This is a genomic window from Algoriphagus locisalis (assembly GCF_900116615.1).
GTDB lineage: Bacteria > Bacteroidota > Bacteroidia > Cytophagales > Cyclobacteriaceae > Algoriphagus > Algoriphagus locisalis.
The window spans coordinates 575,981-691,323 of sequence record NZ_FPBF01000003.1 but is presented as its reverse complement, the minus strand read 5'-3'; the positions used below and the strand labels follow the sequence as shown (position 1 = coordinate 691,323).

91 protein-coding genes (1 of these 91 cut by a window edge) are annotated in these 115,343 nt (G+C 40.8%); 49 read left to right on the top strand and 42 right to left on the bottom strand.

The window, feature by feature from the left end:
• Positions 1 to 582: the end of a GMC oxidoreductase gene (locus BM386_RS11915; RefSeq protein ID WP_091694260.1), read on the top strand. The gene continues 1,110 nt to the left of window position 1, outside the view; the window shows 582 of its 1,692 coding nt (coding positions 1,111-1,692); the start codon falls outside the window, past its left edge; its stop codon occupies positions 580 to 582.
• Between the two features lie 40 nt (positions 583 to 622).
• Here BM386_RS11915 and BM386_RS11910 read toward each other — a convergent pair whose 3' ends face one another.
• From BM386_RS11910 to mtaB, 4 genes are all read right to left on the bottom strand, one after another.
• A complete protein-coding gene (locus tag BM386_RS11910; RefSeq protein WP_091694525.1) occupies positions 623 to 1,243 on the bottom strand; it encodes a YdeI/OmpD-associated family protein in 621 nt (206 codons plus the stop codon).
• 13 nt (positions 1,244 to 1,256) lie between these two features.
• Positions 1,257 to 3,275, bottom strand: a complete 2,019-nt coding sequence (locus tag BM386_RS11905) for an alpha-amylase family glycosyl hydrolase (RefSeq protein ID WP_091694258.1) — start codon at positions 3,273 to 3,275, stop codon at positions 1,257 to 1,259.
• A gap of 156 nt (positions 3,276 to 3,431) precedes the next feature.
• Positions 3,432 to 3,785: a DUF805 domain-containing protein gene (locus BM386_RS11900; RefSeq protein WP_091694255.1), complete on the bottom strand. Its 354-nt coding sequence runs from the start codon at positions 3,783 to 3,785 to the stop codon at positions 3,432 to 3,434.
• A gap of 62 nt (positions 3,786 to 3,847) precedes the next feature.
• Positions 3,848 to 5,167, bottom strand: a complete 1,320-nt coding sequence (mtaB, locus tag BM386_RS11895; protein WP_091694252.1) for a tRNA (N(6)-L-threonylcarbamoyladenosine(37)-C(2))-methylthiotransferase MtaB — start codon at positions 5,165 to 5,167, stop codon at positions 3,848 to 3,850.
• Between the two features lie 232 nt (positions 5,168 to 5,399).
• Here mtaB and BM386_RS11890 point away from each other — a divergent pair, with 232 nt between their 5' ends.
• The 5 genes from BM386_RS11890 (at position 5,400) to BM386_RS11870 (ending at position 15,674) form a co-directional block, all read left to right on the top strand.
• Positions 5,400 to 7,562, top strand: a complete 2,163-nt coding sequence (locus BM386_RS11890) for a glutamine synthetase III family protein (protein WP_091694249.1) — start codon at positions 5,400 to 5,402, stop codon at positions 7,560 to 7,562.
• Between the two features lie 552 nt (positions 7,563 to 8,114).
• On the top strand, positions 8,115 to 11,240 hold the full coding sequence (locus BM386_RS11885) for a SusC/RagA family TonB-linked outer membrane protein (protein ID WP_091694247.1): 3,126 nt from the start codon (positions 8,115 to 8,117) through the stop codon (positions 11,238 to 11,240).
• A 31-nt stretch (positions 11,241 to 11,271) separates the two neighbouring features.
• Entirely contained in the window at positions 11,272 to 12,840 is a 1,569-nt protein-coding gene (locus BM386_RS11880) for a SusD/RagB family nutrient-binding outer membrane lipoprotein (protein WP_091694523.1), read from the top strand.
• A gap of 115 nt (positions 12,841 to 12,955) precedes the next feature.
• The gene (locus BM386_RS11875; protein WP_091694243.1) at positions 12,956 to 13,804 is read left to right on the top strand and encodes an ROK family protein; all 849 of its coding nucleotides are present in this window, start codon (positions 12,956 to 12,958) and stop codon (positions 13,802 to 13,804) included.
• Between the two features lie 13 nt (positions 13,805 to 13,817).
• On the top strand, positions 13,818 to 15,674 hold the full coding sequence (locus BM386_RS11870) for an FAD-dependent oxidoreductase (protein WP_091694241.1): 1,857 nt from the start codon (positions 13,818 to 13,820) through the stop codon (positions 15,672 to 15,674).
• A 16-nt stretch (positions 15,675 to 15,690) separates the two neighbouring features.
• Here BM386_RS11870 and BM386_RS11865 read toward each other — a convergent pair whose 3' ends face one another.
• The 4 genes from BM386_RS11865 to BM386_RS11850 are packed head-to-tail and all read right to left on the bottom strand — an operon-like array spanning position 15,691 to position 23,049.
• Entirely contained in the window at positions 15,691 to 17,133 is a 1,443-nt protein-coding gene (locus BM386_RS11865; RefSeq protein WP_091694238.1) for a sulfatase family protein, read from the bottom strand.
• 27 nt (positions 17,134 to 17,160) lie between these two features.
• Positions 17,161 to 18,495 (bottom strand): vanadium-dependent haloperoxidase, encoded by a 1,335-nt coding sequence (locus BM386_RS11860; protein WP_091694235.1) that lies wholly within the window; start codon positions 18,493 to 18,495, stop codon positions 17,161 to 17,163.
• The gene (locus BM386_RS11855; protein WP_091694232.1) at positions 18,492 to 21,779 is read right to left on the bottom strand and encodes a VCBS repeat-containing protein; all 3,288 of its coding nucleotides are present in this window, start codon (positions 21,777 to 21,779) and stop codon (positions 18,492 to 18,494) included. The genes BM386_RS11860 and BM386_RS11855 overlap by 4 nt, the downstream gene beginning before the upstream one ends.
• Positions 21,780 to 21,810: 31 nt before the next feature.
• Positions 21,811 to 23,049, bottom strand: a complete 1,239-nt coding sequence (locus BM386_RS11850) for an ROK family transcriptional regulator (RefSeq protein ID WP_091694230.1) — start codon at positions 23,047 to 23,049, stop codon at positions 21,811 to 21,813.
• Positions 23,050 to 23,266: 217 nt separating this feature from the next.
• Here BM386_RS11850 and BM386_RS11845 point away from each other — a divergent pair, with 217 nt between their 5' ends.
• On the top strand, positions 23,267 to 23,788 hold the full coding sequence (locus tag BM386_RS11845; protein ID WP_091694227.1) for a cupin domain-containing protein: 522 nt from the start codon (positions 23,267 to 23,269) through the stop codon (positions 23,786 to 23,788).
• Positions 23,789 to 23,980: 192 nt separating this feature from the next.
• Here the strand turns inward: BM386_RS11845 and BM386_RS23470 are convergent, their stop codons facing one another.
• From BM386_RS23470 to BM386_RS11820, 6 genes are all read right to left on the bottom strand, one after another.
• The gene (locus BM386_RS23470) at positions 23,981 to 24,142 is read right to left on the bottom strand and encodes a Lacal_2735 family protein (RefSeq protein ID WP_139235896.1); all 162 of its coding nucleotides are present in this window, start codon (positions 24,140 to 24,142) and stop codon (positions 23,981 to 23,983) included.
• 45 nt (positions 24,143 to 24,187) lie between these two features.
• Complete coding sequence (locus BM386_RS11840) at positions 24,188 to 25,756, bottom strand: toxin-antitoxin system YwqK family antitoxin (protein WP_091694223.1); 1,569 nt, start codon at positions 25,754 to 25,756, stop codon at positions 24,188 to 24,190.
• 298 nt (positions 25,757 to 26,054) lie between these two features.
• The gene (locus tag BM386_RS11835) at positions 26,055 to 26,618 is read right to left on the bottom strand and encodes a hypothetical protein (protein WP_091694219.1); all 564 of its coding nucleotides are present in this window, start codon (positions 26,616 to 26,618) and stop codon (positions 26,055 to 26,057) included.
• Positions 26,619 to 27,617 (bottom strand): 3-oxoacyl-ACP synthase III family protein, encoded by a 999-nt coding sequence (locus BM386_RS11830; protein WP_091694214.1) that lies wholly within the window; start codon positions 27,615 to 27,617, stop codon positions 26,619 to 26,621.
• An 84-nt stretch (positions 27,618 to 27,701) separates the two neighbouring features.
• Entirely contained in the window at positions 27,702 to 28,400 is a 699-nt protein-coding gene (locus BM386_RS11825; RefSeq protein WP_091694209.1) for an SOS response-associated peptidase, read from the bottom strand.
• A gap of 29 nt (positions 28,401 to 28,429) precedes the next feature.
• Positions 28,430 to 29,389 carry a YheT family hydrolase gene (locus BM386_RS11820; protein WP_091694200.1) on the bottom strand — a complete coding sequence of 320 codons (960 nt, stop codon included), beginning with the start codon at positions 29,387 to 29,389 and terminating at the stop codon, positions 28,430 to 28,432.
• A 121-nt stretch (positions 29,390 to 29,510) separates the two neighbouring features.
• On the opposite strand from BM386_RS11820, the gene BM386_RS11815 reads away from it, so the two are divergent.
• The 6 genes from BM386_RS11815 to BM386_RS11790 all read left to right on the top strand — a co-directional run bounded on the left by BM386_RS11815 (position 29,511) and on the right by BM386_RS11790 (position 34,875).
• A complete protein-coding gene (locus BM386_RS11815; RefSeq protein WP_091694198.1) occupies positions 29,511 to 31,163 on the top strand; it encodes a pyruvate dehydrogenase complex dihydrolipoamide acetyltransferase in 1,653 nt (550 codons plus the stop codon).
• A gap of 92 nt (positions 31,164 to 31,255) precedes the next feature.
• On the top strand, positions 31,256 to 31,798 hold the full coding sequence (gene hslV / locus BM386_RS11810; RefSeq protein WP_091694195.1) for an ATP-dependent protease subunit HslV: 543 nt from the start codon (positions 31,256 to 31,258) through the stop codon (positions 31,796 to 31,798).
• A gap of 291 nt (positions 31,799 to 32,089) precedes the next feature.
• Positions 32,090 to 32,755 carry a TetR/AcrR family transcriptional regulator gene (locus BM386_RS11805; protein WP_091694192.1) on the top strand — a complete coding sequence of 222 codons (666 nt, stop codon included), beginning with the start codon at positions 32,090 to 32,092 and terminating at the stop codon, positions 32,753 to 32,755.
• A gap of 3 nt (positions 32,756 to 32,758) precedes the next feature.
• Positions 32,759 to 34,078: an ABC1 kinase family protein gene (locus BM386_RS11800; protein WP_091694190.1), complete on the top strand. Its 1,320-nt coding sequence runs from the start codon at positions 32,759 to 32,761 to the stop codon at positions 34,076 to 34,078.
• A 222-nt stretch (positions 34,079 to 34,300) separates the two neighbouring features.
• Positions 34,301 to 34,486, top strand: a complete 186-nt coding sequence (locus BM386_RS24145; protein ID WP_091694520.1) for a type II toxin-antitoxin system HigB family toxin — start codon at positions 34,301 to 34,303, stop codon at positions 34,484 to 34,486.
• A 5-nt stretch (positions 34,487 to 34,491) separates the two neighbouring features.
• Positions 34,492 to 34,875, top strand: coding sequence for a helix-turn-helix domain-containing protein (locus BM386_RS11790; RefSeq protein WP_091694187.1), 384 nt, complete (start codon positions 34,492 to 34,494; stop codon positions 34,873 to 34,875).
• Between the two features lie 34 nt (positions 34,876 to 34,909).
• Here BM386_RS11790 and BM386_RS11785 read toward each other — a convergent pair whose 3' ends face one another.
• Positions 34,910 to 36,109, bottom strand: a complete 1,200-nt coding sequence (locus BM386_RS11785; protein WP_091694184.1) for a PQQ-dependent sugar dehydrogenase — start codon at positions 36,107 to 36,109, stop codon at positions 34,910 to 34,912.
• Between the two features lie 93 nt (positions 36,110 to 36,202).
• On the opposite strand from BM386_RS11785, the gene BM386_RS11780 reads away from it, so the two are divergent.
• Together BM386_RS11780 and BM386_RS11775 are read left to right on the top strand one after the other, a co-directional pair.
• On the top strand, positions 36,203 to 38,134 hold the full coding sequence (locus tag BM386_RS11780; RefSeq protein WP_091694182.1) for an ABC-F family ATP-binding cassette domain-containing protein: 1,932 nt from the start codon (positions 36,203 to 36,205) through the stop codon (positions 38,132 to 38,134).
• A gap of 40 nt (positions 38,135 to 38,174) precedes the next feature.
• Positions 38,175 to 39,452: a type IX secretion system plug protein gene (locus tag BM386_RS11775; RefSeq protein ID WP_091694179.1), complete on the top strand. Its 1,278-nt coding sequence runs from the start codon at positions 38,175 to 38,177 to the stop codon at positions 39,450 to 39,452.
• Between the two features lie 38 nt (positions 39,453 to 39,490).
• Here the strand turns inward: BM386_RS11775 and cas6 are convergent, their stop codons facing one another.
• The 5 genes from cas6 to BM386_RS11750 form a co-directional block, all read right to left on the bottom strand.
• On the bottom strand, positions 39,491 to 40,384 hold the full coding sequence (gene cas6, locus BM386_RS11770) for a CRISPR-associated endoribonuclease Cas6 (RefSeq protein ID WP_091694176.1): 894 nt from the start codon (positions 40,382 to 40,384) through the stop codon (positions 39,491 to 39,493).
• A 97-nt stretch (positions 40,385 to 40,481) separates the two neighbouring features.
• Positions 40,482 to 41,579 carry a redox-regulated ATPase YchF gene (gene ychF, locus BM386_RS11765; protein ID WP_091694174.1) on the bottom strand — a complete coding sequence of 366 codons (1,098 nt, stop codon included), beginning with the start codon at positions 41,577 to 41,579 and terminating at the stop codon, positions 40,482 to 40,484.
• A 7-nt stretch (positions 41,580 to 41,586) separates the two neighbouring features.
• A complete protein-coding gene (locus BM386_RS11760; protein ID WP_091694172.1) occupies positions 41,587 to 42,672 on the bottom strand; it encodes an AI-2E family transporter in 1,086 nt (361 codons plus the stop codon).
• Between the two features lie 83 nt (positions 42,673 to 42,755).
• Positions 42,756 to 43,079, bottom strand: a complete 324-nt coding sequence (locus BM386_RS11755; protein WP_091694169.1) for a DUF3276 family protein — start codon at positions 43,077 to 43,079, stop codon at positions 42,756 to 42,758.
• A 158-nt stretch (positions 43,080 to 43,237) separates the two neighbouring features.
• Positions 43,238 to 43,585 carry a 4Fe-4S binding protein gene (locus BM386_RS11750; protein ID WP_091694166.1) on the bottom strand — a complete coding sequence of 116 codons (348 nt, stop codon included), beginning with the start codon at positions 43,583 to 43,585 and terminating at the stop codon, positions 43,238 to 43,240.
• A gap of 140 nt (positions 43,586 to 43,725) precedes the next feature.
• Between BM386_RS11750 and BM386_RS11745 the strand changes: the two genes are divergently transcribed.
• On the top strand, positions 43,726 to 44,730 hold the full coding sequence (locus BM386_RS11745) for an acyl-CoA reductase (protein ID WP_091694163.1): 1,005 nt from the start codon (positions 43,726 to 43,728) through the stop codon (positions 44,728 to 44,730).
• 150 nt (positions 44,731 to 44,880) lie between these two features.
• Here the strand turns inward: BM386_RS11745 and BM386_RS11740 are convergent, their stop codons facing one another.
• Positions 44,881 to 46,647: a sensor histidine kinase gene (locus tag BM386_RS11740; RefSeq protein ID WP_091694160.1), complete on the bottom strand. Its 1,767-nt coding sequence runs from the start codon at positions 46,645 to 46,647 to the stop codon at positions 44,881 to 44,883.
• A 301-nt stretch (positions 46,648 to 46,948) separates the two neighbouring features.
• Here BM386_RS11740 and BM386_RS11735 point away from each other — a divergent pair, with 301 nt between their 5' ends.
• Both BM386_RS11735 and BM386_RS11730 read left to right on the top strand, forming a co-directional pair.
• The gene (locus BM386_RS11735; protein ID WP_091694157.1) at positions 46,949 to 49,210 is read left to right on the top strand and encodes an aconitate hydratase; all 2,262 of its coding nucleotides are present in this window, start codon (positions 46,949 to 46,951) and stop codon (positions 49,208 to 49,210) included.
• 281 nt (positions 49,211 to 49,491) lie between these two features.
• A complete protein-coding gene (locus BM386_RS11730; protein ID WP_091694155.1) occupies positions 49,492 to 51,732 on the top strand; it encodes an ATP-binding protein in 2,241 nt (746 codons plus the stop codon).
• Here BM386_RS11730 and BM386_RS11725 read toward each other — a convergent pair.
• The 7 genes from BM386_RS11725 to BM386_RS11695 all read right to left on the bottom strand — a co-directional run bounded on the left by BM386_RS11725 (position 51,720) and on the right by BM386_RS11695 (position 62,993).
• Positions 51,720 to 52,655 (bottom strand): tetratricopeptide repeat protein, encoded by a 936-nt coding sequence (locus BM386_RS11725; RefSeq protein WP_091694152.1) that lies wholly within the window; start codon positions 52,653 to 52,655, stop codon positions 51,720 to 51,722. The two genes, BM386_RS11730 and BM386_RS11725, sit on opposite strands and share 13 nt — an antisense overlap.
• Positions 52,639 to 53,745 carry an AI-2E family transporter gene (locus BM386_RS11720; protein ID WP_091694149.1) on the bottom strand — a complete coding sequence of 369 codons (1,107 nt, stop codon included), beginning with the start codon at positions 53,743 to 53,745 and terminating at the stop codon, positions 52,639 to 52,641. Before BM386_RS11720 ends, BM386_RS11725 begins: the two co-directional genes overlap by 17 nt.
• A 60-nt stretch (positions 53,746 to 53,805) precedes the next feature.
• Positions 53,806 to 55,842, bottom strand: coding sequence for a M3 family metallopeptidase (locus BM386_RS11715; protein WP_091694144.1), 2,037 nt, complete (start codon positions 55,840 to 55,842; stop codon positions 53,806 to 53,808).
• 190 nt (positions 55,843 to 56,032) lie between these two features.
• A complete protein-coding gene (locus tag BM386_RS11710) occupies positions 56,033 to 58,462 on the bottom strand; it encodes a zinc-dependent metalloprotease (RefSeq protein WP_091694143.1) in 2,430 nt (809 codons plus the stop codon).
• A gap of 65 nt (positions 58,463 to 58,527) precedes the next feature.
• Entirely contained in the window at positions 58,528 to 60,630 is a 2,103-nt protein-coding gene (locus tag BM386_RS11705) for a helix-hairpin-helix domain-containing protein (protein WP_091694140.1), read from the bottom strand.
• Positions 60,627 to 61,448: a PorV/PorQ family protein gene (locus tag BM386_RS11700; RefSeq protein ID WP_091694137.1), complete on the bottom strand. Its 822-nt coding sequence runs from the start codon at positions 61,446 to 61,448 to the stop codon at positions 60,627 to 60,629. Before BM386_RS11700 ends, BM386_RS11705 begins: the two co-directional genes overlap by 4 nt.
• 84 nt (positions 61,449 to 61,532) lie before the next feature.
• On the bottom strand, positions 61,533 to 62,993 hold the full coding sequence (locus BM386_RS11695; protein ID WP_139235895.1) for a POTRA domain-containing protein: 1,461 nt from the start codon (positions 62,991 to 62,993) through the stop codon (positions 61,533 to 61,535).
• A 62-nt stretch (positions 62,994 to 63,055) separates the two neighbouring features.
• On the opposite strand from BM386_RS11695, the gene yidD reads away from it, so the two are divergent.
• Positions 63,056 to 63,280 carry a membrane protein insertion efficiency factor YidD gene (gene yidD / locus BM386_RS11690; protein ID WP_091694134.1) on the top strand — a complete coding sequence of 75 codons (225 nt, stop codon included), beginning with the start codon at positions 63,056 to 63,058 and terminating at the stop codon, positions 63,278 to 63,280.
• On the opposite strand, the gene BM386_RS11685 is transcribed toward yidD, so the two are convergent.
• The 5 genes from BM386_RS11685 to BM386_RS11665 are packed head-to-tail and all read right to left on the bottom strand — an operon-like array spanning position 63,277 to position 68,517.
• A complete protein-coding gene (locus BM386_RS11685; RefSeq protein ID WP_091694132.1) occupies positions 63,277 to 64,380 on the bottom strand; it encodes a prolipoprotein diacylglyceryl transferase in 1,104 nt (367 codons plus the stop codon). The two genes, yidD and BM386_RS11685, sit on opposite strands and share 4 nt — an antisense overlap.
• Positions 64,381 to 64,390: 10 nt before the next feature.
• A complete protein-coding gene (gene nadE, locus BM386_RS11680; RefSeq protein ID WP_091694129.1) occupies positions 64,391 to 66,229 on the bottom strand; it encodes an NAD(+) synthase in 1,839 nt (612 codons plus the stop codon).
• Between the two features lie 32 nt (positions 66,230 to 66,261).
• On the bottom strand, positions 66,262 to 67,002 hold the full coding sequence (rnc, locus tag BM386_RS11675) for a ribonuclease III (protein WP_244545513.1): 741 nt from the start codon (positions 67,000 to 67,002) through the stop codon (positions 66,262 to 66,264).
• Positions 67,003 to 67,010: 8 nt separating this feature from the next.
• A complete protein-coding gene (fabF, locus tag BM386_RS11670) occupies positions 67,011 to 68,261 on the bottom strand; it encodes a beta-ketoacyl-ACP synthase II (protein WP_091694126.1) in 1,251 nt (416 codons plus the stop codon).
• 19 nt (positions 68,262 to 68,280) lie between these two features.
• Positions 68,281 to 68,517 carry an acyl carrier protein gene (locus BM386_RS11665; RefSeq protein WP_057940051.1) on the bottom strand — a complete coding sequence of 79 codons (237 nt, stop codon included), beginning with the start codon at positions 68,515 to 68,517 and terminating at the stop codon, positions 68,281 to 68,283.
• 152 nt (positions 68,518 to 68,669) lie between these two features.
• On the opposite strand from BM386_RS11665, the gene BM386_RS11660 reads away from it, so the two are divergent.
• Together BM386_RS11660 and pyk are read left to right on the top strand one after the other, a co-directional pair.
• Complete coding sequence (locus tag BM386_RS11660) at positions 68,670 to 69,098, top strand: IPExxxVDY family protein (RefSeq protein WP_091694123.1); 429 nt, start codon at positions 68,670 to 68,672, stop codon at positions 69,096 to 69,098.
• A gap of 7 nt (positions 69,099 to 69,105) precedes the next feature.
• A complete protein-coding gene (gene pyk / locus BM386_RS11655; RefSeq protein WP_091694121.1) occupies positions 69,106 to 70,530 on the top strand; it encodes a pyruvate kinase in 1,425 nt (474 codons plus the stop codon).
• A gap of 368 nt (positions 70,531 to 70,898) precedes the next feature.
• Here the strand turns inward: pyk and fabG are convergent, their stop codons facing one another.
• Positions 70,899 to 71,645: a 3-oxoacyl-[acyl-carrier-protein] reductase gene (gene fabG / locus BM386_RS11650; protein ID WP_091694118.1), complete on the bottom strand. Its 747-nt coding sequence runs from the start codon at positions 71,643 to 71,645 to the stop codon at positions 70,899 to 70,901.
• 296 nt (positions 71,646 to 71,941) lie between these two features.
• Between fabG and lpdA the strand changes: the two genes are divergently transcribed.
• The 3 genes from lpdA to BM386_RS11635 all read left to right on the top strand — a co-directional run bounded on the left by lpdA (position 71,942) and on the right by BM386_RS11635 (position 74,787).
• A complete protein-coding gene (gene lpdA, locus BM386_RS11645) occupies positions 71,942 to 73,339 on the top strand; it encodes a dihydrolipoyl dehydrogenase (protein ID WP_091694114.1) in 1,398 nt (465 codons plus the stop codon).
• A gap of 90 nt (positions 73,340 to 73,429) precedes the next feature.
• Entirely contained in the window at positions 73,430 to 73,963 is a 534-nt protein-coding gene (locus BM386_RS11640) for an RNA polymerase sigma factor (RefSeq protein ID WP_091694111.1), read from the top strand.
• The gene (locus tag BM386_RS11635; protein ID WP_091694109.1) at positions 73,963 to 74,787 is read left to right on the top strand and encodes an anti-sigma factor; all 825 of its coding nucleotides are present in this window, start codon (positions 73,963 to 73,965) and stop codon (positions 74,785 to 74,787) included. The genes BM386_RS11640 and BM386_RS11635 overlap by 1 nt, the downstream gene beginning before the upstream one ends.
• Before the next feature lie 532 nt (positions 74,788 to 75,319).
• On the opposite strand, the gene BM386_RS11625 is transcribed toward BM386_RS11635, so the two are convergent.
• A complete protein-coding gene (locus tag BM386_RS11625; protein WP_091694105.1) occupies positions 75,320 to 76,501 on the bottom strand; it encodes a hypothetical protein in 1,182 nt (393 codons plus the stop codon).
• Positions 76,502 to 76,810: 309 nt separating this feature from the next.
• Here BM386_RS11625 and BM386_RS11620 point away from each other — a divergent pair, with 309 nt between their 5' ends.
• The 11 genes from BM386_RS11620 (at position 76,811) to BM386_RS11570 (ending at position 84,586) form a co-directional block, all read left to right on the top strand.
• Entirely contained in the window at positions 76,811 to 77,269 is a 459-nt protein-coding gene (locus BM386_RS11620; protein WP_091694102.1) for a DUF2721 domain-containing protein, read from the top strand.
• Positions 77,259 to 78,227: a glycerophosphodiester phosphodiesterase family protein gene (locus BM386_RS11615; RefSeq protein ID WP_091694099.1), complete on the top strand. Its 969-nt coding sequence runs from the start codon at positions 77,259 to 77,261 to the stop codon at positions 78,225 to 78,227. Before BM386_RS11620 ends, BM386_RS11615 begins: the two co-directional genes overlap by 11 nt.
• Positions 78,217 to 79,233: a threonine aldolase family protein gene (locus BM386_RS11610; protein WP_091694097.1), complete on the top strand. Its 1,017-nt coding sequence runs from the start codon at positions 78,217 to 78,219 to the stop codon at positions 79,231 to 79,233. The genes BM386_RS11615 and BM386_RS11610 overlap by 11 nt, the downstream gene beginning before the upstream one ends.
• 56 nt (positions 79,234 to 79,289) lie before the next feature.
• Entirely contained in the window at positions 79,290 to 79,472 is a 183-nt protein-coding gene (locus BM386_RS11605) for a hypothetical protein (protein WP_091694094.1), read from the top strand.
• A 17-nt stretch (positions 79,473 to 79,489) separates the two neighbouring features.
• Positions 79,490 to 79,762: a type II toxin-antitoxin system RelE/ParE family toxin gene (locus BM386_RS11600; protein WP_280141010.1), complete on the top strand. Its 273-nt coding sequence runs from the start codon at positions 79,490 to 79,492 to the stop codon at positions 79,760 to 79,762.
• 93 nt (positions 79,763 to 79,855) lie between these two features.
• Complete coding sequence (locus BM386_RS11595) at positions 79,856 to 81,118, top strand: replication-associated recombination protein A (protein ID WP_091694091.1); 1,263 nt, start codon at positions 79,856 to 79,858, stop codon at positions 81,116 to 81,118.
• A gap of 150 nt (positions 81,119 to 81,268) precedes the next feature.
• A complete protein-coding gene (locus tag BM386_RS11590) occupies positions 81,269 to 81,718 on the top strand; it encodes a MarR family winged helix-turn-helix transcriptional regulator (protein ID WP_091694087.1) in 450 nt (149 codons plus the stop codon).
• Positions 81,719 to 81,774: 56 nt separating this feature from the next.
• Positions 81,775 to 82,779 carry an NAD(P)/FAD-dependent oxidoreductase gene (locus BM386_RS11585; RefSeq protein WP_091694084.1) on the top strand — a complete coding sequence of 335 codons (1,005 nt, stop codon included), beginning with the start codon at positions 81,775 to 81,777 and terminating at the stop codon, positions 82,777 to 82,779.
• A gap of 15 nt (positions 82,780 to 82,794) precedes the next feature.
• Complete coding sequence (locus BM386_RS11580) at positions 82,795 to 83,115, top strand: 2Fe-2S iron-sulfur cluster-binding protein (RefSeq protein WP_091694082.1); 321 nt, start codon at positions 82,795 to 82,797, stop codon at positions 83,113 to 83,115.
• Between the two features lie 198 nt (positions 83,116 to 83,313).
• Positions 83,314 to 84,063: a hypothetical protein gene (locus BM386_RS11575; RefSeq protein WP_091694079.1), complete on the top strand. Its 750-nt coding sequence runs from the start codon at positions 83,314 to 83,316 to the stop codon at positions 84,061 to 84,063.
• Positions 84,064 to 84,136: 73 nt separating this feature from the next.
• On the top strand, positions 84,137 to 84,586 hold the full coding sequence (locus tag BM386_RS11570) for an SgcJ/EcaC family oxidoreductase (protein ID WP_091694076.1): 450 nt from the start codon (positions 84,137 to 84,139) through the stop codon (positions 84,584 to 84,586).
• A gap of 11 nt (positions 84,587 to 84,597) precedes the next feature.
• On the opposite strand, the gene BM386_RS11565 is transcribed toward BM386_RS11570, so the two are convergent.
• A complete protein-coding gene (locus BM386_RS11565; RefSeq protein WP_091694074.1) occupies positions 84,598 to 85,734 on the bottom strand; it encodes an ATP-binding protein in 1,137 nt (378 codons plus the stop codon).
• Between the two features lie 320 nt (positions 85,735 to 86,054).
• Here BM386_RS11565 and BM386_RS11560 point away from each other — a divergent pair, with 320 nt between their 5' ends.
• From BM386_RS11560 to BM386_RS11550, 3 genes are all read left to right on the top strand, one after another.
• Positions 86,055 to 87,587 (top strand): M20/M25/M40 family metallo-hydrolase, encoded by a 1,533-nt coding sequence (locus tag BM386_RS11560; protein WP_091694073.1) that lies wholly within the window; start codon positions 86,055 to 86,057, stop codon positions 87,585 to 87,587.
• Between the two features lie 180 nt (positions 87,588 to 87,767).
• A complete protein-coding gene (locus BM386_RS11555) occupies positions 87,768 to 88,118 on the top strand; it encodes a DUF2147 domain-containing protein (RefSeq protein ID WP_139235894.1) in 351 nt (116 codons plus the stop codon).
• 151 nt (positions 88,119 to 88,269) lie between these two features.
• A complete protein-coding gene (locus tag BM386_RS11550; protein ID WP_091694067.1) occupies positions 88,270 to 89,013 on the top strand; it encodes a Dph6-related ATP pyrophosphatase in 744 nt (247 codons plus the stop codon).
• Here BM386_RS11550 and BM386_RS11545 read toward each other — a convergent pair.
• Together BM386_RS11545 and BM386_RS11540 are read right to left on the bottom strand one after the other, a co-directional pair.
• Positions 89,003 to 90,910, bottom strand: a complete 1,908-nt coding sequence (locus BM386_RS11545) for a TIGR00341 family protein (protein ID WP_091694064.1) — start codon at positions 90,908 to 90,910, stop codon at positions 89,003 to 89,005. The genes BM386_RS11550 and BM386_RS11545 overlap by 11 nt on opposite strands.
• 95 nt (positions 90,911 to 91,005) lie before the next feature.
• Positions 91,006 to 92,355 carry an AGE family epimerase/isomerase gene (locus tag BM386_RS11540; protein ID WP_091694062.1) on the bottom strand — a complete coding sequence of 450 codons (1,350 nt, stop codon included), beginning with the start codon at positions 92,353 to 92,355 and terminating at the stop codon, positions 91,006 to 91,008.
• 64 nt (positions 92,356 to 92,419) lie between these two features.
• On the opposite strand from BM386_RS11540, the gene parS reads away from it, so the two are divergent.
• Together parS and BM386_RS11530 are read left to right on the top strand one after the other, a co-directional pair.
• Entirely contained in the window at positions 92,420 to 92,881 is a 462-nt protein-coding gene (gene parS / locus BM386_RS11535) for a type II RES/Xre toxin-antitoxin system antitoxin (protein WP_244545512.1), read from the top strand.
• Positions 92,878 to 93,339: an RES family NAD+ phosphorylase gene (locus tag BM386_RS11530; protein ID WP_091694059.1), complete on the top strand. Its 462-nt coding sequence runs from the start codon at positions 92,878 to 92,880 to the stop codon at positions 93,337 to 93,339. Before parS ends, BM386_RS11530 begins: the two co-directional genes overlap by 4 nt.
• Positions 93,340 to 93,350: 11 nt before the next feature.
• Here the strand turns inward: BM386_RS11530 and scpA are convergent, their stop codons facing one another.
• Positions 93,351 to 95,474 carry a methylmalonyl-CoA mutase gene (scpA, locus tag BM386_RS11525; RefSeq protein WP_091694056.1) on the bottom strand — a complete coding sequence of 708 codons (2,124 nt, stop codon included), beginning with the start codon at positions 95,472 to 95,474 and terminating at the stop codon, positions 93,351 to 93,353.
• The gene (locus BM386_RS11520; protein ID WP_091694053.1) at positions 95,471 to 96,877 is read right to left on the bottom strand and encodes a methylmalonyl-CoA mutase family protein; all 1,407 of its coding nucleotides are present in this window, start codon (positions 96,875 to 96,877) and stop codon (positions 95,471 to 95,473) included. The genes scpA and BM386_RS11520 overlap by 4 nt, the downstream gene beginning before the upstream one ends.
• A 404-nt stretch (positions 96,878 to 97,281) precedes the next feature.
• Here BM386_RS11520 and dnaA point away from each other — a divergent pair, with 404 nt between their 5' ends.
• Positions 97,282 to 98,700 (top strand): chromosomal replication initiator protein DnaA, encoded by a 1,419-nt coding sequence (gene dnaA, locus BM386_RS11515; protein WP_091694051.1) that lies wholly within the window; start codon positions 97,282 to 97,284, stop codon positions 98,698 to 98,700.
• A gap of 69 nt (positions 98,701 to 98,769) precedes the next feature.
• On the opposite strand, the gene BM386_RS11510 is transcribed toward dnaA, so the two are convergent.
• Positions 98,770 to 99,186: a nucleotidyltransferase substrate binding protein gene (locus BM386_RS11510; RefSeq protein WP_091694048.1), complete on the bottom strand. Its 417-nt coding sequence runs from the start codon at positions 99,184 to 99,186 to the stop codon at positions 98,770 to 98,772.
• 420 nt (positions 99,187 to 99,606) lie between these two features.
• On the opposite strand from BM386_RS11510, the gene BM386_RS11505 reads away from it, so the two are divergent.
• From BM386_RS11505 to BM386_RS11485, 5 genes are all read left to right on the top strand, one after another.
• Complete coding sequence (locus tag BM386_RS11505; RefSeq protein WP_091694046.1) at positions 99,607 to 102,780, top strand: SusC/RagA family TonB-linked outer membrane protein; 3,174 nt, start codon at positions 99,607 to 99,609, stop codon at positions 102,778 to 102,780.
• 11 nt (positions 102,781 to 102,791) lie between these two features.
• Complete coding sequence (locus tag BM386_RS11500) at positions 102,792 to 104,258, top strand: SusD/RagB family nutrient-binding outer membrane lipoprotein (protein ID WP_091694043.1); 1,467 nt, start codon at positions 102,792 to 102,794, stop codon at positions 104,256 to 104,258.
• A 67-nt stretch (positions 104,259 to 104,325) separates the two neighbouring features.
• Positions 104,326 to 107,022: a TonB-dependent receptor gene (locus BM386_RS11495; RefSeq protein WP_170857085.1), complete on the top strand. Its 2,697-nt coding sequence runs from the start codon at positions 104,326 to 104,328 to the stop codon at positions 107,020 to 107,022.
• 2 nt (positions 107,023 to 107,024) lie between these two features.
• Complete coding sequence (locus BM386_RS11490; protein WP_091694039.1) at positions 107,025 to 108,131, top strand: DUF4249 domain-containing protein; 1,107 nt, start codon at positions 107,025 to 107,027, stop codon at positions 108,129 to 108,131.
• Positions 108,113 to 109,711 (top strand): hypothetical protein, encoded by a 1,599-nt coding sequence (locus tag BM386_RS11485; RefSeq protein WP_139235893.1) that lies wholly within the window; start codon positions 108,113 to 108,115, stop codon positions 109,709 to 109,711. Before BM386_RS11490 ends, BM386_RS11485 begins: the two co-directional genes overlap by 19 nt.
• Before the next feature lie 5 nt (positions 109,712 to 109,716).
• On the opposite strand, the gene BM386_RS11480 is transcribed toward BM386_RS11485, so the two are convergent.
• On the bottom strand, positions 109,717 to 111,165 hold the full coding sequence (locus tag BM386_RS11480; RefSeq protein WP_091694035.1) for a S1C family serine protease: 1,449 nt from the start codon (positions 111,163 to 111,165) through the stop codon (positions 109,717 to 109,719).
• A gap of 232 nt (positions 111,166 to 111,397) precedes the next feature.
• Between BM386_RS11480 and BM386_RS11475 the strand changes: the two genes are divergently transcribed.
• From BM386_RS11475 to BM386_RS11465, 3 genes are all read left to right on the top strand, one after another.
• Positions 111,398 to 112,564: a 1-deoxy-D-xylulose-5-phosphate reductoisomerase gene (locus BM386_RS11475; protein ID WP_091694032.1), complete on the top strand. Its 1,167-nt coding sequence runs from the start codon at positions 111,398 to 111,400 to the stop codon at positions 112,562 to 112,564.
• The gene (rseP, locus tag BM386_RS11470; RefSeq protein WP_091694030.1) at positions 112,564 to 113,886 is read left to right on the top strand and encodes an RIP metalloprotease RseP; all 1,323 of its coding nucleotides are present in this window, start codon (positions 112,564 to 112,566) and stop codon (positions 113,884 to 113,886) included. Before BM386_RS11475 ends, rseP begins: the two co-directional genes overlap by 1 nt.
• A gap of 465 nt (positions 113,887 to 114,351) precedes the next feature.
• Entirely contained in the window at positions 114,352 to 115,299 is a 948-nt protein-coding gene (locus tag BM386_RS11465) for a porin family protein (RefSeq protein WP_139235892.1), read from the top strand.
• The last annotated feature ends 44 nt before the right edge of the window (positions 115,300 to 115,343 follow it).

The following is a 115,343-nucleotide window of genomic DNA, read 5'->3' as shown; positions in this document are numbered from 1 at the left end:
AAAAAGCAGGAAATGGACTTTATGCGTGGCTACATGACTTTTTATACAGCTGGAAGAGCGGGTTTTGGACATGCTCCGGAGGCTCCTTTTGGTGCGGAATTTAAGAATGAGAATTCAAAACCCGGGCCTTGGTCAGTTTATATGATGATGCAAGGAGAGACAATTCCTAAAGAATCAAATCATGTCAGTCTAAGTCCAGATCAGCAAGATGAGTGGGGTATTCCATTGCTTCATATTAATGTGAGTTATGATGAAAATGACGGGAAAATCTTGCAGGATTTCCACGAGCAAGGAGAAGAAATGCTGACCAAAGCAGGCTGTGTGAATATCCGAAAAGGCGATAGTAAGCAATCTCCGGGCTTGGATATACATGAAATGGGAGGAGTAAGAATGGGAAGAGATCCAGAGACTTCTTTACTCAATGGATTTAATCAGATGCATTTGGCTCCGAATGTCTTTGTCACCGACGGTGCTTGTATGACTTCGACTGGAACGCAGAATCCATCCATCACCTACATGGCTTTGACAGCTAGGGCAGTTGATTATGCTGTGAAAGAAATGAAAAAAGGAGCGCTACGGTAAGGTTTACAAAAATGGGTTAACATGTTATTAAGATCTAATCTTACCGATCCTGCATTCCCTTTCCTTCCATGATCTTTGGGATGCACTTTTCAATCCTGGATTCCCGGGTTTTGGCTTGCTTAGGTGCAGATAAAAACAAAATATAGCCACGTTGTCTTCCAGGTGTCAGGGCTTCAAACGCAGTTTTGAAAGAGGGGTCACGGTCGAGACGATTTTGTAATTCGACTGGAATAGGTTCTGGGTTTTTCTTGAATTCTACTTTCAAACCTGCTTTTTCTACTTCTATTGCTTCGAAAATATAGGCTTTGATGATTGGTTCAAGTGAGACCACTTGGTTTACATCAGTAAACTTGAGCAGTCGGGAAGCTTGGGAGTTTTCGCCAGGTTTATCGAGAATTTGCTGTTCATCCTGCAGCAGGGAACCTTTGAAAAAATTGATGGAGCAGTAATCTTTGAATGCGGCCAGAATCAGCACATTGTTACCTTGAAAGGTAAACGTAGGCACTCCCCATTTCGATTCTTCCGTCATCCCACAAGCTAAAATTATTTTTCTCAGTTGGGTTAATTCCTTGGCCCAGGTGTGGACTTTGCATGCTGCTGTGCCGCCTAGTGGGCAGCGTCCACAGCCTTCCGTGTAGTATGCTTCTATGGAGGTGTTCATGTTGTTTTTTGGGCTATTTTTCCAACTTAGTTTCCAGGACAAGCACGGTTCTATTCGGCACATACAAGTAAATGCATTGATGCTCGTCGGTCGGGTATGTTACTTTTTCATCCAATCGCTCAAAGCCAGCATATTCCTTTTCGTCTGAAGTTAGTAGGATCTTGTAAGTCCCAGCATTTTTCACATAAATTGGTAGCCCGAAAAATGATTCAGTTGGATGAAAAGAGAATACAAAAATCAACCCTGATCTTTCGTAGGCTAAAATCTTTTTGTCAGGATCCAGATAGAGTTGATCAGCAGGGGCTGCAGCTAGGAGTTGGTAATTTGTAGCAAGCTTGATAATTGCTTTGTCCCAGGCATCAAGTTGTCCATATCTAAGTAAAGGGTCGTCAACGAGAGACCATTGACGGCGAGCGTGCTGATGACTCCAATTATTTCCCTCTCGTGGAAAATCCACCCAATCAGGATGGCCAAATTCATTTCCTATGAAATTCAAATAGCCTTCCCCACCAAGCGTGAGCGTTACTAACCTTATGAGTTTGTGCAGTGCTACACCTCGGTCAACTACTAAATTTTGCTGAAGTTGAGACATAGAAAAATACATAGCTTCTTTCATCAGCCGGAAAGCCAGCGTTTGATCGCCGACTAGTGCCTGATCATGACTCTCGGCATACCCTATAGAACGCTCTGCTGCGGGACGATTGGTAAGCTGGTGCCAAAGCTCAAACATATCCCATTCCTCGTCCTGCTTATGTTTCAGGGTTTTGATCCAAAAGTCCGGTACACCCATTGCCATTCGGAAATCAAAGCCGATTCCTCCGTCACTAATAGGACGGGCAAGTCCCGGCATTCCACTCATATCTTCAGCAATGGAAATATTACCAGGTTTCAGGCTGTGAATTAAGGTGTTTGCCAGCTGTAGATATAAAACGGCATCCTCATCTACATTTTCATCGAAGTATAAATCCACCGAATCAAAGTCCATGAAAAGCCCATGATGGTGGTACATGATCGAGGTCACGCCATCGAATCGGAATCCATCAAAATGAAACTCCTCCAGCCAATAGCGGATATTGGAAAGCAGAAACTGCTGCACTTCCCGCTTGGCATAATCAAATACTTTGGAGTCCCAAGCTTCATGATAGCCCTTGTCTCTGGGGTGGAAATACTGATGTTCGCTGCCGTCAAACTCGTTCAGGCCTTCGTTCACATTTTTGATCGCATGGGAATGTACGATGTCCATCACCACAGCAATTCCCATCTCGTGAGCTTTATTCACCAGCGATTTCAGCTCTTCTGGAGTGCCAAATCGGGAAGTAGGGGCAAAGAAGTTTGAGACATGGTAGCCAAAAGATCCATAGTAGGGATGCTCCATGATCGCCATCATCTGAATGGTATTGTAGCCTGCTGCTTTGATTCGAGGGAGTGTGAATTCCTCAAACTCTTGGTAAGTGCCGACCCCCAATTTCTCCTGAGCCATGCCTACGTGACATTCATAGATCAGCGGTTGTTTGAGGCTATTTGCTGTTGTAAAGGAATCGTCCGTCCACTGAAAATCTTCTGCAAACCAAAGTTGGCCTGCTACGTCGTGTGTGGTTTCGTCTTGTATGACTCTTCTGATATACGCCGGTATTCTGTCCAAGGCACCATTAGCCGCCACCACGTGGACTTTCACTTTGCTTCGGTGCAGGAAGCTTTCTTTGTATTGATCAAAAGGCAAGAAAATTTCCCAGTCGCCTCGTGGGCTTTTTTTCATGGGGTGAGAGCTCCTATCCCAGTTATTAAAATCGCCGAAAAAGTAAAGCTGCTTGGCAGCAGGTGCCCATTCCCGATAGACCCAGCCTTTTCTCCAGGCCTCATAATGAATCCCGTAGAAATTGTGGATAGACGCATATTCTAGGATGTTGCCACTGAAATCATTGATCTCTCGAATCGCCTCCTGATATCGGTCAAATCTTCGTTGAATTTGCGGTTCGTACTGGGCGAGCCAGGCTTCCTCCCGAACCAACGCTAGTTTCTTTGAATCTTCCACGTAGAGTTTTTTTGTTGAGTTGAATTTAGAAAAATGTAGGTGGAAATCATCAATCTTTCACTTTACTCCTCGTTTCTTTTAAACATAAAAAAGCGGCAGAAAAAATTATCGTCTTCTACCGCTTTGGGATTTTACTTCTAAATCGCTTGGTATCTGCTAGATTACATCTGTTTTTCTTGGGTCTGGACCATACTCATTTTCTCCTTCTTGACCTTTTTTGGCTGCAAGCCAGATAAAACCAATGAAATTCACGGGAGGCGGAATTAATAAGTATAGGGCATATTTCCAATCAAGCCCGATATCGTGGAGTCTTTTGATGGCCTGCACTAATAAGATGCAAATGGAGGCTACCAAGGCTACCCCTGCTCCATAAAATATTGCCCATGATTGACTCTGGAAACTATCCCAAATGATCATCAGACAAAGAATATTGATAAAATAAAAGATGATAAACATCACCAGATACATTCTTCTGGTGATTCTTCCTACTGGTTTGAATAAAGAGTTCATACTTAAACAACGATCTCAGGATTAAGTTGTTTAAGTGTCCACTGATAAAATTAAATTTGGCTTTAGTGCTTTTCGTAAACCATTTCAGGTTCCAGAACTTCTACATTGCCTTTTTCATTGATCTGATCGAGGGTCACCAATTTCAGTTCATTGATAAGCATAGGGTCGTATTTGGCAGCGACGCGGATGTAGTTTTCTGTGAAGCCGTGGATTTTTCCGTCTTCTACGTCTTCTTCGAAAAGAACTGTAAATGTCTTTCCCAGATTCTCAGTATAGAACTTTCTTCTTTTTTTCTCTGAGAGGATACGAAGCATTTTGGAACGTTCATTTCTCTTTTTCATAGGAACCACCTCATCCATTTCAGCTGCACGGGTGTTTGCCCGCTCTGAATAGGTGAATACGTGCAGATAGGAAATGTCCAACTCATTCAGGAAGTTATAGGTTTCGAGAAAAAGCTCGTCTGTTTCGCCCGGGAACCCAACGATTACATCTACGCCAATACAGGCGTGAGGCATCAGAGTTTTGATTTTGGTTACACGATCTACATACAGCTCACGTAGGTACCTTCTGCCCATTTTTCTCAAAATGGTATTGGACCCGGATTGTAAGGGAACATGGAAATGCGGGACAAATCGCTTGGATTGTGCTACAAAGCTGATGATCTCGTTTGTTAGCAAGTTTGGCTCGATGGAAGAAATCCTCAAGCGGTTAATTCCTTCCACTTCATCTAGTGCATATACCAGATCGGCGAAGCGTTCATTTCTCTTGCCATCAACGATGCCGAAATCTCCGATATTCACCCCAGTCAATACAATCTCATTGACACCAGTGGCAGCTATTTCTCTTGCAGACTGGAGCACGCTCTCAATTGTATTGCTACGGCTTTTGCCACGGGCAAGTGGAATAGTGCAGAATGCGCAACCGTAATTGCAGCCATCCTGAACTTTCAGGAAAGTTCTGGTCCGGTCATTAATAGAATATGCATTATTAAATACAGTTGCTTCTTGGATCTCAGATGCCAAGACTTTCGTTTCCTGCACTGCTGCAAAATCATCCAAAAGTTCAATTAATCGAAATTTCTCTGCTGCACCTAGCACAGCATCGACGCCTTCTATTTCAGAAATCTCTTTCGGTTTCAATTGCGCATAGCAACCAATTATTGTGACGTAAGAATTTGGAGAAATCTTTTTAGCCTCCTTTACGATTTTCTTACACTTCTTATCTGCATTCTCGGTGACCGAGCAGGTGTTGATAATGAAAATGTCGGGATTTTCCTGAAAATCGACTTTCAGATAGCCTTTTTCTTCAAATTGGCGGCTGATAGTGGAGGTTTCGGAGAAATTTAGCTTACATCCTAGTGTATAAAAGGCTACTTTTTTCACAATTACGCTTCTGACAATGAGATTGCAAAGGTAATTAATCTTCCCTTGTTTTCAATTTTCCAATTTTTCTGTGAGAATCGTAACTTTTGCCCGATATCGGTACCTTTTTGCCATGATTTATTGAAAAAAGTGTAATTTTTTCCAAAAAAGAGGTCAAAAATCAGTCAAAAGCATTTTCATATACATATTTTTCTATTTTTGTGTGTATAATTTTAAACCACATATTGTAGAAATGGCAACACTCAGACAACAAGCCTTAGGAATGGTGCAGACTAGACAGCGAGTAGCTGTAAAAGCTCCATCAAGCAAAATTTCAGACTTTTTTGGTACCAATACATTTGGAACAGCCCAAATGAAAGTGTCTTTGGCACCTTCGGCTTTCAAAAGGGTCATGGAAGCTATCGACAAAGGAACCAAAATTGATGCAGCTACGGCAGAAGAAGTAGCATCAGCAGTTAAAACTTGGGCCTTGTCCAAAGGTGTAACACATTATACTCACTGGTTTCAGCCACTGACAGGTTCTACCGCCGAGAAGCATGATTCCTTTTTCGATGCCCTAGGAGGACTTGAGAAATTCAAAGGATCTGCACTAGTTCAGCAAGAACCTGATGCTTCTTCTTTCCCTAATGGTGGTATCCGTTCTACTTTCGAGGCTAGAGGATATACTGCTTGGGATCCTACTTCTCCGATTTTTATTTTCGAAAACACGCTTTGTATCCCTACAATCTTTGTGTCCTACACAGGGGAAGCTTTGGATTACAAAACTCCATTGCTGAAGTCTATCGAAGCAATCAACGAAGCAGCGGTAGCTATTTGTCAATTGTTTGATAGAAACGTAAGAAAAGTACAGCCTTCTCTAGGTGTAGAGCAAGAATATTTTGTGATCGACAAGGCTCTTTTCGCAGCAAGACCTGATTTGGTAATGGGCGGAAGAACTGTTTACGGACATAGCCCAGCTAGAGGTCAGCAATTGGATGATCACTACTTCGGATCAATTCCTACACGAGTGAAAGACTTTATGGTTGACTTCGAAAACGAAGCATTGAAGTTGGGAATTCCTGTAATGACAAGACATAATGAGGTAGCTCCAGGTCAATTTGAAGTTGCTCCTTTGTTTGAAGAAATTAATAAGGCAACAGATCACAACCAATTGTTGATGGATGTGATGGAGAAAGTTGCTGAGAGACACGACTTGAAGGTCTTGCTTCATGAGAAGCCATTTGCAGGTGTAAATGGTAGCGGTAAGCACAACAACTGGTCATTGATCACTGATACCGGAGTTAACCTTTTCCAACCAAGCAATTCTGCCAGAGAAAATTTACAATTCCTTACTTTCTTGGTAGCTACTATCAAGGCTGTTTACGATCACTCTGATCTCTTGAGAGCAAGTATTGCTTCAGCTGGTAATGATCACCGTCTAGGCGCTAACGAAGCTCCTCCGGCAATCATCTCAGTATTCTTGGGTGCTACGCTTACTGAAGTATTGAATGAGCTGGAGAAAAACGGTAACATCAAGATCGAAAAAGGCGACAACATGTATATGAAATTGGGTATCTCCAAGATTCCTGAAATCATCCTAGATAATACAGATAGAAACAGAACTTCTCCTTTTGCTTTCACTGGCAACAAATTCGAATTCCGTGCTGTAGGTTCTCAGGCGAATGTCGCTGGACCGATGACAGTATTGAACGTGATCGTTGCAGATGTATTGGCTGAAATGGCTAAAGACATCGAGAAAGAGATGAGCGCTGGCAAAGAGAAGAAGATTGCAATTGTGAATGTATTGAGAAAATACATCAAGGATAGCAAAAAAGTACGTTTTGAAGGTGATGGCTACTCTGACGAGTGGGCAGCTGAAGCTAAGAAGAGAGGCTTGTCTAACTTGAAGTCAACTCCATTGGCATTAGATGTGTATGCTGCAAAAGCTACAAAAGAGCTTTTCGAAAGACATAATGTAATGAATGGGGTAGAGGTTCATGCCCGTCATGAGATCATGTTGGAGAACTTCATGAAGAAGATTCAGATCGAAGGCCGTGTGATGGGAGATTTGGCATTGAATCACATTATTCCAACTGCTATTCTATACCAAAACAAAATCATCCAAAACGCGAATGGTTTGAAAGGTCTTGGCTTAGATCACACTGCAGCGGTAGAGACGATCAAAGAAGTGTCTAAGCATATAGAATCTTTGAAATCTAACATCACTGCTATGGTAGAGGCGCGCAAGAAACTGAACAAAGAGACTGATATTGTAAAAATGGCAAAAGGATACCAGACCGAGGTGAAAGAAGCTTACTTCGACAAGATCCGATATGCAGTTGATAAATTAGAGTTATTGGTGGATGATGAGTCATGGCCACTAGTGAAATACAGAGAAATGCTTTTTCTTAGATAAGCTTTTCTTCACCTATTAATCAAAACCGCTCCGAAAGGGGCGGTTTTTTTATGTCAAATAAAAAATAGATAAGATTTGCCCATCATAGATCCACGGACTGTATCTGATTTTTGCGGGAGAAAATATAAAGGATTATCACTGCATATTGGATAATCAGGGGATTTAAAACTATTTAATTAATATTAAATAGGGGTTTTAAGATTATGAGCTACATAATTAAAAACTTTTACGATCTACCTTGAAAAACACCTAAAATAATTAGGGCATTGGCTCAAATTAATTCGATTTTTATGACTTTACATATTTTTTTTGCTAAGTCAGGCCTTATTTAAAGAAAAAATAACATAAAGTTTTTGATAGATACTTGTTTTTTTTAGCTTTAAGAACTGTATATGATGAACCTGATCAAAAAACTTGACTAGGCTTTATTAAAATAATTTTATTATCAAACCAAACTAAATTACTGTAAATGAAAGGTCCTCCAGTGCACAGAGGATCGTAAAGGTGCACGATCAGTGAAAACAAATTATTTCAAACAACCATTTTCAAACTATGAAAAAAATTCTATCAATTGCATTCGTGCTGGCTATGATTGTGGGACTATCGGTCTCAGCAAATGCCCAGCAGCGGATCTTGAAGGGAGTTGTGACTGCAACTTCTGATGGGTTACCCCTACCTGGTGTTACTATTTTGGATAAAGAAACCAAGGCGGGTACCACGACTAACGCAGATGGAGAATATTCCATCAATGTAAATGAAAATACAGTTCTGGTGTTTTCATTTATTGGTTTCACTTCCCAGGAGTTTACTGTGGGCAATCAAACTGAATTAAATGTGGCTTTGGATGAAGACGCCTCTGACCTAAGTGAAGTGGTTGTCACTGCCTTCGGTATGGAGCGTGACAAAAAAGCACTGGGTTATTCTGTTACGCAGCTGTCGGGTGATAAATTCACTGAATCCCGTGCAGTAAATCTAGGAAATGCGCTTACTGGTAAAATAGCTGGGGTTAATGTGACACCGCCTTCAACAGGTGCAGCAGGTTCTACTAGAGTAGTAATCCGAGGAGGCTCTTCTTTGACAGGAGCAGATCAGCCACTTTATGTTGTTAATGGAGTGCCTATCGAGTCAGGCAACTTAGGAAATGCAGGTATGTGGGGTGGTAGTGACGCAGGCGATGGATTGTCTTCCATCAATGCTGACGATATAGAAAGCATGACCGTGCTAAAAGGAAATACTGCAGCTGCACTTTATGGAGCAAGAGCTGCAAATGGTGTGATCATGATAACCACAAAAAAAGGAAGCACCAGAAAAGGTATTGGAGTGAGTTTTAACTCTAATTTCACAATAGACCAAGTGGTTGATCGCACTGAATTCCAACGAACCTATGGTCCAGGTCAGGATGGGTTGAGACCAACGTCTCAAGACCAGGCAATAAATACTGCGACTAACGGATGGGGTTCAGTTTATGATGGAGCTAATTCTATTCAGTTTGACAACGTGCAAAGACCATATTCTTACCTAGGTGAAGATTTCAATGACTTTTATAGAAATGGAAGCACCTGGAACAATTCGATTGCTCTATTCGGAGGAAGTGAGAATACAAACTATAGATTCTCATTTTCCAATCTAGATAACAAAGATGTTTTGCCAAGCGCTGGATATAAGAGAAATGTAGCCAGTATCAACGTAAACAGCCAGCAGGGTAAATTTACATTAGCTGTATCAGGACAGTATTCTAAGCAAGATGCCGAAAATAGACCACGTCTATCTGATTCCCCAGGAAATGCAAACTTTTCGATGGTGGTGAAGCCAGGTAATATTCCGTTAGATGTGATCAAAGGTGATCCTAATAATCCAGGTGCTTTGCCTGATGGAAATGAGCTTAGGTATCAAAGCAACACATTCCAGACAAACCCATACTGGGCAGCATATCAGTGGCAAAGACAGGATCAAACTGATCGTGTATTTGGTAATATGTCTCTTCGTTATGATTTTACTGATTGGTTGTTTTTGCAAGGTAGATTTGGTACTGATTTTCAGACCAGACAGGAAGATTCTTACGAAGCTTACGGGACAGCATTTAAGCCAAGAGGTAGTTACAATACATCTGCTAGAAGTTCCAGAGAAAACAATGCAGATGTAATGCTTGGATTCAACAAGTCTTTCGGAGATTTTGATGTAGATGCATTTTTGGGTGGTAGTACACTTCGTAGAACTATCGAAAGTAAATCTGGTGGAGGAAATGACCTGGTGGTGCCATTCTTTGCTTCTGTTACCAACGTCGCTGCTCCAACTTTTGGATATGGTTTTTCTGAATTTGGGATAAATTCAATTTATGGCTCTGCCAATGTCGGTTATAAAAATGTAGTGTTTTTAAACGTCACTGGAAGACAAGATCAATTCTCTACACTTTCTCCAGAGAATAGCAAGATTTTCTATCCTTCGGTAGGCCTTAGTGCGGTGATATCTGATATGATTACCTTACCGGACTTCTTTACATTTATCAAAGTACGAGGTGGAGTCGCACAAGTAGGCGGTGGTGCACCAGACCCTTATGCACTTAACCTTACTTATGGATTAGTAGGTGCAGGTCACCTAGGGGCAAATTTAGGGCAGATCAACAACGGTTCTATTCCAAACTCAAACCTTGGACCATACCTTTCAACTGAATGGGAAATCGGTACAGACCTTAGATTCTGGGAAAATAGAATTGGGTTGGACCTAGCGTACTACAACAGACGGACGAATGATGATATTCTTAATACTGGTATCTCTGCACTTTCAGGTTTTGGTACGACTACAGTCAATATTGGAGAATTATCTAATAAAGGCGTGGAAGTTCTCCTGAACGTAGCACCATTTATCGGTGATTTCAGATGGGATGTTTCATTCAACTACGCGCACAATATTTCTGAGGTGCTTAGTCTAGGAACCAATGCAGCGGGTGACCCAATTGAATTTATTAATTTGGATGAATCAAGAGCTCAAAGAGAGCGAATCAGACATGTTGTTGGTGAGCCGTTAGGGGTAATTGCTGGTTTCAAACATCGCATGATCAATGGGCAGCCAGTTTATGATGCCAATGGATATCCAGTTACTACTGACGGGTATGAAACTATAGCGGAAGGTCGTCATCCTATCTCAGGTGGATTGACAAACACATTTTCTTATAAAGGTTTCCGTTTAATGTTCCTGATTGATTTCAGAGCAGGAGGTTCCATGATGTCTGGTACAAATTACTTCGCATATCAGCTAGGACTTCATGAGCATACGCTAGAAGGCAGAGACGGTTCATTGTCAGTTTCTGGAGTTAATGCGGAAGGTGCGCCACTTAACGTAACTATTCCAGCAGATCCTTCAGAACCTACCAGATATCTGATTGATAACTACTGGCAACAGTATTCCAGAGTGACCGAAAATGTAGTTTACGATGCATCATTTGCCAAGTTGCGAGAGTTTTCCTTTGGATATACATTCCCTTCTTCTTTCATCTCAAAGACACCATTCCAGTCTTTATCATTGTCTGTAGTGGGAAGGAACCTAGCATTGCTATGGTCTAATGTGCCAAACATCGATCCTGAAGCAGCATACAGTACTTCAGGCAACTCACAAGGCTTGGAATATTTCTCTGTTCCTGCAAATAGAAGCTTTGGTTTCAATCTATCTGCAAATTTCTAATCCATACGGCTCAAATTTAAACACAGAAATGATGAAGATATTTAATAAAATTTCAGGCGTAATGATGGCTGTTGCATTGCTAGGAACTACTTCCTGTAATGAGCAAGATTTATTGGATCTGAACGTAAATGACAATGCTGTCGAGTCTATCGATATGCAATATCTATTTTCTCTCGGTACCCTTCGTATCGGTGGAGAATATGAAAATACACGTGCAAACATGCTCTATGCTGCTACAATGATTCAGCATACCGCATCTACAGCTAGTTACTTCAGTGGAGATAAGTATTTCTATAATGCCGGCTATAGTGGCGCCTATATGGAAAGACATTTCACTGACGTGATCAGACTATTCAGCCAGGTGATCTCAGAGACCAATGATGATCCAAATGAAGCCAATGTAAATGCTGCAGCAACTATTCTAAGGGTATTTGATCTACACAGAATGACTGATATGTACGGTGATATACCTTACACTCAGGCTGGATATGGTTTGGAAAGTGAAGAAAACTGGTTCCCTACTTACCAGGCTCAGGAAGAGGTATATGACCTGATGATTGCTGATTTGAAAGCTGCCAGAGATAAGTTCTCAGATTCAGCACGACCTTTAGGAATCCAGGATTTTGTATATAATGGTGACCTATCAAAGTGGAGAAAGTTTGCTAACTCTTTATTAATGAGAATGGCGCTGAGAATGAGTAATGTGGCTCCTGCCAAAGCTCAGGAGGTATTCACTGAAGCTTTCAACAGCGGCGGATTTACTTCTAATGAGGACGCAGCGATGATCACTTATGCTGCAGGTCCACAGGGTGTAAACAGAAATGGCTTGAATGATGGCTATTGGAATACGTACAAATACTCCAGAGACTGTAAATTGTCCGAAACATTCATTGACTGGATGAAAGCTAACGATGACCCACGCCTGATGATTCTATCTGGCGGCGTTGGTAATCCTGAAGATGCATCTACTTGGAACACTAACCCTGAAGATCAAATAGGTCTCCCTAACGGTTATAATGCTACAAATCTTGTGGCGGCTGTTCCTCCAGGGACACTGGATGGATTTACTATAGTTCAGCAGAACTTTTCTATGCTAAATCTGAAGTATTTGGATTGGGAAGATCCTTACTATTTGCAGTCTTATGCAGAGGTAGAATTGATGAAGGCAGAAGCAGCATTGAAAGGTTGGATTTCAGGTGATGCTGGTACTTTCTTCGCTAATGGTGTAGCTGCGGCAATAAATTCTTGGGCAATGTTTGATGCCAGTTTTGCGACCAGCGCTGCAGATATCCAAAGTTACATAGACGGACGTGGTTTTTCGGCAGCATCCCAAGAGGATAAGTTGAAGCTAATCGGCGAAGAATTCTGGGCAGCAACGTACCTGAATGACTTAGAGTCTTGGGCTAACTGGAGAAGAACAGGTTATCCTGAGCTGACTCCTACGCAGGATCCAAATGCATTTGAAGGCAACTTTATTCCAAGGAGATTGAGATTCTGGGAATCTGAGATAGGTGCTAATCCTGAGAATTACGCAGCAGTGAAGGCGCGAATGGGTGGTGATGAATTTGCTACCAGAGTATGGTGGGACGGAGGAAATTAATTTCTAATCCTTGAATAAGTATCAGTTTTTTGAAAGAGGTTTCGATTAAGTTCGAAGCCTCTTTCTTTTTCTCTTACATTAGATTTTTGAATTCGTTTATAGTCCTAATTATACAATGAAATTAATAGGAGTTGATATTGGAGGTTCTCATATCTCAGCTGCTCAGGTAGAGTTGAAAGAAGGAAATGCTGTTTTTCATCATTTTCATGAAGCGGATGTGAATACATTTGGGGAACAAAATGCCATTGTAAGCGCATGGTCAAAAGTGATTTTGCAGGCGGCAGGTGATTCAAAGGATATTCAAGTAGGAATAGCTATGCCTGGCCCATTCAACTATGAGAAGGGCGTTTCTCTGATAAAAGATCAAGGGAAAATGGCTTCTCTTTATCAACTTTCTATCAAGGATTTACTCGTATCAAGTCTTGGCATATCTTCCGCTCAGATAGAATTTACAAATGATGCCGAGGCTTTTTTGAAAGGAGAAAGTTATGCTGGGGCTGGCAAAGACTTTCAAAACTCGATTGGGCTCACCTTGGGAACTGGACTTGGATCGGCGATCAAAGTGCAGGAGGTTGTGAAAGATGCGAAGCTATGGACAGCGCCTTTTCGTGATGGAATAGCAGAGGATTATTTGGGCACATCCTGGTTTGTGAAGTATGCTTTTGGGCAATTTGGGATAAAGATTTCAGGCGTAAAAGATTTGCTCAATAAGGGATTTGATTCAGGCGTTTCCAAACAAATCTTTGCGACGTTTGGAAAGACTTTGGGAGAGTTTTTATTTCCGTATTTGATTCGCTTACATTCTGAAGGAGTTGTTTTGGGAGGGAAAGTAAGTTTAGCAAGTGATCATTATTTACCTACAACGCAAGCCTATCTGGAAAGAATGGGCTACCCTGTCATCATCAAAAGGTCGGTTTTGGGCGAAAAATCAGCATTGATTGGCGCATGTTTATCATTCGTTTAGTTACTTTATTATTATGAATACAATTAAGTTTTATGCAATTTTTATAGGCCTGTTTATACTTGTTTTACTACCTGCTTTTCCACAGGAAAAGTATGATCTCATCATCATAGGAGGAGGTGCAAGTGGGACTTCAGCGGGTATTTCCGCAGGCAGGCTAGGGACTAAAACATTGATCATTGAGCCAACTCCATGGCTCGGAGGAATGCTGACTTCAGCTGGAGTTTCGGCTATAGATGGAAATCACCGCTTACCCTCAGGTGTTTGGGGAGAATTCAGAGCAAAACTAGAGAAATATTACGGAGGTTCAGATAAGCTTTCAACCGGTTGGGTGAGCAATACACTTTTTGAACCCAAAGTAGCTAATCAGATTCTTCAGGATATGGCTAAGTCGGTGAGCGAGTTGACTGTCTCTTTCGAAAGTGAATGGAAAGCCGCCTACTACTCCAATTCTACTTGGACCGTTAGCTATCTCCAGAATGGAAGGCCAATGGAGGTTGAAGCTCCCATGCTAATTGATGCCACAGAACTCGGAGACGTAGCTGCATCTCAAGGATTGCCGTATCGCCTCGGAATGGATGCAAGAGATGAGATTGGTGAAAGCTTTGCGCCAGCAGAAAGGAATGACATAATCCAGGATCTTACCTATGTTGTTACCCTGCAGGATTATGGAAAGGGGATAGATAAAACGATTCAAAAACCAACGGATTATGATCCAGCTGAATTTGCCTGCGCCTGTGCCCATGCTGATCCTATTTCAGACAAAGACCCAACATTGGACTGTGATAAAATGCTCAGTTATGGAAAGCTTCCCAATGGAAAATACATGATCAATTGGCCAAACTGTGGGAATGATTATTACCTGAACATCGTAGAAATGAATCCTGAAGAGCGGAAAGTCGCCTTGGAGGAGGCAAAGCAGGCGAGTCTCAGGTTTACCTATTATATCCAAAATGAGCTTGGCTATAAGAATTTGGGAATAGCTGAGGACGAGTACCCCACCTCAGATGATCTTCCGATGATCCCCTATCACAGGGAATCAAGAAGATACTATGGTTTGGTTGATTTCACCTTGCCTTATGTCAGGACTCCATATGAGGCTCCTAAACCCTTGTATAGGTCCGGCGTTGTGGTGGGCGATTACACCATTGATCACCATCACAAAAAGAATCCAAATGCCCCGGCAATTGAGTTTATAAAGATTCGTGTGCCTTCTTATACTATTCCACTGGGTTCTCTGATCCCAAAGGAACATCCAGCCTTAATTCTTGCTGAAAAAAGTATCTCCGTTTCTAATATTGTCAATGGGGCAACGCGACTACAACCTGTAGTTTTGGGTATAGGGCAAGCCGCTGGAGTATTGGCATCTGTTGCAATCAAAGAAAATAAAAACCTCAAGGGTGTTTCAATAAGGAGGGTTCAGGAAAAGCTGTTAACTCAAAATGCTTACCTCATGCCGTTCATCGATATGAAACCTAGTGATACAAATTTCGAGGCAATGCAGAAAATTGGAGCTACCGGCATTTTTAAAGGAGAAGGAGTTCCGTATTTATGGGCAAATCAAACATGGTTTTATCCTGAGCGACTAGTTACAGAATATGAATTGGTAGATGGTTTGCGACCACTATTTCCTGTGCTAAAAGATTTTTGGGGAGCTTCTGGTGATTGTCTGACTGGGCAGAGATTTCAGAAAATACTTGAGCTGATCAAGCAGGATATATCCTTCAAGGAAATTGCTCAGGCTTGGGAAAAGCATGGCTTAGCTGGAGAATTTATTATTGAAAGCAAGCTGAGCAGAGAGCAAGTTTCGGTTTTGTTAGATGAACTTTTGGATCCTTTTTCGAAAGAAGTTGATTGGAATGGGGATTACTAACTCCTTGTATTTAAGCTTAATCCATTCTCCCGTGCTTTCTCAGTGCTGTTCCTTCTGATTCTGTCAATGCATCACCTAAATCCGCTCTGGCTTCATCCGCTAACTGATTTAGCTTAGTGAGTATTTCAGGGTTGTTTTCAGACAAATCAGTGTTTTCGTTAGGGTCTTTTGACAGGTCAAAAAGTTGTGCCTTTTCCAGGTTGGCCATTTTATATTTCACAGGTATTCCGTCATTTCTCATCTCAGTTCCTTCAGGAATAGTGCGGTAAGTATGAGGAAACACCAACTTCCAACTTCCATAAATTACCGCTTGAAGTTCATTCTTATTGTAGTAGGCATAATAAGCTTTGTCTTCCATTTCTTTTCCTTCCAATAAGGGGCGTATGCTTCTTCCATCAATCTTCAATGCAGGCAAAGCTGCTCCACTGATCTCAGCCAGAGTGGGTAAAATGTCAATTGTCATAGCGGCTTCGTTTATAACTTGACCTGATGGAAAATGTCCAGGCCAAACAAATATCCCCGGTTCGCGAATACCTCCATCCCAAGACGTTCCTTTACCTTCTTTAAGTCCACCGGTCAATCCCGCATGACCTCCATACGAAAGCCAGGGTCCATTATCTGAGGTGAATATGATGATCGTGTTCTCTGCCAATCCTAATTCTTTCAGCTTTTTTCGTACTTCTCCTACGGACCAGTCCACTTCCATCATGACATCTCCATAGAGTCCTTGCTGGGATTTCCCTTTAAACTTATCCGATACAAAAAGAGGGACATGCGTCATGCTATGTGCCAAATACAGGAAGAAAGGCTTGTCTTTACTCTTTTCAATGAAAGCAAGTGCTTCTTCGGTGTAATTTGTGGTCAGCATGCTTTGGTCATCGAGCGTGTCGATCACAGCTGTATTTCTATAAAGTGGCAGAGGCGGGTAGTAATCTTTGGCCTCGGGGTGATGAGGCCACATATCATTGGAATAGGGAAGACCATAATAGGAGTCAAATCCCTGTTCAGTTGGTAGAAAAGGGGCGAGGTGTCCCAAATGCCACTTGCCCACCATGCCGGTTGCGTAACCATTGGCTTTCAGCATCTCCGCAATGGTAGTTTCTTCAGGATTCAATCCATGGGTTGCAGTGTGGTCTAGCGCTCCAAAAATCTCCAATCTATTGGCGTATGTTCCTGTGAGAAGCGCCGCTCTAGATGCGGAGCAAACTGCGTGAGGAACATAGAAGTTTGTGAACCTGACACCATCTGCGGCGAGCTGATCAAGATTCGGAGTTTTCCACTCGGTAGCGCCATACACTCCCAAATCGCCATAGCCCATATCGTCAGCAAAAATTAAGACGATATTAGGTTTCCGAGGGCTCTCCTCTGTTACTTTTTCTTCTTTATTTGCTTCACAAGAGGTGAAGAAAATCAAAAGTATAAGTGAAGAAAAAAGATACCTAGTGCTTTGGAAACGCATGTTTTATATGTTTTCTGTTGTTTCAATCTATTTTTTAGTCCCAACTTTAGTCCAGACCATATTCCCAATTTTCTCCCCTTGTTTGACGCCTTCCTCAATCGCATCACGAAAGTGAATGCCTCCATAAAGCCTGGAAATAGCAGCCTCTTCAGATGCGTAAAGAAAGGAAGGGAAAGGTCTTTCTGGCAAGCCAAAATAGGTTTCTGAGCTATCGATAAAGTCGAAATTATCTCCGAAATAGCCCGTCAAAACCACCGCAGAAGCTCTACTTATCACAGAATGTCCTGATGTGTATTCTGGGAAAGGCGGGGTTTGTAATAATGGTCTCCAGCGTTGATCCAGTTGCTGATTGATCACAGTTTCGGGGCGGATTCTATCCGTTTCATATTTTGCTTTCCAGCAGGAAATAAATGCATCATGAAGGGTCATTCCTACCAGTGCATGGATATAGGCAGTTTCTGCAAATGAAAGCGCTGCTTTTTGCGCAGCAATCCCCGTGATTCCGATCCAATGTCCTCCTGGGGATATTTTCTTCACTCCTATAGCCATATGTCCTGAAAACTGGACTTTGAAAGGATTGCAGTCCCAGAAGTTGGCGATCAATTTTTTTTCTTCGCCTAATTCATTGGTCGTAGTATAAACTTCCATCAATTGGGTATGAAATGAGCTGCCTTCCGTCATATCAAAAGGTGCCATTGGAGCAGGCTCATACTCATTCAGATTTTGAATGAAAAAGGGCTTGATAGTTTTCCATTCGGGTTCTACCGCAGCGATATAGGCTGGAGGGGTAGGGTACCAAAAGCCCTCTCCTTGTTGGGGAGTATAGCGGGTCAAGGTGGAAAGTTGAAGGTAGCCATCTTTTTTAGCGACTTCCATCACTTTTTTGGCAATCAAGGAGGCATAGTCTAGGTGTACTTGGAGTGATTTCTTGTTGATGATTTTTGCTTTTAAAGCGGTGTTAATCCAATCTTGCTGCTTTTCTTTTAATAAATAGCCTGATGGCATAATGGCTTCACCGACTTTCAGCATGGCATAAATTGCAGCAAATTCAGGCGAACTAAGCCCTGGATTTTCTACATCCCAATTTTGACCTGCCAGATACGTTTGACCTAAAATGTCCTGATGCTCAAATCCCATACCTGCTTCTTTGGAAATCAGGTAAGTAGCAAGCGTAGAATAGGCATATATTCTTGCTGCAACAGGAGGGCTAGCCACATCAGTCACCATTACTTCAGTGATGTGAAAGAGTTGCTGTGTATAGACTTTTGGCCAGTTGATTTCCTTTGGCTTAGCCAAGGATACATTCATCACCAAGCATGTGACAATTAGAATAGCAAAGGATGATTGTAAATATCGGTTCATCTGATGGTATAGCTTTCCAAAGGTTTCTGGTTGATTCCAAAAAGGAGATGGGTTCCAAAGGAAGTTTGAATTGGCAAAATAGACTTTATGTCCCCTTTGATGGCTAAACCTGATTCTGCGGGACTTAGTGGAGTGAAATTTCCTTTGCCATCGCCGATTAGGACCAAGCCCAAACCAGCATCCATTAACCCAATACGTATCCGCGTGTAAGTCTGATTACCTCCTAAAATCAGGTCCATATTACCATCTTGATTCAGGTCGATTGGTAAAATGCTGAAGACAGGGAATGATTGGGCGATTCTTGGGAGTGATTTGACTTCAAACCCGTTGCCGGTATTTTCTAAAACTACTGATTCTAAGATGTTTGCTTCCAGAATCTGAGACTTTTCTAACTCCTGAACTGTAAAAAGATCAGCCATGGTCGCTTTCGAGTAAGACGCATAATCGGTGAATCTACTCCGCATGCTTGCCATTTGATCTAGTAATTCATCCCGGCTTGGGTAAGGGTACATTTTGTCCCCGACGAAACATTCTAGTATTGGGTCGATTGATCCGTTTTGGTCAAAATCTGCCGCATATAGCCGGAGCTTTTTATTCTCATTTACTTCAAATTGAGAATTCAGGCCAAAGTTGCCAGCTATCAGATCCATATCCCCATCCCCGTCTAGGTCGGCTTTAGCTAGTGTGTTCCACCAGCCAGAAAGTGTTGTTGGAAGGTAAGAATTCGTCTTATTTTCAAATCCAGAACCTGAGTTGATCAAAACTGTAATTGGCATAAATTCACCTGCCAGAATCAAATCCATCTTTCCGTCGGAATTCATATCAATTAATTCTGAGGATGTGATTAATCCTAGTTTTCCTCCGTTCGGGAGGTATTCTTCAGTCTTATCGCTGAAGTTTCCTTTTCCATCATTGACGAGCAATTTGCTGGCAGGCACCATTGGATATCGGCCAGGAATCAGTCTGGCACCTACAAAAAGATCCAAGTGACCATCTCCGTTTGCATCAAAAGCCTGGGCAGTACCAGTACTAAAGGTATAAGCTGGAAATGAAGATTGACGGGTCAATCTGCCTTGTCCATCATTCAGATAAAGCCTGTCCTGAAGTGATTCATCTGAGCTTAGGTAATCATGGTAACCACCACTTCCGATGAAAAGATCTTCCATTCCATCGCCATTGAAATCTTCGAAAACAGCAACGGCATCAGTGAATTCATTTGACGACCGGAAACCAGAATAGTCCTTCCAAGTTCCATTCTCATAGGACATTATTTTTCCTGCCTGCCCTTTTGTCCCACCGATAAATAACTCTGGGTTTCCGTCTCCATTTAAGTCTCCTTGGGATAAAAACGGACTGATGTAGCTAGGCATTGTGAGCATCAGTGGCTGACGCTTGAAGTCATTGTATTGATTTGGTTCTGGATTGTATTTTGGGGCAAAATCACTCTTACTCAATATAGGAGAAGGTTTTCCTGTGGCTTGAGTTCTTTCAGAACTTTCTTTTTCAATAGTAATGTGCTGATTGGCTGTAATATTTTCGAGGAATTGTGTCGAGCCATCAGGCCATATAACTTGAATGGAAGGAATGGTGGAAATCTCCCCTAATCCAAATTGCAGCCTTGGGCTTACAGAAGATTGAAACCCTCTAACGGGATGCTCCTCTAAGGTTAGGTTTTCATCACCTGTAAATACTTCCACCTTCGCTCCGACGGCGTAGGTATTTAAAGAGTTTTCTTTTAGTGTGATTTGTAACCAATTCTTAGCAGCACTTACATTTTCGTAAATAGACGCTTGGTCATTTAGGTTATTTACGACTAAGTCTAGATCCCCGTCATTATCCAAATCAGCATATGCTGCACCACTGGAAAACCCCTTTTCACCAAACCCCCAATCCAACGATCGATCAGTAAAGTTTAGGGATCCGGTGTTTTCAAACATGTAATTATGAATAGGAGTGGAGGTCATGGTAGTGACCAGATGAAGGGTGTCCGCTTTCTCATTGGCCACAGCCTGCTTAAAATAGTAATCCCCCTTATACTTTAGAAAGTCCCGATTTGTGTAATCTCTGTAGTAGCCATTGGTGATGAAAAGATCTTTTTTACCATTATTTGTTGCGTCAAAAAACAAGGCAGACCAGCTCCAGTCACTGTTGGAAATGTTGGAAAGCTGCCCTACTTCAGAGAAAAGTCCATTTCCTTGATTAAGTTGGAGCATATTTCTCATGCTTTGGTGGTAAAAACCTTCTTTAATCATTAAGGCATATTGCTCGTAATTTTCTGGGCCGTAGAGTAGCTTTTGACGCTCATTGTCCTCAGGAAGCATGTCTAAGGTATAGATGTCCGGTTTGCCATCATTATTTACATCCGAAATATCAGCTCCCATAGAGAAATGAGAAATGTGCTGAAAGTAATCCGTCATTCGATCTGTAAAAGTCCCGTCGCCATTATTGATGTAGAGGTAATCAGGTTCTATATAATCGTTGGTGACTAGAATATCTGGCCAGCCGTCTTGATTGATGTCAGATGAAACAATGCCTAGTCCAAATCCCAAAGCTGAGCCTTTAATGCCCGCCTGTTCACTGATATCAATGAATTCCCCATTATCATTTCTATAAAGCTTGTCTCCGGCATAGGGGTGTCTGATTGTTTTGACCTCACTAAATTCAAGTTCATTGATTACTTCAATGTGGTGATTCAGCAAATACATGTCAAGATCCCCATCCTTGTCAAAATCAAAAAATAAGGCTTGGGTACTGTTAGACTTATCTGCTAAACCATAAGCTTCTGCCTTATCGGTAAATGTAAAATCACCTTGATTTATCCATAGTTCATTTCCTCTGGCAGCTGGACTTCCTTTTCCTGAATAGCAAACGTAAATATCCAAAAGACCATCTCCATTTACATCAGCCATACTGACACCAGTGGTCCAGACATCTTTTCCTCCGACTCCTGCCGATTTTGTTTTATCCTCGAATTTCCAGTTACCAAGATTTCGGTAAACTTTATTGGAAGACATATTTGCTGTGAAAAAGAGGTCTTCCAGGCCATCATTATCCAAGTCGCCGATGGCTACCCCACCGCCGTTGTAAAAGTATTCGTAGCGGAGGATATTATTCTTTTCATCTTCTTTCAGTTGATTCTTGAAAGTGACTCCAGATTTTTTATTGGAGATTTTTTCAAATTTTGGTGAAGAAGTCTGAGCTCGGCTAGGGGGTGTTCTGGTGAGAAATATGAATGACCCTAAAGTCAGTAATAAGACTGTCCTTGATTTGTTAAGGAAATTCATAAGTATTTACAACTTCGAAGTTTAGCTCCAATCAATTGATTACATCTTCGAATAGTTTTTCGTTTACGACGGCAACTCCACCCAAAAGGCCTACATCTTCACCTAATTGATAGAGGGCGATTTTGGACTTCTCACGAGATTTGGCCATGCTGTAAATATTCAAAGCTTGTTGAATTGGAGTGATTAAGTATTGATTTGCTTCGGCAACTGATCCACCGATTATTATAAGTTCAGGGTTTAAGACCTGTATAAGCATGGAGATTCCTCTACCGAGGTCAAGTCCTGCCTCTGACAGGATTGTGATTGCTCTTTGGTCACCGGATAAAGCCGCATCTACCACAAGATTTGGCATAATATCACCTTCCTGAGTTCTGGCCATTCGCGCTAAAATGCTGTCTTTGTCCAACTTAATTGCTTCCTCAGCCATTTTTACGATTGCTGTGCCAGAAGCCACTGCTTCCAAACAACCTTTTTTGCCGCAAATGCAGGTTACGTCTCTGGACTCAAAGATCGGGGAATGGCTGAACTCTCCTGCAAATCCTGAAGCTCCTTGATACAATTTTCCATCAATAATAATCCCCAATCCAATGCCCCAGCCAATAAATAGTCCAAGAACATTCTTATAGCTATGGTCTGTCGCAAATTTATACTCCGCGAGCGTCATGGCACGGGCATCATTTTCCAAGAAAATTTTCTTAGAAAATCTGGATTCTAGATTTTCCAGAAGTGTTTTTTCTCCATATCGCAAATAAGTATAGTTCACGCCACCGATAGAATCTGTCAATCCAGGCATAGAAAAGCCCATGGCAATTACTTTATGAGCTGGAATACCTGTCTTCTCCAGGTAAGCTTCAATGAGTGTGCAGATTCGCTCAAACGTTTCCTTTTCGTTGTCTAAGTTGATCCTGTGACTTTCCTTTTTTGTGGTCAGGGTTTGGTTACAAGAGTAAAGCGCCAAGTTCATATTGAACTTAGAAAGATCTACAGATAGCACGTAGAATGCATCAGGAGCCAACCTGTATAGATCCGGCTTACGTCCACCCTGTGATTCAGCTCGTCCTTGTTTGATTACTTCCCCACTAGAGATCAAGTCACCTAAGAGTGAATTGACGGTGGGTAGGGAGATCCCAACTTCAGCGCATATTTCACTGGCAGTATTTGCACCCTTTGTATAGAGGTTTTTAATAATCTTAATCTTATTTAGGTAGCTTTTGATTTCTACCACTCCATCCATTTTTTGGATGATCTCTTGAGGATTTATTAGGTGCATAGGTCTAAGTTATGCCTGAATTACGGCAATTTTTGATTTTCAAAAAAGCACTTTATTAAAAAAATAAGATAACATGATAAAATTTGAAATCATATCGTCTAATTCCTGAGTACAGGGATGAGATTTTTTACAAAAGATTTCAAATGTAAGTGGGATTTCGAATAATTCTTTTTTAGAATGATTTGGTTAATTTTGACTTTCACCTTTTAAGATTTACATGGATTTATTACAAAGTACCGGTCAACTAAATGAAAATGAGGTATTTCAAAAAGTAGAGGATTTTTTGAAAGAAAAAGGCTTTAGGATTAAGGTCAAAGATGATACAAGACCATGGGGAGGTTTTTTAGTATTAGACGAAGCCCAAATCCGTGAATTTGCTGCAATGTTTTTCGAAGAGATAGATCTGTCTGAGACTCAACTATCTCAGAAATTAAGCCCAAAATTTTTATTGGTTGCACCTGGAGCCCGCCTTTCTTGGCAATATCATTTCCGAAGGGCAGAACTATGGAAGCTCATCGATGGAGAAGCAGGAATAGTCAGAAGTGAGACAGATGAATTAGGAGAGTTAAAGAAAATGGAAGCTGGCAAAACCATTTCCTTGGCACAAGGTGAACGACACAGATTGGTGGGGTTGGATTCGTGGGGAATAGTGGCGGAAATCTGGATGCATGTAGATCCGGAATACCCTTCTAATGAAGAAGATATAGTTAGGGTAGAGGATGATTACGCTAGAAAATAAAAAAAAGCTCGGAAATTAATCCGAGCTTAAAAAGCTTAAAGTTTGTCGTCCGTAGCTCAATCACCCTTAAACATTCTAATAGTTAAAAAAAATCCTACAGGACTAGTTTAAATAGTGATTGAATTTAAATGTAAATATTTGAAATACAAAATTTTACATTTAAAAAGTGCAAGATCGCGGTCGAAAAGCCTTTTATAGCTTTTCTATCTTTTTAGCTATCTCCTCAGCTTCTGCTGCCAATCGATCAGCTTCCTTGCGATTGATCTGTGATGCCTTGTGTACCTCACTTAATTTTTTGGTGTAGGCTTCCTGCAGCTTTTCTTTCTCTGATTTCTTTTTGAATAGTCCGAACATTTGCTTTTTCTATTTCAACAAATAGCCTAACGGTATTGTTACGAATTAATTAAAAATAAGCACGTCGGAGAGTGATTCTTCCTGGATTTGATCTGCCTTATAATTGATCAAATCTTCCAAGCGACCTGCGGGATTATAGTATCTCCAAGGTCCTTCTTTTTTTCCATCTTTCATTTGACCTTCGGAAGCTTTCCTTCCATTTTCATGGTAGAAAATCCAAGTGCCATCAGCCTTACCCGAAACATAATTACCTTCTGATTCTTTTTTGGCATTTACATAATAGGTGATTCGGGTTCCGTTTCCGTCTTTTAAAGTGCCTTTGTCCAAAGTAGAACTTCCGTCATAACTGTTGTATTCGCTTACATTCATCAGACGACCATTGTCCCAGAATTCCTCCTGGGTCAACTGTTTGTTGTCGTAAAAAAGGCCCCAGATTCCATTTTCAAAACCAATATTATAGCTACCGACAGATTTTAGTTGCCCGCCGTCATAGTAGTACACCCATTGTCCATCCTCCAGTCCTAAGCTGTATTCTCCTTCCGCTACGAGAATTCCTATCTTATTGAAGTATTTCCATAGTCCTGTTTTTAAGTCATTTCTATATTCTCCTATGGAATAGATCTCACCATCTGGGAAGAAATTTTTCCAAATGCCGGTCTTCATCCCATTGCTGTATTGTCCGGAAACTGAGATTTGACCAGAACTGTGGTATTCTACGTAGTCACCGACAGGAACTCCTAGATCATAAGTTTTACGTTTGGCGATTTCTTTGGTAGGAAAATATTCTTCCCAGGTGCCTACTGCAATACCATTCTCATATTTTTCGATTCTTGCCAGCCGTTTGTTTTCATAGTAATATTTCCAAGTACCTACCCGGTTGCCATTTTCATCATAGTATTCCTCTGATTCTATTGTTTTTGTGCCGGGAAAATAACGGGTCCATTCGCCAATTTTTTTGCCGTTTTTATAATTTCCCTCTTCTACAACTAGATTAGGATAGGTGAGTCTTTTATAAGCTCCTTCTAATTCCCCGTTCTTATAGACTGCTTCAGTAATCAATTCACCATCGGGATCATATTCTAAGAATGGTCCTTCCTTAACTCCATTTACATAAAATTCACGAGTGGCAACCTCACCGAAGTTATAGTATTCAACCCACTGACCTACTTTTTTACTGTTTTCATATTGTCCTTCCAGTGATACTTGAGTGGCATCTATGTACTCTGGCACTCCGGTTCTTCCGAAATATTCTATGTACTTGCCTACAATGACGGAATCTTGAAAAACCATTTCTTTCTTGAGGGCCCCGTCAGCATCATATATTTTAGAAGGGCCAAAAAGTATCCCGTCTTTATATTCTGCTACCACCTTTCTTTTGCCATCTGGATAAAAACTACTCCAAGTGCCTTCCCGAACCCCATTTCTAAATGTTCCTTCAGTAAGTAAAGTATTCGTTTTTGGATTGTAATACTTCCATAACCCTTCGCGCAAAGAATTGGTTATTACGCCTGCTGCCATTAGTGTTGAGTCGGAATTGTATTGCCGAACCATTGAACTTTCCTGGCCAAATAGGGGAGTGCTGAGAAGTATGAAGGCTATAAGAATATATTTCATGTGTTTATAATTTGATTTTTAATGGCCACATGGAATCTTCGCAAGCATTATAATCATACCTCTGTGTGTCGCTTTGGGTCATGCTCGATTTCATATGTTTATAATTGATCTTTAAAGGCTATATGGAATCTCGCAGCGATTATACTCATGCCAGTGTGTGACTTTTTAGTTATGCTCGATTTCATAAAGTTTTTATTTCGTCTAGATTTCACGGGTTAGTTGAAATCTTTCAAAAAGGATAATCTGATTAGTTTACGGAGGAATTTGATTCCTGTTTAAAAATAAGTTAATTCCAGCTTTATCCCATTTTTTCTGAAAGTATCTGATTTAGATTTATTAGTTCATCCAATATTTTGGTCTTTATTTCAGTTGCCGAACTGATTTCTATAACCTTATGCCACTGATAAAAAGGTGAATTTTCCACTTCATTTAAAGTGGGTAAATTACTCGACGCTCCTTTCAGAATGATTTCAGGATAATCCCAAGGCGATTCTGATAAATCAAATTGCCAGTTTTGTTGGGTTAATTCAATTAAGGGAGCCTTAGAATGATTTTTACCAATAAGAACAAAAAGGAAAAGTCCGTGACCAAACCAGTTTAAAACACGAATATTCAATCCATCATTCGGGCTAAAATCACGAATCAAATCCAAAACCTGATATGGATAGCCCAAAAGGTCATTTCCTTTGGAAAGCTTCAATCCGCGACTCTTGGGGTGAATTTCAAGAAGAGCCTCCAAGTCTATTTCATTTCCTACATCAGAAAGGATATTCCAGAATTTAGCTTTTAGCCTGTTTTGGCGTGGGATGATTTCCCGGTTCAGCCAGAGATTAAGGTCTAAAGAATTGGATTCCTCTGCCATTTACCACTGAAGTAATGCGGAAGCCCAAGTAAAGCCTGAACCAAAAGCTGCCAGGCAAATCAGGTCACCTTCCTTGATTTTACCATTTTCCCAGGCTTCACTAAGTGCGATCGGAATCGTAGCAGCAGTAGTGTTTCCTTTAGTCATAATATTGTTAAATACTTTTTCATCAGGAAGTCCAAGTTGCTTTTGGATGTATTGACTAATACGAAGGTTCGCCTGATGTGGGACTAGCAAGTCTATGGCTGATTGTTCCAGTTGATTAGCTTCAAGTGCCTCTTTTATTACTTCCATGAAACGAACAACAGCATGTTTGAAAACCGCATTGCCGTTCATTTTCAGAAAGAAACTGCCAGATTCTATCAGTTCTGGAGAAATCCTGACCTCACGGCTACTTCCAGGATCTTTGCAATACAACTCTTCTGCATGTTCTCCTTGAGCGTGAAGGTGGGTAGAAAGTATTCCAGGTTGATCAGATTCAGTGGCTCCAAGTATAGCAGCGCCTGCGCCATCCGCAAAAATGACAGAGCTGGAGCGGCCTTCGTCACTTTTGTCTAAAGCTGAAGATTGGATCTCAGCTCCGACGACGAGTATTTTCTTGTACATGCCAGTTTTGATAAACTGATCTGCAATGGATAGTGCGTAAATAAATCCAGAGCAAGCATTTCTAATATCCAATGCGCCGATAGTCCCCATGCCTAATTCACGCTGTAGTAAAACGCCATTTCCAGGAATAAAATAGTCAGGAGTGATGGTGGCAAAAACTATGAAATCTATCTCTTCAGGCTTAACTCCTGCTCTTTCCATCGCCATTTCCGAAGCATGTTTGGACATGCTGGTGACGGTATCAACTCCCGGGGTAAACCAATGTCTGGATTCTATTCCAGTCCTTTCGACGATCCACTCATTATTTGTGTTCATCATCTCAGAGAGCTCGTGATTGGTCACACTTCTTTCCGGTACATAATGACCAACTCCTAGAATCCTGGATTTTTGCATGTCAATTTGGGTTTTCTTTAAATTGACTGACAATATCGCTAGATCAATTTACTCTAGCAAAGACGACTAAGATAAGCGGTAGAATTAACCAAAAAGCGTGTAATTTCCATGCTGATCCATGGGAGAGGTTTTGCGCATTACTGCAGGACTGTCATTCTGTACAGAATTAACTAAAGGTGAGACCGTAAAGCCCAGCATAGAATCAGCTGAATAGGGTTTTAATAAGGTCAGAAGCTCATCTTCCTCGGTATATTTGTCCAACCACTTTTTCTCTGCATTTCTATCAAAAATAACCGGCATACGGTCGTGAACGCCAGAAACCACTGAATTTGGAGTGGTAGTTAAGACTAAAAATGTGTGCTGGGTTTCTCCGTTTACAGATTCGTATTCTTCCCATATTCCTGCAAAAGAAAATAGCTCATCTTCCCGTAAGGTAAATCTATACGGAACGGAAGTTTTTTTACCTAGTCGCTTCCATTCATAGAATCCATCTGCTGGAATAATACATCTACGCTGTCTGAAAGCAGTTTTGAAAGAGATTTTCTCATTCACTGTCTCCGCTTTTGCATTGATGAGCTTCTGAGATACCGGTCTATTCTTGCCAAAATCAGGAGTGATTCCCCAGTAGAAAAAGGAAAATCCTTTAGGGCTCTGAGAAGTGATTACAGGTACAAGCTGTGTGGGAGCAATATTATATCTAGGTTTCAGGTCTGACATCATTTCCGCCTGAAAGCGCTCTTCAAGTTCTTCTTTACTCTTGCTAAGGGAATATCGTCCACACATAATTTTATATCGCTGTAATTGGCAGGAAGTTAGATAACAGCGCTTATAAATTCAACTGCCCGCTGTTCGGAATAATAAGGTTTTTGTGAATTTGCCGGACTGAAACCTACATGCCCACCATGCTTAGGGAATTCGAAATAGACCTGATCCAGTGTTTTGGCAAGTTTTGTTGGAAAGCATTTTTCACTCAGAAAAGGGTCATTTTGAGCATTTAAGACCAATGTTGGGACTTTTATCTGATCGAGAAAATACAAAGAAGAATTGACTTCATAGTATTCCTCAGCATCTGCAAAGCCGTGAAGAGGCCCAGTAAAAAAATCGTCAAAATCAGCCAAAGTTTTAATATTTCTTAGAGTTTCTACTGGGATTTGACCCGGATGAGCAGCAGATTTATCGATTACTTTCTTTTTCAGGCTTCGCAAAAAGCGCTTAGAATATAAAGTGTTTTCGGTTTCAGAGATTTTTCTGGATGAACTTCCTAAGTGTAAAGGAACAGAAATGGCTACACCACGATGTATTTTAGAAAGGCTATTTCCTTTTTCTCCCAGATATTTTAGCGTCAGATTTCCACCCAAGCTAAATCCAACCAAATTGATTTCTTCATAAGCATCATAAACATGCTGCACCACTAAATCAAGATCGTAAGTAGCTCCTGAATGATAGAAAATCACTTGTTTGTTCATCTCAGCGCTGCAACTTCTAAAGTTCCAGGTGAGTACATCATACTCTTTTTTCAAAAAAGAATTCACCATTCCAAGCATGTAGGATCGAGTGCTGTTTCCTTCCAAACCATGGCTAATAATGACAAGTTTGGCTTTTCCCTGGCGATACCAATCCAAATCAAGAAAATCTCCATCAGTTGTTAAAATTCTCTCTTTAACTGGATTAGGGGCTACAACTTTCCTGAAAAGTGAAGGGTAAATAGTTTCTAAGTGTCCGTTAAACAGCCACTTGGGTCTGGTGTAGGAGTAGTTTTCTAAAAGGGGCATATCAGGGGGATAGGGTTTAAGGGCTGAAATGCTTGGGGAAATTACTAGTTTTAAATTTGAATAAAGCCATTATAAAAACTATTTTTGGACACTTTAAAAACGAATTAGCGCGGAATAACCTATGGCCGAAATAATAAGAATGCCTAAAATGAGCGACACCATGGAAGAAGGTGTGATTGCTGCATGGTTGAAGAAAGTTGGAGATTCAGTGAAACCAGGTGATATCCTGGCTGAAGTAGAGACCGACAAAGCAACTATGGAGCTTGAATCCTACGACGAGGGTGTGCTTTTATATATTGGAGTTAAAGAAAAAGATGCAGTGCCTGTGAACGGTGTGATCGCTGTGATCGGAGAGAAAGGTGAGGATTACCAACACCTACTTGAAGGTGGTGATGCTCCGAAATCAGATAGCAAGGAAGAAACTCCTAAGGAAGAGAAGAAAGAAGAAGAGAAAAAGGCTGAACCAGCCAAATCTGAATCTTCAGAAGAGAAAATTGACACCTCAGGCATTAATGCCATCGTGATCACTATGCCAAAGATGTCTGATACCATGCAAGAGGGAACGATTGCATCGTGGTTGAAGAAAGTTGGTGATGATGTGAAATCCGGTGAGATCATCGCTGAGGTGGAAACTGATAAAGCTACTATGGAACTGGAGTCTTATGACGACGGAACCTTATTATATATAGGAGTTGAAGCTGGGGATTCAGTTCCTGTTGATGGGGTGATCGCTGTCATCGGTGAAAAGGGAGCAGATTTCGAAACACTTTTGAAAGCTCAAAAATCAGAATCTTCTGAAGCTCCTGCAGAAGAGAAATCAGAACCTGCGAAAGAGGAGAAAAAAGAGGAAGCACCTAAAGCTTCTTCTGCACCAGCTGCAAGTAGCGCACCTACGACTACTGCGGATGGCGATAGATTGAAAGCATCTCCTTTGGCTAAGAAAATGGCTGAAGATAAGGGAATAGATATCCGTACGGTAAGTGGTTCTGGTGAAGGCGGAAGAGTTGTAAAGAGGGACGTTGAGAACTTTGTTCCTGCTGCTGCTCCACAAGGAGGTGAGGCTGTAGGAACTGCAGCTCCAGGTCTAGGCGTAGAGAGCTTCAAAGAAGAGAAGGTTTCTCAGATGAGAAAAGTGATTGCGAAGAGACTTGCAGAAAGCAAGTTTGGCGCGCCACACTTCTACGTGACCATGGAAATCAACATGGACAAGGCGATTGAAGCCAGAAAAAGCATGAATGAAATCGCTCCGGTGAAGATTTCGTTTAACGATATGGTGATCAAGGCAACTGCGGCTGCTTTGCGTCAGCATCCTAAAGTGAACTCAAGCTGGCTGGGAGATAAGATCAGATACAATGACCATATCCATATCGGAATGGCAGTAGCTGTGGATGAGGGACTTTTGGTTCCGGTGATCAGATTTACTGATAGCCTTTCACTTTCTCAGATTTCTACCCAGGCCAAAAGCCTAGGAGGAAAAGCTAAAAACAAAGAGCTTCAGCCTAAAGATTGGGAAGGAAATACCTTCACTATCTCCAACTTGGGAATGTTCGGAGTGGACGAATTCACCGCAATCATCAACCCACCGGATGCATGTATCCTAGCAGTTGGTGGTATAAAGGAAACGGTAGTAGTAAAAGATGGCCAGATGCAAGTCGGTAATGTGATGAAGGTGACTTTATCTTGTGACCACAGAGTTGTGGATGGTTCTGTAGGAGCTGCGTTCCTGATTACTTTGAAAAGCTTACTCGAAGATCCAGTAAGAATACTGGTTTAAGAATATTAAAAACTGCCAAAAAGTCCTGATTTCAGGACTTTTTGCTTTTTGTACGTTTATTGGTAAGTATCCAGCACACAATAACCAAGCACATGACTAAGATAAAATCAACAACCGTAGTTGCGATCAGACATAATGGAGAGGTAGTAATAGGAGCAGATGGTCAAGCGACTTTAGGAAATACAGTAGCAAAGAGCAGTGTAAAGAAATTGAGAGTTTTGCAGGGTGGCAAGATCGTGACAGGTTTTGCGGGATCGACTGCAGACGCGTTTACACTTTTAGAAAAATTTGAGGAAAAGCTAGGTGCATTTGGTAATAACATGAAGCGCTCAGCCGTTGAGTTAGCTAAAGAGTGGAGAACCGATCGCATGCTTTCTAAGCTGGAAGCGATGATGATCGTGGCGGATAAAGATGATATTTTGATTATTTCCGGAAATGGAGATGTGATCGAACCTGATATGGAAATAGCCACAATTGGATCAGGAAGCATGTATGCCCAGTCAGCCGCCAGAGCAATGAAGCAGTTTGCACCACATCTTAGTGCTGAAGAAATGGTGAGAGAAAGTCTAAATATCGCTGCTGATATCTGTATTTATACGAATCATAACTTGGTGATCGAAAAAGTCTCAAGCTAATTCCTAGTAATTAAACCACTGCAAACCGAAGCTAATAACTTCGGTTTTTTTATTTTTTAGCCGCGGAGGGCACGTAGTTGTCAAAGTAAAAGCAGTTTGAGATTATTTCTTTTCTGATTCAGAGGGATTACAAATCCCACTATAGAAGTTCGAGATTACAAATCTCGAACAGCGCCTTTAATGTTGTCTGTCTCGCAGACCATTTTTAAGCAGTGCTTCCACAAATGTTTTTCATTTTTTCTAAACCTGTTGTGTCTCTTGTCTGTTACTGAGTAGTATAAAAGAAAGACTATGGAATCTACCACTGTTAAGAAAACGACTAAGAAAGATTATAGAAAGCTGATTTTGGAAAGTTTTAAAAATCATGTGCTTGAGCATGGTGAAATGCCCAAGTCAGTTTTCAAGTTTGCTAAGGACATGAAGATGAAGGAGGAAGATTTCTATACCTACTTCACCTCCTTTGAAGCGATAAAACCTGCTATCCTCGTTGATATTTTTGATGAGACTTTGGCGGATATCGAAAAGCAGGGGGTATTTTCGGAATATTCCGCTAGGGAAAAGTTTTTGAGTTTTCTATTTACATGGATTGAATGCTTGAAAAAGAACAGATCTTACTTGCTGAGTTTATACGAGAATAGGGCAAAATCTTTTGTCACCTTGCCAAAGGAATCAGCTGAGTTCAAAGAGAAGTTTAAGGCTTTTGCCAGCGAGATTATTTTGGAAGGGAAAGAGACTGAAGAGATAGCAAACAGACCCGTGATTTCGGATAGATACGATGAGGCACTTTGGATTCAAGTTGGATTTGTGTTCCGTTATTGGCTGGATGACAGATCGCCAAGATTTGAAAAAACCGATGCAGCGATCGAAAAGTCAGTGAATTTAGCATTTGACCTGATGGGTAAAAGTGCACTGGATTCATTTCTTGATTTTGCCAAATTCATGTATCAGTCTAAATAAGCCATGACAGATAACTTAAACGAGCAGCAGGATATCCCTGTCTCAAAAGTGCAGCGGGCTGCCAAATTCATCTCCACAGGAGCAAAAGTAGGAGGGAATTACGTGAAGCATTACGCCAAGAAAATGGTGAATCCTGGAATGGACAGGGAAGAACTCCATCAGAACAACGCAACTGATATTTACTCTTCACTTAGTCAGCTGAAAGGTTCTGCACTGAAAGTAGCGCAGATGATGTCAATGGATAAAAACCTCTTGCCAAGAGCATATCAGGATAAATTCACCATGGCACAGTATTCTGCTCCGCCTTTGTCTTATCCACTGGTTGTGAAAACCTTCCAGAAATATTTCAGTAAAAGTCCAGATCAGGTTTTTGATACGTTTACTCGTTCGGCAGTAAATGCCGCTTCGATTGGCCAAGTTCACAAAGCTACCTTGGATGGGAAAACGTTGGCAGTAAAAATCCAATACCCTGGAATTGCTGATTCTGTGAGTTCAGACTTGAGGTTGGTAAGGCCATTTGCCTTAAGGATCTTGAATATGAATGAAAAAGAACTGGATCATTACATGGCCGAGGTAGAGGAAAAGTTGTTAGAGGAGACAGATTATGTCCTGGAGGTGCAGCGATCGAGAGAGATTTCTGGTGAATGCAGCCATATTCCCAACTTGAAATTCCCAACTTATTATGATGAATTAAGCGCCGAGCGTATCATCACGATGGATTGGATACAGGGTGCACACATGAAAGAGTGGTTGGCTACTAATCCAAGTCAGGATTCCAGAAATCAGATAGGGCAGGCTTTATGGGAGTTTTATCACCATCAGGTTCATAATCTTAAGCAAGTTCATGCGGATCCACATCCAGGGAATTTTATCATTCAGGAAAATGATCAATTAGGGATTATTGATTTTGGTTGCGTAAAAGTGATTCCAGAGGATTTCTATGAAGGGTATTTTGCTCTCATTAAGAAAGATCTCTTAGTCAAAAACAGTGAATTGGATCAGGTTTTCTTCGACTTGGAATTTATTTCTGACAAGGATAAACCTGAGGAGCAGGAGTATTTCAAATCTATCTTTAAGGAGATGATTTCTCTATTAGGGAAGCCTTTCCATGTAGATAAGTTTGACTTCTCAGATGATGGTTTCTTCGAGAAAATCTTTGAATTGGGAGATCGGGTTTCCAATGATAAGCTATTCAAGAAGTCTAATCAGGCACGAGGTTCGAGACATGGACTTTATGTAAATAGAACTTACTTTGGATTATATAATCTTCTAAACCAGCTTCAAGCTGAGGTCGTGACGACTAAGCCGGAGTGGTTGGAGTAATCCTCAAAATAAATATTCAAAAGCCTCTGGAGAATTTTTGGGCTTTTGTTTTTAATACTTTCCAAAAAGTGTAACTCTTGTACTGTTAATTTTGTTTCAAATTGAGAATCATATCTGAGCGAACTTTAGTGGAATTTGTTTCTAAGCATCCAGATGCAAAAGCTCCTGTTCAGAGATGGGTAAAAGTTGTCAAATCATTGAAGTTAGAATAATCTAAATGAAATCAAATTTTTCTTTGGTTCCGCAGATGTAATTGCCAATAATAGAGTAATATTCAATATTGGTGGTAATAAGTATCGATTAATCACAGGTATTCATATAGCAGGTGAAGACAAACAAGATATTATCTACACGATCTGGATTGGTACTCATTCTGATTATGATAAAATTGATGCAAATAGAATCTAGTAATTATGGAAACTATAGAAAAACCGTCTCTAAAAGTCATTAAGAATGATTTGGAGTATCAAGCTTCGCTAGAATTAATAAAAGACTTACTAATCAGTGGAGTGAAGCCGGACTCGGATGAAGAAAATTATCTTGAAGTTCTTTCCATTTTGGTAGAGAAGTATGAAGAAGAGAAAGGATATAAACTCGAGAACTCTCAAGCTGATTCTATTGAAATTTTGAGCTATTACCTTCTGGAAAAAGGCTTGCAGCAAAAGGATCTTATACCAGTATTAGGGCCTGCCAGTAGAGTTTCTGAAATTATGAACAGAAAAAGGGGGCTTAGTTTAAAGCAAATTAAAAAGCTGAATCAAGCGTATAATATTCCAATAGAATTACTGGTGGAATAAAAAAGGGAAGCAAACGCTTCCCTTTTTTATTGAATTAATTAGCTGAATAAGTGACCCGGTAGATCACTCCGGCCATATCGTCGGAAATTAACAAACTCCCATCTTTCATTTCCTGTATATCGACTGGACGACCCCAAGCTTCCTGAGCTTCCTCGTCTAGCCATCCTGTAGCGAAATCTTTTTCACCGGAGGCTGTGGAACCATCCACATCGATGGATGTCAAAACATAGCCTGACTTTTTGCTCCTGTTCCAAGAGCCATGCTTTGCAATAATTGCCCTGTTTTTATATTCTGCAGGAAACATACTTCCTTCATAAAACCTCATCCCCAAAGGAGCTACGTGAGCACCCATTTTCGCTGCTGGTGCGACGTAGTCAGATGCTGGACCTCCTTTGTCACCAAACTCAGGGTCTTTCACCGCTCCCTCATGCCAGTATGGATAGCCGAAATGCTGACCAGACTCCGAGATATGATTCAATTCACAATTTGGTACATCATCGCCAAGCATATCACGACCATTGTCAGTGAACCACATGTCTCCAGTCTTTGGATCCCAGTCAAAGCCTACGGAGTTTCTTACACCATGAGCTACGATTTCTGGCGTTGGGTTTGGGGAAGTCACATCCAATCTGGTGATGGAGGCAAAGATCTCTTCCTCTGACTCACAAATATTACATGGAGCCCCAACAGGCACATACAGCATTCCATCGGGTCCAAAGGCTATAAATTTCCAGCCATGGTGGGTTTCAGTTGGGTACTTGTCATAAACGACCTCAAATTTGGGAGCATTCAGATTAGTTAAGATGTCTTTGAAACGTATAATACGGCTCACCTCTGCCACATAGAGATCCCCGTCTTTGTAAGCAACTCCATTGGGCATCTGAAGATCTTCCGCCAATATGAATTTGGTGTCAGCTTTCCCGTCACCATCCTCATCAATGACCGCATACACATTGCCTTCTTGTCTGCTGCCTACGAAGACAACTCCTTCTTCCGTGATTGTCATCTCACGTGCATTTGGGATATCGGCTGCCCAGACTTCAATTTTAAAATTCTCAGGCAATTTGATTTTGTCCAGTTTTACATCAGCAGTGGCAGTGCTGATATTTTTCTTATTAGCGCTATTTGGCGTGGTAAAATTTTGTGCTTCAGCTTTTTGATTTTGTTCGCAGCCAAAAGAGAATAGGGCGATTCCTATTCCGAGTACAGTTGAAAATTTAGATAGATACTTCATAATTGGGTGTTTCATTAATATAGTAAGGTAATAAACATTCAGAATGTTTGGGAATGAAAAGGTTATGAACGGGTTAATGGTTAATTTTGCGCCATGTTATCGATTTCCAATCTCTCTTACTTCATCGGAGGGCGTCCATTGTATGAAAACGCCAATTTACACATCAAACCTAAGGACAAGATTGGTCTTGTAGGTCAAAACGGTACGGGTAAATCCACCTTGTTGAAAATTATTAACGGGGATTATCAGCCTAGTTCTGGAGAGGTCCAGAAAGCTAAGGATTGTACCATTGGCTTTTTGAACCAGGATTTGCTTTCCTACCAGTCCGACGATAGTATTTTGAATGTAGCATTGGCTGCTTTCAAGGAAACTTTGGCACTTCAAGATGAGATCGATGAGATCTTGAAGAAAATGGAAACCGATTATTCTGATGAAATGATCAACCGATTGGCATTTCTTCAGGAAAGATTTGAAGCAAATGAAGGCTATACGATCAAGGCGAAGGCTGAGGAAGTATTGGAAGGGATTGGCTTCAAGTCTGCTGATTTGAATAAACCGCTCAGGACCTTCTCGGGAGGATGGAGAATGCGTGTGATGCTAGCCAAGCTTTTACTGGAAAAGCCATCCTTACTGATGCTCGATGAGCCTACCAACCACTTGGATCTGCCTTCCATCGAATGGGTGGAAAACTACATGAAAAACTATGAGGGAGCGGTCATTGTCGTCTCCCACGATCAGACTTTCCTGGACAATTGTATTAGCAGCACGGTAGAGGTAGCGAGTAATACGTTGACGCTTTATTCTGGAAACTACTCTTTTTACAAAGCAGAGAAAGTAGAGCGTATGGAAATCCAGCAGAATGCCTACGAGAATCAACAGCAGATGATCAAGCAAACTGAGAAATTTATTGAGCGTTTTCGTGCCAAAGCGACCAAATCCAATCAAGTTCAGTCTAGAATCAAAGCGCTGGATAGATTGGATCGTGTGCATGAAGTAGTGAGTGATGAAGTTTCGGTGAATTTTAAGTTTAAATTCTCCAAGCAGTCTGGCCGTGATGTGATCACGCTGGATAATATCTCTAAAGCTTACGGAGACAACGTCATTCTGAAAAACACCACTGCCCGCATCGAAAGAGGAGATAAAATTGCTTTGATTGGAGCAAATGGAAAGGGTAAATCAACATTGCTCAGAATCATCGATGGTTCTGAAAAAGATATCAAAGGAAGAACGGAAGGCTACAATGTCATCAAATCCTTTTTTGCGCAGCATCAGTTAGAGGCTTTGACCTTGGATAATGAGATTATCCAGGAAATGGCTCAGGCTGGAAGTGCAAAGTCCGAGATGGAACTTCGGGGAGTATTAGGATGCTTTTTGTTTAGCAATGAGGAAGTGTTCAAAAAAATCAAAGTGTTATCCGGAGGAGAAAAATCGAGAGTAGCTTTGGCTAAAACATTGATTTCAGAATCAAACTTTTTGCTTCTCGATGAGCCGACCAACCACTTGGATTTCCAATCTGTAAATATCTTGATTCAAGCTTTGCAGCAATATGAGGGAACCTTTGTGACTGTTTCCCACGACAGGCATTTCATCAGAGGTGTAGCCAATAAGATTTGGTACATCGAGAATCATGAGATCAAGGAATACCTAGGCACTTACGCCGAGTACGAAGCTTGGCGTGAAAAACAAGCTCCAGTGACTCCTGTGCAAACCGCTCAAAAAGCAGAGAAAAAAGAACAGCCAAAAGCAAAGGCTCCCGTAAATAATCCTGAAGTACAGCAAGCAAAGAAGGATTTGCGAAAGCTTGAGGAAGAACTGGAACGAGTAGAGAAGGAAGTGGAAAAGTTAGAGGAGAAGAAGCTGGGTTTGGAGCGAAAAATGGCTGATCCGGAATTATATTCCCGGGAAGAAGAGGCTCAGGAAATCCAGGAGAATTATCAGGGAATACAGGCGAAGCTAAAAGCATCAAATGAGCAATGGGAAGTTTTGGTGGACAAAATTTCCAACCTTCAGGAGGTTCTTTCCTGATATATTACGGGTTTGGTCTTCATTTTGCCTATTTTTCAGAATGAAGATCAAATCCCTTTTACTAAGTTTTTCCCTTAGTCTTTTCGCTATTTTCCAGCTTTTTGCACAGCAACTGGAGGATAAAGTTTACAAGGATCACATCCAGTCTGTACGCTTATTTCCCGCTGGAGTAACTTTTGATGCCTCGATCGATGCACCGGTGGTACCGCTGAGAGGAGGTAAACCCTTGGTTTTGGTGTTTGATGACTTAGCTTTTGATCCAGAAATGTATAGAGCAAAGTTGATTCACTGTGATGCGGATTGGCAGAAATCACAGCTGAAGGACAATGATTTTTTACTCACCTTCAATGAGTTTAATATTCAGGATTACGAATATTCGGTCAATACACGAATTCCATACATTCATTATAGATTTGAGCTGCCCTCGGTTACCAAATCTGGAAATTACATCTTGCAGGTTTACAGTCAGCGGGATGACTCGGATGTGTATCTGACCAAGCGATTTATGGTGTATGAGGAAGTATTCAAGGTGGGAGCATCCATTGTTCCGCCTTCGCAGACTTCAGATCGTAGTAATTCTCAACAAATAAATGTGGTGGTGAACTACTCTGCTGGGGAGGTGACCAATCCTGATGGACAGATTAAAGTGCTTATTCGCCAGAATCAACGTTGGGACAATGCTAAGTTTTTGGCTAAGCCGACTTTTATGAATGAGAGTTCGAAGATCCTGAGATACGAGTCCTTTGATGGGGGAAATACCTTCGATGCAGGAAATGAATTTCGGTTCGTTGACTTGCGGTTTATCAGAGCCAATGGAGTCAATATTGCCAATATGAGAGTGGAGCCAGATGCTATTTTTGCAGATGGTAATATCAATAAGCCAAGGCCTGAGACAGCTTATTCCCAATATTTAGACCTGAATGGGCAATATATCATAGAGACAAAGGATCGACCGGGTGGAAATCCTGAAATAGAAAGTGAATATATGTTGATGACTTTCAGATTGGCTGTACCTGAAAACACTGATCCTATTTACTTATTAGGTTCGCTTACCAACTGGGGAAAAACACCAGAAGCAAAAATGAAGTGGGATTCAAAAATGGGGGTTTATACCACGTCACTTCTGGTAAAGCAGGGCTGGTATGACTACCAATATGCTCACTTAATAAATGGGGAATTTGATCCCAATCCATTTGAGGGTAGCTATTTCGAAACAGAAAATGAGTATGAAGTACTGGTGTATTTTAGAAATCTTGGTTCACGATACGATCGGCTAGTTGGGTACATTTATTTGCACCCAAATCGAAGAAGGCTGTAAATGAAAAATCCCTTTCGATTTTGGAAGGGATTTTCTTTTTATGATTCTTCAGAAGTTGATTCCTTATCATCGTCAGGAGCTGGCGCTACGTTTTCACGGGTACGCTCGCCACTTGGTTTGTAAGGAACAAATCCTTCTCTTTTGAACTTATAAGTGGTTGTTCTAGGACCTGCTGGGTGATTAGCCAAATCCAGCATACCAAAACCTTTATGAGTGAAAGCACCCAAACCACATTTGAATACAAAGTCCTGCACTTCAGGTGCAGCATATAAAGTAATAGGTAGTGTATATCCTCTCACTTCATACTTCACATCCATGTCGTAAACGGCATAGATTCTAGCAAATTTTTTCTGAGCTTCCTTGAGCTTATTGACATAAACCATGTCTGGAACTACCTGGAACTTATAGAAAGTCTCCATCTGCTCAGGAGTGTACCAGCCAGATCGCTCCATCCTGGTAAGCGTAGATTCGTAAAGCAGATCGGAAAACTCATCGCTGTCCGGGCTGATAAAACGCTTTCCAGCTTCCTCGTTGAACGCAGGAGTGATCAATACCAATGGGGAAATACAAACAAATTTGTTTGAGGTTTCCAACTCTGGTTCTACTTCGATCTCTGTGTACTCAGGAACCATGATCAGATTGCCAAGCTCGATTTTTGGGGTGGCAAAAACCTGCTCCAGCAGATAGTCCATGAAGTCTTCACTTTGGGAAGACAATACTAGGGTTACTAAACTGGAATAGTAGTGCAATCCACTTCTACTCACTTTCGTCTGGCCTTTTAGACCAGAGAAATTGAAGTAGTTGTAGTTGTAAAACTCTTCTCTTCCACCTTTCACAATTAATCCTTTGAGGAATTGCGCCAGAATGTACTGGTGGTGAAAAGGTAAATAGGAACCCTTGTTTTTTAGGGAAAATATTAGTCTAACTCTCACGGTAAATTAAAAATAAAATGAGACAATAAATAAGATAAAATTGTAACGTTTGGGGTGAATAAGCAATTACAAAATTATCATTTTTTTTTAGAAAACGTTACACATTAAATCTAAAATGCATAATGTCACCATCTTTGACTACGTATTCTTTGCCTTCGATAGCGATTTTTCCATTTTCTCTACAAGCTGCTTCAGTTTTGAATTTCTGATACTCAGCTAGTTTGATTACTTCAGCTTTGATAAATCCTCTTTCAAAATCTGTATGGATTACACCAGCCGCTGCGGGTGCTTTCCAACCTTTTTTGATTGTCCAAGCTCTAACTTCCTGCACACCTGCGGTAAAATAGGTGATTAAGTTTAGTAATGAGTACGCACTGCTAATCAATTTGTTTAAGCCACTTTCTTCCAAACCGTACTCCCCAAGAAACATTTCCTTTTCTTCAGGGTCGTCAAATTCTGCGATTTGAGCTTCTATGGCTGCGCAAAGAACGATTACCTCAGCATTCTCAGCTTTTACTTCCTCACGAAGTTTATCAACGTATTTGTTTCCAGCTTGAAGGCTATCTTCATCCACATTCGCTACATAGATGACAGGTTTTATGGTCAATAAATGTAAGTCTCGAACTGCCTCCAGGTCTTCTTTCTCTACTTCTACAGATCGCGCATTCTTGCCGCTGGTTAATGCCTCTTTGAACAGCAAAAGCGTTTCCAGTTCTTTCTTTGCTTTGGCGTCACCTGCCTTAGCGATTTTTTCAGTCTTCTGGATTTTCTTCTCTACAGATTCCAAATCTTTCAACTGAAGCTCAGTATCGATTACCTCTTTATCAAAAACCGGGTCCACTCCACCAGCCACATGAACGATATTTTCATCGTCAAAGCATCTTATTACGTGGATAACAGCATCTACCTCCCGAATGTTTGCAAGAAATTTATTTCCTAGACCTTCGCCCTTACTGGCGCCTTTTACCAATCCGGCGATATCTACGAATTCAATCACTGTAGGAAGGACTCTATTTGGATTTACAAGTTCTTCTAGGATCTGAAGTCTCTTGTCAGGTACAGTAACAACACCCACATTTGGCTCAATCGTGCAGAAAGGGAAATTAGCTGCTTCAGCTTTTGCACTTGATAGGGCGTTAAACAGAGTGGATTTCCCGACGTTTGGAAGTCCTACAATGCCACATTGTAATGCCATTAATTTGTTATTTTATTTGAAATATTCTGTATGATTTATACCCTTTATAGAACTCCAAAATAAACACTCTAAAGATCGTATAAACCGGTATGGCAAAGATCATCCCGATTACTCCGGCGATTTTTGCCCCGGCAAAGATAACAACAAATATTTCAAGGGGATGTGCTTTTACAGATTTAGAAAAAATCATTGGCTGTAAAAAAATATTATCCGTGATCTGTACCAAACCAAACACCGAAAGGATCTTTATGATGAGGTAATTTAATTCCGTATTGGTTTCAAAAGTACCTGAGGATACACCCACAATAATCCCGAACATAGCTCCTAGTAAAGGTCCTGCATAAGGAATCAGGTTAGCTACTGCCGCAAATAAGGCAATAGTCAATGCGTATTCGACCCCCATAATGGTAAGACCGAAACTGGCAAGGGAGAATATGGCTAGCATTTGCAGTAGCAGACCAGAAAGGTAATTCGATAGCAGCTTTTCAACTTTGGTAAACGTTGCTACCGAAAGTTCGAAATAGGGGTTAGGTATCAAATTCAGCAGGTTTCTGCGTAATAAACCATTTTCCAATAGCAGGAAAAAACTGATAAAAGCGATAGCCATTGTGCCAATGAACAAGCTACTGGTGGTATTAATGACTCCTCCAATAAAGGAAGTAAAATCAAAGCCTTTGATCATCTCTATCATGCTTGCTTTTAAGTTTCCAAACAAATGCCCTGGCTGAGCTTCCAATAATTCATGCCTAAGTAGAAAACCCTCCACTCTACTTACAGGTAATTGCACTTGTTCATAGATCCCATTCAGATCCAGCTCGCTTAGGATTAGGATTTGATTATTGATCAGAGGGAAAAACAGAAAACTGAGGAGTACCATCAGCAAAACAATAGCTGAATAGGAGAGGAGTATCGCAGACCACCTTGGTATATGCTGTCCTAGTAGGTGAAAATCATTTAGATGGTTGGTCAGCGGGCGAAGTAACGCTGCCAAAATTAGTGAAATCACTAGATACAGCGTGATATTGGAAAAATACCAGCCAAACAGCAGGAATACTGCAATGGATAAAATGATGTAAATAAAAAATCGCTGCATAGTCTAAACTAATAGAGGAGACATCACTGTCTCCTCTAATATACTATATATGTTGAAAGTAAAAACTGGTCAACCCAATTGAATTATTCCCACTTTAGCTCATCGTTGTATTCGGATTCTTCTTTCTCATACTGCTCAAAATCCACATCTGGAAGAAGGTCATTTTTCACGTAATCAACAGATTCATTCAGAGCCTCAACAAACTTGAAGAAATCCTCTTTGTAAAGGAAAATTTTATGTTTTTCGTACGTGAAATTCTCTCCGTTTACCTTTCTTTTACTTTCTGTGATAGTTAGATAGTAATCATTTGAGCGAGTTGATTTAACATCAAAAAAATACGTTCTTTTACCCGCTTTTACTTTTTTAGAGAAAATCTCCTCTCTGTCATAGCCTCTTTGATCGTCCACAATGTTTAATTTTATGTGTAAGGATGGTTGAAATACGAGCTAAAATAAAACATTTAGATCCGAGAATTCAAACCAGATCATCATTATTTTAAGTAAAAGGCTGATGCCAGAACTTAATATACTGGAAATGTGACTAAAACTTAGGCGATATTGCTGCCTTATTCTCCATGCATCATGGCCTTTTTGGCCAATAGCTCTTCCTCGGTCTCTCTGTGGTCTGGGTCATCTACACAGCAATCCACAGGGCAAACAGCAGCACATTGTGGTTCTTCGTGAAAGCCATTGCACTCGGTACATTTATCAGTGACGATGTAATAGAATTCATCTGAAACAGGCTCTTGCTTTTCATTTGCATCTACTACAGAACCGTCTTCTAAAGTAACTTCATTCAAACTAGTACCACCGCCCCAAGTCCACTCTACGCCACCTTCATAGATTGCAGTGTTTGGGCATTCTGGTTCGCATGCACCACAGTTGATGCATTCGTCGGTAATCATTATAGCCATAACTTCATTTTATTTAAAGCTCAAAAGTAAGAAGCTAAAAACTGTAAGGCAATAAAAAAGTTGTCACACTAACTAATTTAATTCGATTCTAAGCTTGCTTGTTTTCAAAAAGCCTAAATTTGTCTCTTTAAATCTATGCCATGAAACCAGCAGAACGTATTTCCGCATTTGTCAAACTAGGGGAAGCCATTACTAATTTGGATTTCGAAGAGAAAGACGAATTGCTGTGGAGGGCTGAGAATAATAATAACTGGTTTACTAAGGAGTCGGTTGATTCTGCTTTGGAAGGTATCTCATTCATGCTAAGTCCTCAGAAATTAGATGCTTGGCTCTCTATTTACGATTTGCAGGAAATAGAAAAACCAAAATCTGTAGGATTGATGCTGGCAGGTAATATTCCAGGAGTTGGTTTCCACGACTTAATGTGTGTGATTCTTTCTGGCCATCAGGCTGTGATCAAGTTAAGCTCATCGGACGAGGTTTTAATGAAATGGATTCTAAAGAAGCTTTTCGAAATAGACCCAAGACTTACAGCTCAAATACGAATCGAGGAAATGCTAAAAGGCATGGATGCCTACATCGCTACTGGTAGTGATAATTCGTCACGGTATTTCAATTATTACTTTGGGAAATACCCTCATGTGATCCGTCAAAACCGGACTTCAGTAGCGGTATTGAAAGGAAATGAAAATACTGAAGACTACATTAATCTCGGTAAGGATATTTTTCAATATTATGGTTTAGGCTGTAGAAATGTTTCTAAAATCTATGTGAAATCGGAAGATCAGCTTCAGGATTTATTGGGTGCTTTGGAGATTTATTCACCGATAGGCTCGCATCATAAATACCGAAACAATTATGATTACAATAAATCCATTTACCTGGTCAACCTGGAAGATCACCTTGATAATGGCTTTTTACTCCTCAAAGAAAGTGAAGATTTAGTTTCTCCTATTTCAGTTCTTTTTTATGAAGTGTATTCCGGAGAAGAGGAATTGGCCGAAAAACTAGCTAGTTTGAAGGGTAAATTGCAATGTGTAGTAGGAAATGCTGAAGGATGTGTTCCTTTTGGAACAGCACAAACCCCTGAACCTTGGGAATATGCAGATGAAGTGGATACCATGGCTTTCCTTCTCAAACTATAAAAATCTTCACGATTGGACAGAATGATGCCAGTAGCCATAAACTCTTTGCAAACCCGGAGAGAACACCGACGCGGCCTCATCGCTAAAATTCACAAAAACGTATGGGGCTTTGGCTTCAAAAGGGCAGATGAGGGATATACCTGAATAAGTTTATTCTTTTGTGCTACTAGGAAGTGTAATGCAAAATGTAGTGCCTTTTCCTTCTGTCGATTTAACTTCTACCAGCCCGCTGTTCTTTTGAATGTATTCTTTTACCAACACCAGACCTAGCCCAGTTCCTGACTCGTTATTTTCGCCAACCGTGGTAAATGATATTCCGCTATTGATTTTCGAAAGATTTTCATCTGAGATGCCGGTTCCGAAATCCTCTACACAGATTTTGACAAGATCATATTCGTCCCGGGTAGATACGTTGATTTTCCCTTCTTTTTTTGAAAACTTAATCGAATTACTCAGGACATTTCTGAATACTAATTCAATCATGTTTTTATCTGCAAACACCATTGATTTGGCCTGAGGATCTATTTCGATTTCAATTTTCTTCTCATTAGCTATCCTTTCCAAGATACTCTTTTGCTGCACTAAGATTTTGTGAATGTCAAATTCCTGTGGTTTTACCATTTCACCGCCTTTTAGCTGAGAGCTTGACCAAGCCAGGAGATTTTCCAAAAGCAATGCAACTTGCTCCATATTTCTGGAGACTTCAGGCAGCATCCCCATGAATTCCTCTTCAGAAACCATCCCTGAATTGGTTAAGTGAATGAGTTCTTTAATTCCAAAGACGGGGCCTTTGAGATCATGGGAGATGATGCTGAAATACTTGTCTTTTAGATCATTAAGTTGCTGTAGTTCTTGTTTTTGGTTTTTTAGGGTTTGGTTGATGGATTTTTGCTCTGTGATATCATCAAATAGTAAAACCAGCCCACTGTTTATCGTTTTTCTATCGAATAGCGGAATCGCCTCCACCTGAAAGATTTTGATGTTTTCAGAAGACTTTACTGTGGACTCGATGGTCCTGGCTTTACCATCGGCGATCAATTCGAGGACATCCGGGCTGTTTGTGAAAATTTCTTCAGCTTTGATCGCTATTTTAATGTGGCGTCCTATCCCAGGGAAATTCAATAATGCTGGGTTGAAATCCACAATTTGGGTTTCTGCGTCTAAGACCAGAACCCCTTTGGTGATTGCCTCGATCACCTTGGTTCTGGCAATAGGTTTAAGACTGAAAAGCTGGTATTTCAGAATTGCAAAACCCAAAACCAGGTAAGTAATCAAAAAAGCAAAGGGCGTCAGATCAATGACTACAAATGGTCGGAAGAGGTGAGTTTGGTACAGCAGATTGAATACTAAAGGAAATATCCCTGCGATAAGCATTAGCCTAGTTTGGGTTTTAAAGAGAGGATCTGAGAACCTGAATCTTTTCCAAATGACAAAACTACCTAATATAAATGCACTATAGATGTAGAATAAATTAACGTAGTACCAAGGCCCAACTATGATTTTGGCAGTAGGAAAAGGTCCCGAATTAATAACCTCAAATGAACTATAGTAGAACTGATGAAGGTCATTCGTTACCACCAAGGTATAGGTGATAATAGGGATCAAAAGTATTGAAACTACTAAAAAGTAGAAGTTTTTGGATTTGTAGCTCGTGTATTTAAGGCTAAAAATAAACCAGAATGGGCCTATAAATGCAATGCCTAAGTATTCGAAGTTTATAAAAAACAGCATAGCCTCCCGGGTAGAGACACTTAACTCCAGGCCATAAGAAAACCCCCAAATTGCTGCGCACAGCATGGTCAGTGCCACCCACCTGGTAGAACCTTCTACTCTAATGGCTATATAAATAGAAAGTGCTCCTACTAATAAACCGGAGAGGATAAGGGTTACAGAAAATGGATTAAGGATGAACTCCATTTACTAGCTTTTTGGTTTGATTTCTGAATGCAAAGTAAATATTATATGACTAGAAATGTAGCTGAGATTTCACTCCTTGAAAAAAAACAGTAAACTTTTTGACCTAAATATCTGTGGTAACCTCATTATTGTTTTATCGGGAAGGTATTAGCAAGTAAATTTTCGAAATGAACCTAAAATGGTTTTAAATAAGGGTGAAGGAGGATTTACTGAGGCTGATTAGTTACCTATTATTGGGCTAACTTCCTATATTTGCAGTCGTTAAAATCGAAACTTTTACCAAACAAAAAATCCCTATACAATGGCTTTTGATATTGAAATGATCAAAAAAGTGTATGCCAGATACCCAGAACGTATCGAAGCGGCTCGTAAGGCTGTGGGGCGTCCACTTACTTTGACTGAAAAAATTCTTTATGCACATTTAAGTGAAGGTGCCGCTTCACAGGCATATAGCAGAGGTGTTTCTTACGTTGATTTTCAACCGGATAGGGTTGCAATGCAAGATGCCACTGCGCAGATGGCTTTACTTCAGTTTATGCAAGCTGGCAAAAGCCAGGTGGCTGTTCCTTCTACTGTTCACTGTGATCACCTGATCCAAGCTGAAGTAGGTGCAGAAAAGGATTTGACTAAAGCTAAAGACAAGAACAAGGAGGTTTACGATTTCTTAGCTTCTGTTTCTAATAAATATGGACTTGGCTTCTGGAAGCCGGGAGCTGGTATCATCCACCAAGTGGTACTTGAGAATTATGCTTTTCCAGGCGGAATGATGATCGGAACTGATTCTCACACACCGAATGCAGGTGGACTTGGAATGGTAGCTATCGGCGTAGGTGGAGCTGATGCATGTGATGTGATGGCTGGCCTGCCTTGGGAGCTGAAGTTTCCAAAATTAATCGGAGTGAAGCTTACTGGAAAACTTTCCGGCTGGACCTCTGCAAAAGATGTTATCTTGAAAGTAGCCGGTATCCTTACCGTGAAAGGTGGAACAGGCGCTATCGTCGAATATTTCGGTGACGGAGCTAAATCTCTATCTGCTACAGGTAAAGGTACTATCTGTAACATGGGAGCCGAGATCGGAGCTACTACTTCAATCTTCGGTTACGATGAGAAATCTGCTGCTTACTTAGCCTCTACTGAAAGAGCTGATGTGGCTGAATTGGCAAATGGAATCGCAGAGCATCTCACTGGAGACGATGAGGTTTATGCGAACCCTGCTACCTATTTCGATGAAGTAATCGAAATCAACCTTTCCGAATTGGAGCCACACGTGAATGGACCATTCACTCCGGATTTGGCTTGGCCTATCTCTAAGTTTGCTGCAGCTGTAAAAGAAAACGGTTGGCCAGCTAAATTGGAAGTTGGATTGATCGGGTCTTGTACCAACTCTTCTTACGAAGATATTTCAAGAGCAGCTTCTCTTGCCCAGCAAGCAGTAGATAAAAAATTGGTTGCTAAATCTGAATATACAATCACTCCAGGTTCGGAGCAGGTAAGGTTTACCGTCGATCGAGATGGTTTCTTGGATACTTTCGGACAAATGGGCGGTGTAGTGCTAGCTAACGCTTGTGGACCATGTATCGGCCAGTGGGCTCGTCATGGAGCCGAAAAGCAGGAGAAAAACTCGATCATTACTTCTTTCAACAGAAATTTTGCGAAGCGTGCTGATGGGAATCCAAATACACACTCATTCGTAGCATCTCCTGAGATCGTGACCGCTTTGGCTATTGCCGGTGATTTGACGTTCAACCCGATGACTGATAGCCTAATCAATGAAGATGGCGTATCTGTGAAATTGGATGAGCCGAGTGGACTTGAACTGCCTACCAAAGGTTTTGCGGTAGAGGATGCAGGATATCAGCAGCCAGCTGAGGATGGGTCAAATGTAAGTGTGGTAGTTAGCCCGACTTCTGACCGTCTTCAATTGCTTGATTCTTTCAAGCCTTGGGAAGGAACAGATCTAAAAGGTCTTAAACTTCTGATCAAAGCAAAAGGTAAGTGTACCACAGATCACATCTCTATGGCTGGTCCATGGTTGAGATTCAGAGGGCACTTGGATAATATTTCCAACAACATGCTGATCGGTGCAGTAAATGCCTATACTGATGCGACTAACTCTGTGAAGAACCAATTGACTGGTACTTATGGTGAAGTGCCTGCTACACAGCGAGATTACAAAGCAAATGGAATTGGTTCTATCGTCGTAGGTGATGAGAACTACGGAGAAGGATCCTCTAGAGAGCATGCTGCGATGGAGCCTCGGTTCCTTGGCGTACGTGCGATCTTGGTGAAGTCTTTTGCTAGAATTCACGAAACAAACTTGAAAAAGCAAGGTATGCTTGGGTTGACTTTTGCCAATCCGGCTGATTATGACTTGGTACAGGAAGATGATTCTATCGATATTATTGGCTTGACCACTTTCGCGCCAGGCAAGCAATTGCAAGTAGTATTGAATCACGCAGATGGATCAGTAGATACCATCCAAGTGAATCATACCTACAATGAAGGTCAGATCGAATGGTTTAAAGCAGGGTCAGCACTTAATCTGATCAAAGCGAAAGCCTAATAGTCCTAAACTAATTACAAGCCGTAGCGATTTCGTTACGGCTTTTTTTGTGCTTTGATTTTTTCAAAAGCCTAGATTTTGTACAAAACAAAGGGGAGTTTCTCACGGCAGGCCTTTTTATGAAGTCCTTAGGTCAATTAATTTTTTGCAAAGAAATGTATTTATAAATTAAATAATTTGCTACGAAATGCAAATTGCTGTATGTTTACGACATATTCGGTCACCCACAGCGATTATGATTTTATCAAGATGAAAATCTGATCTAAGCAAGCACTAGTTCAATGCAGGAAAGAGGAATCAACAGTACATTCAAGAAACTTATCTACGAATCATCAGAAATGGTGTTTCTTGCTGATGATACCTTTCCGTATCCAATATTTTATTCCAATAAATCATTTGACGACCAAATTGGATCCAATCTTTCAGACCAAAGTCTTGTTGGGTTAGGTCTGGATATAAGCAGTTTTATTTTCGAAGAGCAGTTGCAGCTGAGTTTTAATGGAAACGAATATAATTTTCATATAGAACTTCCTCAGGATAGCTCCACAAACTATTTTCTTTTTTATAAGGGAGAAAAAATCAGAAGCCAAGGCTTGCCTACCAAACGAGAGCTGCAACAGTTTTTATTTCAATTTCCAGACGCTCAGTTAGTACTTAAGCCTGATGGTGAGGTATTCCTTTCGAATACTGAGGCTTTAAATCTTTTTGGATTTACCGGAAACGCCAAACTAAATCACCTGAGTGAGGTCGAAGGCTTATTTGTTGATCCTACTCAATGGAAGAAATGGTTGAGTGCTGCTATTTCAGAACATACAACGCATCATTTTTTGACTTTCCTAACTAATTCGCTTGGAGTCCAGCTTTCATTAGAGATTGCATCCAAGCAACTTGAGGTAGATGGGGTTCAGTATGTCTTGCTTTCATTTAAAAATATTTCAGAAAAGGTTACGCTAGAGAAGAACTTAGAAGAGAGCAGTAATTTTTTGATGAACCTTACGGAGCAAGTTCCTGGAGGGTTATACCAATTAGTAATGGATTCTGATGGTAAATTAAACTTTTCATTTTTATCTAAAGGGATTGCGCAGGTATTGGGATTGAAGCAAGAAGAACTAGAGAATTTCACGGATATCTCCTTGGCAATCTCTAGGGTACATCCCAGTGACTTGCCTCAGGTAATTATGAGTTCGATTGCCTCAGCAAGAAAAGTAGAACCTTGGCAATGTCAATTCAGAGTAAAATCGGATCCTAAATCCGAGGATTATCGCTGGATCCTAGGTGCAGCCAGACCAGAAGCTCTGGAGAATGGCGATATGGTATGGTACGGCTACCTGACTGATATCAGTAATCAGAAGGAGTTTGAATCTACTTTGGATGAGTCAAGGAAAGCAGCAGAGAAGGCTAATCAGATCAAATCGGATTTCCTTTCTATGATTAGTCATGAGCTTCGTACTCCTTTGAATGCAATTTCAGGCTCTACCTACTCCTTGATTCACGATCACCCGCAGGTCCATCAAAAATCAGAGTTGGATACCATCAATTTTGCTGTCGATAATTTGATCATAATGATCAATGATTTGTTGGACTTTCAGAAAATTGAAGCTGGCAAATTGACTATAGAAAAGAAGCCTTTTCATCTGAATTCTTTGGTGAATCAAATCATCAAAGGCTTGTCATTTCATGCAAGAGACAGTAAAAATAAACTGGAAGTGAAGCTTTCAGAAGGACTGGATATCACAGTTTCAGGGGATAAAACCCGACTTTCTCAAATCCTAAATAACCTGATCACCAATGCACTCAAATTCACCAATGACGGGGAGGTAAAGGTTATTGTGAATTTAGTGGAAAATAGAGACGGTAAAGCCAAAGTGTATTTTGAAGTAAGTGATAATGGGATTGGTATTGCGCCAGAGCACCAGGAAAAGATTTTCAACGATTTCGATCAGGTAAGACCGACATTCAGTACAAAATATGGGGGAACTGGGTTAGGGCTTTCTATCACCAGAAAGCTACTCAATCTGATGGGTAGTGAAATTGGTCTTAAATCGGTAGTCAATGAAGGAAGTAAATTTTACTTTGAACTGGAGTTTGAACTTGCAGATATACAACTGGATAAACCTGCCCGTACCAATGGGTATTCCTATCAAGACTCCTCACTTCATCTACTTATGGCTGAGGATAATGACGTAAATGCGTTGGTTTTAGGAAAGATCATTACTAAATGGGGCTTCACCTTCGAGCGTGTTACCAACGGACTGGAAGCGATTACCGCCGTTAAAAAAACCAATTTTGATTGCATTTTGATGGATATCCAGATGCCGGAAATGGATGGATTTGATGCGACCGTAGCCATTAAAAAAATTACTGAGATTCCTGTAATAGCACTTACTGCTGCAGCAAAGCTCGAAATTAAAGACAGAATAGATGAATGTGATTTTGATGGTTTTGTAGCTAAGCCTATAGACGCATCGGAATTACAGAAGATTATCCAAGAAGTGATTTTTGAGAGAAATCAGAGCGCTTGAGCCTTATCTAAATATTCCTTCACCAAGTCCATGTCCGGATAATTTTGATCCAATTCTACTAAATATTGTAGCGCAGAAACCTTATCGCCTTCCATTACATAATAAATCCCCTTATTCCTAAGTGCAAAAGGGTTTTTAGGATCCATTTTTATACTTTGATTTATTAGCTCTAACCCTTCTTCTTTTTGATCTAAAAAGAGTAGATATAAGCCTTTGTTATTGTAAAAATAGGCTTGGCTATTATTCAGTTCTATTGCTCTTTCTACTGAGCTCAAAGCTTCGGCATAATCCTCTTCATCAAAGGATATCATGGACCGTAGGTTATGAAGATTAGGCTCAAGTGGATTGATTTTCATCGCCTCAGTCAGGATGGTTTTTGCCGCCGCAAAATCTTTTTGGTAATAGAGAATAGTGGCTTGGTTCACCAAGAGATCGGAGTTTTCGGGGTTCAGCTCGAAGGCTTTTCCAAAGGCTGTCAATGCCTCAGAAAAGTTTTTTAGTTTCTCTTCTACTAACCCGCTGAGAAAATGACTTTTCCAATTTTCCCCATCTTGGTTCAGGAGCCTTTCTGCATCTTCTCTGGCATTATAAAACTCCCCATTATCAAGGTAGTTTAAGCCTCTTTGAAATATAGCATCATAATAATCAGGCTTGTATTTGATAGCCAGACTAAGGTCTTGAATACTTTCCGAGAGCTGATTTAGTTGAACGTGGGCAAGTGCTTTATTGTAATAAGCATCTGCAAAGGTGGAATCCATTTCAAGAGCCTCGCTATAGAATTCCATGGCCCCTTTGGGATCATTTTCTTCCATTTTTTCATTTCCCTTTAGCAGGAATCTACCTTTCTTACTTTCATCAGAATCACAGGCGCTCATTCCCAGTAAGACCAATAAAGCAAAGACTAGATCAATCGGTCGTTTCATCTTCTTCCTCTGTTTTTGAAGTTACTTTTTCCTGCTCTTTTTCCTCACCTAGCAGAAGAGCATAGGGGCTGGTGGATTCACTTAAATCAAAAATCTCACGCAATATCGCCATGGCAGGGATGATGAGAATCATACCTGCTACACCCCATATCGAGCCACCTACGATTAGTCCCAAAAAAGTTATGAAGGCATTGAGGTTCACGTTTCCTCCCACAATTTTTGGTGTTAGAAAATTGCCTTCGATCATCTGTATGATCTGATAACTTACCAATACGCCTGCAGGATAAAATAAGCTGTCCTTAGTGAGGAAGGAGTATATCATCGGCAGCATAGCACCAAAAAAAGGCCCCACGTATGGAATAATATTGAGCAGGGCACCGAGTGTCCCGAAGAAAACTGCATGCTTGATTCCCAATAAGGAAAAGGCAGTAATATTCAGGATGGCAAGTATTCCCATAACTTTTATTACGCCCACAATATAGCTTAGAATTACTTTTCTGAGACTCACGATCCGCATTTTCACCAGCTCAGGATCTTTGTCTTTGTAGATCTGAATGATCACATCAGTGAGGTGATTTCTATACAATAGAAAGAAAAACATGAAGACAGGAATTAGTACCAAGCCAGTCATGGAGCCCACAGTTTTCATAGCAAAGTCACCAATGCTTGAGCTGTTTTCAGTAAGTAAATTTTTGAGATAATCCGTATTGGCTTTTTCGCTCAAGGCCGGGTCATAGGAAAATGTTTTCAGAGTCCACTCATCGATGTCACTAGCATAATCCGTAAGTCTTCCAGATACATCATCGAAGTCTTTGGTAAAGCTAGCTACATTTCCTATCACGAAAGTCAGCAAACCTCCCACTAAGGCAATCATCAATAGGAGAGAGATGACGCATGAAAGTATTCTGGGGACTTTTTTTGATTCCAACCAAATAGAAATCGGTGTAAATAAAATCGCAAAAAATCCTCCCATAAATAATGGAACCAGCAGGCTTTTACCTACAATCAGGAAGAATACAAGTACAATAATGAAAATCATTACTGTCAGAGCCCGAAGGTAAGTAGGTAGGTTGAATGTGTTAGTCTCCATTATGCATTAGATCTTGAGTTCGGCGTTTCATTAGCCAAACCCTGAAGTAAAGAAAGCAAATTATCCTGAAATCAAGCCAGCTCTTTTCAACAAGGCATCTTGCTTTGGTTCTCTCCCACGGAAACGCTTGTAGAGAATTGAGGGGTGTTCACTTCCTCCAGCCGCAAGCACATTTTTGACAAATGAATCAGCCGTTGCCTTGTCAAATACCCCTTTCTCTTGAAACAGCTCGAATGCATCTGCATCCAGTACCTCCGCCCATTTATAGCTGTAATAACCAGATGAATAGCCGCCTTGGAAAATATGTGAAAAAGATGTGCTCATTAGCGTTCCGGGCACTTTCGGTAATAAATCTGTTGGCTTCATTACTTTTCCCTCAAAGTCAGAAATACTCGTAATCTCACTTGGATCCTGGCTATGATAGGCCATATCTAAAAGCCCAAAACTAATCTGTCGCAAGGTTTGATAGCCTTGTTGGAAGTTTGATGCCTTTTTGATTTTCTCGATCAGATCTTCAGGAATTTTTTCTCCTGTTTCATAGTGCTTCGCAAAAAGATCCAAACACTCTTTTTCGTAGCACCAGTTTTCGAAAATCTGAGATGGAAGTTCCACAAAGTCCCAAAATACACTTGTTCCTGAAAGTGACTCATAAGTACCTTTTGCCATCATGCCGTGAAGAGCATGTCCAAATTCATGGAAGAGTGTAGTCACTTCATTGAATGTCAGTAAGCTCGGCTTTGACTTTGTTGGCTTGGTGAAATTGCATACGATAGAGACATGCGGGCGAATATTCTTACCACCTTTGATGCTTTGTCCTTTGTAACTAGTCATCCAAGCGCCATTTCTTTTGCCTGGGCGAGGGAAAAAGTCAGCATAAAATACTGAAAGGTACTTCCCATCCTTGTCTTTGACTTCGTAGGCCGTTACATCCTTATGGTAAAGCGGGATTGCTGGCGCTGGAGTGAAGGTGATGCCAAAGAGCTTTTGTGCTGTTTGGAATACGCCATCGATCACTTTTTCCAACTGGAAATAAGGTCTTAACAATTCGTCATCTAGCGAATATTTCTCCTTTTTAAGAAGTTCGGAATAATAGGCAAAGTCCCATTTTTTTAATTCAGAAATCCCGTCAAGTTTATTGGCAAATTCTGTTAATTCTTTCAATTCAGAGACACCTTTGGGCTTGGCTTTTTCCAGTAAAGCATCCAAAAAGGAAAGCACCTGATTTGGACTTTTGGCCATACGCTCTTCAAGTACGAAATCAGCGTGACTTTTATATCCCAAGAGTGTAGCCCTATCATGTCGAAGTTTCAGGACTTTTTTGATGATTTCTTGATTGTCAAGTTCATCACCTTTTGCACATTTGGTGCCGTTAGCCATAAAAAGTGTTTCACGCAACTCCCTGTTTTTGGCATAGGTCATTGCAGGAATATAGCTGGGATAGTCCAGTGTAAAAGCCCATTTTCCGGGGTGCCCTTTTTCTTCAGCTATTTGCGCAGCGGCTTCTTTGATCCCATCAGGCAATCCATCGAGATCAGATTCATTAGCTACGAAATGGATAAATTTGTTGGTCTCGGCCAATACATTTTCGCCAAATTGCAAGGAGGTTTGAGCTAGCTCCTGATCTATTTTTCTTAATTGCTCGGCTTTCTCTCCTGTAAGTTTTGCTCCGTTTCTTACGAATGATTTGTAAGTTTTTTCCAGTAAAGTGGCTTGCTCCGCATTTAATGCCAATTGTTCTTTTTCCTCAAAAACCTGCGCTACCCGCTGGAAAAGCACTTGATCCAGAAGGATGTCATTGCCATGTTCGGTGAGCAGTGGAGAAATCTCCCGAGCTAGGGATTGGATTTCTTCATTGGTTTCCGCAGAATTCAGGTTGAAAAATATTCCGGCAATGATTCCGAGCCTTTTGCCTGAACCGTCCAGTGCTTCTATCGTATTTTCAAAAGTTGGAAGAGCTTGGGATTTGATGTTTTCTATATCCTGTTTTGCTTCGGCTATTGCTGATTTGATGGCAGGAAGAAAGTGATCTGGGGTGATTTGGTCAAATGGAGCAGTGTCAAATGGCGTGGCAAAATCTGCCAATAATGGGTTATTCATAAATCTAAAATCGTTTGGCTATCTAAACAGGGGCATTCCTAGAAGGTTCAATTAAATGACCTCCTTTTGTCAATTCGGTGGCTAATTTACCGATTTGAGTTGGATTGCGTGATCGCTACGTAGGAGAAATACATTTAAAGAAAAAAATGCACTTCAGAATTTTAATCCAAAGTGCATTTTAGAGGGAGTATCAATAGTCCAAGTCACAACTCATGGCATCCATACCGATAGGAGAGCCGTCTGGTGCTTTCAAGGTTTCTTGGGGAACAAGTTCTTCTGGAAGAGTTAAGAAGTTTTTAATCTTTTCACCAAGGTAATTGCTATGCTGTGCAGCAGCATCCCATCCCTGATCAGCTTGCCCTTTTGTATTGGCAAGGTTTCCCAGTCTTGATCTTGAAATAGCTCGGATAGTGTTGGATACATCTGCATTTTTTGCCAGAGCGATCAAATGATCTACGTATTTTGACTGCGTCATGAGTGCGATTTCTAGATTGATATCCTCGTTCTTTGGAGTCAGGAAAATTTGGTCTTCTATAGTAGTCAACATCTCATTAAATCCGAAAAGATTGCTTTGCTGTAAATGCTGTAAGTAAACTCGACTTATTCTCGCTCCATCCAGCATGAAATCGAAGGTCAGGTCAACGATAGTTTCCGCCGGTGCAATAGGGTCAAAGATCGGGCTGACTCTTGAGACAAAGGTTTCTCTAGTTCTACCGTATCCGAATGGGCGTGGTGGAATCAGCTTGAGAATGTGATCTGGAACACGAAGTTGATCTGGGGAGATCGTAAGTAGAAGTGCATTCAAAGCTGCTTCTTGATCACCTGAATGTACCCAACCGTGATTTGGCTGATTGTCGCCTTTTACTCGGTACCTATAATCCACACCGCCAATTAATTTGCTCGTAGCCTCTATTTGGTATCTGTGCATCAAATAAAGTGGCACAAATACTTCTTCCAGCAAGGCATGAGGTTGTCCTTCCGGGATGGCATTCAAACCGAAAGTTTTCATGCGATTTTCTCTCAATTTCAGCATTCGGGTCAATTCCTCAGATGCCGATACTCCATTGTCCCATAGATGAGAAGTGGGATGTGCTCCGTTTTGCGCTCTGGAGTCTGAATCTGTGATAAATTGATGACCTGCATCATACGTATCTTCTAAAGTCTTTTTGAGAAATGCAGCTTCATCTTGCCCAGCAGGAGTCACAGCATATCCGTATTTGATCGCCCATTTATCCCAATCGCCGATTTTATCATCATAAGCATTACTTAGGTCAAGCTCACCATCCGCTGTTTCTGTAATCAGTGGATATGGGTAATCCATCACCGAGGAACGGTTGTCCGCTGAAGTCGCATAGCTGTGGGCCAGTCCAATAGTATGACCTATTTCATGCGCAGAAAGCTGCTTCAGTCTGGCTACGGCAAGTTCTAGCATTTTTGGATTAGCCGGAGCACCATCTTCGAATGGCTGCAATAGCCCCTGGGCTATTAAATAATCCTGTCTCACGCGCAAGGAACCTAAGGAAACATGTCCTTTTAGAATCTCGCCAGTACGTGGATCACGCACACTTGCGCCGTATGACCAGCCACGGGTAGAGCGGTGAACCCATTGAATTACATTGTACCGCACGTCCATTAGATCCATCCCTTCCGGTGCCAGTTCAACTCGAAATGCATCGATAAATCCTGCAGCTTCGAAAGCTTGGTTCCACCAGTTTCCTCCTTCGATCAATGCTGAAGCTACCGGCTCAGGCGTACCACGATCCAAATAATAAACAATTGGTTCTACAGCTTCGGACATGGCCGCAGTTGGATCTTTCTTCTCCAATCTATGGCGGGCGATGAATCTCTTCAAGATTGGTTCCGAGATCGGTGTGGTGAAATCCATGTAGGAAATACTTCCAAAACCAGCCCGAGGATCAAATTCCCGAGGCTCGTACTTATCATCAGGAAGTTCTATAAACGAATGGCGCTGGCGAACAGTCACAGCATCCGGTGAAGGAGTCACAGATCTTAGATTCCCACCTGTAGCCTGACCAGTGAGTGTTATGGTCATCTCAACTTCCGTGTTTTGAGGGAAATTTTTGGTCATTGGGGCATACAACCCAGAACGGCTAGCATCTACCCTGAATGATCCCTGGCGACTTCTTGTTAACGTTTCACCAACTCCATGAGCATCCTGAAGATAAAAGTTCGTGGCATCCACGATCAGCTTTTCCCCGTCCTTCTGTGCGATTTCAAATCCCCAAAGAATGGATTCTGCAAAGGCATCTTTGATGGATTGAACTTCAGCTGGATTATCGGAATAAGCTCTGAAATCATAATTCTTATGAACCAGGAAAAGCTTGTTTCCAGATTTCCTGAACTCCACAATTCTGGTGTCACCGAGCTGTCCACGATCTAGTCCAATGTCATTTGATCCAATTCCAGCAGTCAGCGAATTGACATAGAGGAATTCCCATTCCAGCTTATCAACTTCGAGGTAAATCTTTCCTTTTTCTTCATCTAAATAAAAAGGGATGAATCCATCTTTCTTACTCATTTTACTCAAATCAAGGTTTTGGGCAAAACCAGCATTTAGCGAAAAGAGCGAGATTATAATTACTAGTAGGTGTTTTCTCATAGGGGTTGGTAGTTTGAGTACAAATTATCAAAAAAGAGGCTGTTGCACATACCATTGATGGAAATTTAGCGATGTAGCATGTATCGAATCAAGAATGTGGTTTCAGTTTGTCTTGCGCCATCAATTTCTTGTAGCCCAGAACTGATCTTTTCTCGGTCAGTATATGCCGTTCTAGAAAATCTAACATAGGTAGTGATTTGTGAATTGATTTGATATTGGCCTACTAGATAGGTACGCATTCCCTGTCCCGCAAAGGCTGGAATAGAGAAAGTCCACAATACATTGTTTTCAAAAGCATAGATTCTTGTGTCATAATCATCTGTTTCAAAAAGGGCTACTCTTCCAGTCAATCTGAATTTATTGAAACTGTATTGGGCATCCTGAAGTACCATGAAACCTGATGTTTTTTTCGAATTGTAATTTACCCGACTAAAGAGAATTCTGGATCTGAAAAAGAAGGCTTTGCTGACCTGATATTCTAAACTCAATAGTCCATTGATTTTGTTTAATGGCCTAACTTGGTAGGGGAGAGATGGTTCGCCAGAATCCGATAAATTCCTGTCTTTTTGTTCTTCTCTGATTTGGAAAAATGCCGTGAGGTTTCGATTGGGCTGGAAACTAATTCTTGTGAGCCATTCGTATCCACTCGAAGGCGCATAAACCCGATATCTCATCCAAGGAAATCTGAAGAAATCGTAATAGACATTGATTTTCCATTTGGGAATTGGTTTGATCTGGATTCCTAGATAAACTCCCTGTTCATTGGCTGGCCGAGTGCTTTCAGCGAATGCATTTGCATAGAAGCTATGAAAATCCTTTTCGTATTTTCTCCACAACAATGAAAAATCAACTTGCTTACTTAAGCTGGAGACAAACCCAATCACGTTGCCTTTTCCTCCAGATTGGGATAGGGCGGATTCTCCAAAAAGGAAAAAGTTTTTCCAGTTATAGCTCAAATAGAGACTTCCTACGCTATTGCTTTGCCCTGCAAAATCAAATTGATTATAGAGTGTAGGTGCCTTGATCCAAGGATGATTAAACTTTGTGAATAAGTAGTTTGTGCCAGCTTGCAATTTTCCCGATGTGGAAGAATACTGGATGTTACCACCTAGACTCAATTCCCGAAATTGATTTTTTGTGCCAAGTTCACTTTCCGTTCGATGGAGACCACTTTGGTTGAATGAATTAATCGTCAGATCTTCTGAAGTCAACGTATCTAAGCTAGCAGCGGCGCGACCATCTCTGGGAGCATAGGAAGCTATTAGACTGCTTTGCCAATTGCCACTTTGATAAGTAAGACCGGCTCCGCGGAAAAAGCCAAATTCTAATGCCGCGGTATAAGGTAGAATTCCAACGCTACTTCTCCTCACAGTTGGAACTGTCTCAGAGCCTTTTCCTAATGAATATCCAGCTCCGAATACCAAGCCTTGACCAAATTGTGCTTGGAAGTCACCCAAAGCGATGGTTTTCCATTTTCCCACATAATACTTCGTGAAGTGAAATGAGAAAAAGTTAAACCCATATCGTGCGGTTTTTCCATCCCAGATAAACTGCTCACCAGGATCTTTATCTAAAGTAAACCCAAGACTGAAATCCCGAGCATGTTGGACCCGAAACCTGAGATAGAATTCGTTTGGATCTCCCAAGTAGCGACTTGAAATCCTCCCTGTAGAACTTGTGTCAGCTGGTGTAAATCCTTTTCGGGTTTCCCAAGTTCTGCGATGACGAAGTAGGAAATAAGCTTGTTCCTCAGTTATAATCCGCTTCCAAAAGGTTTGAGTTTGGTTTGAGGTACCAGCTCCTAAAGTTAAAAATGGAAGTACTTGCTCGATTGTTTTGATATCAAAACCTGGTACCGCTTGGAGTTCGTAGAGCGAAATCAAAGGTCCAAATTTGTCTCGATAGCTAATCAAATTTGTGATTTGGCTGGGATCTAGTAGATAGCTTGCGGCTAAGACTTCAGCATTTGCCCGATTGATATCAATAGGATTTAGATATAATTGGAGTAGCACTTCATAAATTGATTCATAATCTATGTCCTCATCTTGCACTGGGAAAAGTCGCTCCATAAATGACTCCAGATCAATTTCTTTCTGAGGCGGTTGCTGGGCATAGGATGAGAACGCAAGGCAGCATGAAAGGAGCACTATGAGAATTATAGGCTTCATTTTTCACTAAATGAGTATCCTAAACTTATATGATTAGTGCTTCCCAGTGCCTGATTTTGACCATAGGCATAGTCCAAACTCATTCTATTTGATTTGAGTCCAATCCCGAAATACAACCTGCTTGGGTTGCTGTTGATGCCTGTTCTAAGGAATATCCATTCTTTAATACCGTATTCTAAACCTGCTTTGACGACAGGTTTGATTTGAATATCCTTCTCTACTTCAAGATGAATTTGAAGTTGGTTTATGGGCAAATAGAAAATTCCTAAGCTTATACCAGTGGGTAATCCTGTTTCCGAGTCTTTTGAGAGTTTGGATCTACTGAGGTTTGAGATACTGGCTCCAATAGAAAAGTTGGGACTGAGTTCTGCCATTCCTCCAAGGCTGAAGATTAGGCTACTTCCACTCCCAAATCCTTCAATTTGGGTTTGAAACCATTCTAATTTTCCACCTAAACTTACTATTCCTAATTGATTTGCGAACGCCAATCCTAGGGATTGCTGATTGAATAGTTTTCCCCCATATCGGGTGAGGCCAAATCCAAGTGTTCCTGCCTTGATTTTCCAAGCTCCAACTAGATCTACTGTACTAAGTTCTTTTAGCCCGAATCTAAGGTCATATCCGGCAGAGATTCCTGATGATTCCAGTTTCGCCAGACCGCCGGGATTATTGAAATAACTCCAAGTATCCATCCCATGTACCCGTAGATTTCCCATGGCTTGGCTTCGTGCGCCATGAACCTGCGTAAGGGGATCTGTTTGAGCTTTTGCCAAGAAAGGCAGACCAAACAGGAAGCAGAAAAAAATCAGTTGCTTCATATAGGTTGAGAAAAAAGCCTTAACTAATTTAGTTAAAAACTTGATTATCAACCCTACTAAGTAATATTTTTTTAATCCTTGGGGTTAGAAAGGAGTGGAGAAGTTGAAAAAGAAGTTTCCTTCTCGGCTGTTGTTCAAGGAATATTCGAATCGTAAGACAGAATCATAGAAGCCGATTAAGTCGATTCCAGTACCATAACCCATCAGGTATTTATTTGCCAATCGGGAGTTTTCAGGAATATTATTTCTATCCTTCACGTAGCCATGATCGAAATTAGCGCTAAGGTACAAGCGGATTGGGATCGTGCTGAATTGCTCTAGTTTTACCAGGTTTGAAATGTCGATTTCCCAGTCCACAAATTTCCATCTAAAGCTATTTTTATGCACATAGAGTTGTTGTCCTTCGATTACGTTTAGCTCATACCCACGAACGAAATTTGGGCTGTAACCTATGCCTCGGACTAATGTGTAGGGTTGGTTGGTGCTTAAGAACCAATCGGCAGTCAATCCAGTGTTAAAGTGGAATTTGTCAGAAATCTTAAAATACTTGTTGGCAGTGATGTTTATTTCTACCTCATCAAGTTCTTCGGTGAAGATTATGCCATATTTTGTAATGGAAAGATCAAGTAATTCCCCATCAGTGGCATAGGATACATTGTCTCTGCGATCGTGACGAAACGTGTAAGTAGCAAATGCATAGCGCAGCTTATTTGAGTTTTGCTGAAAATAGTTGGGGTTTTCTGCCAACACATCATCGCTTACCCAGGTGCCACTATATCCGACCGTCAGGAAGTGGTAATTATAATAGCTCCTTCGGTAGGTATATCTCAATGCCGCAGCAAAGCTTTTCCTGATTATATCTTCGTTTTCATTCGTAAAGAATACTTGCTTGTTGTATTCAGACCGAATTGGGATAGTCTTATTTTCCTTAAATGTAAGCTGAGCGGCGAGCCCATGTTTTTGGTTTTTGTCAATGTAAGGTTTGCTGTATTGCAAATCCAGCGCTTTAGTAAAACCTAGCTGACCAGCAAATTTCATTTTTTCATTTCTCCCTCCCACATTGCTGTGGCTGAGTCTTAATCCATAGTTTACTCTGGAGAAGTCCCGGTTTTGGTTGGTCCACCATTCTGAGAAGTTTCTATCGGCAAGCTGGAAAATTATTTGAGGGACGATATACCAGCGCTCTTTAACAGTAATGAGGATTTCTGCCTCATCATCTCCAGTCAAAAGGGGGGTGATTTCTACTGAAGTGAACAGTCTTAGGTTATAGATTTTCTTCTGATCAGCAATCAGAATTTCCAAAAAAGTGTTCCAATCGTAATAAAAGTCAGTCGTGAAATCCAACTCTCTCAGAATTACGCTTTTCCTTGTTTTTTCATTCCCAACTATAAAAATATTGTTTATTCTCACGCTATCCGGAGTGGTAGTACTAGCCGGCGCAAAAGAAGTGTCTCCTTGTGCATAGCTTCTATTATCACTAGACTTTAGATATAGAGCTAAAAAGAGTATTGAGAAATAAAGGATATTTGGTTTCTTGAGGATCAAGAGGGAATTCTGAAAGGTTGTTATAGGTTAATTACGTAACGTCACAATTATAGGACTTATTCATGGCAAAATCCATACTTCGAAAGATAGCTATATTTCCAGTCTTGGTGTATCAATACACTATTTCTCCCTTATTTCCTTCTAGTTGTAGATTTACGCCTACATGCAGTAATTATATGAAGGGTGCCATTATGAAACATGGTGTTTTCAAAGGTGGCTGGATGGGATTGAAGCGAATCGCCCGTTGCCATCCTTGGGGAGGCCACGGGCATGATCCGATTCCTTAGTTTTTTTCAGGTTTCAAGCCATTTTTCAAAGCTCTAGCCACAAGTACTATTCCACCAATTACCAACGGGATACTAAGCAACTGTCCCATATTGAATGCCATAGCGTCTTCAAAGTCCACTTGGCTTTCCTTGAAGAATTCCCAGATAAACCGCATTCCAAAGACTGTAATCAGGAAGATTCCAAGTAGAATTCCTTCTGGCAGGCGTTCTTTGTATTTGTTCCAAAGTCCATAGAGAACCAAGAAAATCACAAAGTAGGAAAGAGACTCATAGATTTGGGTGGGATGCTTAGTCCTACCAAAGGTCTGGACAGTCACTAGGTAATGGTCTCCTTTATCTGAAATGACCATGTTCAACGGGCTTTCCACCGGTTCGGCTAAGTAATCTTGACTTGATCTGAACTGGGTCAGAGCGTACTTAATGTCCCGTCTCAAAGTTGTTTCCAGCTCTTCGAGGCTGTAGGTGCCTTTGGTGATTTCCAGGTCAATATTCACAGGGACGACCCCATTTCCTACCAGTTCTCCTTGACGATCAGCCGGCTTGTAAGGATCTACAGATTCCACTGGCACCTTCAAAGTACTTAGTAGTTCCTCACTGTCCCACGCGTAAACTATCCCGTAATCCGAGCCGGTGTCTTTTCCCCCGATTTCTGAGTTCATCAGGTTCCCAAAGCGGATCAATGCTCCCGTCAATGCTGTGACAATCACAATTCTGTCCACCACCCAGAGATAGCTCTGTCCAGGAGTTTTTTTGGCATAGATCCAAAGTGCAATCAGAATAGCAATGGCCGCACCATGACTGGCAAGCCCACCCTCCCAAACTTTCAGGATTTCTATAGGGTTGCTTAAATATTTGGCTGGCTCATAGAAAAGCACATGACCAAGTCGAGCACCTATAATGGTTGCCAAAACCATGTAAATGGTCAATTTGTCAACTAACTCAGGGTTTTGACCTTCCTTTTTGAAGAAGTGTACCATGAACTGCTGTGAGATAACAAAGCCAGCTGCAAAAAGGATACTATACCAAGGTGGTCTCTCCCAGCCGGGAATGACGGATGGGTTAGGATCCCATACCATATAGTTCATGATTAATTCAAGCATAGTTGAAATTTTATAGTTGTTCTAATTGTGCAAGTTCTTCGGCAAATCCACCGGACAAAATCGGAAATCTGTACCAAGTTTTAGGATCGACATTGAATTCATCCAGATGAAAAGAAGGGGCAAGACGCTCTCGTTTCCATTGATTTCGGGACCAAAGTTGGAAGAATTTTTTGATATAGCCTTTCAAAGTGTCAGGTTCCAATTTTAATTCTTCGGAAAGGATAAGATAAATATCCATTGGTGAACGTCTATCGCGGATGGCAAGTTTTTCTATTTCTACAATAACTGCATAAGGCATCAAATCCTTTTCATCGGTTTGAGTTCTCTCCAATGGGCGCAGTTCTGCAGTTGGCTGAAGGGAGTTGACTTTGGCCAGGCCTGGTCGGTCCAGATTTTTTTCTGCCCAGCTTAGCCAGTTTAGGATGAAATATTTATCTACTGCAGCGATGGGAGAGATACTTCCAGAAGTATCACCATCCATAGTGGCATAGCCTACATCTCCTTCACTTCGGTTGGAGGTGGAAAGAAGCAGAGCATTATTGATATTTGCCAGCATCCAGATGATAGGGGAGCGGGTTCTGGCTTGGATGTTTTGCAGGGTGATATCATCGTGCTCCCAAGTCAGTTTCCTGCCTATCGCCTTTTCTATTTTGGAGGTGTAGGAATTTACTTCTTCATCGATCTCCCAATGATAGAATGTCGCTCCTAAACTATCTGCAAGAGATTCTGCAGAGGAGAAGGTGTCATCCGATGAGTTTTTGGTTCCTTGATATGCAGTAGTCAGAATTGACTTCATCAAGTCCTTCTCGGGATTTGGAGAAGTAGGGACGTTTTTGAATCCAGCTTTTTGGCAAAATCCTTCCAATCCCAATTCATCAATTCCTCTCTTCACCATCTCAGCTACCAAAATTGCAATAGAAGATGAATCTGCTCCTCCGGAAAGCGAAAGTACAAATCCAGTGCTTCGGCTTTTTCTCATGTAGTCGAAAAGTGCCAAAGCCGAAGCTTGGGTAAATTCCTCATTCTTAGGGTTTATGGGAGCAATTCTTTGGGTTTTAGGTTCTAGATAAAAGCTGTTTACCTGAAAGTCTTCGAAAGAAAGTAGTCTGTTTCTGGAAAGGATTTCACCAGATTTGGCTAGCATGATTTCTCCGTCGAAAATCATCCTGCCAGCCTCGTTTCCGAGCAAATTTGCGTAGCAATAGTAGCAGTCAAATGTGGCAGAACTTTCCTCCAGCAATTCTGTTCTGAGCTGAGATTTTCCCATTGCAAAATGGCTTGCACTCGGATTGAAGATCAAATCAACTTTACGTTCACAAAGGCGAAAGCCTGGTCTTAACTTTCCTTTCCAGGCATCTTCGCAGATTTCGAACCCGTAATGAATTTCCTTGTGTTGAAAAGTTAGATCCCCAAGCGGGATCATCTGATTCTGAAATTCTATTTCAACAACTTCATTTGCAATCCATGGAGTAAACCATCGGAATTCGTAGTGAACTCCATCTATAGCCATGAATTGCTTTGCGACAAAGCCTTTGACAATACCATTATCTATGACAGCAACGCAGTTATAAACTTTATCCTCAATCCTTACAGGTAAACCTACGGCTACAGTGATTTCCTGACAATGTGGGAGTAAAAGCTCCAGCTGTGCAAGTGCTTTTTTGGGATACCACATACTCAAAAATAAATCCTCAGAACCATATCCTGTTATAGCCAATTCAGGCAAGCACAGGATTTCTACGTCTTGTCTTTTCGCTTCTTCAATTGCCTGAATGATTCTGTTCAGATTGCCTGACCAGTCTAGTGGTGTTTGATTGACAGTAGCTCCGGCTATTTTTATAGAAGGCATAAATGGATTTAATTTATCCTAAAATTACTCAGCTATGTGGCAATTCTTAGTGTTTCGCAGGCATTTTTGGAGGCTTCCTGCTCGGCTTTCTTTTTGGTACTTCCTTTTCCCTGTGCTACTTCTTCTCCTCCTACTTGTAAAGCGACTTTAAACTCCTTGAAACGTTGATTACCAGTGACACTAAGGACTAAAAATTCTACTTGCTTATTTTCCTTTTGTGACCACTCGATGATTTTACTTTTGTAATTGGTGGTAGTAGCGATCATACTTTCCACATCAAAGTGAAGTAGGATTCTATGGGTGATGAAACTCTTAGTGAAATGGTAGCCCTTGTCAAGGTAAACAGCCCCAAGGAATGCCTCAAGCATATCACCATAGAGTGATTTATTGCCTGTAAAACTTCGCTCCCCAAGCTCCATGTCAAGCGCCCGACGCAACCCGATTTTAATTCCGGTATCGTTTAGTGTCTCTCTGTTTACAAGCTTAGATCGGGTCTCAGTAAGGAAACCTTCGTCGCGAAACGGGAATTTTTGGAAAAGGAATTCAGCGATTACGGCCCCTAGAATAGCATCTCCCAGAAATTCTAAGCGTTCGTTTGAAAGTCGGAATCCTTGTGAAGTCTCTTCACCTAGACTGGAGGGGGTAAGCGCTAGTTTGTACAATGATAAATTAAAAGGCCTGCTCCCCGTCATCAATCTGATGGAGGCAGCAAGCCTTTTGTCTTTTTCACTGTAGAAGAGATGAGAGAATCCGAGTCTTTGAAATAATTTCAAAATCCAGATTAATTATATTTTTTGAAGATTACTGAACAGTTATGTCCACCAAATCCAAATGTATTGCTCAACGCATAGTTTATCTCTCTCTTCTGCGCTGTGTTAAATGTTAAGTTCAATTTCGGGTCAAACCCTTCATCATCTTCGAAATGATTGATCGTAGGAGGTACAATTCCTTTATTCATGGCAAAGATACAGGCGATAGCTTCAATAGCTCCTGCCGCACCCAGCAAATGACCAGTCATTGACTTTGTACTACTAATGTTAAGCTTGTACGCGTGCTCTCCGAAGATTTTCTGAATAGCCTTGATTTCACCTACATCACCAAGTGGGGTAGATGTACCGTGGACGTTGATGTAATCAATGTCTTCTGGTTTCAATCCTGCATCTTCCAACGCAATTTTCATCACATCGCTTGCTCCCAAACCTTCTGGATGTGGGGCTGTGATATGGTGTGCATCAGCAGTCATTCCTCCACCTACAAGTTCTGCATAGATTTTGGCTCCACGTGCTTTTGCATGTTCTAATTCTTCCAGAATCAATGTGCCAGCTCCTTCGCCCAGAACAAATCCATCACGATCCTTATCAAAAGGTCGGGAGGCAGTTTCCGGAGAATCATTCCTTTGGGATAGCGCCTTCATAGCATTGAATCCACCAATACCTGCTTCGGTAACTGCTGCTTCTGATCCCCCACTGATGAAAATATCAGCTTTGCCCATTCTGATGTATGTGAAAGCATCAATAAGGGCATTGGTACCGGAGGCGCAGGCAGAAACTGTTACAAAGTTTGGACCGCGAAAACCATATTTAATTGATAGAAAACCGGCGCTGATATCAGCGATCATCTTGGGAATAAAGAATGGATTGAATCGTGGTGTCCCATCTCCTGTGGAGAAGGTAGTCACTTCATCCTGAAAGGTTTTTAACCCTCCGATTCCAGATCCAAAGATTACTCCAGCTCTTGATTTATCGATTTTTTCAAGATCCAATCCCGAATCTTTCATGGCTTCATCAGCTGAAATCATGGCATACTGGGTGAAAGGATCCATTTTCCGAGCTTCTTTTCTGTCAATAAATTGCTCGACGTCTAGGTTTTTGACCTCGCAGGCAAATTGGGTTTTGAAAAGTGAAGCATCGAATTTGGTAATCGGCGCAGCACCGCTCACACCATTAGCCAGACCGTTCCAGAATTCCTCTGCGGTATTGCCTATTGGTGTGAGGGCACCTATACCTGTTACAACAACTCTTTTTAAATTCATAGAATGAATTTAGGAATTATTATTTTACGTTAGCTTCCAAGTAGGTAACTGCTTGTCCTACAGTACCGATTTGCTCAGCCTGATCATCAGGAATAGAGATGTTGAATTCTTTTTCGAATTCCATAATCAATTCTACAGTATCAAGAGAATCAGCACCAAGATCATTGGTAAAGCTCGCCTCCAAAGTTACTTCAGACTCTTCTACGCCAAGTTTGTCAACGATGATGGCTTTTACTTTTTGTGCAATTTCAGACATTTTGTGATCAGTTTAGTTAATAACACTTCGCAAAGAAATATATTTAATGCCTAATTGGCAAAGAAAAGATTCAAGTAAATTTTTAAGCAAAAGACAGACCCTTGAAGTTGAATTATATTTTCTAACTTTGTTTCCATTGATTTTTTCACTGCATGAAGAAGGCCAAGTTACTAATTGAACATACCTATGATTTCGAGCTTTTGGGGCTTGTATCGCCTGTTAAGGACTATAAAATGGCCTGGCTCATCAACAGGGATTTAGACTTGAACCTAATTAAATCTGATGATCTTTTATTGGAATTTATGACCCTTCCAAGCCTGAAAATCTCTCAATATTTCCTTTCTTTACCTCATGGATTTGTTCAACTTTTGCGGAATAAGGCCCTTAACTCAACAAATCAAGTATCATATTTAATCCCGGAATTGAAATCAATGGACTATTTCCTTTTGGTTCAAGACGAGACCTTTCAAATAAGTATTAATACATTTGCGAACCAGCTGGCAAAAAATCGCTACGTTCAAAACGTGATGAAGCTGGATGTAAGCAAACTTAAATCAAAAGAAAACCTATTAACTTATTAATCCCCTAATGAGCCAATTCAATAAGACAAAAATTCTAGCAACTATAGGCCCTGCTTCAAATAATTACGAAACCATCAAAAGCTTGGCAGCTGCTGGTGCAAATGTGTTTCGATTGAATTTTTCCCATGGTACACATGATATCCATGCCGAAGTAGCTGCGATAATTAGAAAAATCAATAAAGATGAAGGATTAAACCTTGGTATTCTTCAAGACCTTCAGGGTCCGAAAATCCGAGTTGGTGAAGTAGAGAACAACGGGGTAGAGATCAAGCCAGGAGAATTGATCACAATCACTAATGATCCTGTCATAGGAACAAGCCATTTAGTAAGTACAGTCTATCAGAACCTTCCAAACGATGTAGTCAGTGGAGATAGAATCCTGATCGACGATGGTAATTTGGAGGTAAGGGTGAATGACACAGATGGCAAAAATGTCAATTGTACAGTAATCCACGGCGGTATCTTAAAATCAAGAAAAGGCATCAACCTCCCTAATACTAAAGTTAGTGCTCCTTCATTGACTGAGAAAGACATTGAAGATCTGGCTTTTGGTCTTGAGCAAGAAGTTGATTGGATCGCTCTTTCTTTTGTAAGATCAGCGGAAGATATTATTGACCTAAGAGAAAGAATCGAAGCAAAAGGAAAAGTTTGTAAGATCGTTGCTAAGATAGAAAAGCCTGAAGCGCTAGATAATATCGATGCGATCATCGATGCTACTGATGCGATCATGGTGGCTCGTGGTGACTTGGGAGTGGAAGTTCCTATGGAAATCGTTCCGCTTTGGCAAAAGAGAATAGTAGAAAAGTGTAAGCTTGCCTGCAAGCCTGTAATCATTGCCACCCAAATGATGGAAAGCATGATTACTAATCCTCGCCCAACTCGTGCAGAAACCAATGACGTAGCAAATGCTGTCTTGGATGGCGCTGATGCGGTGATGCTTTCTGCGGAAACTGCTTCTGGGAAATATCCAGTAAATGCAGTGAAGGCGATGAGCAGTATCATTAGCTATTTAGAGGAAAATGCTGATATCTATCACAACCTTTATAAAATACCAGAGGATGACGATACCTTCTTGAGCAACAATTTGATTTTGATGGCCTCAAGACTTTCTAGAAATGTGAAAGCAAAAGCTATTGTGGGAATTACTTCCTCTGGTTTTACAGGATTTAGAATAGCGTCTCACAGACCGTCTGCGAGCATCTTTGTGTTCACTAGAAATAAGCCATTAATTACTCAGATGAGTTTGGTATGGGGTGTACGTGCCTATTTCTATGAAAACCAAGTTTCCACTGATGCTACTTTCACAGATATTGAGAATACCTTAAAAGGTGATGATCACGTGAAAACCGGGGATATTATCATTAATACGGGAAGTATGCCGCTAAAGGAAAATGGTAGAACCAACATGCTGAAAGTGCACATCGTAGAATAAGTTTCTTTCAAATATTAACTAGAGAGTCTCGATATTCCATCGGGACTCTTTTTTTGCTCTAGAACTTTTGCGAAGCTGAGATGGATTTTTAACTGAATCCCAAATGAAATACTTGAATATGATTATCCGCAATGCTACCAGTTACCTAAGATTCTTCGCTAATCTGGTCGTCCCGATAGCTACGAGAGACCGATGACGGGTGACCGAAGTACCAGCAATTCTAAAGTTTAACATATTCTATATTGCCCTAGCCTACTTACTGGCAGAAAGGCGGATATACATATACTTGGATGTTTTTTCCACAAAAAAAACGGCTGAATATCTCCAGCCGCCTAATCTCAAATTTCAAATATTAAATTTCAATTTTTTTAAGTATGCATCGCACCATTCACTTGAAGCACTTGTCCTGAAATATAACTACTCATCTCAGATCCTAGAAATACACAAGCATCAGCCACTTCTTCTGGTCTTCCGCCACGCTTCATAGGAATTCCATCTCTCCAGCCTTGTACAGTTTTTTCGTCCAGAACTTCAGTCATTTCAGTTTCAATAAACCCTGGAGCAATTGCATTGCATCTGATGTTTCTAGAGCCAAGTTCCAGCGCTACAGACTTTGTGAAGCCAATGATACCGGCTTTTGAAGCTGCGTAGTTAGCTTGTCCGGCATTTCCTTTTACACCCACTACAGAAGTGATATTGATGATGGATCCTGACTTAGCTTTCATCATGGTTCTGTTTGCTGCTTTGACGGTGTTGAAGCAAGATTTTAAGTTGATTCCTATCACTTCGTCCCAAGCTTCCTCCGTCATTCTCATCAAAAGGTTGTCGCGGGTGATGCCTGCATTATTAATCAATACGTCTAATGCACCAAATTCCGCAACTACAGAATTTACCAGTTCCTCAGCAGCTTTGAAGTCCGAAGCATCAGATCTATAGCCTTTGGCTTTGATGCCATAAGCTGCTAATTCTCTTTCTAGTGTTTGGCCTTTTTCCACACTTGACAAAAAAGTAAAAGCGACATTTGCGCCCTCTTGTGCATATCTGATTGCGATTGCTCTTCCGATGCCTTTAGATGCGCCGGTGATCAATGCCGTTTTTCCTGAAAGTAATCCCATGGAGTTCTAAAATTTTGTTTGGCCAAAATTAGAAAAAAAGCTAAAACTTTCGATTCAAAAATTGATTTCCCTTGTAATTCGCTACTGATAATAGGTAATAGTTTGTATAATTACTTATGTAAGAAATATAATTTTATAAATGTAGTTTTATGTGAAATATTGATTGGAAACACCTTGTTGAGATAGCTGATATTAGTGTTTTTCGTTGAAATAGAGATTAAAACCAAATTTTTTTCTGAAGCCAAAAGGCCTATTTTTGCATAGTTTCAACTCGTTTAAAATAACTCAAAATAGATATGTCTTCGACAAAATTTGACGTGATCGTGGTGGGTAGTGGACCAGGTGGCTATGTGGCTGCTATCCGTGCTTCCCAACTCGGTCTAAAAACTGCCGTGGTAGAAGCTGCGGAATTGGGTGGTATTTGTCTTAACTGGGGTTGTATTCCCACCAAAGCTTTATTGAAAAGTGCTCAGGTATTTGAGTACATCAATCACGCGGCGGACTACGGCATTACCGTAAAAGATGCCAGTGCTGATTTTACCGGTATCGTCAAAAGAAGCCGAAGCGTAGCTGATGGAATGAGCAAGGGAGTAACCTTCCTGATGAAGAAAAATAAGATCGAAGTGATCAAAGGTTGGGGTAAAATCCAGCCAGGCAAAAAAGTAGAAGTTACAGACAGCGAAGACAAGAAAACTGTCTATTCCGCAGACAACATCATTATCGCAACTGGTGCCAGATCTCGTGAGCTTCCTTCTATGAAGATCGATAATAAGAAAATTATCGGTTACCGTGATGCAATGACTTTGGATAAAATGCCTAAGAAAATGGTTGTTGTTGGTTCCGGTGCAATCGGAATTGAGTTCGCCTATTTTTATGCAACCATGGGCACTGAAGTGACTATCGTAGAATTTTTGGATAGAATCGTGCCGGTAGAAGACGCTGAAGTTTCCAAAACTTTGGAGAAGCTTTATAAAAAAGCTGGTATGACTATCATGACTTCGTCTGAAGTAACTGCAGTAGATACCAAAGGCGCTGGCTGTAAAGTGACTGTGAAAACCGCAAAAGGCGAGGAGACACTTGAATGTGATATTGTGCTTTCTGCTGCTGGCGTAGTTTCAAACTTAGAGAATATTGGTTTGGAAGATGTTGGAATCTTGGTAGATAAGGGCAAAATCAAAGTTGACGAATATTATAAAACAAACATGCCGGGCTACTATGCTATCGGTGATGTGATTCCAGGTCCAGCTTTGGCTCACGTAGCTTCTGCAGAAGGAATTATCTGTGTGGAGAAAATCGCTGGTCAGAATCCTGAGCCCTTAGATTACGGGAATATCCCAGGCTGTACCTATTGCTCTCCTGAAATTGCCTCTGTGGGTATGACAGAAGCAAAAGCTAAAGAAGCAGGCTATGAGTTGAGAATCGGTAAATTCCCATTCTCAGCATCAGGCAAAGCATCTGCTGCTGGCGCAAAAGACGGTTTCGTGAAATTGGTGTTCGATAAGAAATACGGAGAATTACTTGGCGCACATATGATAGGGTCTAACGTAACGGAGATGATCGCTGAGATTGTAGCTATTCGTAAACTGGAAACCACAGGTCATGAATTGATCAAAACCGTGCATCCTCACCCAACCATGTCAGAAGCTATTATGGAGGCAGCTGCCGCCGCTTATGACGAGGTGATCCACCTTTGATATAAATATTTTAAAAATAATAGACACAAGACTTACAAGTGTAGGTCTTGTGTTTTACATTTAGGGAAGAATTTTTCAAAACACTAATTTTTGCAGGAAGAACAACTCATCGCCGGACTAAGGGCAAAAGACAGAAAGACAACAGAGTATTTGTATGACAAATACTCTAGAGCTCTCTATGCGGTGATATCAAGAATTGTGTTTGATAAGGATATAGCAGAGGAAGTTTTTCATGATTCCTTCGTGAAAATCACAAGGAAAATAGATCATTACGAGGAGTCAAAAGGGCGTTTATACACTTGGATGGCCAATATTTGTCGTAATTCAGCCATCGATAAGCTTCGCTCCAAAGAAATTTCACAATCCGGTAAGACCAACACAATAGATGACTTCGTATATGGAATGGAAAGCCAGTCAGGCACCCAGGAGCATATAGACGGGATCGGAGTGAGGGAACTTATGATTGATCTCAATGATGACCAAAAGTTTATCGTAGAGTATATTTACTTTAAGGGATATACGCATTCAGAGGTTTCGGAGGAATTCGAAATACCTCTAGGCACCGTCAAGTCTAGGGTGAGAGCGGCAATACAAGTGTTGAAAAAAAATGTAGCAAGAATCTAGTGGATATTCAATCTTACATATCGTCAGGTAAACTGGAGCTTTTCCTCTTGGGAGAGTTGACGGAGCGAGAGCGTGAGGAGGTTTTGAGCCTGGCTAAGATTTATCCCGAGATTCAGAGAGAGTTGGATGAATTGGAGGAGACGATGTTTGCCTTTGATACTATGTCTGGTGTTGCTCCATCTCAGGAGGTGAAGGATAAGATTTTTGCCACTCTTGAGAATGACTTTATTTTAAAAGAAGCTCCAAAGCCAACAGCTGTACCTGCAGACGCTAAAGTCGTGCCTATCAGCAGTCCTTGGAAGCCTTTTGCGATAGCAGCATCTATTGCCGCAATCGTAGCCTCAGGAGCAGCATTCTATTATGCTGATAAATATCAGGAAAGAAATGACCAGTTCACTGCCTTACTTCAGGATCAAAGCGTAATGGCTGACAACCTGAATCAGGTGAAGCAGGAATATCAGGAAAAAGACTCTCAGCTTGATAAGATGATAGCTGGAGACTTCAAGCGTGTGGAGATGAGAGGCGAAGGTTTTGAAATGCAGAAAGATGCCAAAGTAGATGTCTTCTGGGATCAAAATGCGCAGGAAGTCTTTATCGCTGTGAATACCTTGAATGAGCTGAGCGATGAGTTTGATTACCAGCTTTGGGCTATCGGAGACGGCGGTCCTGTGGGAATAGGCTTGGTCAACTCAGGTGAAAAACTGACTTTACAGCAAATGGAAGCAGTAGCACAAGCCGGAGCTTTTGCTATTACCATCGAACCTAAAGGAGGATCTGAGGCGCCTACACTGGAGAAGCTGGTTGTGCTGGGAGAAGTTACTTGAGAATTTAAAATTTAAAATGATATAATTTAAAATTGCCTGTTCTGAAAAGAGCAGGCTTTTTTCATTATCGGGAAATAGAAGCATTTTTAACTCCCTTTTCTCATTAGCAAATCTCCGAGAGTTTCAAATTATCCGTGCTTTGTGGAATAGCTTATAAGTAAAATGGAAAATCCGAGGTTGGATCAAATTTAAACTAAAACCAATACAGTTGTATTACATGCTATATGGTAGAAAACTAAATAAAAAAAAGGCTGTCTCAGAAGCTGGACAGCCTTTTGGTGATGTTAATTATAACACTACTTTGAACGAATTATTAAGTACAAGTTGTGCAACATGGTTTAGTACCCAAAGGGTTTGGGCACGAAATAAGTGGAAGAGGCCAATCTGGCGTATTTATCTGAACCCCTATATTTAAACATTGACCAAGAGGGGTGCAAGGATCTAATGATTCCTGACTTCTGACTGGCATACTTAGAATGATCAACAAAACAACTGTTGAATAGAAGCGAATAGATTTTAGAACTTTCATAAATTATAATTTAGGTAAAACATTAATTATATAAAATACCTCTTTGCTAGATTCATATTTGAATTTTGGTACTGCCATTAGTAGTTTATTGGGGCCAATGACTACATGTGGACCTGTTAAATAATCTGGTAGAGTAATATCTCTACTTATTTTTTTCCCATTTTGGAAAATTGAAATGGCTTCTACATAATTAGAAAATATAAATTGATTGTATTCTTCGGAATCACCATAGTCAATTCCCAATGATTCAAATTTACTTTGATTCATTGCTTTTAAATAGGTTATGTAGGTTTTATCTTCAATAGAAACCATTCTATTGATCCTTGAATCCATTGCTGTTTTGAAGGCATCATAATCATCATTTTCATAATTTCCTTCATTTAGTTTGAACTCATCTAAGTTAAGTTTATATGAATTTATATGAATGAATTCTTTGCCATTAAATTGATACTGGTAAATAGTCGGGTCTTGTGAATACAGGACATTTAAGTTACTATGTTTATGATTAAATGAAAAGTGTGTGATATAAGGTGGTAGTAACCTTGATTTACTTAGATAAGGACTATTTTGCTCAAAATGAACGAAAGTGTCAAAAGTACCACTTGTGGTGTCTATTAGAGTCAAGTTTTGAATTTCCTGAAAAAACTCTTTTTGAAGATAATTAAAATTAACATCATCAAAATTGTATGAAGAAATGAAAAAAACTTTATCCTTATAATCAAAATGCTCTATACTGAAATAAGGATTAAGAAACTTTGGCTGAGAATTAGGGTTTTTATGAAATAATTTAATTTGCCACGTAGAATCATATGAATAAAGACCTGCATCACTCAAAATTAGAAATTCATTTTTATTTTTAGAAAATGATATTGAATTCAAGCTCCCTTTAAATGAATTATTGCCCGCGTTAAGATTATCAAAATTGGATAGGATTTCATTTTTTTCGTTAAATACCAAAATAACTTGATTTCCTTTAGACTTGTCTACTGCCAAATACTTTGAGGATTCTTGCTGATAGTCCACAACACTTAAATTGCCAATGTAATCAATTGAAATAGTGTCTTCAACTACTAATTCATACTCAGGTAATATTTTTTTTTCAGAGTTATCTGTAGTGCAGAAACTTGTCAATAATGTTAATGAAATAATCGAAATATAAGCTATTACGTTTATAAAAGTTTTCATTTGTATCTATTCAATTCCTTTAAAAATTAAAATACTATTTGTTTACTAATTGTCAGCAATGATCTATGTGTTTATTAATCAACACTTTAATTTGAGTGGGTCTTTTGATAAACTAAGTAATCTTATGCTGGTATTAACCAAATTGTTTTTTTTTTTTTTTTTTTATTTACCAAATTGTTTTTTTTTTTTTTTTTTTGATTTCCAAATATTATCTCAGTTTTTTTATACGGTAGTTTTTATCGCGACTGGTTCTATGCTTTTTTTCATTTTCGGGAAATAGAAGCATCTTTATTCTATTAACTTTCGCCTATGGAACTTCAATTATCGACGCCTGCCTTACTTTTTTCGGCCATCACACTTTTGATGCTTGCTTACACCAATCGTTTTCTGGCAATCGCGAGCTTGATTCGAGGATTGCACAAGAAATTTCTGGAGTCTCCTGACGAAGGGATTATCGTAGAGCAACTTCATAACCTACGAAGACGGCTTACCCTCATCAAAAACATGCAGCTTTTTGGAGTATTTAGCTTTTTATTGTGCATCATATGCATGTATTTGCTTTTCCGGGGTTATACCCAGGTGGCCAATTGGGTTTTTGTAGGAAGTATGTTGTCTCTGCTGATTTCACTTGGAATATCTTTGATAGAAATCCAGATATCCACCAAAGCACTCAATCTGGAATTGGCTGACATGGAGGAAGTCTTTCGTAAAAGGAGCTCTGGTCTAGACTTTATATTCAAAAAAGACACGAAGAAAGATGAAGAATAAGTTTTTGTGGGTTTCGTTCATACTTTTAGTTTTTGGTTCATGTAGTCAAAAGCCGGCAGAGCAACAGGAACTAGTAGCTGTAGAATCTACAGTAGAAAAAGTATCTCAGAATTACATCCAAATAGGTACCATAGAAGAGGCCCGGGATTTTTATACCTGGACTTCCGATCGTATCCCTATGGTGTCTGCGCATCGGGGCGGGCCATATCCGGGCTTTCCTGAAAATGCCATAGAGACCTTTGCCAATGTCGTGAAATACACGCCGACAATTATCGAGTTGGACGTGGCAATGACCAAAGACGGGGTATTGGTACTGATGCATGATGATAAACTGGATCGCACGACAACTGGGAAAGGTTTGGTTTCTGATGCTACTTATGCTGAGATTCAGGCCCTTTTTCTGAAAGATGAAGAGGGAACAGTAACGGATTTCAAAGTCCCAACTTTAGAGGAAGCCCTGATCTGGTCCAAAGGAAAAGCTCTCTTGACGGTTGATATCAAGCAGTCGGTTCCTTATGAAAAAATCATCGAAGCTATAAAGGAAACAGGATCTGAAGCTCATGCAGCTTTGATCACCTATTCCTTTGCAGCCGCCAAAAAGCTGCATGACATGGCGCCTGAGTTAATGCTATCGGTTACTATCCGAAACATGGAGGAGATCCAACGCATGGAAGAATCCGGTATTCCATGGACTCGAGTCATTGCTTTTACAGGAGTTGCTGAGCGTCCACAGGAATTTAATAAAGCGCTTCACGACAAAGGGGTTTTTACTATTTTGGGTGTACTAGGGAACCTTGACAAAAGTGCGATTGCCCGTGGAGATCAGCTTTATGCGAGTTTTGTACAGAAAGGCGCTGACATTTTAGCGACGGATCGTCCTATTGAAGCTGCGGCTGCTATTAAAACTTTGGCACCATCAAAAAGTTCTAAATCCAAGTATTTCAAAAATGATAATTGACTTAAGAAGCGATACGGTTACCAAACCTACAGCAGGGATGAAAGAGGCCATGTTTTCTGCGCCTGTAGGAGACGATGTTTTTGGTGAAGACCCAACGGTAAATGCATTGGAAGAGAAAGCTGCTAAGCTTTTTGGAATGGAAGCAGCACTTTATTGTCCTTCGGGGACGATGACAAATCAGATTGCAATCCGACTTCATACCCGCATTCAAACTGAAGTCATTTGCCACAAATATTCTCATGTATATCTCTATGAAGGCGGAGGAATCATGTCAAATTCTCTTTCTTCTGTGAAGTTGCTTGAGGGTAATTTGGGGAAAATGACCGCGGATCAGGTCAAGGCGGCGATCAATCCAGATGATGTGCATGCGCCTGAGACTACTTTGGTGTCTTTGGAAAATACGATGAACAAGGGTGGGGGAAGTATTTATACATTAGATGAGGTCAAACCAATCAAGGAAGTTTGCAAAGCAAACGGTTTGAAATTGCACTTAGATGGAGCGAGATTATTTAATGCGCTGGCAGAATCTGGCGAAAGTCCAGCAAATTGGGGAGCTCAGTTTGATACAATTTCTATTTGTCTTAGCAAAGGCTTGGGTTGCCCGGTTGGTTCTCTGCTTCTGGGTTCAAAAGCTGATATCAAACGAGCTAGAAAAGTGAGGAAAGTATGGGGTGGAGGAATGAGGCAAGCAGGCTTTTTAGCTGCTGCCGGGATTTATGCACTTGATCATCATACACAGCGCTTGACAGAAGACCATGCAAGAGCTAGAGCACTAGGAGAGATGTTGTTGAAGTTGTCCTTCGTCTCTGAAGTTTTTCCTGTTGCCACCAATATTGTAATTGCCCGATTGGATCGTGTTTCCCCTGAAGATTTTATGAAAAAGCTTGCTGATCAGAATGTCAAAGCTGTCAAATTCGGTCCTGATTTAGTGAGATTTGTGACGCATCTGGATTTTGGAGATGATCAATTGGAAGAGTTTGGGAAGCGATTGATTTCAATCAAATGATAAATCATTTTGATTAAGTCTTCGTTTTATTATGTAATTTCAAGAAACTTACGATTATGATATCTCGCGAAAAGGTTATTGAAGCAGTAAAGAATATGCCCCAGGAGTTTTCTATTGATGATTTAATGGACAAACTCCTCTTGTTAAATAAAATTGAAATTGGCCTGTATCAATCCAAAAATGGGGAGACTTTTACTACAGAAGAAGCAAAAAAGATGATTGAGGAATGGTCAAAGTAAAATGAACTAAACAAGCTATTGATGATATATGTTCTATCAGAGAATATTATTTACTCCATTCACCGAAATTTGCCAATAAATTAATAGACCAAATTTTTTCAAATGAAAGCTTAATTGCTTCTTTTCCATATGTTGGTAGGGTTGTGCCAGAGTTAAATAATACAAGCGTAAGAGAGCTTATTTATAAGAATTTAAGGATAATATATGTGGTTGTTGAAGTAGAGATGGTGCATGTTATTGCTGTACATCCAAGCTCACAACCTCTTTCAGAATTATCACTTTTTGGATAAGTAATGCTCAGACAACTGTTGTCAAAGTATAAGGCCTGAAAGCGCCTTTTTCCATTTCTGCCTATCTTGCTTCTTGATTCTTGATTCTTCAAAATGAATAACACCCCTCTTGCAGAACGTATGCGACCAACCCGATTGGAAGATCTGATCGGGCAAGAGCATTTATCTTCTCCCAAGTCATTTTTATTTAAAGCCATCAAATCAGGAAATGTGCCTTCTTTGATACTTTGGGGGCCTCCTGGGGTGGGAAAAACTACTATAGCCAACATCATCGCCAATGAAATCAAAGCGCCATTCTACACGCTGAGTGCGATCAGCTCTGGAGTGAAAGATATCCGTGAAGTAATTGAAAAAGCCAAATTTCAGCAGGGTGTGGTACTTTTCATAGATGAGATTCACCGTTTCAATAAGTCTCAGCAGGATGCACTTTTAGGGGCTGTTGAAAAGGGAGTTATACGGCTAATTGGAGCCACTACGGAAAACCCTTCCTTTGAAGTCAATGCAGCTTTGCTCTCCAGATGTCAGGTATTTACGTTGAATTCCCTAGGCCAAGCTGAACTTGAGGCCATGGTTCATCAGGCGTTGGAGCAGGATATTGAGTTGAAGAAAATCAAAGTAGAGCTGAAGGAAACCGATGCACTTCTTCGTATTTCAGGGGGCGATGGACGAAAGCTGCTTAACCTGCTGGAAATCGTAATCGATGGGATCAACGAGGATCCATTTGTGATCACCGATGAAAAAGTGATGCAGATTGCGCAGCAGAAAGTGGCGCTTTATGATAAGTCCGGCGAACAACACTACGATATTATTTCAGCTTTCATCAAATCAATCCGAGGTTCCGACCCCAATGCGGCTGTTTATTGGCTTGCGCGAATGATCGAAGGGGGAGAGGATGTAAAGTTTATTGCCAGAAGATTGGTGATTTTGGCTTCAGAAGATATCGGTAATGCAAATCCTAATGCTTTGCTTTTGGCAACGAATTGCTTCGAGGCAGTGAAAATCATTGGCTATCCAGAGTCCAGAATAATTCTTTCGCAGTGCGTGACTTATCTGGCCAGTTCTCAGAAAAGCAATGCCGCCTATATGGCTATCAATCAAGCTCAAGCATTGGTTCGGGAAAAGGGTGATTTGTCTGTTCCACTTCATCTTCGCAATGCTCCGACAAAACTGATGAAGGATTTGAATTATGGAAAGGCTTATAAGTACTCACATGATTTTCCCGGGAATTTTGTGAACCAAGAGTTTTTACCGGATGAAATAAAAGGGCTAAAGATTTACGACCCGGGAGAAAATGCCAGAGAAAATGAGTTGAGGAGATACCTTAGCTCGAAATGGCAAGGGAAATATGGATATTGAGAAATTTTCAATGTTCAAATTCAAGTCTCAATTTTCAAATCTTTCAATCTTTCAATCTTCCAATCATAAAACCTATAAACCCTATAAAAATAATAGAGAATTGTATTGTCCGTTTATATTTTTTATATATTTGTCACACTAACTATTGGTATGACACAAGAGCAATATTCTAAGTATTCATTTCTATTGGACCGAACGGCCCGTAAGGTGAAGCAATATGCTCAGCAGCAGTTCAAATCAGGAGATTTTGATGTGACTGTGGACCAGTGGCTGGTGCTGAAGAACCTGTCTGAAAATGATCTGTTAAGTCAGACGGAATTGGCAAATATGGTTTTTAAAGACCATCCCACGCTCACCCGCATCATCGATTTGCTTTGCAAAAAGGGATATGTGGAGCGTGTGCCACATCCGCAGGATCGTCGTAGTTTTCAGTTGCATTTGACTGAAACTGGAGTTTCGAAAGTGACTTCTTTACGACCGGAGATTCTTCAGATTAGGGAGAAAGCATGGGAGAATTTAAGTCCTCATGATTTCGAAGAGTTTAAACGAATTCTCAATACGATTTATCAAAATCTCAATGGAGAGTCGCTTGATCACTAAATAAGTTTAAGAAAAGGAAACTTTTAACCGGGGAAGCACCCCAAATTTCATACACCATGATCCATACAGACCTTTGTATTATCGGAGCCGGCCCAGTAGGCCTATTTGCAGTATTCGAAGCTGGTTTGCTGAAAATGCGCTGTCATCTTATTGATGCCCTACCTCAGGTGGGTGGTCAGCTTTCGGAGATTTATCCACAAAAGCCGATTTATGATATTCCGGGTTATCCGGAGGTGAATGCACAGGATTTGGTGGATAACCTGATGGAGCAGGCGAAGCCATTTTCTCCTACGTTTACCTTGGGTGAGCGAGTAGATCACTTGGATAAGCAAGAGGATGGATCTTTCATTGTGACTACTAGCGACAAAACAAAAGTCCATGCACAGGTGATTGTCATTGCAGGCGGCTTGGGATGTTTTGAGCCTAGAAAGCCTGTCGTGGAAAATCTGGAGTTGTTTGAAGGCAAAGGAGTCACCTATATGGTGAAAAATCCTGAGACATTCCGTGACAAAAATGTGGTTCTTGCCGGTGGTGGAGATTCTGCGTTGGACTGGACTATTTTCCTTTCTAAGGTTGCCAAAAGAGTAACGCTAGTACATAGAAATGAGACGTTCCGTGGAGCGCCTGATTCCGCTGCCAAAGTGTTTGATCTTGCCAATAACGGTAAAATCGACTTGATCCTTTCTGCCAATTTGAAAGAGTTGGGTGGAAATGGCAAGCTGGATTCCGTGACTTTTGTGGACAAATCCAAAATTGAAATAAAATTGGAGGCAGATTACCTGATTCCTCTATTTGGTCTAAGTCCTAAGCTTGGTCCGATTGCAGATTGGGGATTGAGTATTGACAAAAATGCGATAGAAGTAGATACCCGAGATTACTCTACTGGAGTGGATCGAATCTATGCCATCGGTGATATCAATATCTATCCTGGGAAGCTGAAATTGATCCTTTGTGGCTTCCACGAAGCGGCGATCATGATGCATTCTGCTTTCAAATATGTGTATCCAGATCAGAAATTGAGCTTCAAATACACGACCGTTAATGGTGTAAATTCATTTTAATACTATTTTTGCAGCATGGTTAATTTCACTGTAGAAGATCAAGAAGGAAATCGTCAAGAATGCGAAGCACCAGATGATATGGGCTTCAATTTGATGGAAATCCTCAAAGCATACGAATATCCAATTTTGGCTACCTGTGGAGGTATGGCCTTGTGCGGAACCTGTCATATCGAGGTTTTGGAAGGCAAGGATGAGCTGGGACAAGCCACTGATCCGGAATTGGATCAGTTGGAAACCATGCCAGAATACTTCCCAACTTCCAGATTGGCCTGTCAAATCCGAATTGGTGATGTATTGGAAGGTTCTGTACTCAAACTCAGAGGAGAAGATCAGTAAGCGATTACTAGCTTAAATTTTCTTAAAGCCACTCAGTAATGGGTGGCTTTGTTTTTTTAACCACAAAGTTCGCGGAGGTTACACAAAGGGCACAGTTGTTCTGCATCACCAGAAACTGGACTTGTTAAAGAGATAAAGGATGTCTTAAAAATCCTTAAAGCTTGTCGGGAATAATTTGTTTCTATTAAATTTAAGACAATGAGACTTTTATGTGCATTGCTTTTATTTGTTGCAGGAAACCAGACTTTTGCCTGTGTTTGTGAGCCAGTGGGTCTTACTGGAAGTTTTATTTCGGCGGATTTCGTTGCACACATTAAAATTGTTGAAGTCTATCCAAACCAAAATCAGGATGAGATTTACAAAGCGGATATAGAATTAATTGAGTTGTTCAAAGGCCAAAAGCTTACTTCAATTTATATCAGAGGTAGAAGTGATGGAAAGATGGGAAGTTCCTGTTCGGTTTATTTCCCGAAAGGATCTGAGTTGGTGATAGCTGCTAATTCATTTGGAAAGGAGAAGTATTCATTTGGTGCATGTTCTTACAAAATAAATCTCAAAAAAAATTATAGAAATACCAGGCGAAATATTGAAGTGCTTCGTGCTATTAGTGCTTATGACAACACGTTAACATTAAGGTATTTCCCGATAGTATCACCCAATTTTTATGATTTTCTGAAATCTAAAAAGGGGATTGTACTAAATGAAAAATTTGCTCTTTTTGAAGTAGTTCTTGATGGGCATAACAATCCTTCTCAGGTAAAAATGATCAAGGGTTTTGGAATAGGCTTAGATGATGAAATTGTAGAAGAGCTCTATCAATCTACTTGGGAGATTAAGTATTTTGAGGAAGAAAGTGAAGTTCAAGAGAAACTAAAGGTTATTGTTCCAGTGTATTTTTATCCGGAAGAAGGTGAATACCAAAGCTTTTTGAGTACCAATAGTTTATAGGGGATTTAGATAATTTAAGTGGTTCCTAAAATTTCAATAAGTAACTTACCTGATCTCTATATCTTCTTAACCCATGAAAACCCTACCTTTTCTATTATACCTTCTTCTAATCAGCTCCTCAGCTTTCTCTCAAAATCCTTTGAATACAAAAGGAGAATCTCAGGAGATAATTAATTTAATTGGTTCCTATTCCACTGCAAGGGAGACAAAGGATACAGTGTTGCTGAAGGAGATATTGGTAGAAGATGTGGATCAATTGGTTTCCTCTGGAGTTTGGCGCAAAGGAATAGACGAGGCTGTGAAAGGAATGATGGAAAGTTCTGCTCAAAACCCAGGAGACCGAATACTCAAAGTGGAGTCTATTCGCTTTTTGAATCCAGACGCGGCTATTGTAGATGCCCGCTATGAAATCAAAAATGCTTCTGGGATTGTACGGAAAATGTGGAGCACATTTGTGGTCGTGACGGAGACAGAACAATGGAAGATCTCCGCGATACGAAATATGCTTCCAGTGGGGAATTAAGAATAGGTGATTTAGTCGATCACCCATTCACTAAAGTTGTCCTTATTTATGGCTGACCAATGTGCATGAGGATATGCCTTTCCAAATGCAGCGGGGATTTTTGCCTTGGCAGCTCCCCATTTACATTCGATAGCCTGCATTTCCTGATTACTGTTGACTTCCAACAAATCAATTTCCTGTCCATCGTAGGTCCTCCAAAAATAATACTGCGGAGCGTATCCTTTTGAGTTGTTGAACTTCATCCGTTCGACTATTATCCACTGCTCCCACAGTGCTCCCACATCATTCCTGAAGTTTAATGGACTAAAATTATTGATCAGCGCATTTCTTATTCCATTATCATAGAAATACCATTTTTTTGACTTCGAAACTTCCTTTCGCAAGTTTTGACTAAAGCCTCCCAGTGGAAAAATGATAAATACCTTTGAAAGTAAATCAAGGTACCGATCAACAGTTTCTTTATTGATTTGAAGACTATTTCCAAGTTCAACGGTGCTTACTTGGCTTCCTACTTGGAAGGCTAGAAGTTTCAAAAGGCGCAATAAGACATCCGCTCCTTTTATCATAGTCAAAGCCAATAGATCTTTCAAAAGGTATGAATTGACTAATGATTTGAGGTACTCCTCTTTTTCATTTAGAGAGGGAAGATGAACCAACTCAGGATATCCACCATATATAAGTCGATTTGGAAGTTGATTAAGAGTTTCAAGCCTGTTTTCAATCATGCTAAATTCTACTTGAGCAAGTGGGAAAAGCTGAAATTCAATTTGCCGACCGACTAACGGTTCTCCTGCATCATTCACCAAATCCAAGCTGCTACTTCCTGTAGCGATGATAGTGATCCCTTTTATAGAATCAATCATAAGTTTTAAGATTTTGCCAATATTGGGTATTGCCTGAGCTTCATCTATGATGATAAGTTTTTTGTCACCAATCAATTGTTTATAATTGGATACTGTCCTGTTTTGCAAATATTCAGATACTTGAACGTCCTCACCAAGTAACATGAGCGTCTCGTCCATATACTTCTTGACGATGTTTTCGATGATCGTAGTTTTTCCGGTTCTTCTGCTACCGTAGAGCATTAAAACTTTTTGCTTTCCGATTTGATGTGAAAGCTTTTGCTCAATGAATCTAGGAATTTCCATCTTTTTAAAATTGAAGTATTAAGTCAGAAATTGATAATTAGGTTGGTTGACCAGCGCAATTTACATTAATTAGGTTGGTTGACCAGCGCAATTTACATTAATTGAGTCGTTCACTCAGCCTAATTTACATTTTTTACTTTTTCGTAGTATAAAGATTTATATAGTATTTGAGCCCAAATTCAGTAAATGGAGTCTTGTGATTTGGTCTGAATTTTACACAAGTAGCATTTATTCCTTTGATTTTTGGTTTAATTTCACCCTAGAATTTATTCTTTTACACAAATTCAATTAGATTTTACCAATCCTTAACCCCGATATTTATGAAGAGAAAATTATTAATCCTGCCGGCGTTGCTTTTGGCCGGGATGACTTTTGCTCAGGAAGTAGAACTTGAAGCAATTGAGAAAATCAAAAAAGAAGGCTTCGAAAATTCTAAAGTAGAGGAAATCGCATTTCAATTGGTGGACAAAGCCGGTCCAAGATTGAGTAATTCTGAAGGCTACGAACGCGCAACTGAATATGCTGTCCAGCAACTTTCCGATTGGGGATTAGTCAATGCAGCTACTGAACCTTGGGGAGAGTTTGGACGTGGCTGGGAAATGGAGAAAAGTTACGTAGCAATGACTTCCCCGTACTATATGCCATTTATTGCAATCCCCAAAGCTTGGACAGAAAGCACGAAAGGCGAGGTAAGTGGTAAAGTGGTTTTCCTGGATATTCAAAAAGAAGAAGACTTTGCCAAGTACAAGGGTAAACTGAAAGGTGCGATCATAGCGATCAAACCAACTGGGACACAGGAGCCGACTTTTGAGCCTGATGCAGTTCGATATACCGTAGAGCAATTGCATGGAATGGAGCACCCGGCTCCCCGAGGCAATACCAGTTATACCCCTGAGATGCTTGCTCAGTACAGGGCAGCAAGGGCTTTTGCGCAAAAGGTAAATGAGTTTATCGCCGAGGAGGGTGCAGCTCTGATTATCAAAGGGGTAAATGGTCGTCACGGAACACTTTTCACCAGCAGCCCGAGAGGATATTTGAAAGATACTCCTGAAGGTATTCCAGAACTGGAAACTGCACCAGAAAACGTGAATTTGATGGCACGATTAAGTGAAAATGGTGTAGAAGTGGAAGTGGAAGCGGAAATAAAAACAAGATATAGAACTGAGGATCTTCAAGGATACAATGTCATCGCTGAGATTCCTGGTTCAGATCCTACATTGAAATCGGAGGTTGTAATGCTTGGTGGGCACTTGGATTCTTGGCATGGAGCTGGTGGAGCAACTGATAATGCTGCTGGTTGTATCGTCATGATGGAAGCTGTAAGAATCTTGAAAGCTACCGGACTTCAGCCGAAGAGAACTGTTCGAATTGCACTTTGGGGTGGGGAGGAGCAAGGTCTTCACGGTTCACGAGGATATGTGCTAAACCATTTTGGCGATCGTACTACTATGGAAATGAAGCCTGAGTATGAGAAGATTTCTGCGTATTACAACATCGATAACGGTACTGGAAAAGTTCGTGGAATCTACCTTCAGGGAAATGCTGCGGTAGAGCCAATTTTCAATGAGTGGTTTCTGCCATTGGATGATATCGTAGAAGATCGTACGATCACCATCAGCAACACAGGTGGTACAGATCACCAGAGTTTTGATGCCTTGAGCATTCCTGGTTTCCAGTTTATACAGGATCCCATAGAATACCGTACGCGTACACACCATACGAATATGGATACCTTTGAACGATTGGAGCTTGATGATTTGAAGCAAATGGCAGTAGTAATCGCTTCTTTTGTGTATAATACAGCACAAAGAGACGAGCTGCTTCCTAGAAAAGAATTACCAAAAACAGAATAGATTAACATACCATCAACCAAATCAAACCGGATATAAAGCGATTTATATCCGGTTTTTTAGTTTGCTAATTATCTGATTATTAACTACTTTTTGAGGTTCTCTGACTTTGGGAAACTAATTATGTTAGAATCCTTCAGGATGAAGCTCTTTTTATCATTTAAACCTTAACCCTTAATAATCATGAATTTCAAAAAATTATCAGTGTTATGCTTTGCATTAATTTTAGCAAGCATGTCAGCTTATGCACAAAGTGATATCACCGGAAAATGGAAAACAACACTTGCTGGTCCACAAGGTGAAATGGAGTTAACATTCTATTATAAAGTTGCCGATGGAGTTTTAACTGGAACGATAGCAAGCCAAATGGGTGAAATTCCTTTGGAAAAGGGAAAAGTGGAGGGCAATAAATTCAGCTATGATTTTGCTATCCAAGATATGACAGTATCCCATACTGGTGAAGTAATTTCGAAGGACGAACTTAAGGTAGTTTCTCAACGAGGAGAAATGAAACTTACACGAGTAAAGGAATAATTAAAGCCATTGATTTTGTCAAAACCTGTTTCTACAGAATGTCTGTCGAAACAGGTTTTTCTTTTATATGAACAAATGGCTTTAAATTTCAGCCCTAAGGCTATTCTTTTAGTGAGCTTTAAATATTTTTGATTTTTATTTGAAGACTATCATGAGCCAAAAAGCATTGATGAATTGGAGTGGAGGCAAAGATTCCGCACTTACTCTATACAAATTACAGCAATCTCAGGATTTTGAAATAGCCTGTTTGCTAACCAGTATCAGTGAGAAATATCAGCGAATCTCAATGCATGGTGTTCGTTCAGAATTGTTGGAAATGCAGGCAAAAAGTATGGATATTCCCCTAGTGAAAATGCAGGTTCCGGATATGCCCTCGATGGAAGTGTATGAGCAGACGATGCGAGAAACACTTTCGGAGTTGAAAAAGAAGGGAATTACTGCCTCAATTTTTGGAGATATTTTTCTGGAAGATTTGAGAACTTACCGGGAGAATAAATTAGCTGAGTTGGATTTGAAAGGTGTTTTTCCACTATGGAAGCAACCTACAGATAAACTGATTCGGGAGTTTTTAGATTTAGGATTCAAGACAATTACCACTTGCGTCAATGAGCAATTTTTGGACAAAAGCTTTGTGGGAAGAGTGATCGATGAGGATTTTTTGAAAGATCTTCCTGCCAATGTGGATCCCTGTGGGGAAAATGGAGAGTTCCATACTTTCGTGTTCGATGGGCCGATTTTCAGCAGACCTATTGAATTTGAGCTTGGAGAAAAAGTACTGAGAAAGTACGAAGCTCCGAAGACAGCAGATGATTCTGATCAGTGCTTTTCTGATAAGAAACAAGATCCTGCCCAGTACGGATTTTGGTTCTGTGATCTGATCCCACTCACTCCTTAGCTTTGGTAATAGGCTCACCCAATTGTACGCCCAGAGTCAATTCAATGGATGCTGGCCTGCCGATCTTTTCCTCAATTTCAGCTTTGATCGCTCTGAAATCATTCTCATCCAGGGCATTTTCAGAAAGTATTGTCACTGAAAGTTTTAGTGGTTCCATCTGCACTACTTTCACTTCTCTGAGTAGTCCATGTGGGATTTCCTTGCCGCTGAGATCTTGAATTATCGAGTTCTCTTTCACCATTTTGCTGAAGCTTAACCCTAAGGGCAAAGCAATCGCAATAAGGATTCCCATACTGATAAAAAGCCCTCTTTTTGCCAATCTGAACGGGCTGAATCCAAGGAGCAGAAAAGTCAAAGCTGCTGCCATGGTGATGCCGGCTAGGTTGGTGCCGAGCAAAAGCATCGCGCCTCCAAATACTTCCTGGTCCATCCATCCGATTCCTATTCCCGCCACGGCCAATGGGGGAACCAGCGCAACGGAAATCGCCACTCCTGCCAAAGTTTTGGAGATTTCTTCCTTGGAGTAGGCATAGGCTCCGGCTATTCCAGACGCTATTGCAATTCCCAGATCAAGCAGGTTCGGGCGGATTCTGGCAAGTATCTGATCATTCAGCACTTCCAAAGGCGTAATCAGTGAAATTAGAATCGAGAAAAACAATCCTACGATTACACCCCAGAAGATGGTAATCAAGCTGTTTTTGATCAGCAATCCATCTTGGCGCAGCATGCCCATAGCCAAGGATATAATTGGTCCCATCAGGGGAGCCAAAATCATCGCGCCTATCACTACAGGTGCAGAATCCCCAAAAAGCCCGAAAGTCGCAATCATAGTTGAGAGTGCCATCAGCACCAAATAGGTAGAGGAAGTCTGCGAATTTGTCCGTAATAGTGTGAAAAGGTCTTTGAATTCTTCCGCTGTGGCATGGCGAACCCATGGCAAATAGGAGTGAAGTAATTCCTCCTTCAATCGGCCTGTGGGAAGAGCCGCTACATTGATGGATTTTGGACCTTCACTTGGTTCTTTTTCCTGGAGTCTCGCTCCGGGTAGGATTTTAATTTTCTCTTCTACCAGGGAGATTTTTAATTCTTGCGATTCTTTTTCTTCCCCATCCACCGCAAATTGAATGCGCTCGGAAGAACTAAGGCATACTTCACTTGTAGAAATATATCCCACAAACTTGGGTAGGGTTCCACCTTTGATAGGGAAAAAGAGGTTCTGTAATCCAAATTGGATCAAAGAGAAAAGGCTTTTTGGAGCCAAAATCAACAGATGAATTCTGCCATCGTCCAGGCCGGATTGTTCTATCACACGACGAAAAATCAAGTTGCTTTCGCAGTGCGCCACTGCTAAAATTCCCATCGCAGCTATTTCAATTTTGCTTTCCTCTTTCCCGTTATTATAAGTGATGGTATAGGGTTTTAGTTTTACCCTTCGGAAAAGTTTGATTAGTTGGGAAAATCTAGTTTTGACTCCTTCCCAGAAATTATCGGTTCCATTGGAATAAAGAATGCTCAGAGAAGTGCCGACTACTAAGGAGTTAAAGGTCAAGTGTTCGTCAACCTGCATCAAATCGGTTTCGGGGATTTCTTCAGCCTCCTGGATTTCCTGCCAGGCAGTTTCAAAACTGGTATTTATGCCAAACCCCTTTCTTGCCTGTTCCATCTCAGGATGGGGCAGGAGGGCTACATTTAGTTCTTTGTCTTTTGTCTGATCGAGTAGTTTACGAAGCTGATTGTCTGACAGCGAACAGGCCAGCCATTCCTCTTGATTGAGATTCTCCACAGATAATTCATCCAATGAAAGCTTTTTGTCAGGCTTGGGATCCATCCTTTCAAGCAACTCATCGAGTTTTTCAGGTTTTATTTCCGGATCATATACAAAAGTGATTTTCTTCATGACTCTTGAAAGTAGTTAAAATGAAACGGCCAGGAAATAATGTTTGCTGAATCATGCGGTTTATCCCTTGGAGGAAATGGAATGCACTGCTATTATTATTCCGATTTTTGACTCATCTCCCGCAGTCGATCTATGCAGTGGTCCAAAGATCTATAGTGGTGATAAATCCCTTTCCAAATATTGCCTTTTCCTACTGTTTTTAGTTCTGGTTGCTTGTCCAGTCCTCCTGAATACCAATCCCCATTTTCATGGTCTATCAAGTAAGTGTCCGTGTAATCCCAGAGTTTTTCAAACTTCTCATAATAATTGTGAGGATCATTTGGGTAAAGCTCAGCCATCAATAATAGTGCGTTCATTCCTTCAGCTTGCGCCCACCAGTTTTTGGTGTCATGGGTTACCCGGTAACCGTCTTGGAAATAATAACCTTCGTCATAAAAGCCGCCTACACTTTCATCCCAGCCATTTTCCAGGGCATGGTCTATCATCTTTTTTGCGATTCTATGTGTGGTGCTGTCGTTTTCCCAGCCGAGCGTTTCAGAGGCCTCTATCATCAAAAAACCTGTTTCTACATCATGGCCAAAAGAAACATGGTCGAGCAAATGATGCCGGGTAATTACTTCTTCTGTAGAATCTTTGAAACTCACCGGTTGCCAGTCTGGATATAGGAATAGCGTCAGATAACCTTTGTCCGTCACGATTTGGTCCCGGATCAAAAGCAGCATTTCTTTCAGCCTATCCTTTACTATTGGGTCTGGCCAAACTTGATATAACTCGGTGAAAGCCTCCAGTAAATGAATGGAACTGTTCTGGTCTTTATAGCCTAGATCGGATGTGGATGGGGTATCCTCAGGTCGTAAAATGGGCGTGCCGTCCGGTGCCAAATGCTGATAATATCCTCCATGGATCGAATCGTGAGCATGCTTGTCCAGCCATAGGAAGGCTTCTTGTGCCAGGGCCAAAGCAGATTCATCTTCACTTGCGTCGTAATATGCCGCTAATGCATAGATCCCAAAAGCATTTCCATAGGCTGTTTTCATAGGGTTTCCGATCTGCTTTCCTTGCTTGTCCACCAGCCAATGGAATCCTCCGTATTCATAATCCCACATTTTATCCCTTAGAAACTCAAAACCGTGTTTTGCACCAGTTTTATAGTATTCGACCTTGGGATACTTAAGTGAAGCTTTTGCATTTGTCCATACGTGCCGGGATTGAGTGACAATCATTTTTTCCTGCTTTTCCTCCAGCTTGAAATCGTAGGAGAAATTGCTATAAAAACCACCGTCTAGGGTATCCATTGCTTGTGGGTACCATTTATCCAGGACTTCGGTTTTGAGATGCTCTTCCATTTGGAGTGCGAGCATTTCTTTAGGATTTTCCTCCCTTTTAGGAGAACTACAGGCGATTAGCACTGAGAGAAGTAATGCTGAAGAGTACCTTAATGACATAGGAGTGATTTTTTTAAAAAAAAGTGAGAAATTTAAACAAACTTTGACAAATGTCGTTAAATTTATGACAGTTGTATTCGATCCTAAAGCATTCATCATGACTCAATTTACCATTTTCGATCCAGAAGTAGCTTATAATACTACAGACGACAAGTTTATAAATGATGTAATCACTCTCGTGAGGCGTGGTATTTCGTTTGATGATTTTGAGAAGTTTGCCTCCAAGAGTGCATTTACGAATGAGGAATGGGCAGATTATCTACATATTTCTGAGCGCACGATGCAGCGCTACCAAAAGGAGCAAAAGTCGTTCGATTCCTTGCAGTCAGAAAAGATAGTAGAAATAGCCTTACTTCAAAAGAGAGGTGTGGAGGTGTTTGGAAAGAAGTCAAAGTTCCAATCTTGGATGGAGACCCCTTGTATTGCTTTGGGCGGTTTACTTCCAAAGTCTTTCTTGGATAGCAGCTTTGGGATTAATCTTCTAAAAGACGAGCTGACTAGAATCGAGTATGGCGTTTTAGCATGAAAATTTACCGACTTTCCAAAAGTAAGTATGCTTTCGATCTGTCAGGAAAAGGAGCAGAGTTGGCGGGCGGAAGGTGGAATAGCAAAGGGAAAGCAGTTCTTTACACCAGCCAATCCCGGGCACTCTGCACCGCAGAAATCGCTGTGCATACGCCTCTGGGTAATGTTCCGACCGATTATGAATTAGTGGAAATTACAGTCCCTGATACTATAGCGATGAAGGAAATTGTGGTTTCAGATTTACCGAAGGATTGGAAATCCATTCCACATTCACATTCTACTCAGGAGATCGGTGATAAATTCCTCTCAGAAAACAACTATCTGATTTTTAAAGTCCCTTCTGTAGTGGTGCAGGGGGACTTTAATTTCTTAATCAACCCAGCCCACAGGCAGTTTTACCAAGTGGAAATCACCTCAACAGAACCCTTTGATTTTGATTCCAGATTTTTTTCGAGATAGGATCTTAGCCATTATTCTTCCTCGATCAACTTTTCCAGAATTTCTATCGCTGCTTCAGAAAGGACTGTTCCCGGACCGAAAACGGCAAATACTCCAGCATCCTTAAGGTACTGATAATCCTTTGAAGGAATTACCCCACCTGCCACTACCATAATGTCTGGTCTTCCCAGTTTTTTCAATTCATTAATTAATTGCGGAACCAAGGTTTTATGGCCTGCGGCCAAAGATGACGCACCGACGATATGAACATCGTTTTCGATGGCCTGCTGAGCAACTTCTTCCGGTGTCTGAAAAAGTGGTCCTATGTCCACGTCAAATCCCATATCGGCAAAGCCAGTCGCGATGATTTTGGCACCGCGGTCATGTCCGTCCTGACCCATTTTGGCTACCATGATTCTTGGTCGGCGACCTTCAAGAGTTGCGAATTCGTCAGACAAAGCAATTGCTTTCTTAAATGAGTCTTGATTTTTCACTTCTGCTGCATATACTCCTGTGATTGATTTGGCTTGAGCCTGATGTCTTCCAAAAGCAAGCTCCATCGCATCTGAGATTTCTCCTAAAGTAGCTCTTTTTCTAGCTGCATCCACTGCCAGCTCAAGTAGATTTCCTTCACCTGATTTCGCTGCCTGAGTCAATTTCTCCAGGCCTTTTTCAACTTCCTGCTGATTTCTGGATTCCTTTAATTTTTTCAGCCTTGCGAGTTGGGATTCGCGCACTGCCTGATTATCCACATCACGTACTTCGATTTCTGAATCCTCTTCGATTTGGTAGCGATTCACGCCTACGATCACATCTTTTCCGCTATCGATTCTGGCTTGCTTTTTTGCGGCAGCTTCTTCAATTCTAAGTTTCGGCAGCCCGGCTTCTATTGCTTTGGCCATTCCTCCCAATTCTTCCACTTCTTTGATCAAAGTCCATGCGCGATGCACCAATTGATCTGTTAGAAACTCCACATAATGTGAACCTCCCCAAGGGTCAACTACATCTGTGATGCCCGTTTCTTCTTGGAGTACTAATTGCGTATTTCTGGCGATTCTGGCTGAAAAGTCTGTGGGTAAAGCAATGGCTTCATCCAGTGAATTCGTATGAAGTGACTGGGTTCCGCCCATCACGGCAGCAAGAGCTTCTACTGCTGTTCGGGTCACATTATTAAAAGGATCCTGCTCGGTAAGCGACCAGCCCGAAGTCTGGGAGTGTGTACGAAGGGCTAAAGATTTATCGGATTTCGGATTGAACTGCTTGACGATTTTTGCCCAAAGCAAGCGGCCTGCCCGCATCTTTGCGATTTCCATAAAGTAGTTCATCCCAATTCCCCAGAAGAAGGATAGGCGGGGAGCAAAATTATCAATGTCCAAACCGGCTTTTACCCCGGTTCTTAAATATTCTAAACCATCCGCAAGTGTGTAAGCCAACTCAATATCTGCCGTAGCTCCCGCCTCCTGCATGTGATAGCCAGAGATGGAAATGGAATTGAATTTCGGCATGTGATCTGACGTAAACTTGAAAATGTCAGCGATGATGCGCATCGATGGTTGAGGAGGGTATATATACGTGTTTCGCACCATAAATTCCTTCAGAATATCATTCTGGATCGTGCCGCTAAGTTGCCCAGGTTTTACTCCCTGCTCTTCAGCTGCCACAATGTAAAATGCCATAATCGGGACCACTGCCCCGTTCATGGTCATGGAAACTGACATTTGATCCAAAGGAATTTGGTCAAAAAGTAGTTTCATATCTTCCACCGAATCTATGGCCACTCCAGCTTTACCAACGTCACCAACCACTCGCGGATGATCAGAATCATAGCCTCGGTGAGTAGCAAGATCGAAGGCGACTGAAAGACCCTTTTGGCCTCCGGCCAGGTTTTTACGGTAAAAGGTGTTGGATTCTTCTGCGGTAGAAAAACCTGCATATTGACGGATAGTCCAAGGCCGCATACTATACATAGTGCTGTAAGGCCCTCGTAGATAAGGTGGGATTCCAGCCGCAAAATTCACATGCGAAAGCTTAGCAATTTGCTCACCGTCGAATACCGAAGGGATGGAAATCTGCTCGGGTGCTTCCCAGTTTGTGCTTTCTTCAGTATGTGAGGCTTGAATTTCTACGGATTTCCAATTATTCAAATCTGGTCTCATGCATTGCTCAGGGTTTTTTGTTCTACAAAGTAGGTTGCTCGGCTGGGGAGTAGTTCGAGGTCCTTTTCGACAATGGGCTCAAATTCTAAGTGGTTTTCCAAACTGTCTTTGGCGAGGTATTTATTAACCCCTACTTTAATAGTGTCACCTGATAGAATTTTCTTTTGTGCGCTTTCTCTGGAATTTCTGACAGCTGCTTGCAGGCTACGGTCTTCGAAGCTTTTTAGCCAGCCCCCCTTTTCTTCCAAATCTTGTAGGCCTTTGATGACTGCTTTTTCAATTTCCTCCTGAAGCTTTTCCAAATAAAATGATCCAGCTGCCGGATCCATAACCTTGTCCAGGTAGCTTTCTTCTTTGAGGATTGAAGAAACATTTCTCGCAACCCTGTTTTCCAACACAGAAGCATCTTTTCTTTCGGCGGGTTTCACCCAAAGTGAATTTGATCCTCCTAGGATTCCTGCCATTGCCTCGTAAGTTTGACGGATTAGGTTGGTGTTTTTATCTAAAAGTGATTTGCTCCAAGTGCTGGTGGAAGTGATGATATGAATGTCTTCCATCTGGATTTTTACGCCGTAATTGCCAGCTAACTCCGCGATCAGCTTTCGCAAAGCTTTTACTTTGGCGATCTCCGCAAAATGTGAGTCTCCAACAGCAGTATGGAAAGCTAGGTTTTCAAATACCTGAGTAGGAGAGATAGCTTTTTTGGAAAGTTTATCTATGAGCTCAATCACTTCGCCCAAACCATAAGTCAATTCCTGGATTCCTGTCGCGCCAGCATTGGCGTAGCGGGAAAGATCGATCGTCATGGGATAGAAACTGCGAAACTCCTTATAATCTTGAATAGCCAAAGCCGCCTGATCGATAGCCGACTCGAAATTTTCACGACTTTTGAACAACTCGTCGCAGGGCGACCAAAGGATAGTGCCCGACAGCATAGTTGATTTAAGGGATATATCGTCAATCCAGTTTTGAAGAGCCCGCATAAGCAAGACTGTCTCACCTGTTGGTAGAAGGTTGGTGGAAATAAATTCCGTATGAACTCCTTTCATGATCTGATTCAAATTCTCCGTGCCATCCAGATTTAGTACTAGGCCATCAGCGCCATTTTGAAGAGCGTGCAGAATTTCTTCATTGGCCTTTTTTTCGTTTTCTGGGAAAACAGAAACTAAATTATTCCATTTTCTGGGGGATAAACCTGGGATTTCAGTGTTTGGATGAAATTTGAATTCTTGCTTTGGGCCTTCTAAATCTTCAGCCGTATAGAATGGCTGAATCTTTATTTTTTCCCAAAGGGTGGAGGTTAGTGTAGTTTCAAAATTCTTTCCTTTCAGGTCTGTTTTCACCTGATCAATCCAATCTGCTTTAGAGGAAGGAGGGAATGTATAGAAGTTATTTGTAGTCATAGTTGGGTTTAAAATTTTTCTAGCGCGATATTTCTGTAAATAAATACCCTGTCTTATTCTTTATTTGGGCGTCAAAATAGCCTTCATCAAAAATAGGGAAATGATAGGGAAATCAAGAAAGTAATTGAATTGCACTAAAATTTCGATTTGTTTACGCATTCTTTCAAGCTATTGGAAATTAGAATAGTTAAATAGTTGGGTGTAAATACGCCTTCATTCCATCCAATAGGATTCTAGGAATCAAAATAAGATTTTGGTCTGGAATTTTGTTTGAATAAATACCAGTGAATGTCCAAAAACTCAATATTTCAAGAAGAATTCCATTTTTTATTTAAGTTAATTTTGCTCAAATTTGACACCCTTGCACCTACCGCAAGATCTTTGTTTTTCAGAAATCTTCTCTAATGAGTTCAGAAGCTAGCGCCGTTTGGAATGAATGTTTACGTGTTATCGAACAGCACGTCAATGAGCAGAGCTTTTCAACTTGGTTTAAGCCCATCAATCCTGTCAAACTTGAAGGCACTTCGCTGACCATTCAGGTTCCAAGTCAATTCTTTTACGAATGGCTTGAGGATAATTACGTTCAGGAATTAAAAATTGCGATCAAGACTACGCTGGGTCAAAGTGGAAGACTCGAATACGCGGTAGTAGTGGATAGAGGGAATTCTTCCAATCAGCCCTATGTGGTTTCTTTCCCGCAGGGAAATAATGGAGCCAAAAAGTCGCCTGTTCAGGTAGAGCCAGATAAGACACCCTTTGAGATGAAGTCGCTCAATGCTGAGGCGTTGACAAATAGTAATCTGAATCCGACCTACACTTTCACTACTTATATAGAGGGAGATTGTAACCGACTTGCTCGATCTGCAGGTTTTGCTGTGGCCACCAAACCAGGCATTACTTCTTTTAACCCCTTGATGGTTTATGGTGGAGTAGGGTTGGGAAAAACGCATTTGGTACAAGCAATCGGAAATGAGATCAAAAATGGCCCTGAAGACAAGTTTGTGCTATATGTGTCCTCAGAGAAATTTGTAAACCAGTTCATGGATTCCATCAAGGATGGCAATGTGAAAAGCTTTACCAATTTCTATATGCAAGTGGATGTGTTGATCATTGATGATATCCAGTTTTTGGCTGGAAAGGATAGAACACAGGAAATGTTCTTCCATATTTTCAATCATCTACACCAAAGCAAAAAGCAAATCATCATGACCTCAGATTGTCCCCCTCGGGATTTGAAAGGTCTCGAGGAGCGACTGCTTTCTAGATTTAAGTGGGGGCTGACTGCAGATTTGCAGATGCCTGATTTTGAAACCAGAGTTGCCATTATTCGTCGTAAGATGCAATCGGAAGGAATCATTATTCCGGACGATGTAGTGGAATACCTTGCCTACACTGTCGATACCAATGTGCGTGAATTGGAAGGTATATTAATTTCCTTGATCGCACACGCTTCTTTGAATCGCGTGGAAATCAGTCTTGAGCTAGCCAAGACTGTGATGAAAAACATCATCAAGGATATAGAAACAGAAGTTGGAGTTGATTTTATCCAGAAGACGGTTTCTGAGTTTTATGGAATTGCACTTGATGATCTTAAAGCCAAGACCCGTAAAAAGGAAATAGTAACTGCACGTCAGGTAGCGATGTATTTTTGCAAGGAATTTACCAATCATTCCTTGAAATCGATTGGTTACCACTTTGGTGGAAGAGATCACTCTACAGTTATTCACGCGGTGCAGAATGTAAATGACTTCATGGAAACTGATACTTCCTTTAGAACTGCCGTGTTGGAATTGAAGAAGAAATTTAAGATGAGGTCTTATTAAAAGGACTTCGAATCCTTTTACTTTTCACTACTTACTTCTTACAAAAATTACTTTTTACAAACTTGATTTCTATTCATTCAGCTTTTTGCCCATCGTATCTTCAAATCGCTGCAGCAATCTGATGTATCGTTTCTGGATATTTTCCAGAAATTTTTCCTGCGTATCGATTTCATAGATTGGATTGTATTGAATTCTATCGATCACAATATCCAGCCAGGCTTTTCCGTCATCTATTAATTCTGCGTGAAAGGCTTCCACTGTTAAATCCCTGGATCCTGAAAATGGGCCTTTTCCTATTTGTTTGAAATAATGTGTAATTACATTCAAGGCTAACTCGTGTGTTTGTTCAAAATGCTTGAGCAAATCCCGGGATTGGGATTCGGTTAGCTTCCCGTTTTTAGCTCGCTGAGCATAATCGGTCAGGTCAAGAAGTTCAGAACTAAAATCTTCCAGTAGTATGGCACAGGATTTTGGGATTGTTTTCATAGTAGAGGTATATATTCTTATACATTCAAAATAATAAAATACGTTGAATAAATTATATTAAATACTGAATGTTATCTAATTATTAAATCTATGGAGTGGAATTAATTTTTTGGCATGGAAAAAAAAAGATTTTTTTTTATTGAAAATCGCGAATGAATGGTGAAGATGAAAAATTCGAAATTTTAGAAATGAGATTCAAAAATTGAAGAGAATTTCATTTTTATAGCTATAAAAAATTGTTCTAGGGTGAATAGTCTTCAATTAGCAATTGAAAAAAAGCCTTTTCTCCAAATACCGGTGCTTTCCACAGTCTCTTGAAATTTGTACGCTTTACGAATTTACATATATTTGTTCCGTACGATTATGAAACATTAACGTTTCAACTAATTATTAATCACAACCAAATCAAACAAAACCTTTATGAAGAAAATTTTACTATTTTCTTTCTTGATGGTCCTTACAGGGATAGCCTGGGCCCAGACCCGTACCATTGAAGGTACGGTGACGTCTTCGACGGATGGAACCACTTTACCCGGAGTAAGTGTCCTCGTGAAAGGAACTCAAAACGGAACGATTACCGACATTGACGGTAAGTATCAACTCACTGTACCAAGTACAGGAGGAGTATTGGTATTCTCTTTTGTAGGCATGACCTCAACAGAGATTGCGATTGGAAATCAATCAACCATTGACGCACAGTTGGCAGATGATGTCACTCAACTGAACGAAGTGGTAGTAACAGCCCTAAACGTAGAGCGAGAGAAGAAGACCTTGGGTTATGCCACTCAGGAAGTGACTTCTGACAATCTACGTGTAGCTAGAGAAACTAACCTGAATGAAGCACTAGCGGGTAAGGTATCCGGTGTACAGGTAATTTCTGGTTCTGGTGCCAAATTTGGTGAGGCTGCTGTCCGTATCCGTGGTGTAAGAGGATTTGGGTCAAGCTCTCCACTATATGTAGTGGATGGTATTCCTACCGCAGATCCTGCTACTATCAACATGGACAACGTACAGTCTATCAACGTATTGAAAGGTGCGAATGCATCAGCTCTTTACGGTTCTAGAGCTCGTGATGGTGTGATTTTGATCACCATGAAAAAAGCTAAGGCTGGTAGAATGAACATTGACTTCAATAACACGACTACGTTTGAGAATGTCTCTGTAATGCCTAAGTATCAGAATGAATATGGTGGAGGTTACTCTCAGGAGTTCCAGACTTTCACCTTCAATCCAGCTACTGATGATCCAGCTTTGTCAGGACTTAATGGAGCTTTGATTCCTGAGTTCTACGCTGATGAGAGCTGGGGACCAAGAATGGACGGTCGCCAGGTAGCACAGTGGGATGCATTCACTCCAGGAACAGATACGTATGGTCAGACTAGACCATGGTCTCCTAATCCTGACAACGTGAAGAACTTCTTTAACACCGGTGTAGCTCTTAATAACAGTTTGTCAGTAAGTAAAGCAGGTGAAGGTTATAACATCACTGCTACACTTTCTAACGTAAACCGTACAGGTGTACTTCCTAATACCAAGCAAGAGAAAACGTTCTTGAACTTAAACGCAACAGTAGATCTTGCCAAAAACTTGACTTTGACTACACTTGCTAACTACAACAGAACTAATGTATTTGGTAACATGACTGAAGGTTATCAAGGTGGTAGTATAGGACAAAACTTCAACCAGTGGTTCCAAAGACAATTGGATATGGACTTGTTGAAGAAGTATTATCAAATGCCTGATGGTAGATACACTAGCTGGAACATCAACTCAGCAAGAAATCCTAGACCATTGTACTGGAATAGCCCTTACACTGAGCAGTACGGTAACATCGCTGAGAACACCAAAGATACGTACAGCGGCAAATTCGGATTGACTTATGAGTTGATCGACGGACTTTCTGTATCTGCTAACCTAAGCCGTTACTTCACTTCTTATTTCTCGGACGGACGTACAGCGTCAGGAACATTGAATCTTGATTCTTACGGACAAAGTAAATACCAAGAAAAGGAAGACAACTATGAGTTTTTGGCTCAATACAATAAAGTGACTGAGAATTTCTCCGTATCAGCTTTGATTGGTGGAAATATCAGAATGGAGGAGTACACTTCAAATAGTATTTCTACTGCTGGTGGACTTTCAGTTCCTAACTTGTACAATATCAGCGCATCCATTAATAGACCTAATGCTTCTAACTACTTCAGTCAGCGTCAGGTGAATTCAATCTTTGCCCAAGCTAGCTTTGGTTGGAAAGAAATTGTATTTGTGGATGGATCTATTCGTCGTGATTATGATTCTGTGCTACCTGAGACAAGTAATGCCTTTACTTACCCTGCAGTTTCTGCATCATTCATTTTCTCTGAATTGTTGCCAAATACTAACGTATTATCTTTTGGTAAATTACGCGCTGGTTACGCTGAAGTAGGTGGAGAGCTTAATCCATATCAGTTGGATCCAGCATTCTCTTTGGGAACTCCTTACAATGGAAACCCAACCATGACTTATCCTAACTCTTTGATTGATCCTAATCTTCGCGCATCTACTACTGGTGCACTTGAAGGTGGTATCGAATTAGCGTTCTTGCAGGGTAGAATTAGAACAGACTTCTCTTACTACTACTATGATAATACGAATGAGATCCTAAGTACTGAGGTGCCTAGCACTACTGGTATTTCTTCTTACACGATCAATGCGGGTAAGACATTTACACGTGGATGGGATGCTACAATCGGAGGTACTCCAATTCAAACTTCTAACTTCAACTGGGATGTTAACTTAAACATTGCGAGAAGCAGAAACGTAATCGAAGAAATCTATCCAGGTATTGATGCGATCCAACTTGCAAATGGATTTCTTGGAGACCGTGTAAGCGGTGGATGGGGATCTATTTCAGCGAGAGCTAAAGTAGGTGAAGACTGGGGAACTATCATTGGTGAGAAATTCCAAAGAGATGAAGCTGGAAACATCCTAATAGATGAAGATGGCTATCCTATGACTGAGCAAAACCAAGTATTGGGTACTTTACTTCCTGATTACACAGGTGGTATTTTCAATAGAGTGAGTTATAAAGGTTTTGAATTGAGCTTCACTATTGACTGGCAAATTGGTGGTAAAATCCAATCAATCACTAATATGTTCAATGCTTACTCTGGTTTAGGTGAGATGACTGTGGGTGATAACGACAGAGGTACTCCAATGCGTGACCCTGTTTCTGAAGGTGGTGGATTGAGATTTGACGGTGTTTTTGCTGACGGTACTGAAAACAATGTTTACCTAGAAGCTTCCGAATACTTCAAGTCACAATTTGGACTTCATGAGGCTTGGATTTATGATGCGAGCTATGTGAAGCTTCGTGAGATCAGATTGGGCTATAGCCTTCCACAGTCTCTTCTTCAGCGCACAAATTTTGTGAGAACTGCATCCTTTGCAGTAGTTGCAAACAACCCTTGGTTGATCAAGACTAATGTACCTGGTTTGGATCCTTCTCAAGTGAGTGGTGATACTAGAAACTCCAGAAACAATGGTGCTTGGGTAGATTCAGGTCAATTGCCGGCTACTCGTTCTATCGGTTTTGACATTCGTCTAGGATTCTAAAATAAAGAAACATGAAAAAATCAATTTCAAAATATATACTTGTTGGGATGATTGCCGTTGGGGTGACATCCTGTGAACTAGGAGATTTTGGGGATACTAACGTAAACCCTAATCAGACTACGCAAGCAATCCCTTCTTCGCTTTTGACTAATTCCATCAACGGACTGAAGGGTACTATAGATGATCCTACCGGGTCACACTATTCGCAGTATCTGGCTAACTCTCAATATACTAGTGCTGATAACTACCAGACCATCATTTTCAACTATGGTGGTTATTACAGCGGCGTATTGATGGATTTGGAGCAGATAATCATTATGAATACTAATGAAGAGACTCAAGTCGAAGCTTCTCTATATGGCTCTAATGCGAACCAAATTGCAGTGGCTCAAATTCTTCAGTCTTACTATTTTAGTTTTATTACTGACAGATGGGGTGATATACCTTATTCTGAGGCTTTGAATATTGACGAGGGAGTTCGTCAGCCTTCTTTTGACCCGCAGTCTGAAGTATATGCTGGTGTGTTGGCTACGTTGAAGACAGCTCAAGGTAATATTTCTTCTACTGCTCCTGTACAAGGTGATATCCTGTTCGACGGAGATATGGATATGTGGAGAAAGTTTGCAAATACGATCAGAATGAAAATGGCATTGAGAATGTCTGAGGTGGATCCTACCACAGCTGCTGCAGAATTTGCTTCTGCTATCAATGATGGTGTGATCGCTCTAGACAATAGCGAGAACATTTTCTACGCTAACTTACCAGAAGCAGCTTTCCAGAACGCTTGGTTTGCACGTTTCCTTACTCGTCGTGATTATGCTGTTGCTAATACGTTGGTGGACAGAATGCAAACCACTGCAAATGGCGGTGTGCTGAACGCTTCTATGGATCCAAGACTTCCTGAATATGCAGATCCTACCGATATCGGAGGAATGTATGTAGGTATGCCATATGGTCTTAGTGAAGCTAGAGCAGGTGCTATTTCTAACTCTGATGTTTCATTCTTGAACGCTGACTTGAGAGCTCAGGATGCTCCTAACTACATCTTCACTTCTGCACAGGTTTTGTTCTCTATGGCTGAAGCTGTACAAAGAGGCTGGATTGCCGGTGATGCTGAAGCGCTTTACTACCAAGGTATCGAAGCTTCTCTTGACCAGTACGGTGTTGCTGACGGCTATGCCGACTACATCACCAATACTTATGTGCAGTTTGATGCTTCTAAAGCTATTGAGCAAATCGTAACTCAAAAATGGATTGCGAACTACTTAAATGGATATGAATCATGGGCAGAGTGGAGAAGAACAGGCTACCCTGATTTGCAACCAGGCGAAGATGCGCTAAATGATAGCAAGCAAATCCCAGTTAGACAAGCTTATCCGCTATTTGAACTGAACCTTAACTCAACCAACTACGAAGCTGTAGTTGCTCGTCAAGGTGCAGATGGATTGGATACACCAGTATGGTGGGATGTTGACTAATTAAATCTGAAAAACATAAAATGCCATCTACAATTTGTGGATGGCATTTTTATGCTTTATCTACTATATGAAAGAAAAACCACTTCCACTACTTGTATTTTTAGTACTTCTCCAAACCACTTTTCTCTTTGGTCAATCAGTTGAAAAAACTGTGAAATTCGATCAAAATTACGTGGAAACTCCACTTCCCATAGTTTTGGAGGCAATTGAAAATCAATCTGAAATCCGTTTTTTCTACAAAGAAGAGTGGGGGATTGAAGCTTTTTTGGTTAATGGAAAAAAAGGGGAAGATGCATTGGAGACCATCAAAAACCTGCTGAACACCTATGGGTTTAGTATTGTTCCCTATAGAGATCTACTTGTCTTAGTAAACCAAGAAGGTCTGGAAGCCTATCGCTATGAGCAATGGGATGAAGATGATCTCAATCTAAAAGAATACCAATTAATAGGTACTGGAAAACCGGAAAACTCCAATTTGCCAGTGACCCTCACCGGTCAAATCAAAGATGCAGGTGAAAATGAAGCATTAATAGGAGCCAGTATTCAAGTAGTAGATAGCTCCGAAGGGGTAGTGACAGATTTGGACGGCAACTATGAACTATCCATCATTCCAGGAAAATATAAATTACTGGTACAATATGCCGGATATGAACCTAAGTCTATAGACGTTCAGGTGATTAACTCTGGTGAATTGAACGTTGAACTTTTTAATGAAACCCTGAAGCTGGAGGAATTCACAATTACCGCGAGAAGTCAGGATGTATCAGTTTCTGAAAAGATTGCCGGTCGGGAGATTTTGGATATTGCAGTGATCAGGAGCTTACCCACATTCATGGGAGAAGTGGATCCAATCAAAAGTTTAATCTCGCTTCCTGGAGTCAGCTCCGTCGGTGAGGGGACATCTGGGTTTAATGTGAGAGGTGGAGATCCAGGCCAAAACTTAGTAATGATGGACGGAGCAATCGTTTACAATAGTTCACATTTATTTGGTTTCTTTGGAGCTTTCAATTCAGATCTTATTAGAGATGTGGAAATTTACAAAGGAGGGGGACCAGCCAACTATGGAGGTAGAGTTTCCTCTGTGCTCAATGTAAATCTTAGAAATGGTAATTCTCAAGGGATCGACGTGCAAGGAGGCATTGGGTTGATCTCATCCAGACTTTTAGTAGAAGGTCCATTAAAAAAAGACAAAACTACTTTTTTGCTCTCGGGAAGAACTGCCTATCCGAACTGGATGCTGAAGCAAATGAAGGATCCGGATCTTTATCAAAGTGCTGCTGGCTTTTATGATGTGAATTTCAAAATAAACCACATAATTGACGATAAAAATGTCCTCACTTTTTCAAGTTACCTGAGTGATGACAATTTCGAATTTGCTTCCGATACTGCGTATGTGTGGAAGACTAAGCTTGGTATCCTAAAATGGGCTCACCGCTTCAGCAACAAGTTTTTGATGCAAACTCAGGTGGTAGCCAGTGATTTCCAAAGTGATATCAGAAATACCCAAGAGAGCTACGACTTCGACTACAGTTCTGGCATTCTTAATTATCAAGGGAAAGTTGATTTCTCCTATGAGTTGGGTACAGCTCACAAGGTGGATTTTGGTGTTAGTTCTCTATACTATGCCTTTAACAATGGTGATTTCAATCCAGGGTCTGAAAATACAACAGCGGAGGAAATCCATATCCCTGAGGAATATGCTTTGGAAAGTGCGATTTATCTGAATGATGAATTCGTTATTTCCTCTAAAGCTTCTCTTGTTTATGGTATTCGAGTATCTAACTACCTGGCGCTCGGCGGTAGCTATTACGATTTTGACCCGAATCGACCTAGATCCAATGCCTCAGTTACAGATACATTGAGTTTTGGTTCAAGTGAAGTAGCCAAATCCTATATTGGCTTTGAGCCTAGGGCATCTTTTCGCTGGTTGGTTACGCCTAGCAGTTCCTTGAAGGTCAGCTACTACAGGACAAATCAATACATTCACTTGATTTCCAATACTGCCGCAATTTCTCCAGTGAATTATTGGAAGTCTTCTGGGTACAATCTTTCACCTTCGATTGCAGATCAATACACGGTTGGACTATTCAAAAACTGGAAAGATAATCTCTTCGAAATATCAGTAGAAGGATATTATAAGAATACACAACAGGTAGTAGATTACAAAAATGCAGCTTCTATTCTGCTCAATGAAAATCTCGACGCAGATCTCATTCAAGGAGAAGGGCGTGCCTATGGAGTTGAGTTCTTGTTAAGAAAAAATCGAGGCAAGTTGACTGGTTGGTTGGGATATACCTATTCTAGAAGCTTGAGGAGATTTGATGAATCTCCATTTGAAGAGGAGAAAATCAACGGTGGAAGTTTCTTTGCTGCCAACTATGATAAGCCGCACGACCTTTCGTTGGTGATGAATTATAAAGTGAGCAGAAGGTTTGCTATGAATCTAAATTTCGCCTATTCTACCGGAAGACCAATTACAGTTCCAGTTTCGAAGTTTCAATACGAAGACATCCTTTCTGTGCTGAATTTCTCTGACCGTAATCAATATAGAGTACCCGATTACCATAGACTGGACTTGTCATTCACATTGAAAAGCGGCCTGAAAAAGGAGAAAGCCATTGACGGAGAATGGGTGTTCTCTGTGTATAATGTCTATGGGCGCAAAAATCCTTTCTCAGTTTATTTCACGCAAAGGGGTAATGCGTTTCAGCTTTCTGTACTGGGCAGTGCTTTTCCATCTATCTCTTACAATTTTAAATTATAAAGATGCGACAAAGTTATATTATTGCGCTTCTATTGATTCTAACGGCATGTATAGAGCCGATTTCTTTTGAAACGGGTAGTGAGCCCCGACGCTTAGTGGTGGATGGATTTATTTCCAATATTTCTTTTGCGGAGCAATCCCTAAAGCCTGCGCCACCGAGACGCTTCTATGTCGCAGTTAGGTGGAGCAGTGAAGTGGACAATGTGCTGGATGAAGTGATCTCGGATGCTTCAGTTACTTTAATATCATCTGAAGGAGAGAGTTTTGGATATTTCTGGGATGAAGGGGAACAACGGTATCTGATCAGAGATGCTAGTTTTCATGCAGAAGAAAATGTGGACTACAAAGTACGTGTAGTATCTTCCGATGGCAAAGTCTATGAATCGGATACGGATAAATTACATCCTGCCCCTGAGATTCAGGAGATCGACGTCGATTACAAAACTATCTTGAAAAGTATCTCAGTTGGCAATCAAACGGAGATAGTAGAGCAGCGAGGAATCCAGGTATCAGTGCCCTTGGAGGCTCATGGAGGTGATGAGTATCATTATCGCTGGAAAATAGTACCAAGCTGGATTTTCGAAACATCACTTCTGGAAGATGGTCATCCAAATAAGCGATGCTATGTTACCAACCTTTATGAATATCAGTCTATTAGCGTTTGGGAAGATAAAGCTGGAGGCTATAACCGGGATCTGTTCTTTTTGGAAACGGATGATAATGAACAGGTTCAATATGGATACTCTACCCTAATTACACAATATAGTCTATCTCCAGAAGGCTACGAGTTTTGGGATCAATTGGCTACTCAGCAGCAGAGTGGCGGTGGGATTTTTGATCCTCCTCCTTTTTCTTTGATCACCAACATTCATAATGTGAATGATCCAGAAGAAGCTGTATCTGGTTTTTTCTATGTAGCTCATGAATCTTCTTACAGATGGAAGCTTAATCCGGAAGATCTTCCATATCAGCTAACTTTTATGGACGCTTGTGAGCCTATGCCAGGCGTTCCATTTATTCCTCCTCCTGGCTGTATGAACTGCCTAGACTATAGAGGAACACATACTGACAATACAAACCAACAACCAATATGGTGGGACGAATACTGAAAATTATACCGATAGTTTTGGGGTTATTAGTATGTTCAGCACTTACATCTTTAGCCCAATCAAACGCAGCTCAGGTTAGAATGCTCGTTTCTTCCTCGGTTTATGTAAGTGGAGATCTGGTTGCTTTGCACTTGGTGGCACTTGATTTTGAAGGTAAGCCGAACATGGAAGGGAGTCTGATTAATTTGTATCTGGTGGCCTATGATGGAAGTACAGTGTCAATCGAACGCTTTAATTCAAATGATCAAAAGTCCGATCAGGCTTTTTTGTTACCAGCGGAGTTGCGTACGGGTAATTACAAGTTAATCGCCCATATTCCAGGTTCAAATCAGCAAACAGAAGCTATAATTCATGTCTATAGCCCAACGATTTTTTCCTCCACTGCTTTACCCCAAAATGCTAATCCAGAACTGGGAGTTCAAGAATCAAAAGCATCTGCCACAGAGGAAAAATCCTACTGGAAAGTATATGAAAACAGTTTTCGGATTGCTGCAGAATCGCAAGATGCAGGAATGCTGGCGGTGAAGGTTTTTGACCCTTCATTGGAGGGGTTTCCAGTACGGGGAACTGTGAGAAAATCAGAAATAGCCGTTAAAAATTCTGGATCATTTCAATTGAATACGCCTTCCCGGGATCCTAGTTCCCGTATTTCAGTCTTTTTCCTAGATCAGGGATTGGTGGAGGAATATATTCTACGGGATAGTGTTTCTATTGAAGAAAAATTATTGCAACACCAAGGCTCTTCATCTATATGGGCGTACCAATTTGATAATATGGGCGAAGCGATAGGGGAGGTTGATGTGAAAATTTCTGATTGGAAAAGCAATCAATTCAGTGCCTTCGATAATACAGTTCCTTTTGATGATGCAGTGGTTACTATTTTGGATCATAAAAGGAAGCGGAAATACATAGATCAGATTTATAGAACTGATTTTGATAACTATGAGTTTTTGATACAAAAATCTGATCAAGTAGCTCCGGATCAGGTGTATTTTTCTAAAGATTATGAAGGAATTGCAACACTTCGAGAAGCCTTTTCCGGGATTATTTCCAAGGTTTCAGTTAAGCGAAATAAGGATGGCTATGAGCTCAGTCTTTCTCCTGCTACTTCAGGGTTTAAGTATGAAAAAAGTCCATTTATCTTATTTAATGGATCTCCGATTTTTGATTTGGGGGATTTGATAGAAACTCCATTCCATCAGGTTTATTCAGTTTCAGTTTACAATTCATTTCAGTCACTGAAGCGCTTTGGGGTACTTGGTAGGTTTGGGGTTGTGAGTATAGAGATGAAGCCGGAGTTTGAAGATCCTTTAGGTGCAAAAAAAGATGATTACCCGTATTACCTAGGAATCAATGATTTGGTTCAAATCAAATCTGAGGTAACTGACCCGACGGCGCCGGATCTTAGATCGGTACTACTTTGGACTTCTGAGGAGATTGTCACGTCAGATCTTCCCCAAACCTTGGACTGGAAGTTTTCAGATGTAAAAAATAAGCATATAATTTGGGCAGATTTGCTGAGAAGTGATGGGACATCTGTACAATGGTCACAGCCCCTCCCGGCCCAATCTGCCCAGTAAGTAAGTTACCTCACACTATAGCTCTGCATAAATGGTTGCCCATTGGAAGCAACTCCTTCAAGGAGTAATCTTCCGCTGAATTTCTCTAAGAAGGCTCCGACTTTGTTGGGGTCTTTGGCTGGATTTTGATTTACTTGAGTGATAATAAAACCTTCTCTCAATCCCAATTCTCTCAAATATCCGCGTGTCAGGCCAGAGATTTTGATGCCGTATTCCACTCCAAACTTATCCTTTTCGATGGTGTTTACGGCTTCCAGTCTTGCACCCAAAATTCCTGAGCTATAAAATTCCCGCTTGATTACACCATTTCCACCTTCTAAATTTTGAAGAAGAAGTTTTGCGGTTTTTGGAGAGCCATTTCTAAGGAAAGAGACAGTAAGCTCATCACCTGGATAGTAGTAAGATAACGCTTCTTCAAAGCTGCCTTTTCCAGTGATGTCCTGACTTCCAAGTTTGGTGATCACATCATTTCGGCCTAGGCCAGCCTGCTCGGCTGCCCCATCTTTGATCACGTGTGTGACGATCACCCCATCCAGGGTATTGATGTTCATCTCTTGAGCGAGCTCAGGAGTGATTTCCACCGCTTCTATTCCTGGGATGGCTTTTTGAACTTCTCCATATTTGATCAGGTCATTGGATACTTTCATGGCTATATCCACCGGTACAGCAAATCCGTAACCTGTGTACGAGCCAGTTCTGGAAAGAATAGCTGTATTGATTCCCACCAATTCCCCATTCACATTCACAAGAGCACCTCCTGAGTTTCCAGGGTTGATAGGTGCATCTGTCTGAATGAAACTTTCCAGCGGAAAATCACCCCCAAGGATATTGATTTGTCGTTCCTTGGCAGAAACGATGCCTGCGGTGACCGTGGAAGTTAAGTTAAATGGATTTCCAACGGCTAGCACCCACTCACCGATCTGCAGATCTCTACTACTTCCGCGTTTGATGGCAGGGAGATTTTCACCTTCGATCTTGAGAACTGCAATGTCCGTATTCTTGTCAGTTCCGACTAGAGTTGCTTTGTAAGTTCTTTTCTTATGCACCACCTCTATGGTTTCTGCCCGGTCGATCACGTGATTGTTTGTCACGATGTAGCCATCATCTGAGATAATTACGCCAGAGCCTGTACTTACTTGTTGAGAAGGTGCTCCACCGCCTCCAAAAAAGTAGTCAAACATGCTGTATCTCCGAGGGTCGGTACCGGAAAAGTTCTTGATAAAGACCACGGATTCTGTGCTATTTTCAGAGGCATCCACAAAGGAAAGCGGGGCATCGGCAGCTGATCGTGAAGAAACGGGGTGGAATTGTGAAGCAAAACTTACTTCCGATTGATTATTCAGAGGATAATCTGAGAATTGCTCAGGTTCGTTTACATTGATAGTTGTCCAAACTGCAGCTCCGGTCAAGCCTGCCAGAAAGGAAACTCCGGTTGTTTTGAATAGACTGTTCATAGGCAAATCATTTTATCAAGTTGACGGGAGTGAACATATTACGTTGAGTAAATTCACATTTTTTAAGTTTCGGTTTTTAGGCCAAAGTTTCTATTAGCCTATAAAAATATGCCATTTGGGAAAAACTGACGATTTGTACGAGGAAAAGTGAGCACATCTTGTAATTTTGTCAGCTATTGAGATAACGCTGTTAATCCTAACGAGTTTTATTTGCTCAACAATCCGAAACTGAATGACAGAACCCAAACGCGTAGCCATCCTGGGCAGCACCGGAAGTATAGGTACTCAAACCCTCGAGGTGATTCGTCAGCATCCTGAGGATTTTATTGTAGAAGTACTAACTGCCCAGAATAACGCAGAATTGTTGATTGCACAGGCACTAGAATTTAATCCTAATGCTGTGGTAATAGGTAATGAGAGCCTCTATGCTGAAGTACGCGATCGCTTGCAGCCACATGACATCAAAGTGTATGCAGGGTTAAAAGCAATTGCCCAGGTAGCTGAGATGGAAACAATCGATGTCGTTTTAACGGCGTTGGTTGGTTACTCGGGTTTGATTCCTACAGTCAACGCCATCAAAGCTGGCAAACAGATAGCCTTGGCAAATAAAGAAACTTTGGTAGTAGCAGGTGAAATCATCACAGCACTTGCCAAGGAAAACCGGGTGAATATTTATCCAGTCGATTCTGAGCATTCAGCTATTTTTCAATGCTTGATCGGTGAGTTTCATAATCCTATCGAAAAAATTATTCTCACAGCTTCTGGAGGACCTTTCCGGGGAAAAGACAGGAAATTCTTAGAAACAGTCACAAGAGAGCAAGCCCTGAAGCATCCTAACTGGGATATGGGAGCCAAAATCACGATTGACTCGGCTTCTCTAATGAATAAAGGTTTGGAAGTGATTGAGGCTAAATGGCTTTTTGGCTTAAAAACCGAACAGATAGATGTAGTCGTACATCCTCAGAGTATCATTCATTCCATGGTACAGTTTGAGGATGGATCGATAAAAGCACAACTCGGGCTGCCGGATATGCGTATTCCAATTCAGTTTGCCCTAAGCTTTCCTGATCGGTTGAAAAGTGATTTCGAACGGTTTGACTTTATGAATTACCCACAGTTGACCTTTGAGCAGCCGGATTTAAAAACCTTCAAAAACCTTCAACTAGCCTACGATGCCCTTGCCAAAGGCGGTACGGCACCATGCGTGCTGAATGCTGCTAATGAAATTGCGGTAGCTGCTTTTTTGAATAAAGAAGTGGGTTTTCTAGAAATGTCGGATTTGATTGGCGAAACTCTCGTAAAAGCTGAGTTTATTGCACATCCAAATCTGGATGACTATGTGGAGACGGATAAGCGGGCGAGAGAAATTACAAAAGAACTAATAACGAATAAAGTATAATGGATACCTTAATTATGGTGGGCCAGTTGCTCCTTGGATTATCAATCCTTGTGGGTTTACACGAGTTGGGTCACTTGCTTACCGCCAAAATGTTTGGCATGAGAGTAGAGAAATTTTCAATCGGATTTCCTCCGAAAATCGCAGGTTTCCAATACGGCGAAACTGAGTATTCTATAGGTGCAATCCCGCTTGGAGGATTTGTAAAAATCTCTGGAATGGTGGACGAATCCATGGATGCAGATCAGATGGCAGGACCTCCACAGCCTTGGGAATTCCGATCCAAACCAGCTTGGCAGCGTCTGATCGTCATGTTAGGTGGTATTATTGTCAATGTCATTACAGGTATCATCATTTTTGTGGTCTTGGTGTATAACAATGGCGAGACCTATTTTTCCCGAGATCAGGTTGTAGAAAACGGTATAGTAGCCTTAGAGATAGGCAAATCTATAGGTTTGAAAACCGGAGATAAGATTTTAGACATTAACGGTGAGCCATATCAAAAATTAGGTGATTTGACGGCTGGCTCAGCATTGCTTAGCGAAGATGGTTATTATACGGTTGATCGAGATGGTGAAATTATCAAAATAGCTATTCCTAGAGGATTCATAAATTCCTTTAATAGTGAGGAAGCTATTAATAGTTTTGTGGATATTCGATACCCTTTAAAATTGAAGGAGATAACAAGAGGAGGTGCTGCTGAGAAAGCAGGAATTACCATTGAGGACAGAATTCTCGCAGTTAATGATAGGCCAATTTATTATTACAACCTACAGGAAGAATTAGCTAAAGTTAATGGTCAAGAAGCTGATTTTACCTTGTTGAATGATAAAAAAGACACAGTTTCTAGATTGGTTTCAGTTTCAGATACAGGGACCATAGGTGTAACTGTCATCCCATCAATCGAAATGGTCCAGCGTAAGTATGGTTTTGGTGAAGCTATAGCAAAAGGAACTTCAAGGGCTTTTACTGTGGTAATAGTGAACGCTAAAGCGATGGGTAAAATGTTTACGGGTGAAGTTTCTACTAAAAACGTAAGCGGGCCTATCGGGATGGCAAAGATCTATGGGGATACTTGGAACTGGACTAAGTTCTGGACAATCACCGGTTTGATTTCTATGATTCTTGCTTTTATGAATTTGCTGCCGATTCCAGCACTGGATGGTGGACATGTGATGTTCTTGCTTTATGAGATGATTTCCGGTAGAGCTCCTTCCGATCGATTCTTGGAGAATGCTCAAAAAGTTGGGATGGTAATTCTCCTAGCTCTGATGGTATTTGCCATTGGAAACGATGTGCTGAAGTTGTTTACAGGAGAAGGATAACTCATTTGAATATGAATAAGAAGCCGGGAGTAATCTCGGCTTTTTTTGTTTTAAGGTAGGCCAAAATCTATTCAAACAATTTTGAACTAATCTGTTGTCGCTTAAACTTAATCTCACTATCTAGCGCGATAATTAGATTTTATGGTCAAAATTTTAAGACTGGCAGCCGTCATATTGTTTATAGGAGTGCCTTTTTTTTATGCACAAGCTCAGAGTGGCTTTATTGAGGAATCAGTTTGGTCTAACATTGATCCGACAACTGGAAATTCTTCGGATTTTATTATTACTCAGGATGGTTCAAAGATTTTTGGGGAAATTGCCCATGATTATGATTACTCCGATTATGAAGAGGTTACTTTTGACATTAAGGGGAATGTAAAGACATATTTCCCCTCAGACCTCCAGGCTTTCGGTTTGGAAAATGGTCGTTTTTTTATGTGTAAAAGGCTTCCAGATTCCCCTATATTGGAATTTGTACAGATTCTATTTTCAGGTAAATTACAACTGGATTTTAGAAAAGGGAAGTATTATTTAGACAATGGTAAGCAGATACAGCAGCTTAGAGTTGTGAAAAAAACTCTCTCAGTAGGCGTAATGAGTAATACACGTAGAATAAAGGTTCATTCTGCAATTCTCAAAAATGCTACTCTAGGAAAATGCCAGGAAGAGCTTAAATATTTGATCGAGAATGCCGATGTAAAGGAGAATGATTTTATAGAAATTCTGGAGAAATATCACAATTGCGAAGGTCTTCCTTATAAAATTCATTTGGATAAAATACCTGTTGCTAAAATATCCTTCACATTTGGCTTAGGTACAGGTATGCAATTTCTTCATAAGAATAATCCAGTAGGGAGAAAGAGTAGCCTTGAAAATCCCTTGTTTTACCAGGGCTTTATTGGGCTTAGGATTCATGAGTTTAGAACTAGTCCAAAAATTAGTGTGGACCTCAGAGCTGAGTATCAGCAGAGCTCCACTTCTTGGAAGATTGATGAATCTAATGCCTCTTTAATAGTTACTGGCAGCAGCACTTTTGATCAAAAGACACTAGCATTCCCAGTAAGTTTAAACTATAGTGTTTTTAAGACAGAGCAAGTGGATATTTATTTCGGTGCAAAGGCTGGGCTTCTTTTCAATAAAGTTGAATCCGATGAGGGAACTATTTCTGTGACCTATACCCATAACAATAAAACCGATATAAGCTATGCTCCCATAGTGGACTACAGCAAGTTAGTTTTGGTGCCGGGAGTAAAAATAGGTGCCAATTTTTCAATGGGGGCTGAAAAAAAGCTCTTTGCGGAAATTCAAGCCGATTATGCTTTTAATATGTATCAGACATTATTGGTGCTTTATAATAAACCATTAGAAACAAATGCTGTGTTTGTTAGCTTGAAGCTAGGCTTTGAATTATGATTTTTTATCGAGGTAGATTTCTTTTAGCTACCATATTTAAAGAG

Coding starts and splice junctions, on each gene's coding strand:
- BM386_RS11910 (WP_091694525.1), bottom strand. CDS start 1,243: ATGAACACCTCCATAGAAGCATACTACACGGAAGGCTGTGGACGCTGC.
- BM386_RS11900 (WP_091694255.1), bottom strand. CDS start 3,785: ATGAACTCTTTATTCAAACCAGTAGGAAGAATCACCAGAAGAATGTAT.
- BM386_RS11890 (WP_091694249.1), top strand. CDS start 5,400: ATGGCAACACTCAGACAACAAGCCTTAGGAATGGTGCAGACTAGACAG.
- BM386_RS11885 (WP_091694247.1), top strand. CDS start 8,115: ATGAAAAAAATTCTATCAATTGCATTCGTGCTGGCTATGATTGTGGGA.
- BM386_RS11880 (WP_091694523.1), top strand. CDS start 11,272: ATGAAGATATTTAATAAAATTTCAGGCGTAATGATGGCTGTTGCATTG.
- BM386_RS11875 (WP_091694243.1), top strand. CDS start 12,956: ATGAAATTAATAGGAGTTGATATTGGAGGTTCTCATATCTCAGCTGCT.
- BM386_RS11870 (WP_091694241.1), top strand. CDS start 13,818: ATGAATACAATTAAGTTTTATGCAATTTTTATAGGCCTGTTTATACTT.
- BM386_RS11865 (WP_091694238.1), bottom strand. CDS start 17,133: ATGCGTTTCCAAAGCACTAGGTATCTTTTTTCTTCACTTATACTTTTG.
- BM386_RS11860 (WP_091694235.1), bottom strand. CDS start 18,495: ATGAACCGATATTTACAATCATCCTTTGCTATTCTAATTGTCACATGC.
- BM386_RS11855 (WP_091694232.1), bottom strand. CDS start 21,779: ATGAATTTCCTTAACAAATCAAGGACAGTCTTATTACTGACTTTAGGG.
- BM386_RS11850 (WP_091694230.1), bottom strand. CDS start 23,049: ATGCACCTAATAAATCCTCAAGAGATCATCCAAAAAATGGATGGAGTG.
- BM386_RS11845 (WP_091694227.1), top strand. CDS start 23,267: ATGGATTTATTACAAAGTACCGGTCAACTAAATGAAAATGAGGTATTT.
- BM386_RS23470 (WP_139235896.1), bottom strand. CDS start 24,142: ATGTTCGGACTATTCAAAAAGAAATCAGAGAAAGAAAAGCTGCAGGAA.
- BM386_RS11840 (WP_091694223.1), bottom strand. CDS start 25,756: ATGAAATATATTCTTATAGCCTTCATACTTCTCAGCACTCCCCTATTT.
- BM386_RS11835 (WP_091694219.1), bottom strand. CDS start 26,618: ATGGCAGAGGAATCCAATTCTTTAGACCTTAATCTCTGGCTGAACCGG.
- BM386_RS11830 (WP_091694214.1), bottom strand. CDS start 27,617: ATGCAAAAATCCAGGATTCTAGGAGTTGGTCATTATGTACCGGAAAGA.
- BM386_RS11825 (WP_091694209.1), bottom strand. CDS start 28,400: ATGTGTGGACGATATTCCCTTAGCAAGAGTAAAGAAGAACTTGAAGAG.
- BM386_RS11820 (WP_091694200.1), bottom strand. CDS start 29,389: ATGCCCCTTTTAGAAAACTACTCCTACACCAGACCCAAGTGGCTGTTT.
- BM386_RS11815 (WP_091694198.1), top strand. CDS start 29,511: ATGGCCGAAATAATAAGAATGCCTAAAATGAGCGACACCATGGAAGAA.
- hslV (WP_091694195.1), top strand. CDS start 31,256: ATGACTAAGATAAAATCAACAACCGTAGTTGCGATCAGACATAATGGA.
- BM386_RS11805 (WP_091694192.1), top strand. CDS start 32,090: ATGGAATCTACCACTGTTAAGAAAACGACTAAGAAAGATTATAGAAAG.
- BM386_RS11800 (WP_091694190.1), top strand. CDS start 32,759: ATGACAGATAACTTAAACGAGCAGCAGGATATCCCTGTCTCAAAAGTG.
- BM386_RS11790 (WP_091694187.1), top strand. CDS start 34,492: ATGGAAACTATAGAAAAACCGTCTCTAAAAGTCATTAAGAATGATTTG.
- BM386_RS11785 (WP_091694184.1), bottom strand. CDS start 36,109: ATGAAGTATCTATCTAAATTTTCAACTGTACTCGGAATAGGAATCGCC.
- BM386_RS11780 (WP_091694182.1), top strand. CDS start 36,203: ATGTTATCGATTTCCAATCTCTCTTACTTCATCGGAGGGCGTCCATTG.
- BM386_RS11775 (WP_091694179.1), top strand. CDS start 38,175: ATGAAGATCAAATCCCTTTTACTAAGTTTTTCCCTTAGTCTTTTCGCT.
- ychF (WP_091694174.1), bottom strand. CDS start 41,579: ATGGCATTACAATGTGGCATTGTAGGACTTCCAAACGTCGGGAAATCC.
- BM386_RS11760 (WP_091694172.1), bottom strand. CDS start 42,672: ATGCAGCGATTTTTTATTTACATCATTTTATCCATTGCAGTATTCCTG.
- BM386_RS11750 (WP_091694166.1), bottom strand. CDS start 43,585: ATGGCTATAATGATTACCGACGAATGCATCAACTGTGGTGCATGCGAA.
- BM386_RS11745 (WP_091694163.1), top strand. CDS start 43,726: ATGAAACCAGCAGAACGTATTTCCGCATTTGTCAAACTAGGGGAAGCC.
- BM386_RS11740 (WP_091694160.1), bottom strand. CDS start 46,647: ATGGAGTTCATCCTTAATCCATTTTCTGTAACCCTTATCCTCTCCGGT.
- BM386_RS11735 (WP_091694157.1), top strand. CDS start 46,949: ATGGCTTTTGATATTGAAATGATCAAAAAAGTGTATGCCAGATACCCA.
- BM386_RS11730 (WP_091694155.1), top strand. CDS start 49,492: ATGCAGGAAAGAGGAATCAACAGTACATTCAAGAAACTTATCTACGAA.
- BM386_RS11725 (WP_091694152.1), bottom strand. CDS start 52,655: ATGAAACGACCGATTGATCTAGTCTTTGCTTTATTGGTCTTACTGGGA.
- BM386_RS11720 (WP_091694149.1), bottom strand. CDS start 53,745: ATGGAGACTAACACATTCAACCTACCTACTTACCTTCGGGCTCTGACA.
- BM386_RS11715 (WP_091694144.1), bottom strand. CDS start 55,842: ATGAATAACCCATTATTGGCAGATTTTGCCACGCCATTTGACACTGCT.
- BM386_RS11710 (WP_091694143.1), bottom strand. CDS start 58,462: ATGAGAAAACACCTACTAGTAATTATAATCTCGCTCTTTTCGCTAAAT.
- BM386_RS11705 (WP_091694140.1), bottom strand. CDS start 60,630: ATGAAGCCTATAATTCTCATAGTGCTCCTTTCATGCTGCCTTGCGTTC.
- BM386_RS11700 (WP_091694137.1), bottom strand. CDS start 61,448: ATGAAGCAACTGATTTTTTTCTGCTTCCTGTTTGGTCTGCCTTTCTTG.
- yidD (WP_091694134.1), top strand. CDS start 63,056: ATGGCAAAATCCATACTTCGAAAGATAGCTATATTTCCAGTCTTGGTG.
- BM386_RS11685 (WP_091694132.1), bottom strand. CDS start 64,380: ATGCTTGAATTAATCATGAACTATATGGTATGGGATCCTAACCCATCC.
- nadE (WP_091694129.1), bottom strand. CDS start 66,229: ATGCCTTCTATAAAAATAGCCGGAGCTACTGTCAATCAAACACCACTA.
- fabF (WP_091694126.1), bottom strand. CDS start 68,261: ATGAATTTAAAAAGAGTTGTTGTAACAGGTATAGGTGCCCTCACACCA.
- BM386_RS11665 (WP_057940051.1), bottom strand. CDS start 68,517: ATGTCTGAAATTGCACAAAAAGTAAAAGCCATCATCGTTGACAAACTT.
- BM386_RS11660 (WP_091694123.1), top strand. CDS start 68,670: ATGAAGAAGGCCAAGTTACTAATTGAACATACCTATGATTTCGAGCTT.
- pyk (WP_091694121.1), top strand. CDS start 69,106: ATGAGCCAATTCAATAAGACAAAAATTCTAGCAACTATAGGCCCTGCT.
- fabG (WP_091694118.1), bottom strand. CDS start 71,645: ATGGGATTACTTTCAGGAAAAACGGCATTGATCACCGGCGCATCTAAA.
- lpdA (WP_091694114.1), top strand. CDS start 71,942: ATGTCTTCGACAAAATTTGACGTGATCGTGGTGGGTAGTGGACCAGGT.
- BM386_RS11625 (WP_091694105.1), bottom strand. CDS start 76,501: ATGAAAACTTTTATAAACGTAATAGCTTATATTTCGATTATTTCATTA.
- BM386_RS11620 (WP_091694102.1), top strand. CDS start 76,811: ATGGAACTTCAATTATCGACGCCTGCCTTACTTTTTTCGGCCATCACA.
- BM386_RS11615 (WP_091694099.1), top strand. CDS start 77,259: ATGAAGAATAAGTTTTTGTGGGTTTCGTTCATACTTTTAGTTTTTGGT.
- BM386_RS11610 (WP_091694097.1), top strand. CDS start 78,217: ATGATAATTGACTTAAGAAGCGATACGGTTACCAAACCTACAGCAGGG.
- BM386_RS11605 (WP_091694094.1), top strand. CDS start 79,290: ATGATATCTCGCGAAAAGGTTATTGAAGCAGTAAAGAATATGCCCCAG.
- BM386_RS11595 (WP_091694091.1), top strand. CDS start 79,856: ATGAATAACACCCCTCTTGCAGAACGTATGCGACCAACCCGATTGGAA.
- BM386_RS11590 (WP_091694087.1), top strand. CDS start 81,269: ATGACACAAGAGCAATATTCTAAGTATTCATTTCTATTGGACCGAACG.
- BM386_RS11585 (WP_091694084.1), top strand. CDS start 81,775: ATGATCCATACAGACCTTTGTATTATCGGAGCCGGCCCAGTAGGCCTA.
- BM386_RS11580 (WP_091694082.1), top strand. CDS start 82,795: ATGGTTAATTTCACTGTAGAAGATCAAGAAGGAAATCGTCAAGAATGC.
- BM386_RS11575 (WP_091694079.1), top strand. CDS start 83,314: ATGAGACTTTTATGTGCATTGCTTTTATTTGTTGCAGGAAACCAGACT.
- BM386_RS11570 (WP_091694076.1), top strand. CDS start 84,137: ATGAAAACCCTACCTTTTCTATTATACCTTCTTCTAATCAGCTCCTCA.
- BM386_RS11565 (WP_091694074.1), bottom strand. CDS start 85,734: ATGGAAATTCCTAGATTCATTGAGCAAAAGCTTTCACATCAAATCGGA.
- BM386_RS11560 (WP_091694073.1), top strand. CDS start 86,055: ATGAAGAGAAAATTATTAATCCTGCCGGCGTTGCTTTTGGCCGGGATG.
- BM386_RS11555 (WP_139235894.1), top strand. CDS start 87,768: ATGAATTTCAAAAAATTATCAGTGTTATGCTTTGCATTAATTTTAGCA.
- BM386_RS11550 (WP_091694067.1), top strand. CDS start 88,270: ATGAGCCAAAAAGCATTGATGAATTGGAGTGGAGGCAAAGATTCCGCA.
- BM386_RS11545 (WP_091694064.1), bottom strand. CDS start 90,910: ATGAAGAAAATCACTTTTGTATATGATCCGGAAATAAAACCTGAAAAA.
- BM386_RS11540 (WP_091694062.1), bottom strand. CDS start 92,355: ATGTCATTAAGGTACTCTTCAGCATTACTTCTCTCAGTGCTAATCGCC.
- parS (WP_244545512.1), top strand. CDS start 92,420: ATGACAGTTGTATTCGATCCTAAAGCATTCATCATGACTCAATTTACC.
- BM386_RS11530 (WP_091694059.1), top strand. CDS start 92,878: ATGAAAATTTACCGACTTTCCAAAAGTAAGTATGCTTTCGATCTGTCA.
- scpA (WP_091694056.1), bottom strand. CDS start 95,474: ATGAGACCAGATTTGAATAATTGGAAATCCGTAGAAATTCAAGCCTCA.
- BM386_RS11520 (WP_091694053.1), bottom strand. CDS start 96,877: ATGACTACAAATAACTTCTATACATTCCCTCCTTCCTCTAAAGCAGAT.
- dnaA (WP_091694051.1), top strand. CDS start 97,282: ATGAGTTCAGAAGCTAGCGCCGTTTGGAATGAATGTTTACGTGTTATC.
- BM386_RS11510 (WP_091694048.1), bottom strand. CDS start 99,186: ATGAAAACAATCCCAAAATCCTGTGCCATACTACTGGAAGATTTTAGT.
- BM386_RS11505 (WP_091694046.1), top strand. CDS start 99,607: ATGAAGAAAATTTTACTATTTTCTTTCTTGATGGTCCTTACAGGGATA.
- BM386_RS11500 (WP_091694043.1), top strand. CDS start 102,792: ATGAAAAAATCAATTTCAAAATATATACTTGTTGGGATGATTGCCGTT.
- BM386_RS11495 (WP_170857085.1), top strand. CDS start 104,326: ATGAAAGAAAAACCACTTCCACTACTTGTATTTTTAGTACTTCTCCAA.
- BM386_RS11490 (WP_091694039.1), top strand. CDS start 107,025: ATGCGACAAAGTTATATTATTGCGCTTCTATTGATTCTAACGGCATGT.
- BM386_RS11485 (WP_139235893.1), top strand. CDS start 108,113: ATGGTGGGACGAATACTGAAAATTATACCGATAGTTTTGGGGTTATTA.
- BM386_RS11480 (WP_091694035.1), bottom strand. CDS start 111,165: ATGAACAGTCTATTCAAAACAACCGGAGTTTCCTTTCTGGCAGGCTTG.
- BM386_RS11475 (WP_091694032.1), top strand. CDS start 111,398: ATGACAGAACCCAAACGCGTAGCCATCCTGGGCAGCACCGGAAGTATA.
- rseP (WP_091694030.1), top strand. CDS start 112,564: ATGGATACCTTAATTATGGTGGGCCAGTTGCTCCTTGGATTATCAATC.